This is a genomic window from Oceanobacillus sp. CFH 90083 (assembly GCF_009389585.1).
Lineage (GTDB): Bacteria > Bacillota > Bacilli > Bacillales > Amphibacillaceae > Oceanobacillus.
In genome coordinates, this window is the sequence record NZ_VIYG01000003.1 from 1 (window position 1) to 115,343 (window position 115,343).

121 protein-coding genes, 11 tRNA genes and 2 pseudogenes (1 of these 134 running past the window's edge) are annotated in these 115,343 nt (G+C 38.4%); 111 read left to right on the plus strand and 23 right to left on the minus strand.

The features are described from left to right. Positions 1-260: 260 nt before the first annotated feature. The 3 genes from FLK20_RS04795 (at position 261) to FLK20_RS04805 (ending at position 1,760) form a co-directional block, all read left to right on the plus strand. Positions 261-542, plus strand: a complete 282-nt coding sequence (locus tag FLK20_RS04795; RefSeq protein ID WP_152655436.1) for a glutaredoxin family protein — start codon at positions 261-263, stop codon at positions 540-542. Between the two features lie 83 nt (positions 543-625). Next, positions 626-961 (plus strand): YppG family protein, encoded by a 336-nt coding sequence (locus FLK20_RS04800; protein ID WP_194165529.1) that lies wholly within the window; start codon positions 626-628, stop codon positions 959-961. A gap of 103 nt (positions 962-1,064) precedes the next feature. Then, positions 1,065-1,760, plus strand: a complete 696-nt coding sequence (locus FLK20_RS04805; RefSeq protein ID WP_152655802.1) for an alpha/beta hydrolase — start codon at positions 1,065-1,067, stop codon at positions 1,758-1,760. 121 nt (positions 1,761-1,881) lie between these two features. Here FLK20_RS04805 and FLK20_RS04810 read toward each other — a convergent pair whose 3' ends face one another. Together FLK20_RS04810 and FLK20_RS04815 are read right to left on the minus strand one after the other, a co-directional pair. Continuing rightward, positions 1,882-2,736 (minus strand): DegV family protein, encoded by an 855-nt coding sequence (locus FLK20_RS04810; protein WP_152655438.1) that lies wholly within the window; start codon positions 2,734-2,736, stop codon positions 1,882-1,884. A gap of 27 nt (positions 2,737-2,763) precedes the next feature. Beyond that, positions 2,764-3,675, minus strand: a complete 912-nt coding sequence (locus tag FLK20_RS04815) for a DMT family transporter (RefSeq protein ID WP_152655439.1) — start codon at positions 3,673-3,675, stop codon at positions 2,764-2,766. A gap of 576 nt (positions 3,676-4,251) precedes the next feature. On the opposite strand from FLK20_RS04815, the gene cshA reads away from it, so the two are divergent. Beyond that, positions 4,252-5,724, plus strand: a complete 1,473-nt coding sequence (gene cshA, locus FLK20_RS04820; RefSeq protein WP_152655440.1) for a degradosome RNA helicase CshA — start codon at positions 4,252-4,254, stop codon at positions 5,722-5,724. A gap of 174 nt (positions 5,725-5,898) precedes the next feature. On the opposite strand, the gene nagB is transcribed toward cshA, so the two are convergent. From nagB to FLK20_RS04835, 3 genes are all read right to left on the minus strand, one after another. Further along, a complete protein-coding gene (gene nagB, locus FLK20_RS04825; protein ID WP_152655441.1) occupies positions 5,899-6,630 on the minus strand; it encodes a glucosamine-6-phosphate deaminase in 732 nt (243 codons plus the stop codon). 651 nt (positions 6,631-7,281) lie between these two features. Next, the gene (locus FLK20_RS04830) at positions 7,282-8,040 is read right to left on the minus strand and encodes a prepilin peptidase (RefSeq protein WP_152655442.1); all 759 of its coding nucleotides are present in this window, start codon (positions 8,038-8,040) and stop codon (positions 7,282-7,284) included. Between the two features lie 158 nt (positions 8,041-8,198). Then, entirely contained in the window at positions 8,199-8,984 is a 786-nt protein-coding gene (locus FLK20_RS04835; RefSeq protein WP_152655443.1) for a rhomboid family intramembrane serine protease, read from the minus strand. A gap of 129 nt (positions 8,985-9,113) precedes the next feature. On the opposite strand from FLK20_RS04835, the gene acpS reads away from it, so the two are divergent. The 15 genes from acpS to FLK20_RS04910 all read left to right on the plus strand — a co-directional run bounded on the left by acpS (position 9,114) and on the right by FLK20_RS04910 (position 22,415). Beyond that, the gene (gene acpS / locus FLK20_RS04840) at positions 9,114-9,470 is read left to right on the plus strand and encodes a holo-ACP synthase (protein ID WP_152655444.1); all 357 of its coding nucleotides are present in this window, start codon (positions 9,114-9,116) and stop codon (positions 9,468-9,470) included. A gap of 81 nt (positions 9,471-9,551) precedes the next feature. After that, positions 9,552-11,066: an NAD(P)H-hydrate dehydratase gene (locus tag FLK20_RS04845; RefSeq protein WP_152655445.1), complete on the plus strand. Its 1,515-nt coding sequence runs from the start codon at positions 9,552-9,554 to the stop codon at positions 11,064-11,066. Positions 11,067-11,214: 148 nt separating this feature from the next. Next, on the plus strand, positions 11,215-12,255 hold the full coding sequence (locus FLK20_RS04850; protein WP_152655446.1) for a LolA family protein: 1,041 nt from the start codon (positions 11,215-11,217) through the stop codon (positions 12,253-12,255). A 420-nt stretch (positions 12,256-12,675) separates the two neighbouring features. After that, on the plus strand, positions 12,676-12,894 hold the full coding sequence (locus FLK20_RS04855) for an antitoxin (RefSeq protein WP_370453169.1): 219 nt from the start codon (positions 12,676-12,678) through the stop codon (positions 12,892-12,894). A gap of 5 nt (positions 12,895-12,899) precedes the next feature. Further along, positions 12,900-13,262: a type II toxin-antitoxin system PemK/MazF family toxin gene (locus FLK20_RS04860; RefSeq protein WP_042532419.1), complete on the plus strand. Its 363-nt coding sequence runs from the start codon at positions 12,900-12,902 to the stop codon at positions 13,260-13,262. A gap of 156 nt (positions 13,263-13,418) precedes the next feature. Further along, positions 13,419-14,129: an HAD family hydrolase gene (locus FLK20_RS04865; protein WP_152655448.1), complete on the plus strand. Its 711-nt coding sequence runs from the start codon at positions 13,419-13,421 to the stop codon at positions 14,127-14,129. A 297-nt stretch (positions 14,130-14,426) separates the two neighbouring features. Next, positions 14,427-15,296 (plus strand): RsbT co-antagonist protein RsbRA, encoded by an 870-nt coding sequence (locus FLK20_RS04870; RefSeq protein WP_152655449.1) that lies wholly within the window; start codon positions 14,427-14,429, stop codon positions 15,294-15,296. Between the two features lie 6 nt (positions 15,297-15,302). Beyond that, positions 15,303-15,659: an STAS domain-containing protein gene (locus tag FLK20_RS04875; protein WP_152655450.1), complete on the plus strand. Its 357-nt coding sequence runs from the start codon at positions 15,303-15,305 to the stop codon at positions 15,657-15,659. Positions 15,660-15,662: 3 nt separating this feature from the next. Further along, the gene (locus FLK20_RS04880) at positions 15,663-16,064 is read left to right on the plus strand and encodes an anti-sigma regulatory factor (RefSeq protein ID WP_152655451.1); all 402 of its coding nucleotides are present in this window, start codon (positions 15,663-15,665) and stop codon (positions 16,062-16,064) included. A gap of 313 nt (positions 16,065-16,377) precedes the next feature. Next, the gene (locus FLK20_RS04885) at positions 16,378-17,391 is read left to right on the plus strand and encodes a PP2C family protein-serine/threonine phosphatase (protein WP_152655452.1); all 1,014 of its coding nucleotides are present in this window, start codon (positions 16,378-16,380) and stop codon (positions 17,389-17,391) included. 561 nt (positions 17,392-17,952) lie between these two features. Further along, positions 17,953-18,285, plus strand: coding sequence for an STAS domain-containing protein (locus FLK20_RS04890; protein ID WP_152655453.1), 333 nt, complete (start codon positions 17,953-17,955; stop codon positions 18,283-18,285). Beyond that, a complete protein-coding gene (gene rsbW, locus FLK20_RS04895; protein ID WP_152655454.1) occupies positions 18,285-18,761 on the plus strand; it encodes an anti-sigma B factor RsbW in 477 nt (158 codons plus the stop codon). Before FLK20_RS04890 ends, rsbW begins: the two co-directional genes overlap by 1 nt. Then, positions 18,733-19,524, plus strand: coding sequence for an RNA polymerase sigma factor SigB (gene sigB, locus FLK20_RS04900; protein WP_152655455.1), 792 nt, complete (start codon positions 18,733-18,735; stop codon positions 19,522-19,524). The genes rsbW and sigB overlap by 29 nt, the downstream gene beginning before the upstream one ends. Then, positions 19,521-20,126 carry a SpoIIE family protein phosphatase gene (locus FLK20_RS04905; RefSeq protein ID WP_152655456.1) on the plus strand — a complete coding sequence of 202 codons (606 nt, stop codon included), beginning with the start codon at positions 19,521-19,523 and terminating at the stop codon, positions 20,124-20,126. Before sigB ends, FLK20_RS04905 begins: the two co-directional genes overlap by 4 nt. 153 nt (positions 20,127-20,279) lie before the next feature. Next, complete coding sequence (locus FLK20_RS04910) at positions 20,280-22,415, plus strand: Tex family protein (RefSeq protein ID WP_152655803.1); 2,136 nt, start codon at positions 20,280-20,282, stop codon at positions 22,413-22,415. A 124-nt stretch (positions 22,416-22,539) separates the two neighbouring features. On the opposite strand, the gene FLK20_RS04915 is transcribed toward FLK20_RS04910, so the two are convergent. Then, positions 22,540-24,027 carry a catalase gene (locus FLK20_RS04915; RefSeq protein WP_152655457.1) on the minus strand — a complete coding sequence of 496 codons (1,488 nt, stop codon included), beginning with the start codon at positions 24,025-24,027 and terminating at the stop codon, positions 22,540-22,542. A 442-nt stretch (positions 24,028-24,469) separates the two neighbouring features. Here FLK20_RS04915 and FLK20_RS04920 point away from each other — a divergent pair, with 442 nt between their 5' ends. The 14 genes from FLK20_RS04920 to FLK20_RS04985 all read left to right on the plus strand — a co-directional run bounded on the left by FLK20_RS04920 (position 24,470) and on the right by FLK20_RS04985 (position 32,372). Then, positions 24,470-24,922 carry a SprT family protein gene (locus FLK20_RS04920; RefSeq protein WP_152655458.1) on the plus strand — a complete coding sequence of 151 codons (453 nt, stop codon included), beginning with the start codon at positions 24,470-24,472 and terminating at the stop codon, positions 24,920-24,922. Positions 24,923-25,187: 265 nt separating this feature from the next. Then, positions 25,188-25,262: transfer RNA gene (locus tag FLK20_RS04925), tRNA-Asn, on the plus strand. Between the two features lie 5 nt (positions 25,263-25,267). Beyond that, positions 25,268-25,358, plus strand: a tRNA-Ser gene (locus FLK20_RS04930). Positions 25,359-25,374: 16 nt separating this feature from the next. Then, positions 25,375-25,446, plus strand: a tRNA-Glu gene (locus FLK20_RS04935). Between the two features lie 28 nt (positions 25,447-25,474). Beyond that, positions 25,475-25,551: transfer RNA gene (locus FLK20_RS04940), tRNA-Asp, on the plus strand. 7 nt (positions 25,552-25,558) lie between these two features. Next, a tRNA-Gln gene (locus tag FLK20_RS04945) sits at positions 25,559-25,633 on the plus strand. A 91-nt stretch (positions 25,634-25,724) separates the two neighbouring features. Continuing rightward, a tRNA-Lys gene (locus FLK20_RS04950) sits at positions 25,725-25,800 on the plus strand. Positions 25,801-25,810: 10 nt separating this feature from the next. Beyond that, positions 25,811-25,898: transfer RNA gene (locus FLK20_RS04955), tRNA-Leu, on the plus strand. A gap of 13 nt (positions 25,899-25,911) precedes the next feature. Further along, positions 25,912-25,995 (plus strand) — tRNA-Leu (locus FLK20_RS04960). 761 nt (positions 25,996-26,756) lie between these two features. Next, on the plus strand, positions 26,757-27,338 hold the full coding sequence (locus FLK20_RS04965) for a GNAT family N-acetyltransferase (RefSeq protein WP_227994854.1): 582 nt from the start codon (positions 26,757-26,759) through the stop codon (positions 27,336-27,338). A gap of 858 nt (positions 27,339-28,196) precedes the next feature. After that, the gene (gene allB / locus FLK20_RS04970; protein WP_152655459.1) at positions 28,197-29,552 is read left to right on the plus strand and encodes an allantoinase AllB; all 1,356 of its coding nucleotides are present in this window, start codon (positions 28,197-28,199) and stop codon (positions 29,550-29,552) included. A 62-nt stretch (positions 29,553-29,614) separates the two neighbouring features. Continuing rightward, positions 29,615-31,012: an NCS1 family transporter gene (locus FLK20_RS04975; protein ID WP_152655460.1), complete on the plus strand. Its 1,398-nt coding sequence runs from the start codon at positions 29,615-29,617 to the stop codon at positions 31,010-31,012. A gap of 196 nt (positions 31,013-31,208) precedes the next feature. After that, the gene (locus FLK20_RS04980) at positions 31,209-31,679 is read left to right on the plus strand and encodes a DinB family protein (RefSeq protein WP_194165530.1); all 471 of its coding nucleotides are present in this window, start codon (positions 31,209-31,211) and stop codon (positions 31,677-31,679) included. A 12-nt stretch (positions 31,680-31,691) separates the two neighbouring features. Then, a complete protein-coding gene (locus FLK20_RS04985) occupies positions 31,692-32,372 on the plus strand; it encodes a DNA alkylation repair protein (RefSeq protein WP_152655462.1) in 681 nt (226 codons plus the stop codon). A 214-nt stretch (positions 32,373-32,586) separates the two neighbouring features. Here FLK20_RS04985 and FLK20_RS04990 read toward each other — a convergent pair whose 3' ends face one another. Further along, positions 32,587-33,684 (minus strand): CdaR family transcriptional regulator, encoded by a 1,098-nt coding sequence (locus FLK20_RS04990; RefSeq protein ID WP_152655463.1) that lies wholly within the window; start codon positions 33,682-33,684, stop codon positions 32,587-32,589. A gap of 146 nt (positions 33,685-33,830) precedes the next feature. Here FLK20_RS04990 and FLK20_RS04995 point away from each other — a divergent pair, with 146 nt between their 5' ends. The 13 genes from FLK20_RS04995 (at position 33,831) to FLK20_RS05055 (ending at position 46,637) form a co-directional block, all read left to right on the plus strand. Next, the gene (locus FLK20_RS04995; protein ID WP_152655464.1) at positions 33,831-34,997 is read left to right on the plus strand and encodes a glycerate kinase; all 1,167 of its coding nucleotides are present in this window, start codon (positions 33,831-33,833) and stop codon (positions 34,995-34,997) included. Next, a complete protein-coding gene (locus FLK20_RS05000) occupies positions 34,987-36,111 on the plus strand; it encodes a 2-keto-3-deoxygluconate permease (RefSeq protein ID WP_152655465.1) in 1,125 nt (374 codons plus the stop codon). The genes FLK20_RS04995 and FLK20_RS05000 overlap by 11 nt, the downstream gene beginning before the upstream one ends. A gap of 166 nt (positions 36,112-36,277) precedes the next feature. After that, positions 36,278-37,552 (plus strand): nickel-dependent lactate racemase, encoded by a 1,275-nt coding sequence (gene larA / locus FLK20_RS05005; protein WP_152655466.1) that lies wholly within the window; start codon positions 36,278-36,280, stop codon positions 37,550-37,552. Between the two features lie 174 nt (positions 37,553-37,726). After that, the gene (gene larE / locus FLK20_RS05010; RefSeq protein WP_152655467.1) at positions 37,727-38,566 is read left to right on the plus strand and encodes an ATP-dependent sacrificial sulfur transferase LarE; all 840 of its coding nucleotides are present in this window, start codon (positions 37,727-37,729) and stop codon (positions 38,564-38,566) included. A gap of 100 nt (positions 38,567-38,666) precedes the next feature. Further along, complete coding sequence (larC, locus tag FLK20_RS05015; protein ID WP_152655468.1) at positions 38,667-39,515, plus strand: nickel pincer cofactor biosynthesis protein LarC; 849 nt, start codon at positions 38,667-38,669, stop codon at positions 39,513-39,515. A gap of 32 nt (positions 39,516-39,547) precedes the next feature. Then, a complete protein-coding gene (gene larB, locus FLK20_RS05020; RefSeq protein ID WP_152655469.1) occupies positions 39,548-40,294 on the plus strand; it encodes a nickel pincer cofactor biosynthesis protein LarB in 747 nt (248 codons plus the stop codon). Between the two features lie 29 nt (positions 40,295-40,323). Next, positions 40,324-40,788 carry a nickel pincer cofactor biosynthesis protein LarC2 gene (larC2, locus tag FLK20_RS05025; RefSeq protein ID WP_152655470.1) on the plus strand — a complete coding sequence of 155 codons (465 nt, stop codon included), beginning with the start codon at positions 40,324-40,326 and terminating at the stop codon, positions 40,786-40,788. Positions 40,789-40,984: 196 nt separating this feature from the next. Continuing rightward, on the plus strand, positions 40,985-41,494 hold the full coding sequence (locus FLK20_RS05030) for a GNAT family N-acetyltransferase (protein ID WP_152655471.1): 510 nt from the start codon (positions 40,985-40,987) through the stop codon (positions 41,492-41,494). Between the two features lie 79 nt (positions 41,495-41,573). After that, on the plus strand, positions 41,574-43,157 hold the full coding sequence (gene nikA, locus FLK20_RS05035) for a nickel ABC transporter substrate-binding protein (protein ID WP_152655472.1): 1,584 nt from the start codon (positions 41,574-41,576) through the stop codon (positions 43,155-43,157). A 139-nt stretch (positions 43,158-43,296) separates the two neighbouring features. Further along, entirely contained in the window at positions 43,297-44,226 is a 930-nt protein-coding gene (opp1B, locus tag FLK20_RS05040) for a nickel/cobalt ABC transporter permease (RefSeq protein WP_152655473.1), read from the plus strand. Positions 44,227-44,229: 3 nt separating this feature from the next. After that, a complete protein-coding gene (gene opp1C / locus FLK20_RS05045) occupies positions 44,230-45,066 on the plus strand; it encodes a nickel/cobalt ABC transporter permease (RefSeq protein ID WP_194165531.1) in 837 nt (278 codons plus the stop codon). A 4-nt stretch (positions 45,067-45,070) separates the two neighbouring features. Then, on the plus strand, positions 45,071-45,889 hold the full coding sequence (locus tag FLK20_RS05050) for an ABC transporter ATP-binding protein (RefSeq protein ID WP_152655474.1): 819 nt from the start codon (positions 45,071-45,073) through the stop codon (positions 45,887-45,889). Beyond that, positions 45,882-46,637, plus strand: coding sequence for an ABC transporter ATP-binding protein (locus tag FLK20_RS05055; protein ID WP_152655475.1), 756 nt, complete (start codon positions 45,882-45,884; stop codon positions 46,635-46,637). The genes FLK20_RS05050 and FLK20_RS05055 overlap by 8 nt, the downstream gene beginning before the upstream one ends. Positions 46,638-46,794: 157 nt before the next feature. Here FLK20_RS05055 and FLK20_RS05060 read toward each other — a convergent pair whose 3' ends face one another. Both FLK20_RS05060 and FLK20_RS22085 read right to left on the minus strand, forming a co-directional pair. Continuing rightward, positions 46,795-47,364 (minus strand): protein kinase family protein, encoded by a 570-nt coding sequence (locus FLK20_RS05060; protein WP_227994855.1) that lies wholly within the window; start codon positions 47,362-47,364, stop codon positions 46,795-46,797. A gap of 62 nt (positions 47,365-47,426) precedes the next feature. Further along, positions 47,427-47,552 (minus strand): hypothetical protein, encoded by a 126-nt coding sequence (locus FLK20_RS22085; RefSeq protein ID WP_255473807.1) that lies wholly within the window; start codon positions 47,550-47,552, stop codon positions 47,427-47,429. 406 nt (positions 47,553-47,958) lie between these two features. On the opposite strand from FLK20_RS22085, the gene FLK20_RS05065 reads away from it, so the two are divergent. From FLK20_RS05065 to FLK20_RS05075, 4 genes and pseudogenes are all read left to right on the plus strand, one after another. Then, positions 47,959-49,905 (plus strand): aconitate hydratase, encoded by a 1,947-nt coding sequence (locus tag FLK20_RS05065; RefSeq protein ID WP_152655477.1) that lies wholly within the window; start codon positions 47,959-47,961, stop codon positions 49,903-49,905. Between the two features lie 163 nt (positions 49,906-50,068). Next, positions 50,069-50,236 carry a hypothetical protein gene (locus tag FLK20_RS21545; protein ID WP_194165532.1) on the plus strand — a complete coding sequence of 56 codons (168 nt, stop codon included), beginning with the start codon at positions 50,069-50,071 and terminating at the stop codon, positions 50,234-50,236. A 157-nt stretch (positions 50,237-50,393) separates the two neighbouring features. Beyond that, positions 50,394-50,897, plus strand: coding sequence for a GNAT family N-acetyltransferase (locus FLK20_RS05070; protein WP_227994856.1), 504 nt, complete (start codon positions 50,394-50,396; stop codon positions 50,895-50,897). A 280-nt stretch (positions 50,898-51,177) separates the two neighbouring features. Further along, positions 51,178-51,406: pseudogene (locus FLK20_RS05075) on the plus strand (GNAT family N-acetyltransferase); the annotation flags it as partial. Between the two features lie 70 nt (positions 51,407-51,476). Here the strand turns inward: FLK20_RS05075 and FLK20_RS05080 are convergent. Next, on the minus strand, positions 51,477-52,220 hold the full coding sequence (locus FLK20_RS05080; protein ID WP_152655479.1) for an SDR family NAD(P)-dependent oxidoreductase: 744 nt from the start codon (positions 52,218-52,220) through the stop codon (positions 51,477-51,479). 299 nt (positions 52,221-52,519) lie between these two features. Between FLK20_RS05080 and FLK20_RS05085 the strand changes: the two genes are divergently transcribed. The 12 genes from FLK20_RS05085 to nikC all read left to right on the plus strand — a co-directional run bounded on the left by FLK20_RS05085 (position 52,520) and on the right by nikC (position 67,356). Continuing rightward, positions 52,520-54,052 (plus strand): aldehyde dehydrogenase family protein, encoded by a 1,533-nt coding sequence (locus FLK20_RS05085; RefSeq protein WP_370453163.1) that lies wholly within the window; start codon positions 52,520-52,522, stop codon positions 54,050-54,052. Between the two features lie 28 nt (positions 54,053-54,080). After that, positions 54,081-54,986 (plus strand): 4-hydroxy-tetrahydrodipicolinate synthase, encoded by a 906-nt coding sequence (gene dapA, locus FLK20_RS05090; RefSeq protein WP_152655481.1) that lies wholly within the window; start codon positions 54,081-54,083, stop codon positions 54,984-54,986. Continuing rightward, on the plus strand, positions 54,983-56,392 hold the full coding sequence (locus FLK20_RS05095) for a flavin monoamine oxidase family protein (protein WP_152655482.1): 1,410 nt from the start codon (positions 54,983-54,985) through the stop codon (positions 56,390-56,392). Before dapA ends, FLK20_RS05095 begins: the two co-directional genes overlap by 4 nt. A gap of 205 nt (positions 56,393-56,597) precedes the next feature. After that, positions 56,598-57,686 carry a YkvI family membrane protein gene (locus tag FLK20_RS05100; RefSeq protein WP_152655483.1) on the plus strand — a complete coding sequence of 363 codons (1,089 nt, stop codon included), beginning with the start codon at positions 56,598-56,600 and terminating at the stop codon, positions 57,684-57,686. Positions 57,687-57,926: 240 nt separating this feature from the next. Beyond that, positions 57,927-58,799, plus strand: coding sequence for a MurR/RpiR family transcriptional regulator (locus tag FLK20_RS05105; RefSeq protein WP_152655484.1), 873 nt, complete (start codon positions 57,927-57,929; stop codon positions 58,797-58,799). Positions 58,800-59,129: 330 nt separating this feature from the next. Then, positions 59,130-60,026: a DMT family transporter gene (locus FLK20_RS05110; RefSeq protein WP_152655485.1), complete on the plus strand. Its 897-nt coding sequence runs from the start codon at positions 59,130-59,132 to the stop codon at positions 60,024-60,026. Positions 60,027-60,169: 143 nt separating this feature from the next. Next, the gene (rbsK, locus tag FLK20_RS05115) at positions 60,170-61,069 is read left to right on the plus strand and encodes a ribokinase (protein WP_152655486.1); all 900 of its coding nucleotides are present in this window, start codon (positions 60,170-60,172) and stop codon (positions 61,067-61,069) included. 461 nt (positions 61,070-61,530) lie between these two features. Next, positions 61,531-62,547 (plus strand): ABC transporter ATP-binding protein, encoded by a 1,017-nt coding sequence (locus FLK20_RS05120; RefSeq protein WP_152655487.1) that lies wholly within the window; start codon positions 61,531-61,533, stop codon positions 62,545-62,547. Beyond that, a complete protein-coding gene (locus FLK20_RS05125) occupies positions 62,522-63,490 on the plus strand; it encodes an ABC transporter ATP-binding protein (RefSeq protein ID WP_152655488.1) in 969 nt (322 codons plus the stop codon). Before FLK20_RS05120 ends, FLK20_RS05125 begins: the two co-directional genes overlap by 26 nt. A 56-nt stretch (positions 63,491-63,546) precedes the next feature. Continuing rightward, a complete protein-coding gene (locus FLK20_RS05130; protein WP_152655489.1) occupies positions 63,547-65,220 on the plus strand; it encodes an ABC transporter substrate-binding protein in 1,674 nt (557 codons plus the stop codon). A gap of 186 nt (positions 65,221-65,406) precedes the next feature. After that, positions 65,407-66,408: an ABC transporter permease gene (locus FLK20_RS05135; protein ID WP_152655490.1), complete on the plus strand. Its 1,002-nt coding sequence runs from the start codon at positions 65,407-65,409 to the stop codon at positions 66,406-66,408. A 12-nt stretch (positions 66,409-66,420) separates the two neighbouring features. Continuing rightward, positions 66,421-67,356 carry a nickel transporter permease gene (nikC, locus tag FLK20_RS05140; protein ID WP_152655491.1) on the plus strand — a complete coding sequence of 312 codons (936 nt, stop codon included), beginning with the start codon at positions 66,421-66,423 and terminating at the stop codon, positions 67,354-67,356. 100 nt (positions 67,357-67,456) lie between these two features. On the opposite strand, the gene FLK20_RS05145 is transcribed toward nikC, so the two are convergent. Genes FLK20_RS05145 through FLK20_RS05155 form a run of 3 tightly spaced genes read right to left on the minus strand, consistent with a single transcriptional unit; the run spans position 67,457 to position 69,295 of the window. Continuing rightward, positions 67,457-68,428 (minus strand): DUF4097 family beta strand repeat-containing protein, encoded by a 972-nt coding sequence (locus tag FLK20_RS05145; RefSeq protein ID WP_152655492.1) that lies wholly within the window; start codon positions 68,426-68,428, stop codon positions 67,457-67,459. Further along, positions 68,425-68,982: an HAAS signaling domain-containing protein gene (locus tag FLK20_RS05150; RefSeq protein ID WP_152655493.1), complete on the minus strand. Its 558-nt coding sequence runs from the start codon at positions 68,980-68,982 to the stop codon at positions 68,425-68,427. The genes FLK20_RS05145 and FLK20_RS05150 overlap by 4 nt, the downstream gene beginning before the upstream one ends. Beyond that, positions 68,975-69,295: a PadR family transcriptional regulator gene (locus tag FLK20_RS05155; protein ID WP_152655494.1), complete on the minus strand. Its 321-nt coding sequence runs from the start codon at positions 69,293-69,295 to the stop codon at positions 68,975-68,977. Before FLK20_RS05155 ends, FLK20_RS05150 begins: the two co-directional genes overlap by 8 nt. Before the next feature lie 794 nt (positions 69,296-70,089). Between FLK20_RS05155 and FLK20_RS05160 the strand changes: the two genes are divergently transcribed. The 15 genes and pseudogenes from FLK20_RS05160 (at position 70,090) to FLK20_RS05225 (ending at position 78,729) form a co-directional block, all read left to right on the plus strand. Next, a tRNA-Pro gene (locus FLK20_RS05160) sits at positions 70,090-70,166 on the plus strand. 30 nt (positions 70,167-70,196) lie between these two features. Continuing rightward, positions 70,197-70,267 (plus strand) — tRNA-Gly (locus FLK20_RS05165). 13 nt (positions 70,268-70,280) lie between these two features. Next, positions 70,281-70,354, plus strand: a tRNA-Ile gene (locus tag FLK20_RS05170). 391 nt (positions 70,355-70,745) lie between these two features. Next, a complete protein-coding gene (locus tag FLK20_RS05175) occupies positions 70,746-71,204 on the plus strand; it encodes a YrvL family regulatory protein (protein ID WP_152655495.1) in 459 nt (152 codons plus the stop codon). A 479-nt stretch (positions 71,205-71,683) separates the two neighbouring features. Next, positions 71,684-71,923 (plus strand): hypothetical protein, encoded by a 240-nt coding sequence (locus tag FLK20_RS05185; RefSeq protein ID WP_152655497.1) that lies wholly within the window; start codon positions 71,684-71,686, stop codon positions 71,921-71,923. Continuing rightward, on the plus strand, positions 71,923-72,426 hold the full coding sequence (locus FLK20_RS05190) for a GNAT family N-acetyltransferase (protein WP_152655498.1): 504 nt from the start codon (positions 71,923-71,925) through the stop codon (positions 72,424-72,426). Before FLK20_RS05185 ends, FLK20_RS05190 begins: the two co-directional genes overlap by 1 nt. Before the next feature lie 229 nt (positions 72,427-72,655). After that, on the plus strand, positions 72,656-73,240 hold the full coding sequence (locus FLK20_RS05195; RefSeq protein ID WP_152655499.1) for a helix-hairpin-helix domain-containing protein: 585 nt from the start codon (positions 72,656-72,658) through the stop codon (positions 73,238-73,240). Between the two features lie 28 nt (positions 73,241-73,268). Next, the gene (locus tag FLK20_RS05200; RefSeq protein WP_152655500.1) at positions 73,269-73,463 is read left to right on the plus strand and encodes a GntT/GntP/DsdX family permease; all 195 of its coding nucleotides are present in this window, start codon (positions 73,269-73,271) and stop codon (positions 73,461-73,463) included. 18 nt (positions 73,464-73,481) lie between these two features. Beyond that, positions 73,482-73,664, plus strand: a complete 183-nt coding sequence (locus FLK20_RS22210) for an FAD-dependent monooxygenase (protein ID WP_370453164.1) — start codon at positions 73,482-73,484, stop codon at positions 73,662-73,664. Continuing rightward, positions 73,648-73,812, plus strand: coding sequence for a hypothetical protein (locus FLK20_RS21550; RefSeq protein WP_194165533.1), 165 nt, complete (start codon positions 73,648-73,650; stop codon positions 73,810-73,812). Before FLK20_RS22210 ends, FLK20_RS21550 begins: the two co-directional genes overlap by 17 nt. A 71-nt stretch (positions 73,813-73,883) precedes the next feature. Then, on the plus strand, positions 73,884-74,438 hold the full coding sequence (locus tag FLK20_RS05205) for a dihydrofolate reductase family protein (RefSeq protein WP_152655501.1): 555 nt from the start codon (positions 73,884-73,886) through the stop codon (positions 74,436-74,438). Between the two features lie 646 nt (positions 74,439-75,084). Further along, positions 75,085-75,978 (plus strand): annotated as a pseudogene (locus FLK20_RS05210) (Vgb family protein). 14 nt (positions 75,979-75,992) lie between these two features. Next, positions 75,993-76,643 carry a Vat family streptogramin A O-acetyltransferase gene (locus tag FLK20_RS05215; protein ID WP_152655502.1) on the plus strand — a complete coding sequence of 217 codons (651 nt, stop codon included), beginning with the start codon at positions 75,993-75,995 and terminating at the stop codon, positions 76,641-76,643. 391 nt (positions 76,644-77,034) lie between these two features. Then, positions 77,035-77,610 (plus strand): TetR/AcrR family transcriptional regulator, encoded by a 576-nt coding sequence (locus FLK20_RS05220; protein WP_152655503.1) that lies wholly within the window; start codon positions 77,035-77,037, stop codon positions 77,608-77,610. Positions 77,611-77,664: 54 nt separating this feature from the next. Beyond that, a complete protein-coding gene (locus tag FLK20_RS05225) occupies positions 77,665-78,729 on the plus strand; it encodes a serine hydrolase domain-containing protein (protein WP_152655504.1) in 1,065 nt (354 codons plus the stop codon). 277 nt (positions 78,730-79,006) lie between these two features. Here the strand turns inward: FLK20_RS05225 and FLK20_RS05230 are convergent, their stop codons facing one another. After that, positions 79,007-80,410 carry an MFS transporter gene (locus FLK20_RS05230; RefSeq protein WP_152655505.1) on the minus strand — a complete coding sequence of 468 codons (1,404 nt, stop codon included), beginning with the start codon at positions 80,408-80,410 and terminating at the stop codon, positions 79,007-79,009. Positions 80,411-80,470: 60 nt separating this feature from the next. Here FLK20_RS05230 and FLK20_RS05235 point away from each other — a divergent pair, with 60 nt between their 5' ends. The 12 genes from FLK20_RS05235 (at position 80,471) to FLK20_RS05285 (ending at position 88,837) form a co-directional block, all read left to right on the plus strand. Next, positions 80,471-80,830 carry an ArsR/SmtB family transcription factor gene (locus FLK20_RS05235; protein WP_152655506.1) on the plus strand — a complete coding sequence of 120 codons (360 nt, stop codon included), beginning with the start codon at positions 80,471-80,473 and terminating at the stop codon, positions 80,828-80,830. Between the two features lie 52 nt (positions 80,831-80,882). Then, positions 80,883-81,794 carry a PhzF family isomerase gene (locus FLK20_RS05240; RefSeq protein ID WP_152655507.1) on the plus strand — a complete coding sequence of 304 codons (912 nt, stop codon included), beginning with the start codon at positions 80,883-80,885 and terminating at the stop codon, positions 81,792-81,794. A 113-nt stretch (positions 81,795-81,907) separates the two neighbouring features. Further along, on the plus strand, positions 81,908-82,270 hold the full coding sequence (locus FLK20_RS05245; protein ID WP_152655508.1) for a hypothetical protein: 363 nt from the start codon (positions 81,908-81,910) through the stop codon (positions 82,268-82,270). A 256-nt stretch (positions 82,271-82,526) separates the two neighbouring features. Next, positions 82,527-83,213: an MBL fold metallo-hydrolase gene (locus FLK20_RS05250; protein WP_152655509.1), complete on the plus strand. Its 687-nt coding sequence runs from the start codon at positions 82,527-82,529 to the stop codon at positions 83,211-83,213. A 154-nt stretch (positions 83,214-83,367) separates the two neighbouring features. After that, positions 83,368-83,496: a hypothetical protein gene (locus tag FLK20_RS22090; RefSeq protein WP_255473808.1), complete on the plus strand. Its 129-nt coding sequence runs from the start codon at positions 83,368-83,370 to the stop codon at positions 83,494-83,496. A 381-nt stretch (positions 83,497-83,877) separates the two neighbouring features. Continuing rightward, positions 83,878-84,036, plus strand: coding sequence for a YezD family protein (locus FLK20_RS05255; protein ID WP_152655510.1), 159 nt, complete (start codon positions 83,878-83,880; stop codon positions 84,034-84,036). An 83-nt stretch (positions 84,037-84,119) separates the two neighbouring features. Next, positions 84,120-84,665, plus strand: a complete 546-nt coding sequence (gene ssuE / locus FLK20_RS05260; protein ID WP_194165534.1) for an NADPH-dependent FMN reductase — start codon at positions 84,120-84,122, stop codon at positions 84,663-84,665. Further along, positions 84,646-85,626: a sulfonate ABC transporter substrate-binding protein gene (locus FLK20_RS05265; RefSeq protein ID WP_370453165.1), complete on the plus strand. Its 981-nt coding sequence runs from the start codon at positions 84,646-84,648 to the stop codon at positions 85,624-85,626. The genes ssuE and FLK20_RS05265 overlap by 20 nt, the downstream gene beginning before the upstream one ends. 6 nt (positions 85,627-85,632) lie before the next feature. Beyond that, positions 85,633-86,748 (plus strand): FMNH2-dependent alkanesulfonate monooxygenase, encoded by a 1,116-nt coding sequence (ssuD, locus tag FLK20_RS05270; protein ID WP_152655512.1) that lies wholly within the window; start codon positions 85,633-85,635, stop codon positions 86,746-86,748. 12 nt (positions 86,749-86,760) lie between these two features. Continuing rightward, positions 86,761-87,528: an aliphatic sulfonate ABC transporter permease SsuC gene (gene ssuC / locus FLK20_RS05275; RefSeq protein WP_152655513.1), complete on the plus strand. Its 768-nt coding sequence runs from the start codon at positions 86,761-86,763 to the stop codon at positions 87,526-87,528. A gap of 11 nt (positions 87,529-87,539) precedes the next feature. Next, positions 87,540-88,280 carry an ABC transporter ATP-binding protein gene (locus tag FLK20_RS05280; protein ID WP_152655514.1) on the plus strand — a complete coding sequence of 247 codons (741 nt, stop codon included), beginning with the start codon at positions 87,540-87,542 and terminating at the stop codon, positions 88,278-88,280. Positions 88,281-88,399: 119 nt separating this feature from the next. Next, positions 88,400-88,837: a VOC family protein gene (locus FLK20_RS05285; RefSeq protein ID WP_152655515.1), complete on the plus strand. Its 438-nt coding sequence runs from the start codon at positions 88,400-88,402 to the stop codon at positions 88,835-88,837. Between the two features lie 260 nt (positions 88,838-89,097). Here FLK20_RS05285 and FLK20_RS05290 read toward each other — a convergent pair whose 3' ends face one another. Together FLK20_RS05290 and FLK20_RS05295 are read right to left on the minus strand one after the other, a co-directional pair. Further along, a complete protein-coding gene (locus tag FLK20_RS05290; protein ID WP_227994857.1) occupies positions 89,098-89,751 on the minus strand; it encodes a DUF899 domain-containing protein in 654 nt (217 codons plus the stop codon). Positions 89,752-90,090: 339 nt separating this feature from the next. After that, on the minus strand, positions 90,091-91,818 hold the full coding sequence (locus FLK20_RS05295) for an ABC transporter ATP-binding protein (RefSeq protein WP_152655517.1): 1,728 nt from the start codon (positions 91,816-91,818) through the stop codon (positions 90,091-90,093). 589 nt (positions 91,819-92,407) lie between these two features. Between FLK20_RS05295 and FLK20_RS05300 the strand changes: the two genes are divergently transcribed. From FLK20_RS05300 to FLK20_RS05340, 9 genes are all read left to right on the plus strand, one after another. Next, positions 92,408-93,310: an ABC transporter ATP-binding protein gene (locus FLK20_RS05300; RefSeq protein WP_152655518.1), complete on the plus strand. Its 903-nt coding sequence runs from the start codon at positions 92,408-92,410 to the stop codon at positions 93,308-93,310. Between the two features lie 16 nt (positions 93,311-93,326). Further along, complete coding sequence (locus FLK20_RS05305) at positions 93,327-94,073, plus strand: ABC transporter permease (protein WP_152655519.1); 747 nt, start codon at positions 93,327-93,329, stop codon at positions 94,071-94,073. 33 nt (positions 94,074-94,106) lie between these two features. After that, on the plus strand, positions 94,107-94,556 hold the full coding sequence (locus FLK20_RS05310; protein WP_152655520.1) for a LytTR family DNA-binding domain-containing protein: 450 nt from the start codon (positions 94,107-94,109) through the stop codon (positions 94,554-94,556). Between the two features lies 1 nt (position 94,557). Further along, on the plus strand, positions 94,558-94,968 hold the full coding sequence (locus FLK20_RS05315; protein WP_152655521.1) for a DUF3021 domain-containing protein: 411 nt from the start codon (positions 94,558-94,560) through the stop codon (positions 94,966-94,968). Between the two features lie 424 nt (positions 94,969-95,392). Then, on the plus strand, positions 95,393-95,872 hold the full coding sequence (locus tag FLK20_RS05320) for a DinB family protein (RefSeq protein WP_152655522.1): 480 nt from the start codon (positions 95,393-95,395) through the stop codon (positions 95,870-95,872). Between the two features lie 96 nt (positions 95,873-95,968). Next, positions 95,969-96,388: a VOC family protein gene (locus tag FLK20_RS05325; protein ID WP_152655523.1), complete on the plus strand. Its 420-nt coding sequence runs from the start codon at positions 95,969-95,971 to the stop codon at positions 96,386-96,388. 363 nt (positions 96,389-96,751) lie between these two features. After that, positions 96,752-97,732, plus strand: a complete 981-nt coding sequence (locus FLK20_RS05330) for a tRNA dihydrouridine synthase (protein WP_152655524.1) — start codon at positions 96,752-96,754, stop codon at positions 97,730-97,732. A 15-nt stretch (positions 97,733-97,747) separates the two neighbouring features. Then, a complete protein-coding gene (locus FLK20_RS05335) occupies positions 97,748-98,098 on the plus strand; it encodes a DUF2200 domain-containing protein (RefSeq protein ID WP_152655525.1) in 351 nt (116 codons plus the stop codon). Between the two features lie 516 nt (positions 98,099-98,614). After that, complete coding sequence (locus FLK20_RS05340) at positions 98,615-100,363, plus strand: methyl-accepting chemotaxis protein (RefSeq protein ID WP_152655526.1); 1,749 nt, start codon at positions 98,615-98,617, stop codon at positions 100,361-100,363. 108 nt (positions 100,364-100,471) lie between these two features. Here the strand turns inward: FLK20_RS05340 and FLK20_RS05345 are convergent, their stop codons facing one another. Beyond that, a complete protein-coding gene (locus FLK20_RS05345) occupies positions 100,472-101,470 on the minus strand; it encodes an HAAS signaling domain-containing protein (protein ID WP_152655527.1) in 999 nt (332 codons plus the stop codon). Further along, positions 101,457-101,819 (minus strand): PadR family transcriptional regulator, encoded by a 363-nt coding sequence (locus tag FLK20_RS05350; RefSeq protein WP_152655528.1) that lies wholly within the window; start codon positions 101,817-101,819, stop codon positions 101,457-101,459. The genes FLK20_RS05345 and FLK20_RS05350 overlap by 14 nt, the downstream gene beginning before the upstream one ends. Positions 101,820-102,017: 198 nt before the next feature. Here FLK20_RS05350 and FLK20_RS05355 point away from each other — a divergent pair, with 198 nt between their 5' ends. Beyond that, positions 102,018-102,542 carry a GNAT family N-acetyltransferase gene (locus FLK20_RS05355; protein WP_152655529.1) on the plus strand — a complete coding sequence of 175 codons (525 nt, stop codon included), beginning with the start codon at positions 102,018-102,020 and terminating at the stop codon, positions 102,540-102,542. A 50-nt stretch (positions 102,543-102,592) separates the two neighbouring features. After that, positions 102,593-102,946, plus strand: a complete 354-nt coding sequence (locus FLK20_RS05360) for a VOC family protein (RefSeq protein ID WP_152655530.1) — start codon at positions 102,593-102,595, stop codon at positions 102,944-102,946. 186 nt (positions 102,947-103,132) lie between these two features. Here FLK20_RS05360 and FLK20_RS05365 read toward each other — a convergent pair whose 3' ends face one another. Next, entirely contained in the window at positions 103,133-103,819 is a 687-nt protein-coding gene (locus FLK20_RS05365; RefSeq protein ID WP_152655531.1) for a Dph6-related ATP pyrophosphatase, read from the minus strand. A 59-nt stretch (positions 103,820-103,878) separates the two neighbouring features. Beyond that, the gene (locus FLK20_RS05370; RefSeq protein ID WP_152655532.1) at positions 103,879-104,334 is read right to left on the minus strand and encodes a hypothetical protein; all 456 of its coding nucleotides are present in this window, start codon (positions 104,332-104,334) and stop codon (positions 103,879-103,881) included. A gap of 255 nt (positions 104,335-104,589) precedes the next feature. On the opposite strand from FLK20_RS05370, the gene FLK20_RS05375 reads away from it, so the two are divergent. Continuing rightward, complete coding sequence (locus FLK20_RS05375; protein WP_227994858.1) at positions 104,590-104,748, plus strand: DUF899 family protein; 159 nt, start codon at positions 104,590-104,592, stop codon at positions 104,746-104,748. A gap of 270 nt (positions 104,749-105,018) precedes the next feature. Continuing rightward, on the plus strand, positions 105,019-105,618 hold the full coding sequence (locus tag FLK20_RS05380; RefSeq protein WP_152655533.1) for a class I SAM-dependent DNA methyltransferase: 600 nt from the start codon (positions 105,019-105,021) through the stop codon (positions 105,616-105,618). Between the two features lie 103 nt (positions 105,619-105,721). Here FLK20_RS05380 and FLK20_RS05385 read toward each other — a convergent pair whose 3' ends face one another. Together FLK20_RS05385 and FLK20_RS05390 are read right to left on the minus strand one after the other, a co-directional pair. Then, positions 105,722-106,615 (minus strand): EamA family transporter, encoded by an 894-nt coding sequence (locus FLK20_RS05385; RefSeq protein WP_152655534.1) that lies wholly within the window; start codon positions 106,613-106,615, stop codon positions 105,722-105,724. 92 nt (positions 106,616-106,707) lie between these two features. Beyond that, positions 106,708-107,400: a helix-turn-helix transcriptional regulator gene (locus tag FLK20_RS05390; protein ID WP_194165535.1), complete on the minus strand. Its 693-nt coding sequence runs from the start codon at positions 107,398-107,400 to the stop codon at positions 106,708-106,710. Between the two features lie 218 nt (positions 107,401-107,618). Here FLK20_RS05390 and FLK20_RS05395 point away from each other — a divergent pair, with 218 nt between their 5' ends. The 5 genes from FLK20_RS05395 to FLK20_RS05415 all read left to right on the plus strand — a co-directional run bounded on the left by FLK20_RS05395 (position 107,619) and on the right by FLK20_RS05415 (position 111,345). Beyond that, complete coding sequence (locus FLK20_RS05395) at positions 107,619-108,542, plus strand: LysR family transcriptional regulator (protein WP_227994878.1); 924 nt, start codon at positions 107,619-107,621, stop codon at positions 108,540-108,542. A gap of 104 nt (positions 108,543-108,646) precedes the next feature. Next, entirely contained in the window at positions 108,647-109,285 is a 639-nt protein-coding gene (locus tag FLK20_RS05400) for an HD domain-containing protein (protein ID WP_152655808.1), read from the plus strand. Positions 109,286-109,520: 235 nt separating this feature from the next. Beyond that, positions 109,521-109,955, plus strand: coding sequence for a VOC family protein (locus tag FLK20_RS05405; RefSeq protein WP_152655536.1), 435 nt, complete (start codon positions 109,521-109,523; stop codon positions 109,953-109,955). Continuing rightward, the gene (locus FLK20_RS05410; RefSeq protein WP_152655537.1) at positions 109,952-110,734 is read left to right on the plus strand and encodes a DNA alkylation repair protein; all 783 of its coding nucleotides are present in this window, start codon (positions 109,952-109,954) and stop codon (positions 110,732-110,734) included. The genes FLK20_RS05405 and FLK20_RS05410 overlap by 4 nt, the downstream gene beginning before the upstream one ends. Positions 110,735-110,748: 14 nt before the next feature. Then, on the plus strand, positions 110,749-111,345 hold the full coding sequence (locus FLK20_RS05415; RefSeq protein ID WP_152655538.1) for a TetR/AcrR family transcriptional regulator: 597 nt from the start codon (positions 110,749-110,751) through the stop codon (positions 111,343-111,345). Positions 111,346-111,491: 146 nt separating this feature from the next. On the opposite strand, the gene FLK20_RS05420 is transcribed toward FLK20_RS05415, so the two are convergent. Beyond that, entirely contained in the window at positions 111,492-111,707 is a 216-nt protein-coding gene (locus tag FLK20_RS05420) for a YjzC family protein (protein WP_152655539.1), read from the minus strand. 209 nt (positions 111,708-111,916) lie between these two features. On the opposite strand from FLK20_RS05420, the gene FLK20_RS05425 reads away from it, so the two are divergent. The 4 genes from FLK20_RS05425 to FLK20_RS05440 all read left to right on the plus strand — a co-directional run. Next, positions 111,917-112,600 (plus strand): peptidylprolyl isomerase, encoded by a 684-nt coding sequence (locus FLK20_RS05425; RefSeq protein ID WP_152655540.1) that lies wholly within the window; start codon positions 111,917-111,919, stop codon positions 112,598-112,600. 118 nt (positions 112,601-112,718) lie between these two features. Then, complete coding sequence (locus FLK20_RS05430) at positions 112,719-112,997, plus strand: ArsR/SmtB family transcription factor (protein ID WP_152655541.1); 279 nt, start codon at positions 112,719-112,721, stop codon at positions 112,995-112,997. A gap of 66 nt (positions 112,998-113,063) precedes the next feature. Continuing rightward, positions 113,064-113,447 carry a VOC family protein gene (locus tag FLK20_RS05435; RefSeq protein WP_152655542.1) on the plus strand — a complete coding sequence of 128 codons (384 nt, stop codon included), beginning with the start codon at positions 113,064-113,066 and terminating at the stop codon, positions 113,445-113,447. Between the two features lie 578 nt (positions 113,448-114,025). Further along, on the plus strand, positions 114,026-115,343 hold the 5' portion of the coding sequence (locus FLK20_RS05440; protein ID WP_152655543.1) for a peptide MFS transporter. 164 nt of this gene lie beyond the right edge of the window; only the first 1,318 of its 1,482 coding nucleotides appear in the window; it begins with the start codon at positions 114,026-114,028; the stop codon falls past the right edge of the window.

Consider the following 115,343-nt stretch of genomic DNA (forward strand, 5'->3'; position numbering starts at 1 on the left):
CCTTAGAAGTGGATTATGAAGATGATTGAGGGGAAAATTTGAAAATGCAGGAAATGAAAGAGGGCGGTTTAGCCCTCTTTTTTTGCACTTTACTAGACGTATAAAAGATTTAAGGAGTAAAATGTAAAGACAAAAAAATTAAATTCTCAAAAAGACAAGGGAATTTATTTTTTCTAACGCAGAAGCGTTTTATACGTTGAAAAAGGGGGTAATTAAGAATAAGTAAATGTTTGAGAAGGGATCGATTAGGAGGATTTTTTATGAAGAAGGTTACATTATTTATCAGCGAAGGCAGTCAGTCATCGGATAAGGTAAAAGCATTTCTGGATAAAAATGATGTTACCTATGAACTAAAAAACGTAACCAAAAACAAAGCATATTTAAAAGAATTACAGGAAATGAAAGTATTTGGGACACCAACACTTTTTATTGACGGTAAAAAAATAGAAGGAAACCAAGAAAATAAAATTCTTTATGAATTAGGATTAGCTAGTAATTCAAGTGATGATATGTTTTCTTTTGAAAATGTGTTTCGATATTAAATAGAAGGTATGCACATAGAAGCTTTCATTTGCATAAAATGGTAGTAATTTAAAGCTTAAAAGGGCAAAAGAAGGTGAGAGATGTGCAATATCAGGAACCATACCAAAGAAATGAACCCTCTAACGAATGGATTGGAAATAATCCTTATGTACCTGTTTCTTCAAATATAAATCAGCGTAATACAAGGCAAGAGCTTACTCCATATGATTTATTTTCAAAGCCGGAATTGCCAACCCAGTATATAATGTCTCAGCAGCAAATCCAGTCGCAATCAGGGATGGGAGCTGGCGGTGCAACGGAGAATAATCCGTTTAATTTTGACACAATGATTAGCAAGGTAAGTCAATTGGCAAGTACTTATCATCAAGTTTCCCCTATTGTCAAACAATTTAGTACGTTTGTAAAAGGATTTATGTAGTATACATCGATTAAATCTAGAAATGATAAGGTTAACCTCCTAAACGTAACAGTCATAGGAGGAAAAACTTATGAAGTTTTATTTTGTAAAGGGAGTAGAAATCATGATTGGATGTTTAATTATTCATGGGTTTACGGGAGGGCCCTATGAAGTGGAACCATTGGCAAATTATTTAAGAGACAGTACGGATTGGCATATTGAGGTGCCCACCTTGCCGGGACACGGCACAGAATTAAATTTGGAAGATGCTTCTTATGAAAGATGGATTCAAGCGGCAGAAGAACAGCTTCAAACACTTATTGAACAGTTTGACACCATTTATGTTATCGGTTTTTCCATGGGCGGAATGATTGCCTCTTATTTAGCTGCAAAATATGAAATAGCTAAGCTTGTACTATTAGCCACATCTGGTAAATATTTATCCTTCAAACAGCTCAGTTTAGACGTTGCCGGCGTCATTGGTGACGGATTACGCGGACATCTAAAGGAAAATCAATTATTTAATCATTATAAAAAGAAGATGGGTGTTGTGCCATTAAAAGCGCATATTGAATTTATGAGGCTGGTTCGATTTACAAGAAAATATCTGGACAAAGTGAATGCTCCCGTATTAATTGTTCACGGACAGCTTGATGGGATGGTTCCTTATAAAACAGCATACTATCTGGATAAGGAAATTCACTCTGAGAAAAAAGAAGTTGTTTTCTTTGAGAGATCGAAGCACTTAATTTGCCTGGGAACAGACAAAGACACATTAAACAATATGGTTTATGATTTTCTGACGGAATCATCTGCATAAAGAATGCTGGGAGCTTTGTCCCAGCATTCTTTATTACACTTTAAGAAAGTTTTGATGGGGCGAGTAATCACAGTCCCCAACTAAGGCAATCCTGCGTCTTTCAGGCTTGGCCAGGTTTTCTTTATTTTTTAAAGAAGGAAATAACAAGCGCACCTTCTCCGCCGTAAGTTGAAATAAGCGGACCGGTTTCTTCTAAAATAGCATCATAAAAGGCGTATTTGCTGCGAATTTTTTCAAGGACGTCCATTGCTCTTTCTTTATCCCGGCAATAGGTCATGGTAATAATTTTATTCTCCGTATCCTGAGTATATTCTCCGATTTGATCAATGAATCGTTTTAAAGATTTCTTTTCTCCACGTACTTTTTCTGAAACATCAATAGCACCTTCATCTGTTGCCTTCATAAGCAATTTTATATTTAAAGTTTTTGCAATCTTTCCCTTTATTTTTTCTAAGCGGCCACCCAAAACAAGGTTATCCAAGCTTTTTAATACAAATAAAGTAGCAGTTTGTTCAATGCGTTCTGTTAAATGGCTGACAAGCTCAGTAAATTGGCAGCCTTCCGCTATTTTCTTGTTCGCTTCATGCAACAGCAGGCATATACCGCAGGAAGCAGTTTTTGTGTTAAGTACTTCAATAATACGCTCAGGCTCATCCTCTAACAGCATCTGTTTTGCTGCTACGGCATTCGCATAGGTACTGCTTATTTCACCAGATATACTTAGCATCAGAATTTGCTTATCAGACGGGATTTTTTTATAAGCTTCATAAAAATCAGAAGGACTCGGTGCGGATGACCGGGGCAGCTCGCCTAATTTCTTTACTTTCTGATGAAATGATTCAATATTCATTGTTTGCCCGCATGTATATTGACCGTCACTAAAATGGAGATACAATGGAACGATTTCTACATGAAGCTTGTCTTTTAAGATGAGGGGCAGATCAGCAGAGCTGTCTGTCATTAATTGTATTGTCATGGATTCACCTGCTTATTGAGTATGGATTTATTTATGATTCTTTGTTGAAATGGTAATGCTGTTTTTTCGTGATGTACTAAGGATAAATAGAAATAATCCAAATACAATAATGGTTCCTCCAAGAAACTGCGCCCATGTTGGCGTTTCATTTAGTATAAGAAACGCAAGAATGCTTGCACCAATTGGTTCAAACACCATTGCCATGGAAATCGTGGATGTACTTAACCATTTTAACGACCAATTGAAAAGAGAATGTCCTAAAAAGGTCGGTATAATTGCAAAAGCAATAAAAATCCACCAGTGATTGGCTGGGTAAGAAAAGAAATTTTCCTGTCGAATCAGATTAAACAGTGTTAAGATGATGGCGCTGATACTGTAGACAACAAATGTATAGGTAATTAATGAAACGTTTTTTCGTACATGCTGGCCAGATAAAAAATAAATGGTTACAGCAATTGCCCCGAGTAAAGCAAGCATGTCCCCGTACAGTACACCGCCAGACAATTGAAAATCCCCGGAACCTATAATCAATCCGCCAAGCAACACGATAAATATACTGATGATAGCTCCCGATGAAAAACGTTCTCCAAAAATAAAGTAGGTTCCGATAAAGGCCAATATTGGCTGGAGCGATATGAGCACTACACTGCTGGCGACAGAGGTGTAATTTAATGATTCAAACCACAAAATAAAATATAAGGCAAGAAAAGTTCCAGCAAGGATGGAAAGCCGCCAATTTTTTGCAGAGATAAGTTTAAGCTCATGTTTATAATGAACTAAGATAAAAGGTAATAAGAGTAAAACAGCAAATAAGAGACGATAGTTGGCTATAATGGAAGCAGATGCTTCGGTTGCTAGCCGGACGAAAATTGCTGATGTAGATATAGAAAAAACCCCAATAACAACTGCAGCTTTAGGGTTGAATGCGGACTGACGCATGATGATAACTCCCTTTTCACATTTTCAGCATGATATATTTTTTAGATATAAGAAGGCATAAAATTATTCATGAATGCATCCTTATTCAGAAATAGCAACGTCCAGCACGGAGGCTCAGGTCTCTATTTAAAATAAAGCTTTAGAATTCCTGGTGCATACGCATACATAACTAATTATATTTTACCACGTTACGAAAAAAAAATCATTTTAATTTGTGGACTAGCTATCTGAAGCATAAATATGGTATGATAAGGGAAGCATTTTTTGGAGGCCTCTTACCTTAAAATTGGTTATGCCTTTTTTGTACTTTAAACGTTGAGAATGAATACGCACTGGAAATACGTTATTCGTTTAATTGCTGATGTGGAGTGAAATGTTCATTCAATCAGCAATTTTTAGGTAGTAAATCAGTAAATAAATTGAATTTATATAAAAGCAGGGTATAGTAACAGACTCTCTGCTTCTTTTTCCAAGGAACTCAGGAATTTTACTGGTTTGTATAATAAGATGAAAAGTATGAGAAACTCTTTATAAGGCCTCTTTTGCAATAAAAAATAAAAAGGAGTCGACGATTACGTGACTAAATTTAATGAACTAGGTGTTTCTGCGCCAATAATGAAAGCTTTAGAAGAAATGGGGTTTGAAGAAGCAACTCCTATTCAGGCAGAGACGATTCCATATGCGCTGGAAGGTTATGATGTGATTGGACAAGCGCAGACAGGGACAGGGAAAACCGCTGCATTCGGTATTCCTTTGATTAATAAGGTTAATCCTAAGCTGAGAAAGGTACAAGGCTTAATTGTTGCACCTACGCGTGAACTTGCTATTCAGGTAGCAGAAGAGATTAACCGTCTATCTAAATTCAAGCGTATCCGTGCACTTGCAATCTTCGGCGGATCGCCAATGGACCGCCAGATCCGTGCATTAAAAGACGGCCCGCAAATTGTAGTAGCAACACCGGGACGTTTAATGGATCATATGCGCCGTAAAACGATTCGTATCGATGAGGTGCATACAGCTATTCTTGATGAAGCGGATGAAATGCTTAACATGGGCTTCATCGATGATATCCGTGAAATTTTAAAAGGTATTCCAGAAGACAGGCAAACATTGCTTTTCTCTGCAACGATGCCAAAAGAAATTCGCGATATTGCGACAACGCTTATGAAAGAACCAAAAGAAGTAAAAGTAAAAGCGAAAGAAATGACAGTAGAGAATATTGATCAATATTTCATTGAAATTCCAGAGAAATTCAAGTTTGAAACATTAAATAATCATCTGGATATCAATTCTCCTGAATTAGCTATCGTTTTTGCCAGAACGAAAAAACGTGTAGATGAGATTACAGAAGGACTTCAGGCAAGAGGTTATCGTGCAGAAGGAATTCATGGAGACTTAACACAGGGCAAGCGTATGTCTGTACTAAATAAATTTAAGCAGGGACGTGTAGATGTACTTGTTGCAACAGATGTAGCAGCACGGGGACTGGATATTTCCGGTGTAACGCATGTTTACAACTTTGATATCCCGCAGGATCCTGAAAGCTATGTTCACCGTATTGGAAGAACTGGGCGTGCAGGTAAAACAGGGGAAGCTATTTCCTTTATTACACCAAGAGAGATGGCTCACTTAAGCCTGATTGAAAAAACAACAAAAAGTAAAATGAAGCGCCTAACACCGCCTACTAATCAGGATGCACGACGCGGACAACAGCAAGTAACTATTGATAAAATGAAAAAGGCAATTGATCAAAAAGATTTGAAGCCTTACTTTGATGCTGCGAAGGAATTATTAGATGATCATGATTCTGTTACAGTTATTGCTGCTGCCATCAGCATGATGACAAAGGAAAGACGTGATACACCTGTACGCATCTCTTCAGCCGCACCAATTAGTGTTAAAAAAGCGAAGAGCTCAAAAGATAATAACCGCCGTAATAACAATAAGCGCTATTATGGAGGCCGTGGGCAGGGCGGACGTAACCAAGGCGGCAGAAGTCGTAATAAAGGCAAAGGGAACTTCCAGCGTAAAAGAAGAGATGACCGTTAATTAACTATAAGCAAATAAAAAACATGGAGTGTAGTTCATAGAACATTCTCCATGTTTTAATCTGTACATGAAAGAGAAACTTTTAGCAAGGTTGTGATGGGGCGAGTAATCGCAGTCCCAAAAGAAGCATTCACCTAAAGGATAAGTGAGTGCTTCTTTTTATTAGGTATTTTCTTATTCAGAGAGCTCGGATAGGGCATCTTGATCAGCAATAATTGTTACATTTGCATGCTCTTGCAAAATAGAGGCCGGGAAATCCTCTGTTACAGGCCCATTCACTAATTTTGCTAACGCTTCTGCCTTCTGTGAACCGGATACTAAGAGAATAATCCCCTTGGACTGCATAATAGAATCAATCCCCATCGTAATTGCTTGGAACGGTACGTTATCAATAGAGTCAAAGAAGCGGGCATTTGCTTGTCGAGTGGATTCATCCAGGTCAACAATATGGGTTTGGATGGAGAATGGTGTGCCAGGCTCATTAAAACCGATATGCCCATTCAACCCAATCCCTAGAATTTGAATGTCGACGCCGCCAGCTTGTTGGATAGCATTGTCATATTGGCTGCATTCTTCCTGTAAATCACTGGCATCTCCATTTGGCAGGTTTGCCTGCCCGCTATTGATATCAATATGGTCAAATAAAAGGTGGTGCATATAATAATGATAACTTTGATTATTATCTTTGGTGAGTCCGACATATTCGTCTAAATTGAAGGTTGTGACATCTTTAAAAGAAACATTCCCCTCTTTATATGCTTGAATAATTTCCTTATACAGTCCTTCTGGTGTTGAACCGGTTGCTAAGCCAAGTACACTGTCTGGTTTCTCATTCACCTGATTAATCAATTTTTGGGCAGCCAGCTGGCTCATATCTTTGTAGTTTTCTGCTTTGATAATATTCATTTATATTCCCCCTTGTAAACGTTTATAAACAGACTGCATTACTTATCTTCATTGTACAATTTCTAAAATGCTTCTGCCACTGCTTGTACATGGGTTCCGGCAATAATACGCAAGTTATTTTTGCTTACCTGCTGAAACCGGGAACGCCGATCTTTTTAATAGATTTCAAGACAGCAACCCGAATATTGGCTAAAAAAATTGTCAACCTAAGGACCAGCTCCCGGATTGCAATCGGTAACATCAGAGGCTTACCAAGATTTTGTAATTATTTCAATATGATTTGTATCCTCCCTCAGATTTTATTCACTACCATTATAGCCATATGAAATAAAATTTGTACATACATTTTTTGAAATGTAGGTATAATACCCTTATTTTTTCATAGAATAATTATTTTTTATTAATTTGTAATAACAAATATATAGAAGTATTTTGCTATAACAATAAGAATTAACATGCTTCTTTACTGAATATTAATATCCACTATGAAATTTGTATTACTTGTTATGACATTTGATTTGCTCTTGTTTAAGAAGAATGAGGCTGAGGACAGGCCAACGGAAAGCAAAGTTTTCAGGTCGGATATTCACACCACCCTTGTTCAGAATTTGCCAGGTTAAATACTTTTGCTCCAGTTTCATTTCGAATGATTCATTTCATAAATAGGTTCAAATACCACTGAATCAGGGGATCTCCCAGGAAATAAGTGAGTATAGCCCCCAAAGCAATGAAAGGTCCAAAGGGGAAAGGGGTATTCCGCTGAATCGTACCAAAACGAAGTAAAATACTCCCTATGAATGCTCCTGAAATACAGGCCAGCAGAAAAGTGGCAATAATTTGAGGGAATCCTAATACAATTCCGAGTACCGCCATTAATTTCATATCCCCGGCTCCCATTCCTTGTCTATTCCATAAGATGACAGTAAAAATAATCAGAAACCCGGCAAGTCCTCCTGCTGCTAGAGCCCACCAAGGCTCCAGCGGCTTTATCATCCGTAAGAGAATAAAAACAGGAAGAAAAAAAGCTAATAGCTTATCAGGAATGACCATATAATTGATGTCGGTGATGATAATGATAATTAACAGGGATATAAATAAAAGAGAAAGAAGCAGTTCGGCAGGAGAGCCTGCCTGCATATAACAGAGAGCAAAGAGGAAGCCAGTGGAAGCTTCTGTCAACGGGTATAAAGAAGAAATTTGCCAGTGGCATTTTCGGCACCGGCCTTTTAGCAGAAGATAAGATAGAATGGGGATGTTATCGTACCAGGTGAGCTGATAGCCGCAGGAAGGACATTTCGAGCGTTCGCTGATAAATGGTATTTTTTGCGGGAGACGAATTCCAATAACCATAAAAAATGAACCAAAGATGATTCCAAACAGGAAAAAGATTAATGCAGTGCAGATTTCCATCAGATGAAGAAGCCTCCTTAATTTAATTTGAGGATAATTTCGGGGTGCTCTTATTATAGCACAAAGATACACTCGTTTTGTATGTCGCAGTGATTTTTATGCAAAATAAAAAGCCGGTCATGAAAATATCACGTCCAGCTCTTTGTTTTTACGAAAGCCTACAAAATATTTGCCTGTCCCAATAACCATAAAATAGCGATAATGCCAACAATAATCCAGAGCATATTTTTTCGGATAGCATCTGGCATTTTCTTTTTCTTATTCCAGCGATTTGGATCAAATTGTGGACTATTGTCATCATCTGCATATTTTCTCTTTCGCGGACGAGGCCGTGCCCAGGGTGAATAACTTTTCACACCAGCTAAGAGAAGCGGGGCATAGATAAAGCCGCTGAAAAAGCCAAATAAATGTCCTAATACACTAATATTGCTTCTTACAAAGGTCATGATTAGTGCGATAACTACAATTACACCAATGATTTGCCTGCTGGATTGATCGATTAAATCCTGACGGAAAACAAGCATATAGACATAGATTCCAAATAAACCAAAAATGGCTCCGGATGCACCTAAATGTGCATAGCTGGGTGATTCGATAAAGTAAATACCAACATTTGCAGTAGCAGCTGTTCCGATATAAGCTAAAATAAATTTAACTTTACCGAGCATTTGTTCAAGCGCAGGGCCGAATAATACCAGTGAAAAGGAATTAAACAGCATATGCATAACCCCGGCATGAAGAAAAATAGGGGTAAATATTCTCCACCATTCTCCTAGTCCAATCCAAAAGTTAACACCCAGCCCTAAGTCTCTAATAGTAGCACCAATCCGTAAGCTTAAAAAATCAATGATAAACCAAAGAAGTATATTAATCCCGACAATGATTGTGACAACGGGATATAATTGAAAAAATTCTTTTATGCTCCGTTCTGTTCTGATAAACATATTGTTCCTCCCATAGGCAAAGCTTTTAAAATGAATAAGTTGTCCTTTATAATATAATAAGAAATAAAATTGATTATGACCATTAAAAAGGTATACCTAGACATGAAAAAACTTTTAGGAGAAGTGAAAATGATACTTGGAATCGGCGTTGACATTGTGGAATTAAAAAGAATTAAGCGGCTGCTGGAAAAAAATAACCGTTTTTTACAGCGTATTTTAACGGAGGCAGAGCAGGACAAAGCAATGGATTTAGCTAATCATCGGCGTGTGGAATATGTGGCAGGGCGTTTTGCTGCTAAAGAGGCTTTGGCTAAAGCGAACCGGACAGGAATAGGAAAATTGAGCTTTCAACAAATCGAGATCCGTAATAATGCAGGCGGAGCACCAGAAATGCAGGTAGAAGGGATGGAGGATGTCCATATCCATTTGTCTATATCTCACAGCAGAGAGTATGCTGTTGCGCAGGTTTTATTAGAGAAGCGGTAGAATCAGAAAGAAAATAGATCTCGGTAATGCATAAACCCATAGTTTGTCTCATATATTTTATTGCGGTAGGAGGGAACGAATTTGTATATTGTTACCGCGGAAGAAATGTACAAGATTGACCGGGAAACCATGAACACGACTGGACTTGATGGAAAGATTCTCATGGAGAATGCAGGTAGAGAAGCAAGCAGGGAAATAGGAAAGCGGATATCTAAAGAAGATAAGGCAGTTATTTTGATTGGGAGCGGAAATAATGGCGGAGATGGTTTTGTCATTGCCCGTGTACTTACAGGAGCAGGTTATCCTGTCAAAGTGATCCAGGTTGCAGCCGATGAAAAAATTACAGGCGATGCGGCTTATCATAAGGAGGTTTATCGTCAATTTGGCGGCCATTTGGAGCATTACCATGAAGAGGCAGCAGGTGCGATTTTACGGGAAGCGGACGTAATTATTGATACGATGCTTGGTATCGGTGTTCGTGGCGAATTAAGAGGAGATATATTAACTGTAACCAGACAAGTGAACGAACAGGATGCGTATGTTATATCTGTTGATGTACCGAGCGGTCTGCCTGCAGAGGAAGGCACTCCTGTTTTTCAGGCAATCAAGGCTGATGCAACAATTATGATTGGTGCGATCAAACAATCTGCCGTCTGTCAGCACACATCTTCCTATTACGGAGAGTGGGTGTTAGCTGATATCGGTTTTCCTGAGAAACTCCTTCAGACGCATACGAAAAAGCGTCTGTGGACGACATCCAGCTTTCAGGAATCTTTTCCAAAGCGGAAAGTGAATTCACACAAAGGAAATTATGGGAGAGGGCTGATTATCGGCGGCAGCGAGCCGATGCCAGGAGCTGTTCTTATGGCGACAAGGGCTGCTTTACGGACCGGGACAGGGGTATTAACGACAGCATCAGTCAAAAATGTGATTTCCCTGATTGCGGGAAATAGTCCTGAGGCCATGTATATTTCTACATCAGAAGCAAATGGTTGTATCGCCGGAATAGATAATATTGAACTGTCACGCTTTGATGCGGTTGCTGTCGGAGTAGGGCTGGGAAGAAATGAAGAAACGACAAAAGGGATTTTTCCATCATTATTCCAGTTTGAAGGACCAATCATTATAGATGCGGATGGTCTTTATCATTTAAAAGCATATTTAGAAAATGTCAAGTCAAGACAAGCTCCTGTTGTCTTAACGCCACATCCGGGTGAATTCGCCGCTTTACTGGATATAGCTGTATCTGATTTACTGATGGAGCCTTTCAGGTATTGTAGAGAATTTGCAACGTACTTTAACTGTTATCTTGTCTTAAAAGGAAAGCATACCATTATTACAGATCCGGAGGGTAACCAGACAGTGGAATCGAGCGGGAACCCGGGACTTGCCAAAGGCGGCAGCGGGGATGTGTTGGCTGGTATGATTTTAGCAATGATCATGCAAAGCAAATCTATTTTTACAGGGATAAATAATGCTTGCTTCTTGCACGGAAAATCTGCAGACTTATTAGTTCAGGAAAAACACTCGGAGCAGGATCTGCTGGCAGGAGATGTCATAGAAGGTATCCCGAAAGCAATCCGTACATTTTCTTAAAAACGGTAAGAAAAGGATCTTCTAAAACCGCCCACGTCGTGTGGGCAACGCAGAAGCCACCACAAATGTTTTCGGTGGGGCGAGTAATCGCAGTCCCATCCTGTGGAAGTTCGTTCCCTTTGTTAAATGAGATAAGGGAGATATGCTAATGTTAAATAGACGTTTTTTCAGTGTTGTTTTCCTATTAGGAGCATTGAGTTTGTTACTGGCAGCCTGTGGTGAAAAATCGCAGGAAGATGTTGTGGAAAAATTGCAGGAAACTGTTACAGAATTAGAGGCTTATAAAGCAACAGCGGATATGACGATGAATACAGGTGAGCAGGAGCAAACTTTTTTAATTGATATTTGGTATCAGGCCGATGACCAGTATCGGGTAAAGCTTGAAAATGAAGCGGAGCAGAATGAAAGTCAAGTTATCTTAAAAAATATGGATGGTGTCTTTGTATTAACACCGGCATTGGAGAAAAGCTTTAAATTCCAGTCCGAATGGCCGGAAAATAGCAGCCAGCCTTATTTATTTCAATCACTTGTAAATGATGTTATTAATGATCCGGAGGCACAATTTGAAACAACAGAAGATCATTATATTTTTAGAACAAAAACAAATTACCAAAGCAACAATAATTTACCAGCTCAAGAAATTTACTTTGATAAGTCCAGCTTTACACCAGTGATGGTCAATGTATTAAATCAAGATGCGGAGCCGCTGGTCAACGTAACTTTTCATGGCTTTGATTTAGATGCAACGTTCGCTGAAGATGATTTTTCTATGGAGAAAAATATGGAGCAGGAAACAGGCGGGGAAAGCTCTAATGCAGATGAAGGAGAAGAAGCAGTAGCAACAGCGGCGCAGGAAGTTCGTGAGCTATATCCTACATTTACAGCCGGGGCAGAGCTGGCAGAGAAGCAAGAGGTTTCCTTAGAGGATGGAGAGCGTATTATTACAACCTTTGAGGGAGAGAAAAACTTCACGCTTGTCCAGGAAATTAGAGATACGGCTCCAGTAAGTTCAGCACCGGAAGTAGTGGATGGAGATATTGTAAATCTTGGTGCAACTGTCGCGGCTTTAGAGGGTAATACTTTAAAGTGGAGCTATCAGGGGGTTGACTATCAGCTGGCAAGTACAGAGCTGACAAAAGAAGAAATGATTGAGGTAGCGCAATCTGTCCAGGGACAATTAATAAAGTGATCATATGCATGAAACAAAAGCAGGCTTCCGAAAATAAGAGCCTGCTTTTGTTTGTCCTATTTCCAGCACAGAGGTATGATTTTAACATAATGGCATATAATTAATAGACAGGTATTTAATTCATTAAATGCAATTTATATAAAATGTACGCATAATACAGCGAAATAGTGAAAAATATCCATTCTCACTATGTTAATTATAATAAATACCATCAAATTTAAGGTTTAAAACGACAAATTTACATGATTTTTTTACAAATTCGCCATAACCCCTTTGCAAAAGTAGGCTCACAATGCTATCATGTTATTAAATTGAATAACGAACGTTAATTGTTGGCGGGGGTGCTTGGCTTTGGCTGAAAATAAAGAAGAAATTTTAGTGAAAATACCGAAAAATTTACTAAGCGAGGTGGATGGGTTAATGAAATATGAGAATGGTTCCGACTTAAGCGATTTTATTTGTGAAGCAACTCAAATTTATTTAAACCATAAAAAAGAAGAACACCTCCAGCGTTTTCATGAAACGATGCAGCGTGGGTATGAGGAAATGGCAAGAATTAATCTAACGATTGCTTCAGAGGCTTTTCAAGCTGAAGAGGAGGCTGAAATAACTCTAGAGCGCTCTGTGATCGGGGTGTAACACTTGTGATCGTTCAAAGAGGCGAGGTTTATTTTGCTGACTTATCCCCTGTGGTTGGCTCGGAACAGGGTGGTGTGAGACCAGTTCTTATTCTTCAAAATGATATTGGTAACCGATTCAGTCCGACTGTTATTGTAGCAGCTATTACTGCACAAATTCAGAAGGCTAAGTTACCAACGCACGTGGAGATTGATGCGAAACGTTATGGGTTTGACCGGAATTCCGTCATTCTGTTGGAACAGATTCGCACATTAGATAAGCAGCGATTAACTGATAAAATTACAAAATTGGATAAAGAAATGATGGAAAAAATCAATCAATCATTAGAAATAAGCCTTGGCTTAAGAGATGTGTACAGCAATAATTAATATTGATTTCTGATGGATAAGAAGGACGGTTCTTGGTATAAGAGCGGTCTTTTTTTATGAGCAAATTTGCTTTGGGCTTCTATATTGAGGATAGATTTTTCCTCCTTTGATAGTTATAGTAAAATTAAAAGGAATGAAGATGGAGAGGATATAAAAATGGATACAATAATTTTTGATATGGATGATACGTTATATGATCAGGCAGCGCCATTTAGAAAGACATGTAAAAAAATGCTGCATGCTTCTTTGTCAGATGATGAGCTGAATACCCTTTATCTGATAAGCCGTAAGCATAGCGATGCATTATTTGATGAGCAGGCAGCCGGTAATATAACGACGGAGGAAATGCATATTCGCCGTATTAAAGATGCATGTGCGGAAATGGAGATAAAGATATCGGCTGAGCAGGCTTTAGCATTTCAGAACAGCTACGTTCAGGAGCTGGGAAAAATAGAGTTATTTGATGAAATCATTGTATTGCTGGAATATCTGGCGGCGAATCAAAAACAGCTGGCTGTGCTGACGAATGGTGCAGAAGGACATCAGGCAATGAAAATAAATCAATTAAAACTAAATAAATGGATTCCTGAGGAGTATTTATTTATCTCTGGTATGATCGGGCATGCCAAACCCTCAGAAGAAGTGTTTCGCTTTATTGAAAACGAGCTGGGGTTAACGAAAGAAAAAACAGTGTATGTTGGTGATTCCTTTGCAAATGATGTTGTCGGTGCAAAACAGGCAGGCTGGCATGCTGTCTGGGTGAATCACCGTCAGCGGCAGGAGCCGGAAGGAAAAATAAAACCGGATAAAACAGTAAACAGCGCAGAAGAGCTATATAATTTTTTTAAAGAGGACTGGGGACGTTAAGTAAGTTATTATCTAAGGGAATAATAAATAAGGATTTATTTTCCAAATATTAAAGTTAATGAGAAAAACCGGGCGGGTTGTCCGGTTTTTCTCATGCTGTTTGACAGTGGTAAAAAAATGATAGAAGTCTTTATAGCTGTCGAATGCTGTTGCTTAAAAGTATGCTACGTGTATTGGATATATGATACAATTAAGGAAGAATGAAAATAATACCATCTTTTTTTAGTATCTTGAAGTGAGATTTGTAGAATTAGCTATGAATATGCAAATATGTTGAGAGGTTGGAGGTACCCGGGAATGGATGAAAAGCTGAAAGAATTAATTATTCATAACAGTGATTCGATTGTTGATAGCTGGATGAACGAAGTTGAACGAATAAAGACAGGAAATTATACAGCAAGTATATCTGATGAGCTTTATGTGAATACCAACCGGGAATTTGTAAATGTTATTTTTACAAGTATTCAGAATGAAGGTTCTTCAAAGATTGTTGAGGAATTCTCGGAAAAAATTATTAATCTTGGCTGGCCGCTAAGTTATATTACGGATGGCTTGCAGGTTTTTCGCCGTGTTACGGTTGAATTTTTACTTAAACAAACAGAAAAAGTAGATTCGAACCACTTTCAAAATGTTTTAACAAGTGTAGATGAGTGGGTAGAACCGTTGATTCGCCAGCTTGTTAATGAATACTCAGGAAGCTGGGAAAATATATTATCGCTGCAGCGGGTAGCGTTGCAGGAACTATCTGCACCGTTAATCCCTGTTATGGAAGGGATAACAGTCATGCCGTTAATAGGCACGATTGATACAGGAAGAGCTAAGCTGATTATGGAAAATTTACTGGAGGGAACGATTAAGCATAACTCAGAGGTTGTATTAATCGATATTACGGGGGTTCCAGTAGTAGACACTATGGTTGCACACCATATTATTCAGGCTGTTGAAGCAGTCAGACTAATTGGATCGACCTGTATTCTTGTCGGTATCCGTCCAGAAATTGCTCAAACCATTGTAAATATTGGTATTGATTTAAGTAAATTCCCTACAAGAAGCACGTTAAAGAAAGGCTTTAAAAAAGCATTGGAGATTACTGGAAGAAAAATTGTTGATTTGCCTGCTAAAGACAAAGGATTTGAAGATATCATGCGCTCGCTTAAGGAGGAGTAGAATAGTATGCGGATACCTATCTTGAAGCTGCATAATTATTTGCTGGTTTCCATTCAGACTGAGATTGATGACCAGACAGCCATTCGATTTCAGGAGGATTTATTAGCAAAAATTCATAAAACAGGTGCATCAGGTGTTGTCATTGATTTGACATCTGTAGCTATTATTGATTCCTTCATTGCAAAGGTATTAGGGGATGTTGTATCCATGTCAGATTTAATGGGGACACGTGTCGTATTAACTGGAATACAGCCAGCTGTTGCAATGACATTAATTGATTTAGGAATACACATGCAAAATGTTCCGACGGCATTAGATTTAGAACAAGGACTAGTGAAGCTGCATCAGGAATTAGGAGGTTAATATATGAGCCCGCGATCCTGCGTCAACATTCATAAAGAGTGGGATATTGTAGGAGCAAGACAGCTTGGTCGGGAAATGGCTAAAGAGATTGGCTTTGGGAATGTCGATCAGGCAAGAATTGCGACCGCAGTATCTGAATTAGCTCGCAATATATACTTATATGCTAAGCATGGACAAATTTGTTTTGAGCACATCCATACGAACAGTCAAAAAGGAATATTAATGACTGCTGTTGATGTGGGTCCAGGAATAAAAGATATAAGCCGTGTTATGCAAGATGGCTATACAACCTCTGGAGGTCTTGGTGCCGGCCTGCCCGGAGTAAGACGTTTGATGGATGATTTTGAGATAGAATCTGTAGTAGGGGAAGGAACTAAAATTAAAGCAATCAAATGGATTAGGTAGTTTAATTCTTTAATTTTAGTAACTTTCCTTGTTTTTTATATGTCATTGTGTTCAAAAAGGTCGATAAAAAGGATCAAGTCGGTTGAAAACACGACTTCCCGGGGTCTAAGGCTACTCACCCCACCGTAAAGGGCTGTCGCAACACCGACACTAGTACCTCAACGCATAAATTCGCCGTGTCACTTTTATTGGATTTTGAACATCCACTATCAGTTAGACATGATGATATAGAAAGAAGAAACACCTGCTGTCGATCTGGAAAAGCCTTAAAAGAGAATAAAAGCTTCTTTGGAATACAGGGGGAGTGACTATAGTGAAAGAAACCATTGAAAAAAATACTGTAAAATACCAGAAGCTATTACACAAGTATATCGAGACGCAAGATGAGAAAGCATTATATGATTTGGAGTTAATTAGTAAAGCTTTTATTAAAAAGAATATACTGCCTGAAGAATTAATCAATTTGCATATTCAGGCAATGGAGCAAATTTATCCTCAACTCATGAATGAATATAAGCTTTCGATGGAGTTTTTATTAGAAGCTACGATTTTCTATGGCTTGGCATTGCAGGAAGTGGATTATTTAAGACAGGAAAAAGATGTGCTGACCTCTGAAATCTCCGTTGCTGCAAATATGCAAAAGACATTATTAGGCACAGAAAAGCCGGAAGTAAGTGGATTAGATATAGGCGTTATCAGCGTTCCTGCCCATCAGATGAACGGAGATTATCATCATTTTACCAAAGGAAGTAATGGAACGATTGGAATTGCTATTGCAGACGTCATTGGTAAAGGCATCCCGGCAGCCCTCTGTATGTCGATGATTAAATATGCAATGGACAGTTATCCGGAAGCAACGATGTCACCGAATAAAGTTTTAGAAAATCTGAACCGTGTTGTTGAAAGAAATATTGATTCCAGTATGTTTATTACAATGTGCTATGCCCATTATCTGCCTGTGGCAAGTAAATTGAAATTGTCTTCAGCGGGGCATGAGCCAGGATATATTTTCCGTGCTAAAACGGGAGAATTTGAAGAAGTCCGCACAAAGGGGATCGTTCTCGGGGTAATGCCTGACGCTTCGTATCGGGAGTATGAATTAGATATTGATAAAGGTGATTTAATTATATTTCTGACAGATGGTGTTTCGGAATGTAGAGACGGTGACCGATTTATTGAAACAGAGGAGCTGCTGGAAGTCATTCGCAAATATATTGATTTACCTGCGCAGAATCTGGTGGATAATGTTTATCAGTATTTTGAAAAGCTTCAGGATTTTCAATTACGTGATGATTTTACATTAATTGTTCTCCGCAAAGAGGTTTAAAGAAATAAAAGTGGGGAATAAAGAATATTATAAGTACGGGTTCAAAAAGTATGATAAAAAGCATCAGCCGGCTAAGAATGTGATCTCCGGGGGACTGAGATTACTCAATCCCGTAAAGCAAACCGACGCGCTTTTGGAGGATGCGATGACTTCGGCATGGCACGCATGACCTGGGCGTTCTGAGTAGGAGTTCCTTTTTTCTCGCTATGTTATTTTTGTGGGACTTTTTGAACATCCTCTAAAAGAGGTATTTATAACTACCGCTATTACAGATGATAATATAGACCTAGATAATTCGCAGTCTTAGAAGAAAATTAAGGAGAATTCTATGGGAAGTGCGTGTTATTCCTGGATCATTACTCACTCAATCAAACCCATTGGAGCGGCGGTTTAAATCTTTCATTCAACTTAAAGCAGCTACAGTGTATCCAGATGTAGTTTTATTGCAAAAAAAGTTGCATGTAATAGATTCATTCAACTTATCTGGTTAATAGAACCATGAAATCCCAATGTATAGTTATTGTCATCTGCCTAATATCTTGATGACAGAGGAGGTTTATTATGAATTTATCAGTAAATGTACAGGACGGCAATAATGTAAAAGTATTAGAAGTAAGTGGAGAAATTGATGCATATACTGCACCAGAGCTGAAAAAATCATTCATGCCCTTAATACAGGAAAGTGGCAGCGAAATTGAAGTAGATTTAGAAAATGTACAATATATGGACAGCACAGGCTTAGGTGTGTTTGTCAGTGCTTTGAAGGCCTCTAAGGAAAGTGGAAGTCATTTTACTTTAAAAAATGTGCAAGAGCGGGTTTATCGCATTTTTGAGATTACAGGTCTGAATGGAGTTATAGAGATTAAAACAGCGATTCGAGGTGGCAGTGAGTGATGGAAGCATTTGATTATATTGAAATGAAGGTGCCGGCGAAAGCGGAGTATATTGGTGTAATGCGTTTAACTCTATCAGGTGTTGCTAACCGGATGGGTTTTTCTTATGATGCAATTGAAGACTTGAAAGTAGCCATATCAGAAGCTGTTACAAATGCTGTAGAGCATGCATATGAAGAGAAAGAATCTGGTGAGATTACCGTCGGCTTCGGCTTATATGAAGACCGAATGGAGATCATCGTGGCTGACCGTGGAGGAAGCTTTGACTTAGAAGAAGTAAGGAATGAAACGGGGCCATATCAATCTGATGAACCTGTTGAGAAAATTCGGGAGGGAGGCTTTGGTTTATTCCTGATTGAAGCATTAATGGACGAAGTAAAAATCAACAATAAATATGGTGTAATGGTCATTATGACTAAATATAACAGAGAAGAAGAGGTGGACATGGATGGCAGCCAAGTCTCAACCATACAATAGAGGGGGAGATGAGGTTTACAGGTGGATAAGTGCGCTTCAGGAGGATCCGACAAATGAAGAATTACAGGAAAATATTGTTCTAACCTATCAGAATCTGGTTGGGTCTATTGCCCGAAAGTACTCTAAAAATAGTACTATTCATGAAGATCTTGTACAAGTTGGCATGATTGGCCTGCTTGGTGCAATTAAGAGGTACGATCCATCTTATGGTAAGTCATTTGAATCTTTTGCAATCCCCACAATTATTGGTGAAATAAAACGATTTATACGAGATAAAACATGGAGTGTGCATGTACCCCGCCGTATAAAAGAGTTGGGACCCAAAATTCGCAAAAGTGCTGATGAACTGACGACCAAAAATCAAAAATCTCCTACCATTCAAGAAATTGCAGAACACATTGGTGTACCGGAAGAGGAAATTTTAGAAACAATGGAAATGAGTAAAAGCTACAAAGCTTTATCTGTTGATCATAAAATTGAAGCTGATTCAGACGGCAGTGAAGTTGCTATTTTGGATTTAATTGGTAATGAGGATAACAATCTTAAAAGTTTGGAACAAAAAATGATACTTGAAAAAGTGTTTCCTGTTTTATCAGAACGGGAGCAGATGATTTTAGAATGTACCTATTTCAAAAATATGAGCCAGAAAGAAACAGGAGAAATATTAGGCATTTCACAAATGCATGTTTCACGGCTTCAAAGACGAGCACTCCGTAAGCTGCGAGAAACGATGCAAAAGGAAAGTACAGAGGTATTCGATTGATTTCGGGCAGATATGTAGATGTTTCTGTCTATCAAAAGGCTAAAAAAGGTAACCATTTTTGTGGAGATAGTTACTTTTTTATAGAAGAAGACCAAATATTTCTGGGGGTGCTCGCAGATGGTCTTGGAAGCGGGGAAATTGCAAAGGAATCTTCACAAGCTGTCATCGATATTGTAAAACAGCATAAGAACAAAACAGTAAAAGAGGTTGTCGATTTATGTAATAAAGAGCTGATTGGTATGCGCGGTGCAGTAATGGGCATTCTGAAAATAGACTTAACCGATCAGACCTTTTCTTTTTCTACTATTGGAAATATCGGTATCATTATTTTTGAAAAAGCAGGTAAAAAGAAAAGAAATATTCCAAGCTCCGGGTATTTGGGCTCTCGTTATCGGGGTGTAAAGGTAATGACTGAAAAATTAACGGAAGGAACAAATTTTATTGTGTTTTCCGATGGAGTGCAGGATAAAGAGTTATCTGCGTGCTATTTTAAAGACTGTGATGTGGAGCGGATTACAAATGCTTATGCACAATATAATGACAACTCCAGGCAGGATGATACAACCTTAATGGCAATTAGATACAAAGGAGAAAAAGATTGATTTATATGAAAATAACATGGACATCGTTTCATTTGTTATTGTTTATAAATCAATCTTTTTATTATGTGAACAGGCATTATCAGGTTTAATTTGATACAATAGAGAGTAGCGTAAGGAGGAGAATAAGTCGTGACTGTAGATGAAAAATTATTAATGATTGTATCAAAAGATACTAGTATACAAGGAAACATTGTTTCAAAAGTCATTTCTCTCTTAGATGAGGGAAATACCGTTCCATTTATTGCAAGGTATAGAAAAGAAGCAACTGGCGGTTTAGATGAGGTAAAAATAAAAGAGATTCAGGATAGATGGACATATGTTCTTAACCTGTCTGAACGAAAGCAAGAAGTGCTCCGTATCATTGAAGAGCAAGGCAAACTGACAGATGACCTAAGAAATGAAATTGAAAGAGCGACACAGCTACAAAAGGTAGAGGATTTGTATCGTCCTTATAAACAAAAACGCCGTACAAGAGCAACCATTGCCAAAGAAAAAGGATTAGAGCCGCTGGCACTGACCATTTGGGAGCAGAAGGAATCCGTTGATTTAGAGCAGGAGGCAGCGCAGTATTTCTCGGAGGAGCACGAGCTGCATACGGTGGAAGACGTGCTTCAGGGAGTAAATGATATCATTGCTGAATGGATTTCGGACGAACCGGCTTACCGTGAGTTTATCCGTGATGTCACAATGAAACAGGGAATCATCCAGTCAGAGGATAAAAATAAAGAAGCGGATGAAAAACAGATTTTTGAAATGTATTATGAATACAGTGAAGCGGTTCGTTCGTTGGTTTCCCATCGTATTCTTGCCCTTAACCGCGGAGAAAAAGAGGGGATATTGAAGGTACAGGTGGAGCCGCCTGTGGATAAAATAATTTCTTTTTTAGAAAAAAAGGTGATTAAAAAAGCTTGTCCGCAAAATATCAAGGAATTATTAACAGCAGCAGTGGAAGATAGCTATAAAAGGTTAATTGAGCCGTCAGTGGAAAGAGAAATACGCAGTGCACTTACAGAAAAAGCAGAAGCACAGGCAATTGAAGTTTTCTCGGTTAATTTAAGAAATTTATTACTTCAGCCGCCATTAAAAGGGAAGGTTATTCTGGGAGTAGACCCTGCTTTCCGGACAGGCTGTAAGCTTGCTATTGTGGATGAGACAGGAAAAGTACATCAAATTAACGTTATCTATCCAACTGCTCCAAAGAAAGATGTCAAAGGTGCAGAGAAGGTTGTCATCAGCTTGATTAATCAATTTAAAGTGGAATTGGTTGCGATTGGAAACGGAACAGCATCGAGAGAAACAGAGCAGTTTATTTCGGATGTGCTGGCAAATAACAAGCTGGATATTCCATATATTATTGTGAATGAGGCAGGTGCAAGTGTGTACTCAGCTTCAGCTTTAGCCAGAGAAGAATTTCCTGATTTGCAAGTAGAGGAAAGAAGTGCCGTCTCTATTGCAAGACGGGTGCAGGATCCATTAGCTGAGCTTGTTAAAATTGATCCTAAATCCATCGGTGTTGGTCAGTATCAGCATGATGTCAGCCAAAAAGAATTATCTAATTCCCTGACATTTGTGGTTGAAACCGCGGTTAACCAGGTTGGTGTTAATGTGAATACAGCTTCCTCCTCGCTCCTGCAATATGTATCTGGTTTAAGTAAAACAGTAGCGAATAATGTGATTAAGAAACGGGAAGAGGAAGGAAAATTCACAAGCCGTGAGCAATTAAAGAAAATTCCGCGGCTTGGTGCGAAAACATATGAACAGGCCATTGGCTTCCTGAGAATTATGGATGGCGATACACCGCTTGATCGCACACCGATTCACCCGGAAAGCTATCCGCATGTAAAAGCTTTGTTAAACAAACTGGGCTTTGATGAACAAGCTCTGGGGACAGAGCCTTTACAGCAAAAGATTGAAAAGATAGATAAACAAGTTGTGGCAGAAGAACTGGAGCTTGGATTGCCGACATTAGAAGATATTTTGGAAGCATTAAGTAAGCCGGAACGTGATTTGCGTGATGATTTTCCACAGCCATTACTAAAGAAAAATGTCATGAATATGGAGGATTTACAGTCGGGCATGGAGTTGCAGGGAACAGTCCGTAATGTCGTTGATTTTGGTGTATTTGTTGATATTGGCGTCAAACAGGACGGGCTTGTGCATATTTCCAAAATGTCCAAGCAGTTCGTTAAGCATCCAATGGACATTGCTTCTGTTGGTGATGTAGTCACTGTCTGGGTAGATGATGTGAATGTTCAAAAAGGAAGAATTGCGCTTTCGATGATTCAGTAAAGTTGATTATGATAAATAAAGAATAAGGAAAAGGGACTTCCGTGCTGTGAAGTTCCTTTTTTCAATCAAAAAAAAGAAAGACTCTCACCTTGAGTAAGGGAGAAGTCTTCCTTTTTATATGCTATTATTTTACAGATTCCTCGTTTGCAGCTTCCACTTCATCAAGGGAAATACCCATTGCTTCTGCAACGCCTTTACCATAGTCAGGGTCAGCTTTATAGCAATTGTTGATATGGCGAAGTTTGACGCCTTTAGATACTGGAGCCATATCATCCGCTGTATTTTGGAAAAGAACTTGTTTTTGCTCATCAGACATTAAGCGGAATAACTTACCAGGCTGCTCGTAGTAAACTGCATCGTCTTCATCAAAGTCATAGTAATCTACATCAGCACCTAACTGTAATGCAGGCTCCTGATGCTCTTTGGTATCTTCCCACTCTCCGTATTGGTTCGGGCTGTAGCTGACTTGTCCACCTTGGTAAGGGATAACACGCATTGCACCATCACGGTGATATGGATGGAAGTTTTTCGCGTTCTTTGGATAGTTAACTGGAATCTGCCAGTGGTTCACACCCAAACGGTAACGCTGTGCATCTCCATAAGAGAATAGACGTCCTTGTAACATTTTATCCGGAGAGAAACCAATTCCAGGAACAATGTTCGTAGGAGCGAATGCTGCCTGCTCTACCTCTTCATGATAGTTTTCAGGATTTTTATTCAGTTCTAATTCACCAACTTCGATAAGCGGGAATTCATCTTTATACCATACTTTTGTTAAGTCAAATGGGTTGTAAGGCATATTTTTAGCTTCTTCTTCAGTCATTACCTGAATGTACATTTTCCATTTAGGGAAATTGCCTGATTCAATCGCTTCGTATAAATCACGCTGATGACTTTCGCGATCCGCGCCGACAATCTTTGCAGCTTCTTCATTCGAAAGATTTTCAATTCCTTGTTGAGATTTAAAGTGGAATTTCACCCATACACGCTCATTATCTGCATTGTATAAGCTGTATGCATGACTTCCAAATAAGTGCATGTTACGGTATGTTTTTGGAATTCCGCGGTCAGACATAACAATTGTAACCTGATGAAGTGCTTCTGGTAAGCTGGACCAGAAATCCCAGTTTGCTTCAGGGCTCTTCATATTTGTTTTTGGATCACGTTTTACAACATGGTTTAAGTCCGGGAAACGTTTAGGATCTCTAAAGAAGAATACAGGGGTATTGTTACCGACTAAATCCCAGTTACCCTCTTCTGTGTAAAATTTCATCGCAGTTCCGCGAATATCACGTTCAGCATCAGCAGCTCCACGCTCACCAGCTACGGTAGAGAAGCGCAGGAACATGTCTGTTTTCTTTCCGACTTCAGAAAAGATACTTGCTTTTGTATATTTGGTAATATCATTCGTGATAGTTAATGTACCATAAGCTCCAGATCCTTTTGCGTGCATACGGCGTTCAGGAATGACTTCACGATCAAAGTGTGCAAGCTTTTCAAGGAACCAAAAATCTTCCATTAGTAATGGACCACGTGGACCGGCCGTTTTAGAATCATCATCATTCGGAACAGGAGCACCAAATGCAGTGGTCATTTTTCTTTTTTCACTCATAATATAGTTTCCCTCCTAAATATATTAAATACAATTATTATAATAACATAATAAATAGTAGATTGCTATTAATATTCTGTGTTATTTAGATGACTTTTTTTTTAATATTATATGGAAGTCTTTCTTAACAGTATCATTCGTATTTCTATGCGATAAAAAGTTAGGTTCTGTTTTTCTGTGAATAAAAATGAAAAGCTGCAGGAAGGATTCTATCAATTCTCAATTAGAGAATATAATTGAGAATTTTGGTGTGAAATGGTTGCGATTTAAATAGAATGGAAGTTCCTGATTTGCGCTTTTTTATATTTGGATGATAGTATTAATTAACCAAATTTTTAACGGATTAGCATCATGGAAAATGGTTGGGAAGTAAGTTTTTGGATACCTCGAAAATGAGGAGAAATACTAGCATGCCGTTGTATTTTCAGGAGGGTGTAACAAGATGAACCCATTATCAGATAAGGAATTGCATCAATTAGTTAACCAGCTGTCAGAGACTTTTTTTCATAAACCTTTTATGGATAAAGTACAGTTTAATTCCCGTTTGCGGACTACTGGTGGAAGATATCTCCCCGGCAAACGGCTAATTGAATTAAATCCTAAATATGCATTGGAATTTGAAAAGGAAGAACTGATTGGTATCATTAAGCACGAGCTTTGCCATTATCATTTGCATATTGAAGGGAAGAGTTACGGACATCGCGATAAGGATTTTAAAGATCTCCTTGCACAAACAGGTTCTCCCCGCCATTGCAAACAATTGCCCTCAGAACAGAAGCGCTGCCGCTATACGTATGAATGCAAGAAGTGTAATGCTATTTATAAAAGAGTAAGGAAAGTAGATGTGTCGAAGTATCGATGTGGGAAATGCAAAGGGAAATTAAACTTGATGTAAATTTTTTTGAAATAAGTATTGACGAATAATATTATCCATGGTAAATTAATGAAGCTGGCAGGAGATAATAGCTTTTCTTACTTTGAAAATGCATCTCACAGCTGTTGTCAAATTACTTCAATTTCTGATTTGTTTTCTTAAGCGAAAAAATATTTTCAAGAAATTTAAAAGTTTTTGTTGACAAAAAACAGGATATGTTATAAAATATTTCTTGTTGTTGCGTAAATTTAGATATTACATAGAAAATGATTGATTATTTTGATATTCCACAGTAGCTCAGTGGTAGAGCAATCGGCTGTTAACCGATCGGTCGTAGGTTCGAATCCTACCTGTGGAGCCATTATTGGAGAAGTACTCAAGTGGCTGAAGAGGCGCCCCTGCTAAGGGTGTAGGTCGTGTAAGCGGCGCGAGGGTTCAAATCCCTCCTTCTCCGCCATTTTAATTTTCATAATGGCCCGTTGGTCAAGCGGTTAAGACACCGCCCTTTCACGGCGGTAACACGGGTTCGAATCCCGTACGGGTCATCTTTCTAAAAAATTAAAATAAATAATTGGTCCGGTAGTTCAGTTGGTTAGAATGCCTGCCTGTCACGCAGGAGGTCGCGGGTTCGAGTCCCGTCCGGACCGCCATTATAGTTGGGCCATAGCCAAGCGGTAAGGCATCGGGTTTTGATCCCGTGTACCCTAGGTTCGAATCCTAGTGGCCCAGCCATTTTTCTTTTAGAAGGAATACATGCTGATACTATTAATAATAATAGTATTTTTTTATTGATAGGGCTACATAAAAGTGAACTATCTAATAAGAGCCATTAGCTCAGTCGGTAGAGCATCTGACTTTTAATCAGAGGGTCGAAGGTTCGAATCCTTCATGGCTCACCATTTTATTTTAGCGGATGTGGCGGAATTGGCAGACGCGCTGGAATCAGGCTCCAGTGTCCGTTAAGGACGTGGGGGTTCGACTCCCTTCATCCGCACCATTTTTTATATCAAGCGGTCGTGGCGGAATGGCAGACGCGCCAGGTTGAGGGCCTGGTGGGTGAATAACCCGTGTGGGTTCAAATCCCACCGACCGCATCATATGTAAAAACCATTCATATCAAGGGTTTCAGACCTTTGATATTTTTTTATATAATTTTTGACCATAATTAAGTGATGAAAATGAAATGTTTGAATTCAAAAGAAATCATCTAGTTTATTGGTAGTTTTTTGTGCTTAAATTTTTCCTGTAACTCCTGTGTGATTGCTTTAGTTGTTTGTTTTGAATTTCTCCAATTTGTATAATAGTATTTGAACAAGTCTTTGTAAGCGTTTTATTGAATCTTGCGAAATGAGTGTCTATTTGATAACTTTTATTATATAGTCTTACCGAGTTCTAGGAAGCAAAATGTCCAGTGTGGGTTTCATGCTTCCCTTTTTGGTTCCGTATCGCAGGATAGCAGCAGCCGGAATGAAGATAGCTTATACAAAAGCAATTTGGGCATGATTTTAAGCAGTTCCATGTTTTGCTGATAGGAACAATAATGAATTGTTTTTTGCAATTGTTTATATGTGTTTTGTTTTCTGTGCTTTATTTAAGGCCAAATCTATGTGTTAAAATAATCGTTGAGGTAATGAGAAACCTTGAATATGCTCATGCAAGATTTAAGCATACTAAGCACGCTTAAAGTAGTTTGGCTGACGCACTGCCAGCCAATATTATTAACCCAAAAGAGGGTGTAATGAAACGAAGGAGCAATTTGGGAAAATGAAAGCTTTTGAACTGTAACAATGTTTATATCAATAATTGATGATGTATTCTTAATAAATGATGAAACTCTAATGGATGTGGTGATGAAATGAATCAGAGAATAAACGAATACAACCAGCCAATTGGCGAAGCAATGCCTGGCTGGCAGAAACGAGCACTCCCTGAGGCCATGTATTATGTCGGGAAATATACAATTGTCACTAAGCTGACTTGCGAACATAGTAAAGCTCTCTATGAATGCTTTAACCACTCAAGCCCCAGTAATTGGACTTACTTACCTGAAGAGCCTCCTCAAAACGATGAAGAATTTGAGAAGATGCTACTGAGAAAAATAGCAAGCAAGACAGAAGTTTTTTATGTTGTGCTGAGTAAACAGATGAATCAGCCTTTTGGGATTTTTAGTTTAATGAGGATTGACCAGGAAAATGGTGTAATGGAAGTAGGACATATCAATTTTTCAGATGCATTAAGAAAAACACGTCTATCTACCGAGGCGCATTATTTATTAGCTTCATATGTCTTTGATGAACTCCAGTACCGACGTTATGAATGGAAATGTGATTCTCTCAATGCTCCTTCTATACAAGCGGCCGAACGGTTAGGGTTTCAGTATGAAGGGACATTTAGAAACAATGTGATTTATAAGCAACGCTCACGAAACACAAGCTAGTTTTCTATGCTAAAAGAAGAATGGCCTCTACATAAACAGGCAATAAATCAGTGGCTGGCAGAAGAGAACTTTGATGACGAAGGAGTTCAAGTTCAAAGGCTGGAAGCATTTAAGCAATAAGGGCAAAATGGTTTGCTTATTTATTAAAAAATGACAAAAACGAATTATGTTTGGATTATTGTATCCCTTTTAAGACCAAAATAGATAGAGAATCCCAATTAGTTGTCAAACGCTTTTAAAAGCATTCAATTTTGAAAAAGCTCAATTCAAAATTAACTAAAAAACCTTGCAATTTCATGAAAATAACATTATGATGATAAACATAACTTTTTGTGTCAGGTTTTATAACATATTATCACGAGCTCCAGAAGTTTGTTTTGGCATGGGAAATTTTTAAAGGTTATTGTAAATCCAAATAATTTTGTGTCTTTTTGCAGTTTGACCTGTAAACATGCTTTCCTTAAAAGGGAAAAGCGTATATGATAAAAATATAGGTGAACAATCATGATTGGAGATAGAGCTGTAACAGTTTCACTTTCAATCCAAATAATGGAAATAATGTGGTTTATGCCGTTTTTAAGGATACTTTATGGACTCTATTAAGGATATACTTTAGAAATGATTTATTCATTGATTGATATATTACGTATACTGGGGTAATTATAATCAGGGGAATAAAGTAAAGCTTCCGGGAATCGCTCAAGAAGTGATGGAACCGGGCCGCAGTTTACTAATAAAAGTAGCAGACATAGGCTGAGGCTCAAATACCTGATCATAAGAATTTTTCTTCTTAAGTTATGAATGGAAGTAATGTCTCTAAATAGGAGATTGAAACATAAATGTCAAGGAGGAATCGTAATGTTAGATTTAATCATCCGAAATGGTGAAGTGGTGTTAGCTAATGGACCACAAAAAGTTGAAATTGGTATTAAAGATGGAAAAATTACTGTCATTGCCGAGAAAATTGCAGAAGAATCTGCAGAAGTAATGGATGCTGCCGGCCAATATGTATTGCCGGGTATGGTGGACACGCATGTTCATATTAGTGAGCCGGGAAGAACAGAGTGGGAAGGCTTTGAAACAGGCTCCAAGGCTTTAGCTGCCGGGGGAACGACGAGCTATGTCGAAATGCCTTTGAATGCACTGCCGGCTACAACAAATAAAGCAGCACTTGATTTAAAGCTTGAGGCTGCTAAAACCCAAAACTATGTTGATTATGCTTTCTATGGCGGGCTTGTACCAGGAAATATCGATGATTTAAAAGAATTGGATGAGGCAGGTGTTCCTGCATTTAAAGCATTTCTATCTAATGTAGGCAGTGATATTCCGGGTGATTTCGAAAGTGTTGATGACTTTACCTTATATAAAGGCATGAAAAAGCTTGCCGAATTGGATCAAATCCTTTGTCTTCATGCAGAAAATCCTGATATAACTTCGAAATTAGAAGCAGAGTTTATTCGTGAAGGGAAGGTTTCTGCAATGGATTATCCAGATGCACGTCCCGTATTTACAGAGGTGGAAGCAGTGCAGCGCGCATTGCTTTTTGCAAGAGAAACAGGATGTCGCCTTCATATTGTCCATATCAGTACTTCTGAAGCAGTACAGGAAATTTTAAAAGCACGTGCGGAAGGCTTAGATGTAACAGTAGAATCATGTCCACATTATTTTGCTATGTCGGCAGAGGATTTAGAAGAGATTGGTGCATATGCGAAGTGTCAACCGCCAATTAGAAAGAAAGCAGACCATGACAAATTATGGGAAGAATTATTACATGGCAATATTGATTGGTTAACATCTGACCATTCCCCGTGTACGGAGAACTTAAAAACAGAGGCCGATAACCTGTTTGAGGCATGGGGCGGCATCAGCGGAGCGCAGAATAATGTTGATTTAATGTTTGATCTTGCAGTAAAACAGCGGGGACTTCCTGTTGAAAGATTTGTTGAATTGATCGCAACGACACCTGCTAAGCGTTTTAATTTAACGAACAAAGGTGAAATTGCAATTGCAAAGGATGCGGACATCATTTTTGTAGATCCGAATCAATCCTATACTGTAACTAGAGAAAATTTATACTATAAGAACAAGCATAGTGCCTATGAAGGAAGAAAGATCGGCTGCCGTGTGACCAAAACAATCTTACGCGGGAATGTTGTCTTTGATCTCGAAAAGGGTATTATTGGCGAACCAAAAGGTGAATTATTGACAAAATAAGACGACATGCACGCAGGATAGAATTACTATATTTTTATATAGATAGTTAGGAGTTGAAGGATATGTCTGATAATATAAATAACAATATACCAGCAGAAAACGCTGATGCGGCTGCACAAACCGATTCCTTGAAGCCCTTAGGTCCGGAAGACAGAAAGCTTGGGACCTTTGGATATAGTGCACTGTGGGTTGGTGATGGTGTGAACATGGGTAACATGACGCTGGGAGCAAGTGTTGTGGTTGCCGGAGTTGCTACACTTAATATTTTTCAAACGATTGCAGCTGCTATCATAGCGATAGCAATTATATCTGCCATGTTTGCATTAAATGACCGTGCAGGTTATCGTACAGGGATTCCATATGTGACACAATTAAAAATGTCATTTGGTGAAAAAGGTACGCTTGTATCTTCTTTACTTCGTGCTGTTCCAGCTGTCATTTGGTATGGTATTCAAAGCTGGATTGGCGGTACTGCTCTAAACGAAATATTTAAAATTGTAAGTAATGGTGCTTTGGATAGTGTTGCACTTGGTTTTATTATCTTATTAGCAGCTCAAATTCTGCTTTCCATGAAAGGCTTTCACAGTATTAAATGGGTAGAGTCAGTTGCTTCCGTTGTCCTGATGGGGATTGTCATTACTGTATTTATTATTCTGGTGACAGATCATCGTGATGTTATAACAGACACATGGATCAACACATCAGGCTCCTGGGGAATTCCATTCTGGGGATTCGTTATGATTTTTCTGGGGAATTATGCAGCTATTTTTCTAAGTGCTGCTGACTATTCAAGAGAGCTTAAGACAGGGTATTCGGATAAGAAGAGAGGATTACTCTATTTTATTCCAATTGTTATTTCGTATGGCTCCGTGATTGCTGTAGGTGCTATGCTTGCAAGTGCAACTGGTTTTACAAACCCGGCACGAGGCTTACCGGCATTATTTGATAATGTTTATATTGAATTATTTATTTCTGTATTTATTGTATTCGGTGCAATTGCAGTAAACATGGTAGCAAATATTGTAACACCGACATATGTTATCCAGTTATTTACGAAGCTGAATTATAAGATTTCTGTTACCATTACGGGACTGCTTGCAGCGATTTCCTTCCCATGGTTACTTGTACAAGATGACAATGCCAAAGGGCTGGACATGTTTGTACTCATCTACTCTGCATTTTTAGGGCCGATGATAGCCATTTTGATTGTGGAGTACTACTTGCTCAGAAAACAAAAGGTTGATGTGGATGAGTTATATAAGAAGGATGGACAATTTACGGAAACAAACAAAGCTGCAATTATTGCTATGCTGATTGCTGCGGGATTAGCATTCATACAGGTAGACTTGGCCTGGATTATCGGCTTTGTATCTGCTGCTATCATCTATCCAATCCTGATGAAGTATACCTTCAAGAACTCCAGCTTTAAGAAAAATACCATCTTTGAGAAAAAGAAATAATAATAATAAGCAAAGCAACCGATGTCCATAGGATGTCGGTTGTTTTTCATGGATTGGCTTTTATATGATAAAGTAGCTGTAGAATATGATTTCGTCAATGCACTTGTAAATGATTATACTTTTTCATTTCCAATATGTCTTCAGCTCTATTTTATTATCCTGAAACCCAATTCCATCATAAGGAGAGAGAATGCAGATGGCAGGAAAAAAAGAAATTATGCAACATCATATGAATGCAATAAAGTTTGTACGAGCTTTACATGCGCTAAGCGAAGACCAATGGAGAACGCCAGTAGAAAAAGGTAAATGGACTGTGGCTGAGGTAATTGGACATTTAATTCCATGGGACGAATTTGTACTATATAAACGAATGCCTTATTTATTTAGTGATGATAAGCTTCCTAAGGGATCTGGTACAGATGCAACCAATACAATGGCTGCCTCAAAAGCGAGAGAGCAAGACAAGGAAATCATCATAGACAAATTTATATTGGTAAGAAGTAACCTTTTACAGGCAATGGATAATATACCGCCTGCCCGTTGGCACGATGAAGTAGTTATTGGAGAGACCAGGTTAAATTTATCTGACTATTTTAATGGGCTTGTGAAGCATGATGTTCATCACTTTGAACAAGTGAAGGCGGTTATTCAACAATCCAACAAGTAGAGGTGTAAATAAATGAACCAGGAATACACACAGGCAATTCATGACTTATTGATAGAGAATGAGGATACAGAGGACGCTGTAAAGATGAAAAAATATATGCGAAATCAATTTGCTTTTTTAGGAATTAGAGCTCCGGAAAGAAAAGTATTAGTAAAATCCTTGCTCGAAAAGCATGGCAATCCGCCGGAGGAACATTTTCAAGAGATAATGTATGAGCTTTGGAAATTGCCTGAAAGAGAGTATCAAAGCATTGCCTTAGACCTGATGGATCGCAGGATAAAACGTTTTAAAGAAGAAGACATCGAATTATTAGAGCATCTCATCGTCAATAAATCCTGGTGGGATACAGTAGATTGGATTGCTTCCAAACATGCCGGGCATTATTTCTTGCAATATCCGAAAAATATAAAATCCATTACAGGCAGGTGGATAGCATCGAAGAATATATGGCTGCAGCGGGCCGCTATTTTGTTTCAATTAAAATATAAAAAGCAAACAGATGAGGATCTGCTGTACAATTATATTAATCGGTGTCTTGGATCAGAGGAGTTTTTTATTAACAAGGCGATCGGCTGGGCGCTTAGGGAATACTCCAAGACAAATCCTGAGTCTGTACTTGAATTTGTTCATCAGACACCATTAGCTAGACTTAGTGAAATGGAAGCAATGAAAGTTATGAAGAAAAATAAATGAGCTTCTCAGGCATATAAAATGGAAGATGCCTGAGAAAGAAGCAGCTGTAAATTATTTCATGATGAATGCATTCTTACAAACAGTGTTTTTTGCGAAAACCATTAATATCATTGGATGAAGCTCCTTTGGTATTAATGGTTCTCATTTCATAAAGACAGCTATACACTTTGGATGAATCATCAATGGTTATTAGCCCCGGCTTCTCGTATTGCTGCTACGATTTATTTTGTTCTTTAATCCACAGGGCGACCTGTAAAATAAGTGAATCATTAAATACCCTTGGATTATATCCTGTTTCACTTGCTATATTATTTATCCGGTAAAGCAGTGTATTTCGGTGCAAAAATAGGGCGTCAGCAGTTTTTTGGATATTTAAATCATTTGCAAAAAATGCTTTTAACGTCATTGCCTGCGTTTCATCCAAACGTTTTAAGGTCCGCTTGGAGAATCTTTCTCTGAGCGTCTGATCAAGCTGGTAAAGTAATGCTCTTACTTCTATTTGACTAAATGAAATAATTTCACTTGCCGGATCGCTGATTTTTAAGGCAAGTTCGCAGTCAGCATAAGCCTGGTGAAACTGGTTCAGTTCATGGAAAGCTAAGCTATAGGCTATTCTAAATGTAACATGCTGCTTATGGAATAATTTTTGTAACAGATCAATTTTTCGCAATGCTTCAGTCTCTTCTATTTTTGATACGGCAATAAATAACTGATTAAGGCTGATAAATCCAGCTATGGCATGACGGTTATCAAATAATTGCTCTATTTTTTGAATCAATTCTTGTTTTTGGATATCGAGGTTATCTAGATGAATGACGAATGCCATGAATGGAGGAGTTAATTCCATTTTCAGCATATCAAGACCTTGTTGAATGGTTTTGTAAGAATAGCTGCTTTTTAATAATTGGTCAATAACCATTTCTTTGGTACGTTGTTTCCATTCAAGCTGAGAAGTAATAAATTCTTGATCAATCATCAGTTCTGTTGTCATTTTTACCAGCTCCCCGATATCCTCCATTTCATCCGGATCTCCAGTAACACCGATGACACCAATAATATTGTCCCGAAAAACGATAGGTAAATTAATTCCAGGCTCCGAGCCTTTCCATGTTTCCCCTTGCTCAGGATAGATGAAAAGTGTTTCTCCATTGCTTAAGACTTCTACTGCTCCCTCATGAATTGTATGTAATCTCGATTCATCCCGAGTGGCAATGATCTCTCCTCTTATATCCATAATATTAACATTTCGGTTTAAACGTATCGAGGTTTCTCGAACGATAGCATTTGCAATTTCTTTTGTTAACATATTCATATATGATTCTCCTTTAGATACACCATACAAAAACTAATAGAATATTCCTTTTATTTTTGTATGATATAGCCATATACAAATGAAGTCAAGATTCGTATAATTTTAACTACAGATTTATGAAAACGCTTACTGAAGGGTGTGATTAAATGAAAATTATCGTTGCTCCAGACTCATTTAAAGGAAGCTTAAGTGCAGTCGAAGCAGCTAATGCCATAGATAAAGGAATCAAAAATGCTTTCCCCGACGCGGAATCAGTATTGATCCCTGTTGCGGACGGTGGTGAAGGGACATTAGAAACACTTGTTGCTGCTACGAAAGGAGAAATAAGAAATGTCATTGTAACTGATCCATTAGGAAATAAAGTCGAGGCTGGATACGGTGTTTTAGGAGATAAAAAGACATGTGTCATTGAAATGGCTGCAGCATCAGGGCTTACCCTGATTTCGAATGAAGAACTCTCCCCTCTGGAAGCAACAACTTATGGGACAGGCCAGTTAATTAAACAGGCTCTGGACGACGGTTTTACTTCTTTTATAGTTGGATTAGGCGGTTCCGCTACGAATGATGGAGGAGCGGGTATGCTGCAAGCGCTGGGGCTAAGGATTTCAGATGCAGATGGAAATGAAATCGGATATGGCGGAGCTTCTTTAGAACAAATTGCTTCGATAGATACGGATTCATTTGATTCCAGAATCAAAGGCTGTCAATTTTTAATTGCCTCTGATGTGGAAAATCCGTTAATTGGACCAAATGGAGCTTCTCATATTTTTGGACCTCAAAAAGGAGCAACTCCAGAGATAATAGAGCAGCTTGATCAGAATCTGACACATTGGGCAGATCAGGTTGCAAAGGTTACAGGAATTGAGCTGCACGATCTGCCGGGTGCAGGAGCTGCTGGCGGTATTGGCGGAGCTTTCCAAGCTTTTTTTCCATGTGAAGTAGAGAGGGGAATTGATGTTGTTCTGGAGTATAGTAACATCAATCAATTTTTACCAGGAACAGATTTAGTCATTACTGGCGAGGGGAGAGTAGACGGGCAGACTGCTTCAGGTAAAACCCCGCTCGGAGTGGCACAAACAGCGAAGATGCAAGGAGTTCCGACAATTATTTTAGCAGGATCGGTAAGTGAAGATGCATCCGTGCTCCATGATTTTGGTGTCGTAAGTATCCACAGCATTATCAATAGACCAATGACTTTAGAAGAATCTATCCAGAATGCATCTACGTTATTGGAATTAAGTAGTGAACAAGTTATACGAGCTTATTTTCATTCTATAAATCATATCAAAGGAGGAGCGGTTTATGAGAATTAAGGATACAATTGAAAAAGTACCAGGGGGATTAATGGTAGTTCCTCTTTTGCTGGGAGCTTCTTTAAATACAATTGATCAAATGCATATACCAGCAGTGATGAGGGTTCTTGAGTTTCTTGGTGCACCACAAACAGAGGAAGGGTACTATGAGTTTTTAAGAATTGGCGGTTTTTCACAAGAATTATTTAAAGATAGTGCACTAGTATTAATTGCTCTATTCCTGTTCTGTGTAGGCAGTCAGATGAATCTGAAAGTCGGCGGGAAGGCATTAAAGAAAGGCGTATTACTTACCGGCTCGAAGTATGGTGCCGGAGTAGCTGTCGGAATGGCTTTTGGATTCTTCTTTGATCCGATCACTGGATTATTTGGACTTTCAACGCTTGCATTAATCGCAGGAATGACAAATAGTAATAGTGGAATGTATGCTGCTTTAACCGGAAAATTCGGGAATAGATCAGATATTGGCGGTCTCTCTATTCTGGCTATCAATGATGGGCCGTTTTTGACATTAGTTGCATTAGGCGTATTAGGTACAGCATTCCCGATGATTTCATTTATTGCTGTTTTGCTTCCGATTGGAATCGGAATGCTTTTAGGGAATCTGGATCCCAAAATACGAGAGTTCTTAAAGCCGGGTGAGGCTGTTACCATTCCGTTTTTCGCTTTTGCTTTGGGAGCCGGCATGAATTTAGCAAACTTCTTTAATCCTGCAGTGCTTACAGGTGGATTGACGCTAGCTGTTCTTACATTTGTTTGTTCAGCTGGTACAGGTATCCTTGTATTTAAAATATTTAAAGAAAAAAGTTATATTGCTCCGATTTCAGAAGCTTCTACAGCTGGAAATGCCGCTGCAACACCTGCAGCCGTAGCCGCCGCAGCGTCTGTAGCTGTTGGTGCCGGAGCGATGACACAAGCAGAATTTGAAGCAATCCAGAGCATCGTACCAATTGCAACTGCACAGATTTCTATATCAACCATTACAACTTCCTTACTTTGCCCTTTAGGAGTTATTCTAATGGATAGATATCAACGGAAAAAAGGGATTGATGGTACACGAGAGGATCTGGGGTTAAAAGGGAATAAAGATGAATTAAAGCATGCGGTAAATGACTAGCATTATTCAGGAAGCAGGCTTGATCCAACAGATAAATTTATCTCGGATGGATGATGAAATGTCATTTTGCAAATGGATAGGATTTATTAATCGTTTTGCTTGAAGTTTCCTTTTAAATCTCAAGAATACACGGGATTAAAGCTATTAAATGAAATGAGGTTTTAACATGAAAACAGATTTATTATACGGAAAGAATGGGATTTCATTAGATTTACCGGACAACGCTTTGCTCATTGAACCGACAAATTCGCCGAAATTAGACGATGATAAAGAAGCCATCAGGCAGGCGCTGCGAAACCCGATTGGCAGCGCACCTTTGAAAGAGTCCGTAAAGTCAACAGACAAGGTATCTATTGTAATTAGTGATATTACCAGACCAACACCAAATCATATCCTTGTACCGTTATTGATTGAAGAGTTAAGCCATGTGCCGTTAGAAAACTTTGTGATTATTAATGGAACGGGAACACATCGTGATCAGACAAAAGAAGAATTTGTTCAAATGTTAGGAAGCTGGGTTGTAGATAATATACGGATTATAAACAACCAATGTCATGATAAAGATACACTTGTTAACCTTGGTAAAAGTAAATTCGGCTGTGATGTTTATCTGAATAAAGACTATGTGGAATCTGATTTTAGAATTGTAACGGGGTTTATTGAACCGCATTTTTTTGCAGGCTTTTCTGGTGGTCCCAAAGGAATCATGCCGGGGATAGCGGGGATTGAAACGATTATGACATTCCATAATGCAAGAATGATAGGGGACCCGCTCTCCACATGGGGAAATATGGAGAATAATCCGGTTCAGGATATGACCCGTGAAATTAATGCGATGTGTAAGCCGGACTTTATGTTAAATGTTACATTAAACCGGGAGAAAGAAATTACCAATGTATTTGCCGGAGAGCTGTATCAGGCACATGATGAAGGGTGCGCGTATGCAAAGGATCATGCTATGTTCCGTTGTGATGAACGATTTGATGTTGTGATTACATCCAATTCCGGTTATCCGCTGGATCAGAACTTGTATCAAGCTGTAAAAGGAATGAGTGCTGCGCATAAAATTGTGAAAGAAGGCGGCGCGATTATTGTTGCCTCAGAATGTTCCGATGGCTTACCTGACCATGGAAACTATGCGAAAATTTTTGATATGGCTGAAACCCCGCAAGATTTGCTGGATATGATTAATAATCCAGAATTTAAAATGTTTGACCAGTGGCAGGTGCAGAAGCAGGCAGTCATTCAAGTGTGGGCAGATGTCTATGTTTATTCAACATTATCTGATGAACAAATAACAAATACGATGTTAAAGCCGACTCATGACATTGAACAGACATTGGAAGAATTAAAGGAAAAGTATGGAGAATCAATGACAGTTGCCGTTCTTCCGCTCGGACCGCTGACGATTCCGTATGTTGAAGAGAAAGTGAATTCCTAAGCTGGGAGCCTTATCTCATATATGTAGAAGAACGGAATATGTTTGACAGTCAGGCAGAATAAACGTAAGATTTTTGTATCAAGAACGAATAGTTGAATTTGTATAAAATTTCTGTGAGTAAAAGGATAAAGAAAATAAAATACCCTTCAAACGAAGGGAGATGAGGTGAATGAAATGATGGAAACCGGTGAGAAAAATCGTCATTTAGGTAATACGTTGAAAGAAATGGGCCGTGTAATGGTCGCGTTTTCAGGAGGAGTAGATAGTGCTGTTGTTTTGAAAAGAGCGCAGCAGGAGCTGGGAGATGATGTTTTAGCTGTTGTTGTTGCATCAGAGCTGTTCCGCGATTCAGAATTTAAAGCAGCTGTGCAATTGGCAGAGGATTTAGGTGTGAAAGTGCATCAAACAGAAATAAAAGAATTAGACAATTCTCACATTGCAGCAAATAATCCAGATAGCTGGTATCATAGTAAAAAATTACTCTACACGCATCTTAATCAGCTGGCCGGGGAACTGGATTATCCATATGTATTAGACGGGATGATTATGGATGATGAGGAAGATTTTCGCCCGGGATTGAAAGCAAGAACGGAAGAAGGAATTCGCAGTGTACTTCAGGAGGCAAATCTATATAAATCAGAAGTCCGTGAGCTGGCGAAAAGCCTCAATCTCCCGGTGTGGAACAAATTAGCTTCCTGCAGTTTAGCCTCCAGGTTCCCGTATGGCACAAAATTGGACAGGCAAAAAGTAAATCAAGTCAATCAGGCAGAGCTTTATTTAAAACGTACTGGTTTTGAAGAAGTACGAGTACGTTATCATGATAATGTGGCACGTATTGAAGTAGCAGCTGATAAAATTGTGGATTTACTGGAAAAGCGTGTGGAAGTTCAGCATAAGCTTGAATCTCTTGGCTTTAACTATGTATCCGTCGACTTACGTGGTTATCGTACAGGCAGCATGAATGAGGTTTTACCGGAGGCTTCCATGGAACAAAAAATCGTCGCCAACGCATAAAAATAAAATAGCTATCATTTACGTGAAAAAGCAGTTGAGGCAACTGCTTTTTCACGTAAATAAGAAAATCATGAATGACATAAAAAAAGGAGCATTTTTCATGAAGATTTTATATTTAGATTGTTTTTCTGGAATCAGCGGGGATATGATGATAGGGGCACTGCTTGATGCTGGCGGGGATTTTTCGCATTTGCAGAAGGAGTTACAGAAGCTTCCTTTACAAGATGAGTATGAGCTGGAAGTATATAAAGTAGTGAAGAATGGGATTACAAGCACGAAATTTGATGTTGTGTTGAAAAACGAAGAGCATATGCATTCTCACCACGACCAAAGCGGGCATAAACATCATCATGAGCATAGCCACGACCATGATCATGCGCATCATCACGGGCACAGTCACGATGATGAACACCATCATCACGTCCATAGTCACCATCATCGTTCCTATCGTGATATTATAAAAATGATTCAGGAAGCAGATTTATCAGAAGCCGTAAAAAATATGGCATTAGATCTGTTTAAAAAAATTGGAGAAGCAGAAGGACATATTCATGGAGTACCCTTGGAGGACGTTCATTTTCATGAAGTAGGTGCCGTTGATTCGATCATAGACATTGTGGGTACTGCGATTTTAATAGAAGAATTAGATGTTGATGAAATTAGGTCAGCACCTGTTCCGACTGGATCAGGAAAAATCCATATTGATCATGGCATCTATCCGGTTCCGGCACCAGCTACTCTGGAAATTTTACGTGGCGTACCTATTGCGAAAAGTGAATTAAAAGCAGAACTGACGACACCGACCGGGGCTGCTTTTGCTGCTGTGTTAGCAAAGGCATTTTGTGATATTCCGTCCATGAAGGTGACAAATGTAGGTTATGGGGCAGGAACGAAAACATTTCCGAACCATCCCAATGTACTTAGAGTAATTCTGGGTGAGAATGCGTAACCGATGAAAAAGCTTGAGAGAGTAGGCGTGAAATGGAGGAAATTTTAAAGAAGGTTCAAGATGGATTGTTAAGCATAGAGGATGCGAAAATAGCGCTCGCCACCTATGAAGATCTGGGTTTTGCAAAAGTTGATCATCACAGGGAAAAGCGTCAGGGCTTTCCGGAAGTGATTTATGGAGAAGGAAAGACAGTGGAACAAATCATTTCCATTCTTCAAGCGATAAAAGCGAAGCAAAACGATGTTTTAATTACAAGAATTTCTCAGGATAAGGCAGATAAAATTTTAGAAATTCATCCTGAATTGACATATCACGATATAGCACAAATTCTTGTTTGGAAGGCAAAAGCGGAGAAAGAAGAAAAAGAAGGCTATATCGCTATTATTTGTGCAGGAACATCTGACTTAAGCGTTGCAGAAGAAGCTGCGATTACTGCTGAAGCATTAGGAAGTAATGTGCGTCGATTTTACGATGTTGGTGTAGCTGGAATTCATCGTTTATTAGATCAAGCTCAAGCGATTCGAGAAGCTACGGTTTCTGTCGTTATTGCGGGGATGGAAGGCGCACTGCCAAGTGTTGTTGGCGGCCTTGTATCGCATCCGGTTATTGCAGTACCGACAAGCGTCGGCTATGGTGCAAATTTTCAAGGTCTGTCTGCATTGCTGACGATGCTGAACTCCTGTGCAAGCGGGATTAGTGTGGTTAATATTGATAATGGTTTCGGTGGTGCGTATAATGCTGTGCTGATTGACCGGCTGGCTTATGGGAAAGAAAGGTAGCATTTCACAATAAGAAGGGAGTTTTCTAGTTGGCAGCAAATCACCCTCCAAATAATGAACATATTGATGATAATATGATAAAAGTGGAAGTGAATCTCGATGATATATCAGGAGAGTGGCTGGGGTTTGTGATGGACCGTCTGTTTGAAGCCGGAGCTAATGATGTTTTTTATACACCTATTTATATGAAAAAAAATCGGCCGGGTATATTACTGCAATTACTCTGTTCTAATCAAGCACTATCTGAAATGAAGGATATCCTGTTACAAGAAACGACAACACTTGGAATTCGTTACTACCCAATAACTGTTCACCGGATGGAACGGAGATTTATTAAAGTGGATACGGAGTGGGGGCCAGTGACAGTAAAACAGGGAATCTCCAAAGGAAAGGTTTTCCAAAGCTCACCTGAATATGAGGACTGTAAAAATATAGCTGACAAACATCATATTCCATTAAAGCAAGTGTATGAGATGGTATGGAAACAATTATAGAAAAATAGACTGGTATTTTTAAATTCGTCAATTAACGAGCTTTTATTGCTGCACTTTATCACAGATAACTGTTCGTAAAGCTTCCGCTGATTAAAGTATTATTTTATAATTTATTAGTGTATAAAGCGTAATCAATATTGAAGTAATTCAGTTGGAATTTCATGAGATTGTGAAGAAATGGGGACGTTAATAAGAAATGTCTGTAAAATATAGTATTAAACAGGTACAAAAAAATAATGCTGTGCAGGTAGTGGAGTTTATGAAAGCTGTCCGGAAGGAAGTATTTCCGATGCTGAATCAGGAGCAGATACCACCGGACATGCTTCATCTGTATACCTACTACATGGATAGAAAGGATGCTGCATTATTTGCAGCCATAAGTGAGGATGGAAAAGTGCTGGGGACAATTGGATATCTGCCCTATGATCATCGTTTTGCTGATTTGCAGAAATTTTATGCACAAACAAAAACGACTGAACTGGTAAGATGTTATATAGATTCAGATTATCGACGTTTGGGAATTGGTTCTGCTCTATATGACATTGCTTTAAAGTCTATCCTCGCTGCTGGTTATCAGAAGATTTATTTACATACCCATCCGTTTTTACCTGGGGGAATACCTTTCTGGAAAACGCTGGGGTTTGAAGAAAGATTGGCTGAATCAGATCCGGTTTGGAGGACATTACATATGGATAAGGAGTTATAGCGGAAACACCCTTTTACACAATTCATTCTGCGTTAGATACTTCATTTGTTATAACATCTAGAATAATAGGAGAAATGAAATGAGATTACTAAATATAGGATTGCTGTCCATATTATTTTTACTTTTGCTGGTAAGCTGCAGTAATTCGGAAAGTAACGCAACAGTTAGAGATGAAATTGTCTATGCCAGTTCAAAGGATATTCGCAATATTCATCCACATTTATACAGTGGAGAAATGGCCGCACAGAATATGGTATTTGAATCGCTGGTTATAAATACCGAAGATGGTATAAAGCCCTGGCTGGCAGAAAGCTGGGATATCTCGGAGGATGGTTTGGAATATACATTTCATTTGAGAGAAGATGTGATTTTTTCTGACGGCGAAAAGTTTAATGCGGAAGCAGTAAAACAGAATATGGATGCAATCATGGATAATGAAGAACGACATGCCTGGCTGGACCTGGTCAATTTGATGGAAGAAAATATTGTAGTCGATGAATATACTTATAAACTTGTTTTGAAACATCCCTACTATCCAACGTTAACCGAATTAGGGCTTACCCGCCCGTTTCGTTTTCTATCCCCCAATGATTTTGTAGATGGAATGACAAGAGATGGTATCAGCGGTTACTCAGGAACCGGTCCTTGGGTTTTATCGGAACATAAAGAGAATCAGGAAGCTGTATTTACTGCAAACAAGGATTACTGGGGAGAACAGCCAAAAATGAATACTGTAAGGTGGAAAGTAATACCTGATCATCAGACCATTCTGCTTGCGCTTGAAAAAGGGGAAGTCGATCTGATTTTTGGTTCCGATGGAGATATGATTGACCTTGATTCATTTTCAGCGTTGGAAGAGCAAGGGGAGTATGTAACAGCGATAAGTGATCCTATTGCTTCCAGAGCTATTTTATTAAACTCGAACCGGCCAATATTAGGGGATGTGGAGGTAAGAGAGGCGCTGCAATATGCGGTTGATAAACAATCCATTGCGGATGGTGTTTTAAACGGATCAGAATCTGTTGCACCTGCATTGCTGTCAGCGACAGTTCCTTATAGCGACCTTGGGCTGGTGGAAAGGAAATATGATCCCGATAAAGCAAGTGAATTACTAGAGAATGCTGGCTGGAAATTGAATAACGATGGATACCGCTATAAAGATGGAGAAAAATTAGAACTCAGTCTGCATTATAATTCGGATAATGCGCAGGAAAAGACGATTAGTGAATATATTCAGCATGATCTGAAGGAGATAGGGACAGAGCTTCATATCACAGGAGAGCAGAAGCAAGCGTTTTTAGATAGACAAAAGTCCGGAGAATTTGATTTGCAATATTCCTTATCCTGGGGCACACCTTATGATCCGCAATCTTACCTGTCCTCCTGGAGAATTCCTGCCCATGGTGATTACCAGGCGCAAACAGGCCTGGATAGGAAAGGGTGGCTCGATGAAACCATTACGGATCTGATGATTGAAAATGACGAGAGTAATAGAGAAGCAATGTATGAGGAAATTTTAACGTATATTCATGACGAGGCTGTCTATATACCGCTCACCTATTCACGTACAAAAGCTGTTTATCGCCCGAAGCTGCAGGGAGTAACCTTTAATGTCTCTCAATATGAGGTTCCATTTGAAAAAATGTATTTTGAAACAGAATAAAGAACGAAAAGCGGATAATTTTCCGCTTTTTTCGTGGATAGGAAAAAGCTGAATATTTCCCTGTTCACATAAGATTAGCCAAAGGTTTGGTTAATGCCGGTTTTCTAAGTCTTTCAGTGCAGAAATGTAGGTGAAGTAAATGAGACATTATATTATCAAAAGACTGTTAAGCATCGTTCCCTTATTAATCGGAATATCCTTTTTGGCGTTTATTTTAATTAATTTGACTGAAAGTGATCCGGCCGAGGTAGCACTGCGAGTGAATGAAATCACGCCAACGGAAACTGCTGTTGCGGAGATGCGGGAGGAACTGGGGCTTGATAAACCTTTTATAGAAAGATATATCACCTGGGTGACAAGCAGTATCAAAGGGGACTTTGGAAATAGTTTTATTAATAATCAGCCCGTAATAGATGAAATAGCACAGGCATTACCGGCAACCTTGCTGCTTGCGCTTGTTTCCTTTGTGATTATTATTGTTGTCAGCGTTTCCGCTTCAATCATATGCACCATGTATGAAGGAAGGATGATTGATCGGGCTATCCGGGGCATTGTCTTTTTCGGTGAAGCCATGCCAGGCTATTGGATCGGACTTTTACTGATGTGGTTTTTCTCCATTAAGTTAAATCTGCTTCCCACAAGCGGAATGAGCTCCTGGACGTCTGTCATTCTGCCGGCAGTGACATTAGCTCTTGCTTATATTTCAACGTATGTAAGGCTGCTTCGGAATAATATGGTCCAAATCAAAAGTGAGAATTTTGTACTGTATGCAAAAGCCCGGGGAATGAAAGAGAGTGTTATTTTAAAGCGTATTTTTAAAAACTCCCTTCAATCTGCAATTACAGCGCTGGGGATGTCGATTCCAAAGCTGATTGCAGGTACGGTGATTGTAGAAAATATCTTTGCGTGGCCGGGAATAGGCAGGTTAAGTGTAACAGCAATATTTAATTATGATTATCCAGTTATTCAGGCATATGTTTTTCTGATGGCTGTTTTATTTGTTGTATGCAACTTGCTGGCAGATATCGTTACTGCAATTTTAGATCCAAGAATGAGAAAAGAGGTATGAATCGTGGAGGTTTTAAGTAAATTAATGAAAGATCGTTTTGCCATGATTTGTATCGCTTTTTTAGTCATTGTGGTATTGGCGGGAATTTTTGCACCGTGGATAGCGCCGCATAGTCCTATTGATGTCAATGTCAAAGAAAAGCTTGCAGGAATAAGCACAAGCTATCCCTTAGGGGCCGACCAGCTGGGACGGTGTATCTTTTCCAGACTGCTATATGGTGTTCGTACTACTGTATTTATTGCATTTATCACAATGGCTGTGACCGTTTTAATTGGCACTGTCCTAGGAGCCATTGCCGGGGTGTTTCGCGGGAAAATAGACGAAATAATAATGAGGGTTTGTGATATTTTTATGTCCTTTCCGAGTGAAGTGATGATTCTTGCTATTATCGGCATGATGGGACCGGGAATAACCAATATTGTTATTGCCAGTATTATAGCAAAATGGGCGTGGTATACGCGTATGATTCGTTCGATTGTTCTAAAGTATACGGATAAAAATTATGTTCAATTCGCCCGTGTATCTGGCTTCAGCAGATGGCATATTTTTAAAAAACATATAATGCCGAACACTGCCGGGGAAATAGCTGTACTGGCTACCCTTGATATTGGTTCTGTTATTTTAATGATTTCGGCTTTATCTTTCCTCGGTTTAGGTGTACAAGCGCCGACACCTGAATGGGGAATGATGTTAAATGAAGCTAAGAACGTGATGATTATACGCCCGGAATTAATGCTTCCACCAGGTATAGCAATCCTTTTCGTCGTAGCAGCTTTTAATTTTTTGGGGGACAGCTTACAAGGTGCTTTCAATGTGAAACATGGGACAAAGCGGAGGTGAAGGAATGAAGTTGCTGGAAGTAAAAAATATATCCATATATGATACACAGACAAAAAACGGCATCATAAAGGATATTTCTTTTGCATTAGAACATCATCGTAATCTGGGTATTGTCGGCGAAAGCGGAAGTGGCAAATCGATGATGATCAAGGGAATATTGAGGCTTATGGCACCTGGGATGAATGCTTCTGGTGCAGCATATTTTGAAGGGGAAGATATGTTGAAAATGAGTGCGAAAGCAATACAAAATATAAGAGCCCGGCATATCAGCATGATTCCGCAAGATCCAATGTCCGCATTTGACCCTTTAGATACAGTTGGCAAGCAGATGATGGAAACATTATGCGAGAATTTGAAAATATCCAAGAAAGAAGCAAAACAAATATCATTGCATGAATTGGAACGCGTAGGGATTAAAGAGGCGTCACAGGTACTAAGAAAGTATCCGCATCAATTGTCCGGCGGGATGCTGCAGCGATGTATGATTGCCATTGCAGCTGCTAGTAAGCCTGATATTATTATTGCAGATGAACCGACAACTGCATTGGACGCTATTACACAAAGTGATGTCATCGCAACGTTTCAAAGACTGCACACTCAATTAGGAACGACTTTTATTTTTATTTCTCATGACCTGGGTGTGATTCAGCAGCTGGCTCAAGATGTGCTGGTAATGAAGGATGGGAAATTAGTGGAATATGGCGGGACAGGGGATGTGTTTCACCATTCAAAGAATGAATATACGAAATACTTAGTAGATACAAGAATAAAGCTGACCCGTTCATTTGAAAAATTAATGAGAGAGGAATCTTGCGATGCTTGAAGTAAAGAGTGTTTACAAAAGCTATTCAAAAACAGGGATAAGTTTCCGAAGAGGAAGAGTACCTGTCTTAGACGATGTATCCTTTCAGATAAATACTGGAGAATGGGCGGCCTTGGTTGGTGAAAGCGGGAGTGGAAAAAGTACATTAAGCAGGCTGGTATTAGGCTTGGAAAAAGCAGACAGCGGCAGCCTGCTGCTCGAGGGGAAAGACGCAGCGGTATGGATGAAAGAAAATAGAGGACAAATGAGCGTTGTTTTTCAGGATTATATAACCTCAGCTAATCCTGCTTTTAAGGTAAAAGATATTATCCATGAATCATGGAAGACAGCTGGCGGGAATAAGTCAATTCACGAAACAGTGGAAAGTTTAATGAGAAAAGTCGGTTTGCCTTTGGAAATAAAGAATCGCTATCCGCATGAGTTAAGCGGTGGACAATTGCAGAGGGTATGTATCGCAAGAGCAATTAGTACAAGCCCGAGGTTTCTGGTATTGGATGAAGCGGTCAGTTCACTCGATGTTCCTGTTCAGGCTCAAATTCTGCAGCTGCTTCATCAACTCAAAGCAGAGCTGGATCTGACCTGTCTATTTATTGCTCATGATTTACAAACGGTTGCGTACCTTTGTGATCAAATAATATTTTTAAATGATGGAAAAATTGTTGAACAGATAGAAACAAAATACCTGGCAAATGCTCAGAGTGCTTATGCAAAGCGGCTATTGGAAGCGGTAATTCGATTTAAGGTTTAGAGGAAGAATTAAAAGCTTTGTAGAGGTACTAGACAGCTTATTCCATACTGAAAATATGGACGATAGGATTTGTACAAGATAATAATTGCTAAAACATCAACAGAAAAGATAAATAGCTTTAACTATTAAAAGAGTTAAAAAGGAAAAGAGTCAGCATCTAACTCTTTTCCTTTTTAACAGGCAGATACTTATATAACCGATATAATTTTGAAACAGTATACATAATCCACCTCGGTATCTTTTTCGGAAAATAAGCACGCTGGTAATATTTTGTATATCCACATTTTAAATCATCCCATTGCGTGCACTTTTTCTCTTGTGAAAAACGTGCAACATCAATAATACGCACATCACCTTCTTTGGTCAGGATCAGGTTATGCAGATGAATATCTGACGGATTTAATCCTGCCTCTTTCGCGTATTGTAATCCATTGTCAACCTGCTCGATATAATGAGACTTTAATGGAATTCCCTCGGCCAGGCACTCAAAGAATGTTTTTCCTTCAATAAAGTCCATTACCAAATAGTTGGCTCCCGATTCATAGATAGTGGGATAATAAGGATTTCCGTTTAATTTTTCATAGTTTTGTTTTTCTTCGATTGCTATTTTTTCAAATGATGGATAAAAAATTTTAATCACTTTATTTTCATTTTTAATTTGGAATACAGCAGCACTTCTTCCCATGCCATATAATTTTAAGTGACAATGATGTTTGTCTATTTTCATGCGTCCACTTTTTTTAACAAATAAAACGGTGGACGCATATTCATTGTATCTAGATGGTTTCATTATTTTTTAAACGAGCCTTTCCTTTTTGCCAGCTCTTTTTTGATGACAGGAAGGGCATGTTTTTGTGCTTGCTTTATTCCTTCTTTTACCATTTTAGACTTTAAAAGCTTTGTAAGTTTAGACATTTCTATTCCTCCTTGAACAACTTTTTGAAGTAAGTGTGGCAAAAGTTTATAAAAAAGAGACCTTTGCCCACCTGTTTGGACAAAGGTCTCGCAAGCAACGAATGGTAATTGTTGCCAGCAGTGCCGAGGATATCTCCTGTAATGACGACAGCTGCTATTATGCTACTCCCCTTTGGGATTTATTTCAATTGATATTTTCATTTATTATATAGTGCTGGTACGATAAGTGCAAATTTTAACGTATTTAAATTTTTTTATGGAAATCACTGTAGCTGGTGCTGTAACTTTTAGTATAAAATGATTCCCCTGCACGAAGAAATACATCGTTTAACTTCATTTGATATGTGTAATAAATACGATATAAGCATATTCTAATCAGGACAGTATGTTTTAAGGAGGAAGTAACATGCAGCTTAATGCGGCTCAAAAATTAATTCAGGATCATTTGCTGTCAGGAGAGATGAAGGCTGGAGAAGAGATTGGAATAAAAATTGATCAGACGCTGACGCAGGATGCTACAGGTACGATGGTCATGCTGGAGCTGGAAGCGATGGGGATTGATCGGGTGAAGACAGAGGCTTCTGCACAATACGTGGACCATAATTTGATTCAGGAGGATTTTCGTAACGCGGATGACCATTTATTTTTAAGAAGTGCGGCACAAAAATTTGGTATCTACTATAGCAGACCTGGAAATGGGGTCAGTCATCCTGTCCATATGCAGCAGCTGGCACGTCCGGGAAAAACCTTATTAGGTTCAGATAGTCATACATGTGCAAATGGCTGCATGGGCATGTTAGCTATTGGTGCAGGTGGTATTGATGTCACGATGGCGATGACGGGGGAACCTTACTATATAAAAATGCCGCGAATTATGGGAGTAGAGCTTACGGGAAAACTTCCTGACTGGGTCAGTGCGAAAGATGTCATTTTAGAAATGCTGCGCCGCCACGGCGTAAAAGGTGGAGTCGGCAGGATAATTGAATACTATGGACCGGGTGTCAAAGAACTATCTGCCATGGATCGGCATGTTATTGCCAATATGGGGGCTGAGCTTGGAGCGACTGCAACTGTATTTCCATCTGACAAAGAGATAAAGCGATTTCTAAAAACGCAGGGGCGTGAAGACCAGTGGATAGAATTAAAAGCTGATAACGGAGCAACGTATGACGAACATGAAAAAATGAATTTATCTGAGCTGGAACCGTTGATTGCGAAACCATCCAGTCCTGATAATGTTGTACCTGTTACAGAAATAGCTGGAGAAGCCATTTATCAATCTTATATCGGTTCTTCTGCTAACCCGGGTTACCGTGATTTTGCAATTACCGGTGAAATTGTGAAAGGGAAACAGATTGCTGCTGGTATTTCCTTTGATATTAATCCGACCTCCCGTCAATTGCTGGAGCAGCTTGTGGAGAATGGATATATTGCGAATCTCCTGTCTGCCGGAGCCCGGATGCATCAGGCAGGCTGTAATGGCTGTATTGGAATGGGACAGGCACCAGCGACGGGGCGGAATAGTTTACGGACAACACCAAGAAATTTTCCGGGACGATCTGGCACAAGAGAAGACAGTGTTTTTCTTTGCAGTCCGGAAACAGCTGCTGCTTCTGCGTTGACTGGTGTTATTACAGACCCAAGGACATTAGATATTTCTTATCCGAAAATAAAAGAACCGACTACTTTTTCCACACAGGGTATGCTGGAGGAACCACCGGAAGATAACAGCCAAATCAAATTGGAAAAAGGGCCGAATATCACTTCCATTCCAGATTTTCAGCCAATGGAAGATAACTTTGATTTGCCTGTTTTATTAAAAATGAAAGACAATATTTCAACAGATGAAATCCTTGCCGGCGGTTCGCGCGTCTTACCATACCGCAGCAATATTCAAAAAATCAGTACCTTTGCGTTTGAGATTATTGATGATAATTATTACGAAAAGGCGATGAAAAAACGTGATAACGGTGGTCATATGGTTGTTGCCGGTTATAATTATGGGCAAGGATCCAGCCGGGAGCATGCAGCGCTCGCACCCCGTTATCTTGGATTAAAGGTTGTGCTCGTAAAAGATTTTGCCCGCATTCACCTGCAGAATTTGATTAACTTTGGTATTTTGCCATTAACGTTTGTCAATGAGGAGGACTATAATCTGCTCCATCAGGAGGATGTACTTGAATTTCGCCATATCCACCAGACAATTCAAAACCAGCGTACCTTTGATATTAAGCTGAAGGGAACAAATCGTACCATTACCGTTCAGCATGATCTTACGAGACGGCATCTTGAAATTCTGCTGGCCGGCGGAATTATTAATTGGATTAAAATACGAGTTCAAAATGGACAATAAAAAGGACCAAGAGGTTCAAGGCGGCGCAGATTTGAGGAACGGAACGTATGATTTTAGATACGTGAGTACCGGAAAAGCAAGCCAACGCAGAAATTCGATGTGTCATTTTTGTTGGACTTTTTGAACAACCTCTTAAAGAAAAACAATAGAAAGGAAGTCAGCTATGGGATCACAGGAACATGCCTGTAAAGCTTGTGCCGGAACAGGGCTATTAATGGATGATGAACAGTGGCACTATACGTGTACCGTTTGTCATGGTGATGGGTTTGTTGCCGCTGTGGAAAGAACGGAAAAGCTGCAGGTAGATGAAAATCACAGAGTAATTGATTAAATGGAAGCAGTCGAAGTGATACTGTTGATTTTACAGCATTTGCTTTGGCTGTTTTTAATATTTGAAATCATATCGACAGGAACCTGAGATTGTGAAATAATATATGAAAAAAGTGTTATGGACATATATACCGCATAATACAGAAGAGGGTGCCGTTTTGAGAATACATATTGCTCCACTGCAAATAGAGGATGAAGATAAGTTATATACGTTTGAATTAAATAACAGAAATTACTTTGAAAAATCTGTTCCTTCACGGGGAGATGCATTTTATCAACTGGATTATTTTCGTGATAGACTTCATGAATTACTGAAGGAGCAAGCTGATGGACAATCGTATTTTTATTTAATTAAAGACGATGATGGAGAGATTTTAGGGAGGGTCAATTTAACAGATATCGAGCCTGCTCAGCAAATAGGCTTTTTAGGATACAGAGTAGCTGAAGCACATACGGGAAAAGGACTAGCAGGAGAGGCTGTCAGACTTCTAAAAGAAGAAGCGAAGGCACTGGGACTGAGCGGAATAAAAGCGCAGACGACTGCTGATAATATTGCTTCTCAAAAAGTATTGGAAAAGCAGGGGTTTGAGGAAATAAGCAGGGAAGATACTGCTTATGAAGGGAAGCAGCTGACTTTTGTTTATTATCAAGCAGACTTATGAAATGGATTGTTATAGGCTAAGAAAAAAGCTGCTTGATTGGAAGTTCAATCAGGCTTAATCAGTGAAGAAGAGCATAAACTTCCTATGAATTAACAACTTTTGAGAAGTGTCGAATCATTGTTGATTATTCTCCAACCAGTGCCGAAAGTGGTAGTTTTTTTGTTTTAAATGTACCGATGCTATGAGAATTAGCAGTATGTTCTATTAATAATCTTCTGTCGTATTTCATTGCTAGTTTAATTACTTATCTGTTATGAATGGGTACTTCTGAAAAGTACTTAATCAAGGAATTGGTACAGAGCTGATTAAGTACTTAATAAATTGGGGAAAGCAGCAAAAAGATTTAGAGAAAATTTGTTTAGGTGTATTGTCGGTAAACGCACGAGCAATAAAAGTCTACAAACGAATGGGATTTATAGAAGAAGGAAGACAATTAAATTAAATATGAAGATGGAACGTACAGTGATGATATTTTAATCGCTTATCATCTTAATGGCAATTTTAAATAGAGAGGGAGATGGATTTATCGGCCTCTCTATTTTGTTCTCTCTACATTATGAAAAATACATAAGCTCTTATTTAAACATCCGTTCCCAGAGTAAGCCCGCCATCCACTACAATTTCAGCACCATTACAGTAAGCACTCTCATCAGAGGCGAGAAAAGCGGCTACTTGCGCTATATCATTAGGCTGCCCGAGCCTTTTTAATGGAACAGAATCAGCTTCATTTAGATTCAGGTTGCAGCTGCTCACCATATTTGTTTGAATAACGCCGGGATGAATGGAATTCACTCTGATTCCTTTTGGTCCTAATTCGATAGCGGCAGATTTAGAAAGATTGGATACAGCTGCTTTTGAAGCTGCATAGGCGGCTGCATCATTAATTGGCGCAAAAGCAGAGATAGATATATTATTAATAATCGACCCTTTTTGCTGTTTCTCCATATAGGGTGCGACTGCCTTTATTCCCATAAAAACACCGAGCTGATTCACGTTGATTAACTGTTGAAAATCCTCCACGGTTGTATCTAACAGAGGTTTTTTAATGAAAATACCGGCATTGTTAACAAGTACATCTATTTTATTATAAGCTTCTATAATAGATTGGACTGCTGTTACCCAATCAGCTTCGTTTGTCACATCTAATTGGACAGGAAGACTTCGATTTTGTCCAATCTCTAACGAGAGAGCTTCAGCATCTTTAAAACTCCTTGCTCCTACGGCAACTTTTGCGCTAAGTGAAGCGAAATGTTTGGCGATACCTTTTCCCTGGCCACGATTCGCTCCGGTTACTAAAACGACTTGATCTTTTAAATTTGGCATAATTTCTCCTTTAATTTTTACTGTTTTTAATTAGAATTTACCACAGTGAACCTGCTTGTAAACGATCTGTTTCTAACAAAGGAAAAATGACGGGAGGCCATATGGCTGAACACTTCTGGATTTTCCTTTTTGCGGGCGTATCGTTTAATGTTTGAGTCTATTGATTAACTTACCTTTAAAAGCTTATACAGTCAATTTATAAGATAGGTTATCATTCAAATTTGAATAATTTTATTCCTTTTTTACAAAAAAGGTTTTATTATGTTCAATTATGTGATAAAGTATAGGAAATTCTTAAAATGAAGGATTTGAAAAGGGGGATTATTTTGCAAACGTTACATGTTGATTTAAAACCTAAGGTAAAAGAATTTCTTCAAGAAAGTATCGGGCTTTATATGAATGGGGAGTATGTTGAATCTGTCAGGAGCAATAAATTCGATGTTTTAGATCCTGCCACAGAAGAGCGGATAGCTCAGGTTTATCAGGCGGATAAAGAGGATATTGACAGGGCAGTAAAAGCAGCGAGAACAGCCTTTGATGAAGGGGAATGGACAAAAATGAAAGCGGCTTCCCGTTCTCGTATTATTTATAAATTTGCTGATCTTTTAGAAGAAAATCGTGAAGAATTAGCGCAATTAGAATCGTTGGATAACGGAAAGCCTTACAAAACAGCTTTAACAGATGATGTCGATGGCACCATTGAACATTTTAGATACTATGCTGGTTTTGCAACGAAGATTCAAGGTAAAACAACGAATGTTGCACCAGACTATATTAACTACACCGTTCATGAACCTATAGGCGTGGCCGGACAAATTATTCCATGGAACTTTCCACTGCTGATGGCTGCCTGGAAGCTGGGATCAGCACTTGCTGTCGGCTGTACAGTTGTTATCAAGCCGGCAAGTGAAACACCATTATCCTTACTATATATAGCGCAATTATTTAAAGAAGCCGGCGTTCCGGATGGTGTTGTCAATGTTGTTCCCGGATCAGGAAGAGAAGCTGGAGAGGCAATTACTACACATCCGCTGGTTGATAAGGTGGCATTTACCGGCTCAACTAATGTAGGGAAGAGTGTGATGAAAAAAGCTGCTGATCAGTTGAAAAACGTTACTTTAGAATTAGGGGGCAAATCGCCTACAATTATTTTGGAAGATGCAAATCTGGAAAAGACAATAGATGGTGCTTTCTCTGGTACGATGTATAATCACGGTCAAAATTGCAGTGCTTGCACAAGAGTATATGTACAAAGAAACATTTATGACCAAGTTTTGCAAGGGCTTTCAGAAAAATTAGAGCAAATTCAACTTGGACATGGATTAGACCCGGAAACAGATATGGGCCCGCTTGTATCGAAAAGACAGCAGCAGACAGTTCTTGATTATATCCAAAAGGGTGTGGATGAGGGTGCAAGACTTATTGGCGACCGTACACCTGTATCTGAAAAAGGCTTTTTTGTAAAACCGATTATTTTTGCAGATGTCCATGAAGAGATGACGATTGTTCGGGAAGAAATCTTTGGGCCAGTTATGACTGTTCATGTATTCGATACCGTAGAGGAAGCTATTCAGAAAGCGAATGATAGCATCTACGGACTGGCTTCCAGTGTATGGACAGAGAATTTAAAACAAGCGCACTATATTGCCGGAAAACTTCAGGCAGGAACGGTATGGATAAATGATGTCGGGCAAGAATGGGAAACGATGCCATTTGGAGGCTACAAACAGTCAGGTATTGGACGTGAGATGGGCGGAGAATACGGGCTACGGAATTATACAGAAGTCAAGAGTGTCTATGTAAATATCGAGCAAGATGAAAATAATGGATAATAATTAAAAAATAACAGGAGGGTTTTCCATGACGAAACCAACAGGAATGATTCCAGCTTTACCTACACCAATGAATGAGGATAATAGTATTAATTATAGCGGTATTGGAGAAGTAATTGATCATCTTATCGATAATGGAATTGAAACAATATTAGTGGGAGGAAGCACTGGGGAGTACTCTCTTATGAGTATGGATGAAAGAAAGGAAGTTATTGAGTATGTTTGTGACAAAGCCGGCGGCAGAGCAAAAGTAATGGCTGGTACGGGCTGCCACCGCTTAGAAGATACGATCGCACTTACAAAATTTGCATCAGAAGCAGGTGCAGAATGGGCTCTGGTCATTAATCCTTATTATATGCAGACAAGCGAGCAGGGAATTGTTGATTATTATAAAGCAGTTGCAGAAAGTTCGGATATTGGTATTGTTATTTATCATTACCCGGAAGCAACCAATGTGGTATTAAGCCCGGAATTACTTCATGAGATAAGTGAAATTGATAATGTGGTAGGAATAAAAAATACGGATGATCAAGTTCATACATGTAAATTATTAGCACTGACAAAAGATAATCCTGATTTTTCCGTACTGACTGGATTTGAGCATCTAATCGTTCCTACATTAGCAATTGGCGGGCAAGGGGCAATTGGTGTCGTTCATAATTTAGTTCCTGCGGAGATGGTGCGTTTATATGATCTAGTAGTAAACGAAAATAACATTCAGGAAGCAATAGCATTAAACAAAAAATTGATGCCTCTATACAATGCGATTGAGGAAGAGGTTATACCAGGTACGGTAAAAGCCGGACTCGAAGCATTAGGATTACCAGGCGGAAACAGCCGAAATCCTTTAGTGCCGGCAACAGAAGGGTATCGTCAGAAAATAAAGAAATTATTATCCGATGCAGGTGTGTTAAAAACGGAGGAAGCAAAATGAAAGATGTTGTAATCATTGGCGGAGGACTTGCCGGGCTGTCTGCAGCCTGGCGTCTGAAGCACCACGATATTTTAGTATTAGAATCAGAAAATCGGATTGGCGGCCGTGTCCATTCGGAACGCCGGGGTGATTATTGGCTGAATTGGGGCGGTCATTTATATGCCGGACCCGGTTCTGCTACAGATGAATTACTAAAATCTGTAGGCGTCGCATCATCTCCTGTACCCGGTACATTAACGGCAATGTCTTTAAATGGGAGGCTGCTTTTAAAAGGGTCGGTTGAAATGTATCCTTTCAGGGTTCCCATGTCATGGAAATCGAGATTTGCTCTGATACGTGCCGGTGTAAAAGTGCGTGCTGCTGTAATCAGATATGGAAAAATAGCAAAGAGAAGACCGGGAGAAGATTACAGGGTTCAACAGCAGCGTGTTTTAGAATTTATGGATGACCGGACTTTTACCGATTTTACCGGGAAACTGCCAACAGATGCAGATTCTATTTTTAGACCTACCGTTAGTCGCTCAACTGGCAGTCCAGAGACAATTACAGCTGGATCAGGTGTAGGATATTTTCACACGGTGTGGAATAAAAGTGATGGACTTGGAAGAAATATTGATGGCGGACCATCAACGCTCACAGATACGATTGCAAAAGAGTTAGCTGAAAGTGTCGAGCTTAATGCGAAAGTGATCGAGGTTATTCAGAAAAAAGATTCCGTTATTGTACGCTACATCCAAAATGGAGTGGAGCATGTAGAAGAAGCCCGTTATGCAGTGCTTGCAACTCCTGCTCCAACCACAAGAAAAATTGCTAAAAATATAGATTCAGAACTTGGTGAAGCACTGGATAAGGTTACCTATGGTCCGCATGTAAGTGCAGCATTTCTGACAAAGGAAGCAGAGCCGCAAGTTTGGGATAATGTTTATTCTTTTGCTACACCGAAAAGAGCGTTTGATATTATTCTTAACCAGACAAATTTGATTCGGGCAAGAGAAACAAAAAGACAGCCGGGCAGCAGCATTATGACCTTTTCACCCGGGGAAAGCGGAAGTCGGTTAATAGATAAATCTGAGGAGGAAATCCTTGCTATTATATTGAAGGATTTAGATGATATTTTTCCCGGCTTCAGTAATCATGTTGTGGAAGCACGTGTAAATAAATATCCACTTGGGTCTGCTTATATTTTCCCGGGGCGTGCAGAATTACAGCCCATTTTAACAAAGCCTTATGGCCGCTTCTTCTTGGCTGGTGATTATTTAGGGTCAACTTATACGGAAACTGCTGTTCAGTCAGGGTTTACTGCTGCACAAAATATTAATAGTCTCCTGGGAACGGATACCAATAAATATTTAACATCACTTTCTCATATTGCAGAATCTGATGTCCGTATGGCAGATGGATCTTAATAAAGCACGAAACGATGAATGTTAGTTATTTGTAATGCATGTACCGCTCTCTGCCAAAAAAGATGCATTACAAATAACCTTAGAAGGATGTTTATAAAGTCTGCTAAAAATGATATGAAAAGGTAAGGATAAACCCTTTTGTGTAAACGCTTACCAATATAAGTTTACTTAATAATTTCTGTGATAGAAATAGGAAGGGGAACGTATGAAAAATATATTAAAAATAAGCAGTGCTTTTATAGGTGCGGTGTTAGGTGCCGGATTTGCTTCTGGACAAGAAATTATGCAATATTTCACAAGTTTTGGTCAAATTGGAATCCTGGGTGCAATTGTTGTATCGATATTATTTGGTATTACCGGGATGCTGTTAGTAAGCATTGGATTTAAGCTGAAAGCAATTTCTCATATGGAGGTTATTCGCCAGCTCAGCGGCCGCTACTTGGGAATGGGATATGATGTTGTTATTATCTTCGTATTATTTGGAATTGGATTAGTGATGCTGGCCGGATCTGGTCCTATTTTCAGCCAGCAATTAAATGTACCGACATATATGGGCACGATACTTATGTCCGTGCTGGTGCTGGTAACGATTATGACAGGGGTGAAAAAGGTTATCCAAGTGCTTGCAATTGTGACCCCGGTATTTTTACTTGTCATTATCTTTGTAAATATTTACAGTATGATAACGAGCAGTAATTCATCTGCAGATATGGAAGCAATTGCATTGCAGCAATCTTCTGTTGCTAATCATTGGTTTTCAGCAGCTTTTAACTATCTATCTGTAGTTACCCTTACAAATGCAGCGATGCTTTTTATTATGGGAGGAAGTGAGACAAATGGAAAGCAGGCAGCAATTGGCGGTTTCCTTGGCGGATTGCTTTGTGGGGTTTTAGTACTTGTCAGCAACATGGCTATTTATTTAAATATAGACAGCGTTGCCTCTCTGCAGATGCCTACTTTGGGGCTGGCTACCCAGATATCTCCGCTTTTAGGGGTGATATTCTCTGTTGCGTTATTTGGTATGATTTATGGAACCGCAGTAAGTATGTTTTTCTCTTTTGGTTCACGCTTTTTTGAACCAAAAACCAAGGGATTTAAAGTATTCAGTATTATTGCTTTAATTGTAGCCTGCAGCTTAAGCTTTTACGGTTTTTCTGAATTGATTTCTATTGTGTTCCCCATTGTCGGCTACTTAGGTTATGTATTTCTTGTCATCTTAATAGTCGGGACATTTCGAATCAAGTCAAAAACAAAGAGTACTCCCCAAAATGATGATTTAAAAATGGCAAAATAAGTATCTTTTTAATTTAATTGCCCATGGAGTTTCCTGCTCTAATATCTTATTCATGACGTTTGCTTCATGAATAAGATATAATGTCCTATATGCACAGATTTAGCGAATAAATCTATAAAATCTACGAACAGCTATAATTAGCTGTTGTGTATAAAGTGAAGCTCTTCCTTCCGCCTGAGTTTTTAATCGCTTCAGGCAGGAGCTGAGTGAAACAGGATGATTTTAGGGGAGGAAAATGCTATGGCAGACAATAATCAATCCTTATTAGCGGAAATGATTAACTTGAAGGATAGTTTACCTAAAAGACAAAGACATTTATGTGACTATATATTAAAAAATTATTCATCTTTAGGATTAATTACTGTAAAAGAGCTCTCTCACGAATCAGGTGTCGGGGTTTCAACGGTGATGCGGACAATTCATTCTTTAGGGTATAGTAATTTCAATGATTTTAGAAAAGATGTTTATGATGAATCTCTGACGGAAAAAACAAATTCAAAATGGAAATTGAAGGACTCTCTTTCAGATGTTCAAGAAAATAAAGAATATGAGCATACACTGGTTCAGATGTGTAAAGAGTCCGTAAACCTGCTGGATAAATCGTTAAATGAAGATTTACTGAAAAACTTTGATAAAACAGTTGATATGATGAGTCAGGCAGCATTTATAAATATCTTTGGAACGAGACCCTATAAAGCAGTTGCTCTTTACTTTGAGCAATTAATGGGAGAATTTTATCCGAGATTAAGACAATTAAGCCACGATTCTGAAATTGTTTTGGATAAGGTATTACAGATTGAAAAAGATGAAGTGTTATTTGTTTTTGCTTTTGAACCATACACAGAACGAATTATTCAGGCTACTAAAGTAGCATATGATTTAGGCGTTCCAATTATTTTAATCACGGATCACATATCTTGCCCAATCATAAACTACGCAACGACAACCTTGAAAATTGAAGTGAGTGACGATAAATTTTCTATTGTACCGACAATTGCTTTAGTAGAAGCACTGATTGTTGAATTTGGAAAACGTTTTTCAGGTGATTTCATTAAGAAGCTGAATAAATTAGAAAAAACACTGAAAGAAAACCATATAACGTTTTCTTACTAGCTCTTTTGAGATTTTTCCTGACTGAAAAAATGAAATCAGCAGGAGAAGCTCAGTTAAATAATTGTCCTAAATAAAATCAGGTATTTTTATTAATTTAACTGGTACCTGGTTTTATTAGGCTACTTAGATTAACAGGGATGAGGGCATTCTGGTATTCAATAAAAGTCCTGGGAAATATTCGTTTTCTAAGGTCGAATTGATATTAAAAATTTATTTATCATGCTATTATTATTCGATAATAGTATTAATGAAAGAACGGATTAATAGAAACAAAATAATTGAATCTCTTCTTAAATTAAGCAGAATTCAACCTTAAAGGAGGGATAATCATTGAAACAAGGAACAATTAATATACTATTAGTTATTTCAATTATTTGTATATCCTTGTCAGCAATACTTGTAAAATTATCGGATGCACCTTCTACTGTTATGGTAATGTATCGAATGTTTTTGGCTTGTGTTCTTATTTTCCCGATGGTTTACAAATATAGAGAAACATTTTCAAAGATAAAAAGAAAAGAATGGCTGGCCATTGTATTTTCCGGAATTTTTCTGGCCAGTCATTTTGGATTATGGTTTGAGTCTTTAAATCATACGACAGTGGCAAGTTCTACTTTAATTTTAGCGCTCCAGCCTGCAATCGCCCTTATTGGAGGTCTGATTTTCTTTAAAGAAAAAATAGATATACGTGTAGTTGTAGCGATGGGGATTGCCTTTGTTGGTGTTGTTATTGTGGGAGGCGGTGGTTTAGGCAGCGGCAGCGGGGCGTTGCTGGGAAATATACTATCCTTTCTTGCTGTTGTTTCTGTCGTTCTTTACCTGATGATCGGTCAACGAAATGTAAAATCAATCAATCACTGGGTATATAGCTTTTTAGTATTTCTAGTGGCAGGTATTGCAGTAGCAGTGTTTAATCTGATTGGCGGGATAGCTTTCACCGGCTACAGCACCAATGATTGGCTGGTCTTTTTGATGCTGGCTATTTTCCCGACTGGAGCACATATTATTTTTAACTTGCTGCTAAACTATGTGAATACAACAACGGTTTCTATGAGTACACTGGGAGAACCGGTTGGCGCTTCAATACTGGCAATTATCATTTTACATGAGATGCTTACGCTTGTGGAAATGATAGGAGGCGTACTGATTATTGCCGGGATATTTTATTTCCTGAGACTGCAGGGCGGATCGAAGCAAGTTGTGCCAAAGGAATCGGAATCAATATAAAATGAGTGAGCGGGTGGGTCCGGGTTTGAGGTCTACCCGCTTTGATAATGAATCTGTGTCTTGATAGGGATTCATTTTTTGATAGTTATTTCAAACTAGTTAATTAATCCAGTGACAACCAACTGAGTAAAGGAATGAATTGTATGGCAAAAAATCCAAAAGTCTGTGTAGTAGGAAGTATCAATATGGATATGATGACAACAACAAATATTATACCTGATCAAGGAGAAACTGTATTAGGTGAATCTTTTACAACCTACCCTGGCGGAAAAGGGGCAAATCAGGCAGTAGCCGCTGTCCGATTAGGAGCAGAGGTTATTATAGTAGGGGCTGTCGGGGAAGATGAATTTGGGAAAAGTCTAAAAGAGCGTTTTAAAAAAGAAGGAATCAATGAAGAAGCGGTGGATGTGATACCAGATGAATCGACAGGTGTTGCTTCCATTATTCTTTCTAATGGAGATAACCGGATTATTGTGGCACCAGGAGCCAACAAATATGTTACACCCGAAATCATTAAAAAGAAAGAGGATATTATTTTAGCAAGTGATATTATATTGATGCAGTTTGAGATACCAATGGAGACGATAGAGTATACAGTGAATCTGGCTTATGAACATCATATTCCCGTTGTTATTAACCCTGCGCCATATCAAACGATTCCTGGGAGCATTATTCAAAAAGTAACTTTTTTAACACCGAATGAGTTAGAATTACAAGCACTAAAAAAATCAGCCAATTACGAAGCAATATGTGGAAAAATTATTGAAACAAAGGGGAGCAATGGAGTAACATTCACCCTGCCAAATGGAGAAAAGAAGACAATCCCTGCTTATCCGGCAAAGGTTAAGGATACAACTGGTGCAGGAGATACCTTTAACGGTGCCTTTGTTGCAGAGTATGCAAAAGAAAAAGATATTGAAAAGGCAATTCAGTTTGCGAATGCAGCTGCATCACTGGCTGTAGAAAAGCATGGTGCCCAGGAAGGAATGCCAATCAGAGAAGCAGTTATCAGAAGAATGCAGGAAGCTGACAATAAAAAGTGACTATTCAATATAACAGTACAAAAGAATAAGTGAAATTCTCTTTTAGTGAAGGAATCGATAACAAAGCTGTTTAGCATAATATGCTGACAGTTTTTTGTTTGTAAAAACAGAAAAAGGAAATTACTCTCCTTTATGAAAACGCTTGCAATATTGTTCGTTTTTAGTATAATTAAGGGTGAAAATATTCTGAATCTATACAATGTTTATAGGTTTAAAGCTATCCTCTTTTGAATTAAATAGGAATTTTATCCTGTATTATAAATGTGATAAGGAATTCAATAAGCGGTTTAACAACTGATAATTTTTCTATAGCTATAAGCACGTATTAAAGTTTCGTTATTCCATTTTTATTGCCTGATAGAAACATTTAGTGTCAAAAAGAACAGAGGTATAATCCTATATATTGGAAGTGGTACTTTGTCTTTAACAAATGAACTGATAGATAGAATGGGGGAACATACATGACAGAAATTGTCCTCGAGCTAAAAGAATTACATACACATTTTTTTACTGACAGTGGTGAAATTCCCGCTGTAAATGGTGTGAGCATTAAAGTACATAAAGGTGAGGTAGTAGGTATTGTAGGGGAGTCTGGAAGTGGGAAAAGTGTGACATCGCTTTCGGTTATGCGACTTATCCCCACCCCGCCAGGAAAAATTGTAAGTGGTGAAATTAATTTTAAAGGAGAAAATCTTGTCCGGTCTTCAGAAAAGCGAATGAAAAAATTGCGGGGAAATGAAATATCCATGATATTTCAGGAGCCGATGACATCGCTAAATCCCCTATTTACAATTGGAAATCAGCTAATTGAAGCTATTCGGCTTCATCAAAAGATAACGAAAAAAGAAGCAAGGAAAAAAGCTGTTGAAATGCTCCAGCTTGTTGGAATTCCAAGAGCGGACGAAGTAGTGAGTGAATATCCGCATCAGCTATCAGGGGGAATGAGACAGCGGGTGATGATTGCGATGGCTATGTCCTGTGATCCGGAATTATTGATTGCCGATGAACCGACAACAGCACTTGATGTGACAATCCAGGCACAGATTTTAGATTTAATGCGGAATTTAAATGAAAAAGAAGAAACGGCTATTTTACTGATTACGCATGATTTAGGAGTTGTGGCGGAAATTTGTGACAGGGTTGTCGTTATGTATGCCGGACAAATCGTAGAAGAGGGGACAACGAGAGAAATATTAAAAGCACCTGAGCATCCTTATACCCAAGGACTGATTAAGTCCTTACCAAAAATGCATGAAAGAGAGCAGCAGCTCTATTCTATTCCGGGAGTCGTACCAAAGCCTAAAATGGGAAGGGCAGGCTGTCATTTTGCTCCGCGGTGCGAATTTGCTTTTGACCGCTGTTTTCAGGAAAACCCGGACCTGTACGCTTTAGATAATAACCGCCTGAGCAGATGTTTTTTACATGATGATAAAGAAGGGAAGGTAAAAAAGCATGCAGAAGCCGATATTGGAAGTTGATGGTCTGAAGAAATATTTTGACATCAAAGGTGGACCGATAGGGAGAAAAGTCGGTGAGGTAAAGGCTGTCGATGATGTATCCTTTATGGTTATGGAAGGAGAAATTCTAGGAATCGTTGGGGAATCAGGCTGTGGAAAATCAACTACCGGAAAGGCTATTTTGCGTCTGATTGAACCAACAGCAGGTAAAGTGAAATTCCAGGATAAAGAGATAACAAACTTAAGCAGCAGTGAAATGCGCAGTTTGAGAAAAGATATGCAAATTATCTTCCAGGATCCCTATGCTTCCTTGAACCCGAGACATACCGTAGAGAAAATTGTCGGTGAACCGCTGTTAGTGCATGGCATGACATCTTCTATACAGCGAATGAAAAGAGTCCGGGAACTCTTAGAGGTTGTTGGGCTGAGTCCTTATCATGCAAAAAGGTATCCGCATCAGTTCAGTGGAGGACAAAGGCAGCGTGTTGGAATTGCCAGGGCACTTGCTAATAACCCTAAATTAGTTATATGCGATGAACCAGTATCCGCATTGGATGTATCCATTCAATCACAAATACTTAATTTAATGGAAAAGCTGCGGGATGAATTTAACTTAACCTATATTTTTATTGCGCATGATTTAAGTGTAGTGAAACATATCAGTGATCGCATCGGTGTGATGTATTTAGGGAGAATGGTTGAACTGACAGATAAAAATAAGCTTTATGATGATCCGAAGCACCCGTATACACAGGCATTGCTTTCCGCTGTTCCGCTCCCTGATCCAGATTTGCGAAGGGAAAGAATTATTTTAAAGGGAGACGTGCCAAGTCCCGCCAATCCACCTTCAGGGTGTGCTTTTCACACAAGATGTCCATATGCAATGGATATCTGCAAGGAAGTAAGGCCTGACTTTAAACCTGTGGAAGATAATCATTTTGTTGCCTGTCATTTATATGAATAGACACGCTGACAAAATATTACTCTTATAAATTAACTAATACCTGAGGGGGGAAAAGAATGAAGTTAAAATATTCTCTTTTCATCGTCTGGATGCTTGCTGTTTTCCTGGTTCTGGCAGCATGTTCAGGTGATGGCGGACAAAATGGAGGAGAAGCTGACGAAGGTGATGAGACTGATACAACAGAGGATGCAGCAGATGCTGGAGATGCAGAAGGAGACCAGGTATTAATATTTGCCCGCGGCGGTGATTCGGAAAGCCTTGATCCGGCAAGCACAACAGATGGAGAGTCATCCCGGATTACCAAGCAGATTTATGAAAGTCTATTAGATTTTGACAAGGATTCCTTTGAAATTTTGCCTGGACTTGCTCATGACTGGGAGGTTGCTGATGATGGGTTAAGTTATACCTTCTATTTAGAAGAGGGCGTGACCTTCCATGATGGAACAGACTTTAATGCAGATGCTGTTAAGGTTAACTTTGAACGCTGGGCTGATCCAGATCATGAGTATGCTTTTGCTGATGATGGATATGTCTACTCCATGTATGGCACGATGTTTGGAGGCTTTCAAGGAGATGAGAACCATGTCATTGAGGAGATTAATGTAGTGAATGACCATGAAATTGAGTTTGTGCTAAGCCAGCCTTTGGGATTCTTCCTGCAAAATATGGCGATGACCTATTTCCCTATTACTTCTCCAGCCGCATTGGAAGAATATGGTGCAGCAATTAATGAGAATCCTGTTGGTACAGGTCCGTTTGAATTTGTCAGCTGGGCAAAAGATGACTCGATTGTGCTTGATAAATTTGAAGATTATCGCATAGATGGACTGCCTAAGCTGGATCGTGTTGTATTTGAAGTTATTCCGGATAATGCTGCCCGTTTGATTGCTTTGCGTTCTGGCGAAATTGATATTATGGATGGGTTAAATCCGGATGATGCAGCAGGCGTAGAAGCTGACGAAGGCTTAGAGCTGTACGAGCGCGAGGAAAATAATATTGGTTATGTAGGATTTAATGTGCAAAATGAACCATTCGATAATAAAGAGTTAAGGCATGCTGTCAGCCATGCTATTGATAAAGAAGCAATTGCAGATGCTTTATATGCCGGGTATGCCACTCCTGCTTCTGTTCCGCTTCCGCCTAGCTATATGGGCTATAACGATGAAGTGGAGAGTTTTGAATATGATCCGGACAGAGCTGCTGAATTGCTGGAGGATGCGGGCTATGCAGATGGATTGGGAATTGAATTATGGACCATGCCTGTGGCAAGACCATATATGCCAGACCCAGAAACAGTTTCAGAGATTATTCAGAATAACCTGGAGCAAATAGGTATTACTGTTACCATTGTCAGAGAAGAGTGGGCTCCGTATTTGGAAAAAACAATGAATGGGGAACACCAAATGTATATGCTGGGCTGGTCAGGAACAAACGGAGATCCTGATTACTTCCTCAGCAGCCTGTTGCACGGAGATAACGTAGGAAGCAGTAACAGGGAATTCTATGCTAATGATGAAGTGGATGAACTATTAAATCAAGCAAAATTATCTGTCGATCAGGATGAACGAGCTTCCTTTTACCAGCAGGCGCAGGAAATTATTGCTGATGATGCACCAATGGTTCCTTTAGTACATTCCAGACCAGTACTTGCAACAACGAGTGCAGTAGAAAATTATGTGCCGCATCCATCAACGAGTGAATCTTTAGCTGAAGTAGAACTTGCAAATTAATTAGAAACAAACGAAGGAGACTCTTTTACCGGTCAAACTGCTGCTTCTCATTCCTCAATCAACTGGTAACAATCATAATGCTATCTTTGATTTATCAGGATGAGGAGGACAGAATTTTTTGGAGAGAGTCTCCTTGTTTTACTCTTGGAAAGGAGTGAAACATACATAAAGAATAGAGGTGAAATAATGGTTTCCTATATTATCCGACGATTATTAATGATGATTCCCGTGCTAATTGGAATGACATTAATCACCTTCTCCATTGTTCATTTGATTCCCGGGAATCCGGCTCAGGTGATACTGGGAGAAACAGCTAACCAGGCTGCCATTGAAAATTTAGAAGAAAGTATGGGTTTGAATGAACCTTATTTAACACAATACGGGATTTATGTGAAGGGGCTGCTGCAGGGCGATCTTGGAACTTCCTTACGCTCTAACGCAGAAATATCCAGAGAGATATGGCCATATATTGCTGCCACATTTGAGTTAACGATTTTTGCCATGCTGTTTGCTATCTTTATAGGAGTGAACGCTGGTATTATCAGTGCCTGGAAGCAGAATTCCTGGTTTGACTTTCTTGCCATGTTGTTTGCTTTAATCGGTGTTTCCATGCCTGTGTTTTGGCTGGCATTGATGGAGCAATGGATATTTGCTCAGGAGCTCGGGTGGTTTCCGGCTTATGGCAGACAGGATAATAGAGACCCGATTGCGCCAATTACATATTTATATGTATTGGATTCCCTGATTCATTTGGATTTTTCCAGAGCAGGAACAATCCTGAAGCATTTGGTTCTGCCAAGTATTGCGCTCGGTACCATTCCGATGGCGATTATTGCCAGGATGACAAGGTCGAGTATGCTGGAGGTTATGAAGTCGGATTATATTCGTACAGTACGTGCCAAAGGCTCCGGTCAATTTCTGGTTATCTATAAGCATGCGTTAAAAAACGCCATGATACCGGTATTAACGGTTATTGGCTTGCAGGCAGGAGTTTTATTAGGCGGGGCTATTTTAACTGAAACCATTTTCAGCTGGCCGGGAATTGGAAGATATGTGTTCGAAGCAATAAGCTATCGGGATTATCCAGTTATCCAGTCTGGTATTCTGGTTGTTGCCTTTATTTTTGTCATCATCAATCTTGTTGTTGATATTTTTTATAAAATCATTGATCCAAGGATTAATTATTAAGGGGGCGCTGTGATGAAACAGGATGAGAAAAAGCCAATAGATACAGAGCAGCAAATAACCAGCCCCCAAAATAGAGAGCAGCAGGCAGATGTGGAGCAAATAGAAGCAGTTTCGCCTTGGAAAGATGCTTTTCGGCAGCTTAGAAAAAATCGTTTTGCAGTGGCAGGTCTGATTATTATTATTTTTTTCATTATCCTTGCGATTGTTGCGCCGCTCCTTACATCTTATTCGTACCATGAACAAAACCTGGCGAATCGTTTGCAGCCTCCTTCCGGTGAGCATTGGATGGGGACCGATGATTTAGGCAGAGATATATTTACCAGAATAGCTTATGGAGCAAGAGTTTCGTTGCAGGTTGGCTTTTTTGCAGTGATAGGTGCTCTGGTGTTTGGGACATTTCTTGGGATTATTGCCGGCTACTTCGGGCGTTGGGTAGATATGATTATTTCCAGAATATTTGATATCCTGCTGGCATTCCCAAGCATTTTACTTGCGATTGCAATTGTTGCTATTCTTGGCGCCTCTTTGCAAAATGCACTGATTGCGATTGCAATCATTAACATACCGATATTTGGAAGAATTGTGCGTTCCCGGGTAATCAGCTTGCGGGCAGAGGAGTACATTATGGCTGCCAAAGCGCAGGGAATGAAAAATGGGCGAATCATTTTTCATCATATTTTACCGAACAGTATTACGCCAATTATTGTACAGTCTACACTTGGTTTTGGGACTGCCATCCTGGAAGCAGCTGCACTGGGCTTCCTCGGGCTTGGTGCACAGCCTCCGACACCGGAGTGGGGACAGATGCTTGCCAGTTCCCGGGAGTTTATTCAGCTGGCTCCATGGACACTTGTCATGCCGGGGCTTTCTATTATGCTTGTTGTACTTGGGTTTAACTTGGTTGGTGATGGTTTAAGAGATGTTTTAGATCCGAAAATGAGGAATTAATATCTTTATTTAGGATGTTTAAGAATTTATTCGTTAATAAAACCTGATCTGCTGTTAATTATTAATGGCAGATCAGGTTTTTAATGATAAATAGGGATTATTATTCAATTGTGATGCGGCCATTGCTTGTATTTGCTTTGATTAATGATTCTCCATTGCCGTAGATGACATCCCAATCTCTGGAATCAAATACGCGAATCGTTCCATTATTTGTACGTAAATCGAAGGTAGCATTTTCAGGTGCCTGCTCCGAAATAATATGAATCTTTCCATTGCTTGTCTGTAAATCCATTGGATACTCAAAGTTTTCTGTTTCTATATGAATAGTTGCATTATTCGTCTTTGCTTTTATTTCCCCGGAAATACCCTGTGCTTCAATTCTGCCATTTGTTGTTTCTGTATTCGTATTACCCTGTATGGAAGCAATTCCGATTTTTCCATTATTCGTATTGGCTGTTACTTCACCAATAATATTCTCTACAGTGATTTTTCCATTTGACGTTTTTATATTCGTATCACCCTGTGTGTTCTCCAATGCAATCCTGCCATTAGATGACTCCATATCAATCAAGGAGGCTTCTATATTTTTTCCTTCAATCCTTCCATTGCTTGTATAAAGCTGTAACGAATCGATTTGTAAATCAGCAGCAGATATTCTGCCATTTGTTGTTTTTACATATATTTGCTCCAGCATATCCTCTGGAACAAATATGTCTAATGTAGCTTTCGAATAAAACATAAAATCCATATGAAAGAAAGAAGAGGAGGTTTCTTTAATTTGAATCATTAATGTCTCCCCGTTAATTGAACTGCTCAACTCTTGTGTTTCAAGCTTTCTTCCTATTGCTGTATATTCAATTTTCGGTTCTTCTCCATTAGCTGTTTGCAGCCGAATTTCCGTATTTTCTGCATCTACTTCAATGTTATTTAATTCATTTGCTTGGAAAGGAATAGACTCTGACTCTTCATTGAAAGCAGATTCCCGGTAAGAGGAGAAAGTAGCAGCCATCCCGATGATTCCGATAAGAAGCAGGAAAATGGCTAGAATGATAATTCGCTTTACAGTTATCATGTGTGATTCTCTCCTTTCACTAGCCGGACATTAAATGCAATATATTTTGAAAACATACGGATGGCTGCATTTGTCATATAATTTGCGCCGATAAAGATGAATAATCCAGATCCTGTAAGTGTGACAGACGTAAATAATTCAAATAAATAAAATGAATCAGGCTGGACAATCCATTGTACGATTGCTATCAAAAGCTGTGCAATAAAAGAAAAAGCAACCACCCACGCACTCAGAATGATTCCGGCAATACCAATGGAAGGTCCAAGGACAATAATTAAATTGAAGAAAAGGAGCCCGATGATTATGCCTATTCTGTGGAATGGACTTTGTTCAGCATGATTTTTCCGGGCTTTTGCAAATGGCTGAGTGGATTGCAATTCTTTGGCAATCTGCTGCGGGGAACCTAGTGAGCGATAAATCTCTTCATCTGTTTTTCCCTCTGCTCTCCCCATTTCAAAGTGCTCTTCAAAATCTTGAATAATTTCTTCCTGCTCTTGTGGTGACAAGTCTTGTAAGTAAACCGTAAGTTCTCCTATAAAGTCTGACTTATTCATTTCTCTCCTCCTCCATTAGCGAATCAACGCCTTGCGTAAAATTCACGTATGCTTCTTTAAGTTCCAGGAGATATTCTTGTCCTTCCTCTGTTAAATGATAATATTTTCTGCTGGGTCCTTCTGTGGACTCTCTAAAGTAAGTTGTACAGTATCCCTGTTTTAATATTCGGCGTAACACAGGATAGACCGAGCCCTCCGCTATTTCGATTTTATTCGTAATTCGCTTAATCAATTCATAACCATAGAAATCCTGTTTATCAAGCAATACTAATACACAGAGTTCAAGAACCCCTTTTTTAAATTGTGCATTCACTAAAGTCACCTTCTTTATAGGTAAGCTGATAAATTCACTATAGCATTTTATTTAGTACTATTCAATAACAAGTAGTGGTTTTATTTTTTAGTAGGTTGAAATATTTGTTTTAGATCAATAGAGGGAGGAGTTCAAAACAGACAGCTTGTAACTATGAAAAACCAAATCTCTTCTATATAAGAAGTGTTCATAAAGCACGATGAAAAGGACCAAGTCGGATAAAATCGTAAATTCGTGTGGTTGCGATTAATTATACTATTGAAAAGAGTTGGGACTGGGGCTGCGATTACTTGCCCCACCGAAGAGCTTTTGCAATTACTCTTCCCACCGAAAATATTTGGGACTTGCGATTACTCGTCTCATCGAAAAGAGCTGTTGCAACGCCGACACTAGCACGCCCTATGAGGGAGTGCGGATTTGAGCAGTGCTTTTGACGGGGGAGTAATCGCATTCTCAGGTCTCCACGTTTTTAATAGCAGAAACAGTCTTAACGAAACCTTAATCAAGGCAATCCAATGTACTTGTCTGCTTTTCTTTAAAAGAACCGTCTGATTATATTTTATTGAAATTTGCTCTTGCATCCACGATAAGGACATGCTATAGTATTAAAAGTCGATTGATTGCACAGACAATTGAGAGATTGATTGAAAAATATTTTTAAAAAGTTATTGCATCAATTTGAGAGATGTGATACTATATAAAAGTTCGCTTATAAAGCGCCTGTAGCTCAATTGGATAGAGCGTTTGACTACGGAACAAGAGGTTAGGGGTTCGACTCTTCTCAGGCGCGCCATCGGGAAGTAGCTCAGCTTGGTAGAGCACTTGGTTTGGGACCAAGGGGTCGCAGGTTCGAATCCTGTCTTCCCGGCCAGAAGAGATTTTTGATTATTTGTTTAAATGTGCGGGTGTAGTTTAGTGGTAAAACCTCAGCCTTCCAAGCTGATGATGAGGGTTCGATTCCCTTCACCCGCTCTATTATTAAAATGGGCCTGTAGCTCAGCTGGTTAGAGCGCACGCCTGATAAGCGTGAGGTCGGTGGTTCGAGTCCACTCAGGCCCATTATTTATACATATATCGATAGTACAAATTCATACATTAGTATGTTAATAGAAGGATTATCATTGTGCCCTTAATTTAGAAGGATAGAGCAATATATTTTAAACTGTGTCTCCAAGATTTGAATCTTAAAGTGGACCCTATGTCAAAGACACTAACTTTTTTCGCTGTTATCTCTTATGCTGAGGAGCAACGACATAACAAAAGCACACGCTCTTTTGAGTGTGTGCTTTTGTTATGTACTGAAAATGTATGAAAAGACATTGTTTATCTCGACGTGACATAGATTGCCGTAATTCTTTATTATTATTGTTGTTTTATAGGCATTTTATATAAGGAACTTAACTGTTGCTCTGCAAAATTGCAGCATACGAACAGAGGGAGAAACAGAAGCATGTCAGAAAATGAGAATGATTCCTTTCGTGATAAGAACGTAAAGGATAAAATATTAATAATTATAGGGATAACATTGCTTATTATCTTGGTAGCGGGTTTTATATTTGGGCTTTATTTCTTCGGTCTGGCAGGGGTTTTTAAATTGCTTGGCGTGCAGTATGAATCTATTTGGACCTTGGTTGTTTTTGTTATCAGCCTGCTGATTGTAAGCAGCATATTTGAATTGTTCTCCAAATTAATTTTTATATTGTCTGTCCGAAATATTACAGGAAAAACAACGGTACTTATTATCCGAATTATTATTGAGTTCACATCGAACTGGCTCGTTCTTTTTACCATAGATGAGTTTATGAGGAGTATTACGCTTTCTTTAAAAACAGAGATTATAATTGCTTTACTGATTGCTGTAATAGAAATTATTTTTGATGATGATAAGGATGAAGAGGAAGATGAGTAAGCTATCCGTATTGATGATGATATGATGTTTTTGAAGGGAATAAAGATTTTAGTATGCTGCAGCGGCTATACCTTACAGAACATATCAATATTTTGAGGGGTAAATGAACTTGTATTATTTTAAGTTTCTTTTTTATGAATTTATCTTATTTAGTTTGATCATTATAGTGAACTATTTGTTCGATGGTTACTTTCAACATCCATTTACAAGAGTGGATTTAATAGCAGGAGTCATATTTCTGCCTGTTCTTGTCTGCTTATTATTTGTGCTGACTAAATTATTTAAACGATTTAATGCCATTTCAGTTAGAAATAAAATAATACTTTCCATCCCCACTTTTATTATAACCGTATTCGTTATTGGAATTATATTATCGCGTGTTGGTCTTTAATTGTTTTAGCTATGTGGTGGGGCTAATGTATATTGAGTAAGGATGCAATAAACGGTTTTTTAAACCAATGGTAAAGGAAGTGATGTACGTGCGATTATATGATAAACCGATGACAGCATATTTACATAATGATTTAGCGGCCTTTGAATCTGAGGAAAATGACAAACACCTTGTTTATTTTTTTGAAAAGGGTTATGTAACAGTTCTTGGTGAGTTTGATTCTGATAAATATGTTGGAGGAATAGCCTGTATTATTTTTAATCAGGATGATGTTATATCTGTTGGTAAAGGAATGCTGCGCTTTGTTGATGAAAAGGAGAAGAGATAATGGGAAATGCAGAGATAAAAGAAATTAAATTACTTGATAACGAGGTTGAAAACCTGTCTAAACTATTGAGAACAGTAGTAGATAATGGAGCATCTATTGGGTTTTTACCTCCTATGAAACAAGAAGAAGCTACAAAATATTGGAAAAGTGTCTTAGCGCCAGAAGTGATATTGTTTATTGCTAAAATAGATGATGTCGTTGTAGGTAGTGTTCAATTGCATTTAATTACAAAGTCAAATGGAAGTCATAGAGCTGAAATCTGTAAGTTAATGACTCATCCCAACTTTAGGCGTAACGGAATTGGCCGCTCGCTTATGCAAAGGGCGGAGGAAAGAGCAAAAAAAGAAAATCGATCGCTCTTAGTATTAGATACGAGAGAAGGAGATCCATCCAATATACTCTACAAGTCATTAGGCTATCAAGAATCTGGGAAAATACCAGAGTATGCAATTTCTCCTAATGGCAAATTAGATACAACAGTAATTTATTACAAAATTGTTTAGGATTTATATGGAAAGAGAGTGATCTAAACATCATTATTTGTCATTATTCTTGTGATGAATAATGGAAGTTAGTTTATAAAAATACTATTAACTTTCAATGATGCCAAAAGATTAGAAAAATGAAGATAGAGTGAATTTTATATACAAAGATTAGATTACATTCAAATCATGGTAAAATAAATATACAAACTAAGACACAGATATTTGATAAAAAAGAGGAGGGTTGTCCATGAGTAATCCACTTCCTAAAATCGGCAAGCCTGCGACAAATGCGCTTCATCATATCAACATCACAACACTGGAAGAAGTTGCTAAGCTCGATGAAAAGACGCTGCTTAAGATTCATGGTGTCGGACCAAAGGCAGTCAAAATATTAGAGGAGACACTGGAAGAAAAAGGATTGAGCTTTGCAGATAATCATCCACTTCCATTCACTCTTGATTTTGCAGTGATCGGTGATTTAAAATGCGACAATGCACCGAAAAGAAGATTTATTCGTGACTTTATTACAGGGCGCGCTGCCGGTAAAGAAGAAATATTAAAAGATGTTATCACAGATGACGTTACATGGCACATTATTAACAAAGAAGAGATACATGGCTTTTCGAATTTTTGTGAAAAAGTTTCCACAGCAGATTACAATATAAGCAGTGTAGAAATTGACAGAAACCTCACGCATGGTAAAGAAGGAGCCTCTCATACGACAATGACATTAAATAATGGCAGACAAATTCATATCGCTGATTTTTTTGAATTTGTCAGCAATAAGAAGGATGCTAAGATTAAAAAGATTACCACTTATTTAATGGACTAAAATACCTTTAGCATCATTGGATGTCAACATGGCTCTTGCTGCACAAGCTGCTTGTATAGGTGCATTTATCTGCTCCTATTTTAACGATAGCTTTTTCTGGGTTATGAATCGTATGTTAGGAATCCGTGAAGTGAAGGAACAAATGTGGGTTTGGACGATTCCATCAACCATTTGTGGAATTGTAGGCTTAATTGGACTTCTGATAGCTGATTTGTTTGTATGATACTATGACCGTAAAGGATTGCTCAAACCAATCGCCCATTGGAAAACAACGGATATCATCCTTCTTGGAGATGCTATTCACAGCATGACTCCTATGGGCGAAATGGTTGCCAACACAGCATTACGTGATGCAGAGCTGCTTGTGCGATCACCTTATCAAGGTTCAACGTGGAGAAAAGAAACTTTTGCAATCTGTACATGACTATGAGACAGAAATGGTGCAGTACGGTTTCGAAGTGGTACGCCAATCGTTGAAAGCTGCTGAACTGGCGGTTTCAGATCGTATTGTTACGAATATAATGATGAAAAGTTTTTTCGGCTGGTTAATAGACTGCCATATTTTAAAATAGCAATTCACAAGAAATTCTCTCCTATATTAATTGCTAAAATGAATGATAGATCTTATATAGGAGGAGATAGAATGAGAAAAGTAGTTTTAAAAATGGATGTTTCTCTTGACGGATTTGTTAACGCGCAGGATGGAAGCATAGACTGGATTTTTGATACAGTTGATGAAGAATTAGAAGCGTGTATTACTGAAATTCTTTGGCAAGCTGATGTTCATATTATGGGGAAAATGACGTACCATGATATGGCTGAGCATTGGCCATCATCCACGTCGAAATATGCTCCGCCGATGAACGAAATTCCAAAGGTTATCTTTTCTAAAACGCTGAAGGAAGCTGATTGGCAGTCCTCGCGTGTAGTAAAGAGTGATTTAACAGATGAAATTTTAAGAATGAAGCAAGAACCTGGGCAGTATATTTTAGCTCATGGAGGTGCAGCGTTTGCCCAATCCCTTTCAAGACTTGGGTTAGTTGATGAATATCGATTGATTGTTCATCCGGTTGTGTTGGGAGGCGGAATGCCCATATTTAAAAATATATCTGATAGAATGAAACTCAAGCTTACAGATACAAGAGTATTTGAAACAGGAGCGATTCTTCTTACGTATCGAACAGTGCAGGTATTTTAAAAATATTAAAAAGAATTAACAACTATTCAAGTGAAATAGTTGAATTAAAAGGCAGATTGAAGCTTGGAGGTAGTGTTGACAGGATAAGGTCTCTCAACTTACATGTAGAAAGGTTACTCAATAAAAGAAATGAAGAGCAATTGGAAGGCGCTCATCATTTATATCGATTAATAAATTATTTAAAATAAGTTTAGTAGTCTCTTCACTTTAGAAGATGGTAATGAGTTGCAGCATAACTTGATTTTTATAAATCACTATGTTTAAAATAATAGTAGATAAACTTTGAAAGGGTGAATCGAGCACATGATTTATTAATCCTATTGATAAGAAAAACATTCGTTATAAGCTGCGAAACGTTTTTTGGATAGGATAAATCTGTGCTTTTTTGCTCAAACCGTGCGAAATAGAAAAAATGTATGCATGATCTTCCTATTCAGAAACTTGGCTTGTATAATATTGCATTTTCTGAATAGGATTTATCATGTTCTTTATCATAATCGAAAAGTAGTTTATTTCTTTTTGTTATGTATGATTGCCTCCTGTTCAGAATTGGATAGGGGGTTTTTAATGTCTATATCCATAACAGCTGGATAGTACGTTTAAGAAGTTCATCATAAAAATCCAATAGTTAAATGGAGGAAATAGCATGACAATGAATATAACAGAATTTGCAATTGCTAAATCTGATTCTGGTCCTTATGGTATCGCGGCAGCAAAAGACGGGAATATTTGGTTTACACAGCATAAAGCAAACCAGATCAGCTGTATCAATAAAAATGGGGAAATCAAAGCGTATGCAGTACCGACTCCTGATGCTAAAGTGATGTGCTTAACAGTTGCTTCCAGCGGTGATGTCTGGTTTACAGAAAATGCTGCCAATAAAATAGGGAGACTGACAGCAGCAGGCAATTTTATAGAATACCCATTGCCACAGCCTGATTCAGAGCCGTATGGAATAATAGAAGGTCTAAACGGCGACATCTGGTTTACGCAAATGAAGGGAGCACGTATTGGAAAACTGACTGCTGACGGTACGATTTATGAATATGAATTGCCCAATAAGGAAGCTTATCCTGCTTTTATCACTTTAGGTCCAGATAATGCGCTTTGGTTCACAGAGAATCAACATAATGCAATTGGAAAGCTGACAGATACAGGCGAGTTAACAGAATATCCTATACCGACACCTGCATCGGGGCCAGTAGGTATCGTAAATGGTCCAGATGGTGCTATCTGATTTGTTGAGGTTATAGGGAATAAAATGGGAAGAATCACGCTTGATGGAGAAATCTCAGAGTATGATATTCCAACTTTAAATGCACGCCCGCATGCGATTGCTGCAGGAAAAAATAATGACCTGTGGTTTACGGAATGGGGAGCGAATAAAATTGGCCGGATTTCGGTTATGGATGGAAAAATGAATGAATATGACATTCCAACATCATCCGCAGAACCGCATGGCATCACATGCGATGAAAATGGAGAGGTCTGGTTTGCATTAGAGTGTAATAAAATAGGCTGTATCAGAAAAAATTCATAAAAGGAGGTGTGCGTATGGCAGGAATCGTAAAAGGACCTGATCCAAATCAAATATATCCGATAGCTGGAAATAAAAATGTTCAGTTTATCAAGCCCTCACTGACCAGAGCGAATATAGAAGCTGGTGCATACACGTATTATGACAGCAAGTCCGGAGAGCATTTTGAGGATCAGGTTTTGTACCATTATGAATTGCTGGGAGATCGATTGATTATCGGGAAATTTTGTTCGATAGGACCCGGGGTTACTTTTATTATGAATGGAGCGAATCACCGCATGGATGGTTCCACCTATCCTTTTAATATTTTTGGGGATGGCTGGGAAAAGCATACACCAGCGTTGGATATGCTGCCTTTCAAGGGAGATACGGTTATCGGTAATGATGCCTGGATTGGAATGGATGCTGTAATTATGCCTGGTGTAACCATTGGGGATGGAGCGATTATTGGAGCGAAATCCGTAGTCACAAAAGATGTTGAACCTTATACCATTGTGGGTGGAAATCCTGCTAAGCAAATCAAAAAGAGATTTTCTGAGTCAAAAATAAAAGAATTATTAGAGATAAGATGGTGGGATCTGGAAATCCAGGTGATTAACGAACATTTGGATGCTATTCTCCGTTTTGATATGGAAGTGCTTAGGAAGATTTTCAAAGGTGATTATTAAATATTTTTATAAAGGAGTCATTTTCATGGGCGGCTTTGAACTCAATACATTCTTTTCTCAAATAATATTTGTAGGGGTTGGGGCTCTAATAGTTTTTTTTCTTCTGCGTTATGTATTAACTAAAAGTAAAAAAAGTAAAAGATAAAACCTCAATCCTTTGTGAACAAATCTCACTGGGAAACAATATGGGAAAGCGGCTTATGCGATGCATGTATAAGCCGCTTTCTTTGTGTATTAAAGCAGATGACTTCCCGTACATTTAACTATTTTATAGGCTTTCTAAAAATCCTTTTCTGTCACTGATTGAAAATCCTTGACATGTGCTAATGATTATTTATAATATAAAACAAATGATATGTATCATATGTTTTATATTGAAGGAGAAAACGTTATGGCACCTAAAAATAAATTTTCCAAGGAACAGATCATTGATGCTGCTTTTCACATTGCTAAAACAGAAGGGATGGATAGTATAACCATCAGAAAAGTTGCCGATCAATTGGGGAGTTCCATTGCTCCTATCTATGTTAATTTCAATGATGTGCAAGAATTGAAACAAGCGGTAGTAAAAAAAGTTGTTGAAGTAAGTCACCGTTTACTGGACGAAAATAATACCGGAAATCCATTCAGTGATATAGGTGTTGCCAGTCTCCAATTTGCCAAAACGTATCCAGTGCTAGTTAGAGATTTCATTATGAAACAGAATGATTATTTGCTGGACTATGATCAGGATATGGGGGATAGTCTTATCGCGCATATGAAAAAGGATCCGGAGCTTAAAGATTTTACAGAGGAGGAGCTGCAGACCATTTTATTTAAAATGAGGGCCTTTCAAACGGGGTTAACTGTTATGGTTGCCAATGGGCTGTTGCCTGAGAAGTTAGATATGGAAAAAATGAAAGAGATGTTAGACAGTGCTGCTGAAGATGTTGTGACTGCGACGCTTCTGCGTAAGAAAAAGGGATAAACACCCTGCGTTCAAAGCTTGATAACCAATTATATCAGACAGGGGGATTCATGGATGGTCAATAAATTGAATGAATCTTTTCTTCATCATACAGTCCAGAAAATGGTTAAGAAAAGAAATAATTTTGGAGCGGTATTGTGTGTTGAACAAGGAAATAATGATTTTTCCTGGGTCGGTGCGGCGGGTAATATGGCGGAGCATGATCCATATTTTATTGCCAGTGTGACGAAATTATATGTTACAGCTGTTGTATTGAAATTAAGATCGGAAAGCCGGCTGCAATTGGAAGATAAAATAGCAAATTATTTGTCTGAAGATATTGTGCGGGGCATTCATGTTTTGGATAGGGTTGATTATTCGAATGAGATTACGATTAAACATTTAATCTCCAATACCTCGGGCATACCGGATTATTTTGCCTGTAAGCAATCGAATGGGAAAAAGGTGGCTTCGCAGCTTTTTAATGGTCATGATGAGAAGTGGCATTTAGAGAAAACATTGGATTTGATAAAAAAGCAAAAACCCAAATTTAAACCTGGACAAAAAGGAAAGGTTAATTATTCAGATACAAACTATCAACTGCTGGGAAGAATTATGGAGAATATTACCGGGCTAAGTATGTCAGAGGTATTTCAAACATTTATATTTGATGCGTTAGAGCTGTCACAAACGTATGTGTATGAAGATGTCCATGATACGAAGCCTGTGTCTTTATACTATAAATCCAGTGCTTTACATCTCCCGCTGTATATGTCATCCGTAACACCAGAAGGAGGTATCGTGTCAACAGCCAAGGATACGATGAAATTTTTAAAAGCTTTTTTCAATGGGCACTTTTTTCCAAAGGAGGATCTGGAGGAACTCAAACAATGGCAAATGATCTTTTTTCCCGGACAATTCTATTTTGGTGTTGGATTAGAAAAGCTGTGGACACCACGAATCCTCTCACCGTCGAATCCGATTCAAGAAATACTTGGTTTTTGGGGGCAATCGGGAGCCTTTGCCTTTTATAATCCGGAACGGGATATATTCTTTACTGGGACGATTAATCAATGCAGCGGCCTGGGTCATAGTGCAGCCTTTAAAGCGATGATAAAAGTAATTAAAGCGGTTTCTTGAAGTGGAACAATTGTATGTGCTAAGTTTAAAATAACAAAAGAAGGTAATTCCATTGAATTCAATGACTCCAACGATTCGTATGGTACTTGTTAAACTCCACGCAAAGTCTATATGATACACAATGGCGGTACTTTGTGTGGAGTGAATTATTAACCGCTCTGTTTCATTCTGACTGATCTGACAGGGACAGTTTATAGTATAGACTTTGTTGCCTTAAAATTCATTATATTTTTAAGGAGTGGAGTTAGAATGAAATATATATAAGCTGTTATACAGTTCACCCCTCGCCCTTATTAGTATGGGAGCCAATTATTTTTTCATTGCATTCGAAGGATCTTTCCTCCATTTTATGTGCCCAGACTAAGTACAGATAAGCTATAAATGAGGATGATATTGTCAATAGCAGGAAATACAAGATAGCCATTTTAGTTTCGAAAAAATGTAACATGATAGAAACAATCATAATCCCGATAATACTGCCCAGTTGACGAAGTAGATTAACTAAAGAAGAAATTTCATTGTGGTACATTTTACTCGTCGTCAAAAATGCTGTATTCATTAGCACAGGCGCTATTGCCCCGGAAAAACCTAAAAGAATGAAACTAATTAAAATGAAACTGGGCACAGCCGAAATTCCCAAATAAATGTACAATATAGCACTGCCGCAAATAATTGCAAATAAACACAGCTGTTGTGTAAATGTTTGCCCAAGCCTGTCAACTAATATTGGTGATAAAAATGAGGATATCAACATAGCTGATACGGTTAAGGGCAAAAATTTAATACCTGTCTCCAGTGAAGATAGGTATAGGTTCTCTTGGAAATAAATAGACAGAAAATACATTATCCCATATATCGAAAAATTGTATGTGAATCCATTTAATAAACTGGAAATGTTTAGCCTTGAAAACATTTGTCGTTGTATAACATGCGTAAGGTTTTGTTGAAACTTCCTGCTATAAAAACTTCCCAAAATCAGCAGCAAAAGAATTCCTGCTATTAATAAAAACGGGGTCTCATACATCCTTTTGTATTCATGAGTAATATATACAAATGTCAAAATCAACAGCACAACCATTATCTGTTCCTTCATAAATAACGATGTTTGTTCTTTTTTTACGTCTTTGATAGCTATAACTGCGGTTAAAATAATGATCAAAGAAAAAGGAATATTGATTAAAAAGACACTCTGCCATCCCCACAGCTCATTTAAAAATCCGCCGACCATTGGTGAAAATGCGAATCCCATACCTGAAGTACCTGACCATACGCCAAAAGCAATAGCTCGTTTTTTAGGATCTGTTACGGTAGATGATAAAAGTTTTGTTGCGATAGGCGCGAACAAAGCGGCACCAATTCCTTGAATAATACGAGCAATGACTAGCTCTCCATAGACATCTGATAAACCACATAATATAGAGCCAATCATAAAAATAGTAATTCCAAAAATAAATGCATTTTTTGCACCTATTCGCTTACTGATTCTGGCGAATAATAATATTAATGAAGCGAATGCCAGAACATAGCTATTGACGACCCATGATGTTTGGGAAATTGTCAAATCCATTTCTTTTCGTAATTCAGGAATAATAATGTTTACAATGTTTGTATCCAAGATAATTAAGAAAGTACCAATACAAATACTTACTAAACTAATCAGCTCTTGTTGTGAATATTTCATAGAAATCAACTCATTTCAAATATTTTTGAACTGTAATTTATTATTTCAAAAATATTTGAAATGTCAAGAGGAAAAGATTATAATAAAGCTATGAATAATATTAAAGTAACAGACGCCTTTAAAGTACTTCAGGATCCAATACGTGTTCGAATAATTGAGATGTTGCGATTTGATCAGGAAAGGAGAGTTTTTTTACCGGATACACTTGAAGCAAAAGATGGATTTTGTCCAGAGGATATATTGAATATTTTGCAAGCAGAAGATATCCATATTTCAAATACTAAATTGTCTTATCATCTCAAAGAACTGAGAAAAAATGAAATGATTTTTTTAGCGAAGGAAGGGAAAAGGAATTTTTATCTTTTTAACCAAAATGGGTTAAGACCAATTCTGAATTGGATGAATCGTATCCATAAATAAATGTAAAATCAAAGTAATTAAACAATGATTAATTACTTTATAGGAGGTTATTGTGAAAAGATATCAAATTTATCAAGTAGATGTTTTTACGCAAGAAAAGTTTCAGGGAAACCCCGCTGGAGTAGTGCCGGACGCAGAAGGTTTAGATATTAATCAAATGCAAAATATTGCCCGGGAGATTAATTGTTCGGAAACAGCATTTATTTTTCCGCCAGAATCATCTAATCATGATTTTAGAATACGGTATTTTACGCCAACTACCGAAGTTCCTGTTTGTGGACATGCCACCATCGCTGCTCTCTATGTATGGGCGCATCAAAATAATATGACTGATTTTTCAAGAATCAATATTAAAACGGGAGCCGGAATATTACCAATAGAGATTACAGAAAAAAATAATGATTATCAAATCGTTATGACGCAAGAGAAAATTGAATTTGGGTCGATCATTGAAGGAGCTGACAAAGAATTACTGCTTTCTGCTTTTGGTCTTACGCCGGATGAACTGCATAATCAGTGTCCCATTCAAATCGTTTCAACTGGACATTCGAAAGTACTGATTCTTATTAAATCAAGAGATAAGCTTAATCAATTATCTCCTAATATGAATTTGCTTGTTAAGCTTAGTAAACATATCCAATGTAATGGATACTTTGTTTTTACACTTGATTCAAAAGATACCAATATATTAACTTATGGAAGAATGTTTGCACCGGCTATCGGAATAAATGAAGATCCTGTTACTGGAAATGCCCATAGTCCTGCAGGTGCTTATCTAGTTCAACATCAGTTGATGCCATTGAAAGGGAGAACGTTTCATTTCTCAGGAGTACAAGGCGAGGCAATAAAACGTACAGGGATAGTGGATGTTACCGTTCATTGTAATGATCAAAAACCTGTACAAGTTCAAATTGGAGGTTATGCAGTTATCGTTTTTCAAGCAGAAATCACGATTGGAAATTAGATCTGCAGCCAATTCATATGGGCAATATATTATCGTCTAAATGAGCAATCCAGAAGAAGTGGAGAGAACCAGCAAATGATATATTGAAGATAAAAATAACGGAGGTATCCTGTATGAAAATGACAAAAGGAGAATTCGGCGGTGGAAATAACATAGCTTTAAAAATTCCTAAATTTAAATACAACGAGACAGTGCATTTTTATAAGGAGGTAATAAAGCTGCCATACCTGGGTTTTATGTCAGATTCACATGCCTTTCAGTTTGGTGAGGCTACACTGTGGCTGGATTGTATGGATAACTATTCTCAACAGGATGTATGGCTGGAGCTTCAGACAGACAATGTAAAGCATGCAGCAGACTATTTACAGGAGAATCAGGTTGATAGAAGAGACGAAGTGGAGTTACACGAGAATTCAGATGGTTATTGGATTTCCGATCCTTGTGGAACAATCCTTAGAGTCAATTTACGAAAATAGGAATGAAAATAATCCAGATATGTACGCCTATGCAATGTAATGGAGATTATAAACTTGACTTGCTGAACTTTATCATAAAATTGCACCAGTTTGCCTCTTTGGATATGATATTGTCTAAAGAGGCCTTTTTATGGAAAAAGTCTTAGCGTATTTTAAATCAGTAAACAGACCAAAGAAGGTTAGAAGGAAGAAAGTAGTAAAGGTAGAAAAAGAAAGATATCTTCGAAGCCCTTTCATTAAATAAGGAGGAAATAGAATGAAGATAATAGAATTACCAATTGAATTTGAATTCAACGGAAAAAAAGATTATATTTATCCCAGCTTAATTATATTGAATAACGAACTAACCCTGGTTGATGCAGGTTATCCAGATTTTCTTCCATTCATTAAAAAGGTAATTTTAATGAATGGATATGATATGAGAAATTTAAAGAATATCATTATTACGCATTATGATGACGATCATATTGGGTCCTTATATGATCTTAAAGAAATGTATCCCTGGATTAATATTATTACGAGTGAAATAGAATCCAAATACATCAGTGGTGAAATAGAGTCAGAACGGCTTGTTCAAGCCAAAGAAATGCTGACAAATATGCCAGAGGAAGAAAAAGAATTTGGTAAGTGGTTTGTAGGGCAATTAGAGAATTTAAAGCATGTTTCCGTTGATGAAAAGGTGAAAGATGGTGATATGATTTTAGACAGTCAGTGTAAAATAATAGCCACGCCGGGCCATACTTCAGGGCATATTTCACTCTATTTTCCAAACTTAAATAGTGTGATTACAGGTGATGCAGCTGTGAATGAAAATAATGAATTAGTTGTGGCTAATCCATATTTTTGTTTGGATATTTCAAGTGCAGGGCAGTCTCTGAATAAAATTAAAAATCTTCAAGCTGAACATTATTATTGTTACCATGGCGGAAAATTTAGTTTGTAGATTGGAGTAAAAACTAGTACGCAGTTTTGTTTTTGTATTTAGAAAGTGGAGGATGTCCCAAGCTGATAATATAATTACAATTTTGGGGTTATTAAGCATGAAAAATGAATGACTTCTAAACAATTGACCGGGGAACTGGAGGTTCATATTAGAAATGCCTATCGTTAGATTTGTTGTGTTATGTGCCGGAGTTGCCAATTTTCGTAATCTGGATGAGGTTTTGATTGAGACTTATATAATGCTTGTTGAGACACATGATGCGTATTTTCTTTTGTGGATATGAATTTCTTAAAAAGAGAATTTTTTTCTAAAGTATGCTCCTTTGCACGGATGTGAAAGGAGAATTTTGTATAGGATAAAAATTACATAAAATTTTTAAATCTTACTTGACAAGTAGGAAAAATCAGAATAAGATAAAGCATAATATAAATTAAATAAATGAAGAGGCTGATTGGTCAACCAAAAGCACAGAAATCTTTTTAAGCAACAATAGATTTTTGTGCTTTTTTCTTTCTCTCAGTTTTTCTTGCCAGAAGGGGGATCTGTACCTATGATAAATAATAGGAGAGCATGCGCTGAAAAAAATTTTTATTGTCATTAAACCAAGTTAACGCATATGATTAATGTGTAAAGTATGTTGATTGAACAGAAAGGAGCTGTGAAAATGAATGTACTTGAAGAGGACAAAGTGAAAACTGTTCTTCGTTTACTGGACGAAATTGAATTCGGTTCTTTAAGTATAACTGTTCATAATGGTCAAATTACTCAAGTTGATCGAACTGAAAAAAAACGTTTTGAAAATGCGAAAAAAAATAAAAAATAATTGGCTGATCAGTCGACTGAAGGCCCGCTTCTTTTATAGAAAAGCGGGTCTTTGTATTTTGTGAAATGGAAGGAGAAAATTCAATGTCAGAGGTTTTATTTTTATCAGGCAGTCCTTCTTTGGCATCACGGACAGAAGGTGTATTAAAGAATATAGAAGCTTCCCTGCAAGAAGTGGGGGAGGAAACAACGTTTTATTCCATTACAGATATTCCTGCAAAGGATCTGGTAGAAGCGAATCATCATTCAGAAGCAGTCCGTTCTATTATTGCTGCGATTGAAAAAGCTCAAGTAATAATTATTGGAACACCGATATATAAGGCTTCATTTACCGGAGTCCTTAAAGCGCTTATCGATCTGTTTCCACAGCACATTTTTGAAGATAAGACGATTTTACCTATAGCTACTGGAGGGACCATTGCCCATTATTTAGTGCTTGATTATTCGTTAACGCCAATTCTTCAATCACTTGGAGCGATTCGTATTTTGAAATCCATCTTTATAGTAGATAAACAAATTGAAAAAAACAATGATAACATTATACTGCATGATGAATCTGCAAAAGAGAGAATAGCAAAAGCGGTCCACCAGTTAAGGAGTCTGAGAGGCGGTGTCGTCAGTATTGAGTAAACGAATGATAAAACTTGGTTTAGCGGTAATGGTTATTTTGTTGATTGCAGCTTGCGGCAGTGCGGATACACAAGAAAGTGAAGCATCGGAAGCGGAGGAAACAGTCCATATCGGTCATCAAAAATTTGGGACATTAAATCTTCTGAAGGCAGAAGGAACATTGGAAGAGCGGTTGGCAGAGAGAGACATGGAAGTAGAGTGGGTAGAATTTCCTGCAGGACCGCAACTGTTAGAAGCTTTAAATGGGGGAAGTGTTGATTTTGGACACACTGGTGAAGCACCTCCTATATTTTCACAAGCAGCGGGTGCTCCACTTGTTTATATAGCGAATGGAGAATCGTCTCCAAAAAGTGAAGCGATTGTAGTACAAGAAGACTCTCCGATTAAGGAAGTCAGTGAATTGGAAGGTAAAAAAGTAGCTTTAAATCGAGGATCAAATGTTCACTATTTATTAGTAAAAGCATTGGAAGAAGCCGGCTTGTCTATAAATGATATTGAACCAGTTTACCTGGCTCCAGCAGAAGCAAGAACTGCTTTTGACCGCGGAGATGTGGATGCCTGGGCCATCTGGGACCCTTTTCTTCAATCTGCAGAAGATGACTTGAATGCGCAAATTATCAGAGATGCGCAAGGTATTGCTGATAACCGCGAATTTTTATTAGCAGAACGCTCATTTGCTGAAAACCAACCAGAAATTATGGATATTATTTTGGAGGAGTTAGAAGAAGTCGAACAAGATGTTAAAGAAAACCCGGAGGAATATGCAGAATTTCTATCGCCTCAGGTAGGGTTGGATACAGAAACATTAACGAAGGTTTTGAAAAGACGTGAATTAGGATTGCACCGGATAGAACAGAACGTTTTAGATGATCAGCAAAATATTGCTGATACATTTTATAACCTTGATTTAATTCCGGAAGAATTATCTATACAAGAAGCAAGTTTAGAAGAGGAGGAGTAATATAATATGAGTTTCTTTTGGTTTATACCTACACATGGGGATGGAAGATATCTTGGATCATCAGTTGGCGGCCGGGCGGTCACATTAGATTATGCTAAGCAGGTGGCTCAAGCAGCGGATCAATTAGGCTATGAAGGAGTGTTGTTACCAACAGGGCAATCCTGTGAAGATGCCTGGGTAACTGCAGCTTCTCTTATTTCATCGACGGAACAATTAAAATTTCTCGTGGCATTACGTCCCGGGGTAGTTGGACCGACAGCTGCCGCACGGATGGCAGCTACATTTGACCGGTTATCCAATGGCAGATTATTATTAAATGTCGTTACGGGAGGTGACCCGGTGGAGCTGGCAGGAGACGGTATTCACTTAAGTCACAAGGATAGATACAAGCTGACTGATGAATTTTTGGAAGCATGGCGTTCCATTATTACAGGAAGTACAACTACCTTTCAGGGAGATCATTACGATATTCGAGAAGCGAGAGCAAATTTTCCAAGTGTACAGGATCCGCATCCACCTCTTTATTTAGGAGGGTCTTCAGAAGGAGCAATGGAAGTAACAGCTAAGCATATTGATGTGTACCTGACATGGGGGGAAACACCAGAGCAGGTAGAGGAGAAAATTAAGAAAGTAAAACAGTATGCCTCAAAGACTGGAAGAAAAGTGAGATTTGGTATTCGTTTGCATGCAATTGTAAGAGAGACAGAGGCAGCAGCGTGGCAGGCAGCAGATGATTTAATTAAACATTTATCCGAAGCAGATATTAAAGCAGCGCAAAAAGTATTTGCACGTTTTGATTCACATGGGCAGTCAAGAATGTCCAATCTGCATAAAGGGAGCAGAGAATCTCTTGAAATCAGTCCCAATTTATGGGCTGGAGTTGGATTAGTAAGGGGAGGGGCTGGAACTGCATTGGTTGGTAATGCTGGGCAAGTTGCTGAACGAATACAGGAGTATAAGGACCTGGGGATTGAAACATTTATTATGTCAGGATATCCGCATCTTGAAGAGGCATATCGCTTTGCGGAGCTTGTATTTCCCTATTTTAATATAGAGAATGCACAGTCGGGAAAAAAAGAAAAACAATGGACCAGTCCGTTTGGCGGAATCACCGCCAGATAAAGGAGGAAGACAATGTCAAAACGTTTTCTATATCAAGTAATTCCATGGCTCATCCCCATTCTCATCCTATTCATCTGGCAGTTGTCTTCAAAGCTGGGTATATTATCGGATCGTATCCTACCAGCTCCTTTTGAAATTATAGAAGCAGCCGTTTCCCTTATTCAGACTGGAGAAATTTGGTCTCATTTATGGGCAAGTACGAGTCGTGCTGTTATTGGTCTTTTGATCGGCGGCGGTATTGGTTTTATTTTTGGATTGATAAATGGGTTATCCAGGTTATCTGCATTATTTTTTGATTCATCTATTCAAATGCTGAGAAATATTCCACATTTGGCCTTAATTCCTTTAATTATCCTATGGTTTGGAATCGGAGAAGAAGGAAAAGTATTTTTAATTGCACTGGGTGTCTTGTTTCCGATCTATTTAAATACATTCCATGGTATTCGCTCGGTTGACAGAGATTATATAGAAATGGGAAAAAATTATGGGCTGTCTAAAGTAGAAGTATTTAGAAAAATTATTCTCCCTGGTGCGCTTCCGTCTATATTAGTTGGACTTCGTTATGCTCTTGGGATTATGTGGGTAACGCTTATTGTTGCAGAAACAATTGCGTCCAATGATGGAATTGGATTTTTAGCAATGGATGCAAGAGAATTTATGCAAATGGATGTAGTCGTTTTATCCATTATTTTATATGCTTTGCTGGGAAAATTATCAGATATGATGGCTAAAACACTTGAGTTTAAATTTTTGAAGTGGCACCCCAGCTATCAAAAGTAGAGGAGGATAAAATGAGCGTGAATAATGCATTGTCTGTATCGAAGGTTGATAAATCATTTGGAAAAACACAGGTGCTGGAAAATATGGAGTTCTCTGTTAAAAGAGGCGAGTTTATTGCTATTGTTGGGAAAAGTGGTTGTGGAAAAAGTACACTCCTGCGCTTGCTGGCTCAATTAGACAGCCCTACCAAAGGAGAAGTGGTTATTCCGAATGGAGACATTATTCGAATGATGTTCCAAGACGGGCGCCTGCTTCCATGGAAAAATATAAAAGAAAATGTCATGCTGGGCTTACGGCATGAACCAAAGAAAAAAGCGCTTGAAGCCATAAAAAGTGTTCAGCTTGAAGGAAAAGAAAATGATTGGCCCAGTTCATTATCAGGTGGACAGAAACAGCGTGTCGCTCTGGCCCGTGCTCTTGTACATTCCCCCAATTTGCTGCTGCTTGATGAGCCATTAGGCGCTCTGGATGCATTAACAAGAAGAGAAATGCAGCAGCTAATAGAAGAGATTTGGCTGGAAAGAGGGTTTAGCGTTGTTCTTGTTACGCATGACATTGATGAAGCTGTAGCGTTGGCAGATCGAGTATTGGTAATTGAAAAAGGGGAAGTAGCAAAATCATATGATATTACCTTGCCGCGACCAAGGAAGAGGTCTTCACATGAATTTGTGTATCTATCAGAAAAAATTCTGGATCAGGTGCTTGGGAATAGTAGGAAGACTGAAAAATTGGTCTCTCTGGCTAAGATTTAACACATTCTGTGAAACCTGTTTTAAAGCTTGCTAATGAAATAAAGACCAATAATTCGCAATCAAGAAGAAATCTAAAGCGCTCCGATGTGATAAGCTTAAGAAAAATAGGAGGAAAGTATATGAAGATTCAACGAATAGATCATATAGGTATCATCGTAAATGATCTTCCTGCTGCTAAAGCCTTTTTTCTTGAGCTTGGACTTAGAGAGCTGGGGGAGGCTGAAGTGCAAGGTGAATGGGTGGAACAGATTATTGGGGTTCCTGATGTGAAAGAAACGGTAGCTATGTTTGAGGTGCCGGGTGGGGAAGCAAGGATAGAGCTCGTTAAATTCCATTCGCCATTAGATGAAAATGATGTTCAGCATCCGCTGCCAAATACACTGGGACTCCGGCATATTGCTTTTGCTGTTGAAAATATAGAAGCTATTGTTGCCAAATTGGAAAAGGGAGGCGTAGAGATTTTTGGTGAGATACAAAACTATGAGAATGTTTATAAATTATGCTATATTCGCGGGCCGGAAGGGATTATTTTAGAGCTGGCGGAGAAAATTGGATAAAATAGAATGACAGGTAATCAGCTGAGCAATATATATTCCTGAAAATAAAGAAAAGCCTTTTTTCAGGAATATATATTACTTCTTTTTAGAGGTAAAGTGAATGAATTTTCATAGTTGCAAAATCTATGAATATGGATTTCCACCTCCATTACTCCATCAGATAGCTTTTAAATGCTTGAAATTCTATCATACCCTCCTTATCGCAATCTTCCCGATGATATCAGGTAATAAAAATCATATAACCTATTTTGGAGTACCCCTTAACTATCGTATTTATGATGAAGGCGCCACCACTGATATGGCTTTGTTTTCGGCCATCCATCCGGTGAGTCTTCCCAGGTTTCCTGGCGTCCCAAAGGTGTCAGGTCCAGGAATGTCCAGTTACTGCCGAGTGTCTCGATACCGCGCCCTGACGTAAAGTAGGTTTGATAAATACTACTGCCGTCACGGAGGAAGACACTAAGACCGAAGCCTGATCCAGCTCCACTATCTGTGTTAAAATCTGCATGACCAAACGTGGAGTACCATGGAATTGTCCACTCCATTTGTTTCTGTACCTGCTCAATTTCAGCATAGGGTGCGCGAGATATAAGCGCGAAGGAAGTGTCACGGGCATGCAGGTGGGCAAGGTGGCCAATGTTGTCTACAAACATCGAGCATCCAGAGCAGGGTGCTTCATCTCCTGGCTCCAGCATAAAGTGATAGGTGAGAAGCTGACGGCGTCCTTCAAATAAATCTAATAAACGAATTGTACCATTTGGACCTTCAAGCATGTACTCTTTGTCCAAAGGAACCATTGGCAGCCTGCGGCGTTCTGCAGCCAACGCATCTCGCGCACGAGTGGCTTCCTTTTCTTTTTTTAGCAATTCTTTGCGTGCAGTATGCCATTCATCACGGGAGACAATCTCGGGCAACGCTGTGTTCTTTTCGGGCATGATGAATCTCTCCTTTATCAGTAAATGATATGATGCTCCATATAGATATGCACTGTTTTGATGCTTCTTCATCTTAGCATTATTCGTTTATATATAATTCTTCTCGATTGCTATATTGCTGTTTTGGATCAAATCAACGTTAGCCAGTACGGTGACTGTTGAGATGATGCCTAATTTTATTTTTTACGCATAGATAATGAAAAGAAGATGAAATTTTTTTGCAAAAAAATTCTAAAACAAAAAATCGCTATTAACAGTAAATTAACAGCGATTTTTTATTTCAAAATAAGTTATATTGATAAAACTTACTGAGAAATATTAATCTGCACGGGATGTTTCTAAATACATCCTCCAATAATATCCGTGACTTTTCATTAATTGTTCATGCGTTCCAATTTCTTCTATCCCATTATCGGAAAAAACATAGATCCGATCCGCATTTTTAATCGTGGAAAGCCGATGAGCAATTACAATTGTTGTTCTATTCTTAGACAAACGCTCTAACGAATGTTGTACGATACGCTCACTCATATTATCCAGGGAACTCGTTGCCTCATCAAAGATAACTATTTTCGGATTCTTTAAAAAGACCCTGGCAATGCTAAGCCTTTGCTTCTGCCCGCCGGATAACTTGGCTCCTTTTTCTCCAATGACGGTTTCATAGCCATCGGGCAGCTTCATTATAAAATCATGCGCGTTTGCAAGCTTAGCTGCCTCTATAATACTTTTTTTATCTGCATCCCAATTTCCATATTTTATATTGTCTATCACTGTACCTGAATACATATATACATCCTGTTGAACGATACCTACCTGTTCCCTTAATGCTGTAAGCTCAATCTCTCTGACATCGATATCGTCTATTTGTATCTGTCCATTTTGTATCTCATAAAACCTGGGGATTAGCGATGCGATTGTTGATTTTCCTATTCCTGATGGACCAACGAAAGCAACATATTCACCTGCATTTATTGTAAGGTTTAAATGACTAATTATATTTGTCTCACCATAACGAAACGTGACATTTTTAAATGCTATATTTCCACGTACATTATTTAATTGCTGTGGATTTGGCTGGTTTTTAATAGCTGGATCGATTTGTAAAATCTCATAAAATCGATTAAAGCCGGAAATTCCTTCTCTATATTGAACAGTGAGTTTAACAAACACTTGAATGGGTGTTGTGATATAAGTTATATATAAAATAAACGTCAATAAATCAGTGATTGTAATATCATTTTGCAAGATTAACACGGAACCGATGACAATAATAACAATAGGGAGCGCTTGCACAAGAGAACCTGTTAATTCACTATAAAGTGCTTCATTTTTATGAACAGACTTTTTAATGTCAATAAGAAGCTTATTATAACGCTTATACTGCTCCAACTCACTTTTCTCATTCGTAAATGCCTTTGTAACCCTGCTTCCATTTAATGAGCTTTCAAGAAACCCATTAATTTCTCCTGTCATTTCCTTGTCGTTCTTATAAACATGATAAAGCTTTCTTTGAAAATACCATGTGATGCCTAAGAAAATGGGTACGAAAAGCAGCAGCACGAATGTCAGCTTCATACTAATAAATGAAAGGATGATAATAGCGCCGGCAAACCTCAATATATACATCAGGAAGTCCTCTGGGCCATGATGATATAACTCTGACAAATTATACAGGTCATGTGTTAATCTGGATAACAAATTACCTGAACTATTATTATCAAAAAATGCATGCGGCTGTTGATGAATGTGGTGAAACAGCTCTTCACTCATATCTTTTTCCATTCTGTTCCCCATCACATGCCCGTAATAATCTACAAAAATATGTGCGAGAAATTGAATGAAGATGAACACCAGCATTAATCCGCCTAATAAATAGATAAGAGAAATATTTTCATTGGAAAAGTTACTTAATAAATTATCCGTCATATATTTGATGATTAGCGGAATCGAGAGTGTAATAATTGTGACTAATAGAGATGCCGATAACGTTCCCGCAAAAATATTTTTATAGGGTTTATAATACGATATAAATTTTTTAAATTTCATTAATTATCTCCTTAAATTGTTTGGTATTGATTTACCAATAAATTAAGGAAATCTATTTTATTAGTAAATCAACATCGTAAATACTCCACAAAAGTTCCAGATTGACGATTGATCATTGTATTTATTTTATTTAACCTCATTATTTTTCCCTCCAGACTTCTATTTGATTGCGTTTATTATAACAATCTAAAAATATCGGTCAATACCGTAAATGATTATAATTTTATTATGAAAAATGTTGATCTATCCGTTGAAATAAAATACGTTTAACCTGATAGATAAAAAGAAAATACAGATGATATCATGCTTTACGATGTAAATAGCGTCGGAACCTGGTAATTAGCAAAATTGCTCTGAAAAAGCTACTTCAATTTTCCCCTTTGGATTTGATTAGCAAAAGAGGCATTTTTGCGTCAAATGGTTAAGATAGTACACACACCTGTCTTATTGATTAGAATTATTCCGCAAAGCTCCGTAATCTTTATACAGAATTTTCAGCACTTCATACATATACCTCTGCATGTTATAACATTCCATCCCGCAGATTTCCGTTCCTTTGCCATAATATAAGTGAAAGGAGATGGTGAATATGCTGATGATTCAAAACGTAACGAAGCGTTATGATGATAAGACAGAAGCTTTAAAAGATATTTCCATGATCATTCCCGGAGGAGCCTGCTATGGGCTGGTCGGTCCCAACGGCGCAGGAAAATCCACATTAATTAAAATGATTACTTCCATTATTCGTGACTACAAAGGAAAAATTGAATGGAATGAAAACAGAATTACCGATAAAACAAAACAGAAATTAGGATATGTACCACAGGATATTATTTTAGAAGAAGATATCTCAGCAGCCGGCAATTTACAGCTGTTCGGCAGACTATACCATTTAAAAGGAAGCAGGCTGAATCAGCGGGTAAAAGAAGTGCTGGCACTCATTGGTCTCAGCGAAAGAAGCAAGGATAAAGTATCCACTTTTTCAGGAGGGATGAAACGCAGGCTGAATATTGGATGTGCACTGATGCATAACCCGGAGCTGATTATCATGGATGAGCCGACTGTCGGTATAGATCCGCAATCAAGAAAGTATATTTTTCAAATGATTGATGATCTGAAAACAGCTGGAAAGACAGTGATCTATGCCAGTCATTATATGGAAGAGGTTGAAAAACTGTGTGATTATGTCGCATTTCTTGACCAGGGAGAGATGATTGAAAATGGTGCTATAAATGAATTACTCCAGCAATACGCTGTTCCCTCGATTTATATTAAAGGAAGTGGCATTCCACAGGACAAATTAGAACAATATGGAACCGTTTCACTGGAGGATGGCGCATTTATACTTTATACAGAAGAAGCCCTGCAAGCAATGGAGCGTATTATCTCCTACTGCAGAGAGAATCGTATTGGTGTAGAAAGGCTGGAGCTTGTTCACCCCCGGCTGGAGGATGTCTTTTTCAGATTAACCGGGAGTAGCTTGAGAGACTAAACAGGGAGGTGTTACAATGAATGCAATGATGATCGTTGAGTTAAAGAAGCATTTACAGGATAAAGGGCTTGCTTTTTGGATGCTGATTCTGCCTATTCTATTTACTGTTTTATTTATTTCCATATTTACAACAGGTGATAATGAAGCAGTCAATCAAGAAATTATTCAGTCGATTGTGCCGGGGTATATCGTTATGTTTGTATTTTTTATTATGATTTCGATGGTCCAGGTATTTATTAAAGACAGGGACAGAGGGATGACAGCCAGACTTGCAAGCACACCGCTTAAAAGCTATTATTACTTGCTTGGAAAGTGGCTTCCGTTCATGTATATCGTGATTATTCAGATTGTTGTGTTATTTTTGTTTGGAAAAGTAGTTTATGATGTTTCACTGGGACAGCCAATCATTTTGTTGATTTTGTCCTTGTCCATTATGTTTACAGTGACAGCAATTGGACTCGCACTGACGCTTACTGTAAATACAGAAAATATGGGAATTGCAATCACGCAAGTCATTGCTCTCGGTGGAGCAATGCTGAGCGGGTTATGGATACCGCTTGAAATGATGCCGGACTTTATGCAGACAATTGCCCGTTTTCTGCCGCAGTATTGGGCGCATCAGTCTTTCCAGGATGCCATGGCAGGAACCACTCAAGCGTCGGAGCTTCTCCAAACGTTGGGAGTATTATTTGCAATTGGGCTGGCTGCATTTATTATAGCCATCGTCCGCTACCCATATTTTCTGAAACGAGCAGTAAACTAGCAGGAGATGTGGAGCGCATTTGGAGGGGATGGAATGAAAATAAACATCGATATCGATGATAATCATGAAGAAACGCGGATAACAATCCAAGCGAAGGAATGGACACAGGAGCTGGAGGAAATCGTGAATATTATTAAAAAGAAAAAGCAGCAGCGCTTACTCGGTGTCGATGAAGAGCAGACTATTCTTCTGGAGCCACAGGAAATTGATTTTATTCATGCTGAAAAAAGAAAAATATATGCTGTATCCAAGGATTCGCGTTTTGAAGTGAAAATGAAGCTGTATGAAGTGGAAGAATTCCTGGTTCCCCATGGTTTTATGCGTTTTTCAAAGTCTGTTATCGGAAATATTCATCGTATTGAAAAATTTGAAGCGTCTTTTAATGGAAATTTATGTGTTTATTTTCAATCCGGCAACAAGGAATATATTACACGGAAATATGTCAGTGCAATTAAAGAAAAACTAATTCAGGGAGGGCAGTAAAATGGTACTTGAAGTTTTAAGGCGTTCTATGCTGGGTGTGGCATTTGGCGGTATATTTACGTTTATTGCCCTCACGATTATGAAATTGAATGCATTTGAGGCGACTGTCTCCGAAATTTGGATGCATATGGGAGCAAGTATGTTGTTAGGAATCTATTTTGGTATATCCAGTTTTATTTTTGGAGACAGCGGCAGCCACCTTATTAAAAAGTCGATTATCCACTTTTTCCTTTCGTATAGTGTTTGGCTTATTATCGCTGGTATGGTTGGATGGATCCCGCTTAATGGACGGGTTATTTTATGGAGTACGTTGATTTTTATACTGATGTATGTCATAAACTGGTTCGGATGGTATCTTTACTTTAAAAGAGAGGAAGCCGCATTAAATAAATATTTGCAGAAAAATAAATAACAGAAATCGTATTTCTCATAAAAGAGCTCATTTTGATAAAACATTCAGAATGAGTTCTTTGTATTTTTCTGGTATTATAAAATACTTCTTTATCAATACAAATAATTTTCTAATATGTTAATATAGGAATATACGTTCTTGTTGGGTTGTGATTAAAAATAAGCGGTAGGGTAAGCATGACTGAAACAAAATATGAATAAGTGTGGAATCTGGATAATTTATTTCCAGACGGAAGTGAGTTGCTCTTATTTAATAAGTATGCAAAACAATTAGAAAAGGAAATCACTAAACTTGAAGCGAGATTAAGTCTCTTTGATAATCTTTTAGAGGTAAATGAATTTTCCTGATAAACTGTCTCGTTTAATGAGGGAATAAGAATACAGGATTAAACTTTTTTATGAAGATAAAATATGGAGGGTTTATCATGTTAAAACTGTTTCAATATAATTGGCAGGTTCGTGACGATTGGTTTAAGTGGTGTGAGAATGTTTCTGAAGAAGAATTATTAAAGAAGCGGGTGGGAGGTGCAGGCAGTATACTCTATACTTTGTTTCATATTATAGACGTTGAATACAGCTGGATTTTAGAATTAAAAGGTGAACCGTGTCCTGAGGAACCGCTATTTGAATCTTATGCAAGTTTGCCAAAAGTAAAGGAATTTTCAAGGAAGTGCCGCCAGGAGGTCGAACCTTTTGTTGCTTCCTGGACCTGCGAAATGGAGCGTCAAATATTTTCAGAAACCGACTCCAGCAGGAAAGTAGTTTGTTTTAGGTATGGAGAAGTTATGCGTCACGTCATTGCGCATGAAATACATCATATTGGTCAGCTGTCTGTATGGTCACGCGAGCTGGGAAGAGCACCGGTAACTGCAAATTTCATTAGAAGAGGATTATTTGAGGAGTAGGATTTCTTCATATTCTCTGCTGACATGATTAGATTTAAAAGGAGAACAGTATATGAAAAAAGAAAGTAACTAAAATCAGAAAGGAGCAGCTTTCAAATGAGTGATAAATTATTGAGAGTTGGAACTGCTTATATTCCAGTAACAAATGTAGAGCAATCAGCTGAATGGTATATAAATAAATTAGGTGCAGCTTTATCTTATAAAGATGAGGACAAGGCTATTTTAAACCTTGCAAATCAAAGTTTTTTCCTGGTAAAGTCAAGCGAAAGGCAAAACTCTAATTTTACTGATATTTATGGCGAAGAACGTTTTTCCTTAACATTTGAAGTAGACGGGTTAGCATCTCTGCAAGCGCTGCATGAAGAATTAATAGCAAATGAGGTTAGAGTTGGAGAGATTGAAAACAGAGGGCATACAGGAAGGAATTTTGTTTTTTATGATTTAAACGGTAATAAATTTGATGTGTGGAGTGAACTTAGTCCGCATTTCAAAGAAAAATATTTAGAAGGAAAATAGTAATGAATTTGCCAGGAATTATAGTTATAGAAAAGAACATTCCAGAAAGAAATTATTCGATAAAACACTTTCTATATACATATAACAACCTCTCTTCTCAGGAGGAAGAAAGTAAAATTGGCTTATCAATAAATCCGTTATAACATACAAATACTCAGTCATCCGGTCGATAGTTATTTTCCATAGCTCTTTTATGATTTAATGCGTGCAAATCATAATTCAGTCTTTTTGTACACAACAACCCTCTTATGATAATATAATCATGGACAAATGAAAAGTAAGCAGAGTCTATATCTGCTTTATCATATTGGATAAGTATGTAATCCATTATCCAACCATACATGAGAGGATTGAAATTGAAAAATGGCAAATAATTTTTGGCGTGATTTACCACGACCGTTTTTTATATTGGCGCCGATGGAGGATGTAACGGATGTTGTTTTCCGTCACGTTGTAAGTAAAGCAGGCCGCCCGGATGTATTTTTTACAGAGTTTACGAATACGGAGAGCTATTGTCATCCTGAGGGAATTTACAGTGTGCGGGGACGTTTGACTTTTACAGAGGACGAACAGCCGATGGTTGCGCACATCTGGGGGGACAAACCGGATAATTTTCGTGAAATGAGCATTGGAATGGCGGAAATGGGATTCAAAGGTATCGATCTTAATATGGGATGTCCTGTGCCGAATGTTGCTTCTAAAGGAAAGGGGAGCGGACTGATTCTTCGCCCGGAAGTAGCTGCGGAAATTATCCAGGCTGCAAAAGCTGGCGGAATCCCTGTCAGTGTCAAGACAAGGCTTGGTTATTCGAATGTAGATGAATGGCGTGACTGGCTGAAGCACGTATTCGAGCAGGATATAGCGAATCTCTCCATCCATTTGCGTACCAGAAGAGAAATGAGTAAAGTCGATGCACATTGGGAATTAATTGGAGAAATTAAGAAGCTTCGTGATGAAATCGCTCCGGATACGATGCTGACGATTAATGGAGATATTCCAGATCGACAAACCGGATTAGAGCTTGTAGAAAAATATGGTGTCGATGGCGTGATGATTGGGCGAGGTATTTTTAAAAATCCATTCGCATTTGAAAAAGAGCCAAGAGAGCACAGCAGTGAGGAATTGCTGGACCTGTTACGGTTGCAGCTGGATCTGCATGATAAATATTCAGAGCTGGAGCCTCGTGCCTTCAAACCATTACGCCGATTCTTTAAAATCTATGTCCGCGGGTTTCGGGGTGCTAGTGAATTAAGACATCAATTGATGAGTACGGAAACAACGGATGAAGTTCGCGAATTGCTGGATACGTTTCATGTGGAGAAGGAAGAAGTAACTCAATCATAATAGGGAGGCTATCTGATGGCTAAACATCGTATATATACCATGAGCTTCGCAAGTGTTTATCCGCATTATCTTACAAAAGCAGAGAAAAAAGGACGCACAAAGGAAGAAGTTGATGAAATCATTACTTGGCTGACAGGCTATAGTCAGGAAGAGCTGGAAACGCAAATTGAAAAAGAGGCGGACTTTGAAACATTTTTTGCCGAAGCTCCACAGCTGAATGCTTCCCGCTCCCTGATTACAGGTGTGATTTGCGGGATGCGTGTCGAGGATATTGAAGAGCCGCTGATGCAGGAGATTCGTTATATGGATAAGCTGATTGATGAATTGGCGAAGGGGAAGGCAATGGAGAAGATTTTGAGGAAATAATAATTGAGATGGAGAGACACTGATTCTGAAAAAGTCAGTGTCTTTATTTATTGAGGATTTCTTTTGTTATAAATACTATCGACTGTATTTTTAAGTGGTTTAGTAATTCCAATGATATAAAATGGTATAAATATCACGCTTCATATTATCTAACATGTTTACCTATTTTAGTTTTGGAATTTTTGAGAGGAATTACTCTGTTTTTTGTCAGGTTACTCCGTTATAGGTGCTAGAGGGGGAGGGAAAATATTAGATGTTTCACGTAATTAATCCTTATGTCGTGGTATAATAGTATTGTTTGTTGTCATTGGAATTGTACTACTAAGAATAGTCTGGGTATACGTATCAACTAAGATGAGCAAAAACCATTGTGTGATTTGATATAGTAAAATATGGTTTTCAATCTTTATTATTGATTTTGAATAAATCTTTATACCTAATTAATTTGAAGGGCTTTTCTGAATCGAGCAATTCTGGTGATTGACTATATATATATTACATAATGGGAGGATTAGCATGAAAAGATTGAATGTAAAGTCTATTAAAATGAAACTGATTATTTCTTCAATACTGCTTTTAACGGTTCCAATTATTGTACTCGGCTTTTTCAGTTACCAGAAGAGTTCTGACAGTTTATCTGAATTAGGAGAGACGAACTTAAAAAATAGCGTGGTGATGACAGTTGAATTAATTGAAACATTAAATAAAGCTGTTGAGAAGGGCGATTTGACGTTAGCAGAGGCACAGGAACAGGTGAAAGAATCCATCTTAGGTGAATTGAATAGTGATGGAACACGTCCGATTAACGAAAATATAGACTTAGGTGAAAATGGTTATATGTTTGTTTTGGACGATGAAGGTAACCAAATGGCGCATCCTTTTATGGAGGGAGAAAATGTTTGGGAATCCATCGATCCGAATGGGGTGTATTCAACGCAGGAACTTATTAAAGCAGGGAATGATGGCGGAGGTTTTGTTTATTTTGATTGGCCGGTAAATAATGATGAAAATTATATCGAACCGAAAGTGTCCTATTCGGAAAGAGATCCACATTGGGGATGGACGGTTGTATCGGGTACCTATATGATGGATTTTAATAAGCCTGCTGATGCTATTTTATATAATATTGTTTTAATAACGGCAGTAACTTTGGTTGTGGGTATGTCTGTGATTTGGATCTTTGCGAATAAGATTGCTGGGCCCATCGATAAGGTGTCAAAGCAAATGGACTTACTGGCTGACGGCGATCTTACAGCAGATGATATCATCGTTAAATCAAATGATGAGGTTGGAAGATTAGCTGATTCCATGAATCATATGCAGAACAGATTAAGAGATTTAGTATCCAATGTATCTGATGCGTCTAATAGAATGACAGGTCAGAGTGAAGGGTTAATGCAATCATCGAATGAAGTGAAGGAAGGGTCAGAGCAAGTAGCGATCACTATGCAGGAACTGGCCACAGGCTCGGAAAAGCAGGCGGGCAGTGCAAGTGACCTATCAAATGCGATGCAAAATTTTGTTATGGAAGTGGAAAAGGCGCATGAAGCAGGAGCGCAGATTCATGAAACATCCGGCAATGTATTGAATTTGACAGAAGAGGGAAATCAGTCGATGCAGGTATCTAAAAAGCAAATGGAAAAGATTGATCAGATTGTGCAAGATGCAGTAGGAAAAGTAAAAGGCTTAGATGCACAATCACAGGAAATATCCAAACTGGTCATTGTTATTAATGACATTGCTGAGCAAACAAATCTCCTTGCCTTAAATGCAGCTATTGAAGCAGCAAGAGCTGGTGAACATGGAGCAGGATTTGCCGTTGTTGCAAGTGAAGTGAGAAAATTGGCCGAACAAGTTTCTAATTCTGCGAAGGATATTACTAAAATTGTGGCTAATGTTCAAAGTGAATCAAATGCGGTAGCGGAATCCTTGCTGGTCGGGTACAAGGAAGTGGAAGAAGGAACGAACCAAATTGAGTCGACCGGGGAGAAATTCAATGGTATTAATCAAGCTGTAATGGAAATGGTTAACAATATTAGAGCAGTAACTGAAAACTTAGCAACGATTGCGGAGGACAGTCAGAAAATGAATCGTTCGATTGAAGAAATTGCAACGATAGCAGAAGAATCTGCGGCAGGAATTGAAGAGACTTCCGCATCCTCGCAACAAACGAGTGCCTCCATGGAAGGTGTGGCCCAAAGCTCAGGTGAGCTTGCTAAGCTAGCAGAAGAGTTAAATGGATTGGTAACGGAGTTTAACGTGTAAATCCTGAAGTTTGGCATTGGAATCAAGAAGGAAAATATGGATATAAATGAAAACAACAAACGCATGCTGGAATATAACTTTATTCCAGCATGCGTCATGAGCAAGCATTTATCTTTTTCGAGACTTGATAAATCCATCCACAGCATCCCAGGCTAATCCGATAATAAACAGAATAAGAATCCAGAAGGTGGACTGATTCCAAATCGCAGTTACCGTATCAAATGCCTCAGAACCAGCAGTAACCACACCAGCTTCTACTAATTGGTTCATAAATTCAGGATTCCAAAAATCAGGCCTGCTAATTATAAATAGTACTGCTGCCATAGAAACAGCATTCACAATGGTTGTATAAATGGCCAGCCTATATGTCCACTTTCCTTTAACGAGCTTGAGACATTCTTTGATGATTCCTGTCCCGAACACGAGAAGAATCAATAATAAATAGATGCCATAGGTTTGCTCATTTAAAAATGGAACAACACCATTGAATCCATCCCGAAATATCCAAACTCCAAAGTAGTCACTCGAAAAGGCAAGAAATACAATAATAATTGTGTAGAAAATAATTCCGATAATCGACTCACAGCGTTTGATCTGCCTTTTTTCATCTGGAATCGGCGGTAAATCAGAAGGCTTCCATTCCTGCCCCAGTAAATCTTTTTGCTTGTTTCCGTCATATAAATCGCCGATAGCAAACCAGAATGTCGTCCAGCCGAAAGCCATTGGCAGTACAGTAACTAATCTGACAATCATATCAACAAAATAATTTAAAATAGATACAGGGTCTAAAATCGTTTGGATGATAAATCCGATACCTATGGAGGCACTTATAACAATAAGAACAATTTTCAAGACTAATATATAGGAGTCGAAAAGCTCCGGACCAATCATATATTTCTTTGTGCCCCGATATTTATCAGCAAGCTCCCTTGGGCTTCCTAATTCTAACAATACTTCCTCTATATCACTTTCTTTCATGTCTTCCCGCTCAGTCCGCTCCTCCAGCATATCTTCAATTAACCCGCGCAGCTCATCAGCGATATCCTGACGCTGGGATGAAGGAAGCTTTTGGGTAACCGCATAAATATACCGATTAATTACCTCCATTTTCGTCACCTCTCTTAGGTTCTATTATCTGATCCAGGCTGGCAGCAATATTTTTCCATTCAACAACCAGTAAATCAAAAACTTCTTTTCCGGTTTGACTCAGGACATAATATTTCCTTGGCCTTGATTCATTCGTGTCCCATTTACTATCCAGAAGTCCTTGTTTTTCCAATCTTCTCAGCAATGGATATAACGTTCCAGGCTCCACATGTATCCCTTTTTCATTAAGCATTGTCACAAGTGAATATCCATATTGCGGCTCAGAAAGCTGGCTCAGCGCACCAATTGTAATGGTTCCTCTTCTCAATTCCAGCATGATTTTATCTAAATGTTCATTTGCATCAGCCATATCATCAACTCCTAAATTTATTATAGTGTATGACGCACACTATTGTAAAGTGCATATTAAAGTTTATTGCAAAATATTTATTGAGCACGTATCCGTTTTCATAAAAGGCAATCATTTATAAAAAAGTTTGATACAATTGGGTAGGTGGATTTGAGTTGTAATTATTATAAAAGCGAGCTATTTTAAGGAGGAATTTCTTTGGAATTTAAAACAGAAAGGTTATTCATCAGACCTTTTAATCAGGATGATTTACAGGATGTATTTCATATCTATCATAATGATGCTGCCTGTCAATATCTCTTGCATGATAAGTGGACACATGAAAATAAACAGCAGGAGTTTCATAGAAAGCTCAAGAATAATGTACTTACAAAAGAGACGCCTTTAAATTTGGCAGTAGTAAGCGATGGAAAAGTAATCGGTGATTTATCCGTATGGTATACAGAAATGAAGGATACTGTTGAAATTGGTTACAGCTTTTCTCAAGAGGCTTCGGGAAAAGGCTATGCAACAGAGGCTGTGAGAGGTTTAGTGAAGAAGTTGTTTACTACATTTGAAGTGCATCGTATACAGGCTAATCTAGATGCAAGAAATGAAGCATCTCAAAAATTATGTGAGCGTATCGGGATGAGAAAAGAAGCGCATTTCATTCAGGATTTCTGGAGTAAAGGGGAATGGACAGATAGTATTGTTTATGGGATGCTGCATTCAGATTTGGATTAGATGAATGTTTGGTATAATTTATAGTGACTAAATAAAAAAGAGGTGTCTTGATGGATAGTCCTATCTTAAAACAGATTGGAACGGTGTTTATTCCGGTTAGTAATATAGAAAAAGCAAGAGACTGGTATTGTGATATTTTAGGCTTAAAAGCAGATGGAAAAGTCCTTTTCGGTCATCTCTATGTTATCCCTATGGAGGGCACAGGGATTGTATTAGATAGTAAGATTTATGCAAAGAATAATATTTTAAAAACACCAGCATTTCATCTGAATACGAAAAGTATTGAAGAAGCATTTCAATATATGAAAAATAAAGACGTTCATTTGGTTACAGAGATAGAACATAATCATTATTTTAATTTTAAAGATCCTGATGGGAATATGCTGATGATTTGTGAATGTTAATTTAAAAAACAGAGGAACTGAACCAGGATTGGAACGATAAAAATAGAAGAATGAACTTGGTAAAAGCAAATCAAGTATTTCTCAGAATGACATGTTACAGTCAGGCAAAAGGAGCTGGATGGTTGTTAAATATCGGAGTAAGTTAAGAGCATACTCCGATATGATGCTTACGGAAAACTTCATGATTTAACCCGGTTCCAAAGGTAAAAAAGCATAATCGCCATCTCTAAGAACCTCTCCTTTACGGATGGAAATAGGATATTTAAAGACAGGACCATCTAATACCGTAGTATGGAATTCCCCGCCTTCTCCACAGGGATCGATACCGCGATCTTCAAGCTTCTTCACGTATTGATGGTCCAGCGTTCTTCCTAAATCATCTTCCCGCATACCAAGTGATACATTAACGGTTACAACAATAGCAACGAATCCCAAGTCAATGAATTCTTTGACAGCTTGACGGTGATCCATTTCCCATAAAGGCATTGCCAGCTTTAATCCAGCTTTTTTGGTAACCTCATCGTGCCAGCAGCCATGCGCAGGCATATCCAGGTCACCAGTAACTAAAACTTCCGCTCCCTGATTTTTCGCTTTTTCCAAAAGCTCTATAAATACCTTTTCATAATCTTCCCAGCTTGCAGCGGCAGTATATGCAGGTAAGCCAATTGATTCCGCTTGGGCATGTATAATCTCTGGCGGCATGCCGTGAGACCTGGAACGTTTTCCTTCTTCCTCCATCATTACAATCAGCCCGACAGCTTCCCCAACCTTCATCGATTTATAGAGAGCGAGGGAACCATCCTTTCCACCGCTGAAAGAAGTAATAAATTTATGATTGCGGGCATTATACTTCCAGTCCATTGATGCTGTCATTTATATTTTGCTCCTTTAGCGAATGACTTTTTCTTCCTTCATTTTATCATGTTTTTTATTTATTTTGATGTGAAGCTTTTCTTAACAAAATTTATGATAGAGCCGACTGCTCCAATGATTGTACCTAATGCGATGCCAGTTGTAATGCTGCTGAAGAATGCAAATGTACGGGCAATGGCATTTACTGCAGTTTGCGGCAGATTACTTAAATTACCTCCCAATTGAATAGGTGTATCCATAGTTATGTTCCATAAAATTTGGTGAACGATTGCTAAAAATATCCCATAGAAAAAGCCGATGAGTAATAGAGATAAAAAGGCTCTGTTTACATTTTTCAAAACGATATAAGCAATCCATATGATAATTGGTGCAAAAACGAGTATACTGTTTACCATACTGCCTTCTTCAATAATAGATAAATCGTGTAAAATCACTCGTGGGACACCTAGTAGCGAAAGTAATAGTAAAGTAAGCACAGATACACCTAGATAATCAGTTATTTTTTGAAAAGACATTGAGAAAACCCCTTTCTTGTTCGATATAACGATGTTTTATCTTGCTGTTTCATATAATAGGATGAATAGCTTAAAGAAATCGAAACGATTTATTAAATATTTATTAAATCGTATGTGAGGTGTAGTTTGGTGTGGAAAAATCTCCTTTTTGTGTTTAAGATGTTCTGCTAATTTTTCAAAAGAATACTTCACTAATTAAACCTGCTTATACTCTTAGTATTGTTCCTGCTGAAATATTATCTGTGAATATACTTGTTGAAAAGTGAGTATATGGGGTACGGGATTGCCGGGGTAATTGTGTTTTTACGGGAAGATAATCGTATTTTTCATACGTATTCAACTTATATGCGCGGGTTGGATATCCTGTTATTTCCTTTGAATTATCTTGATTTAACACTGCTGGGCCGTCAGTGAAATATAAATAACATAATTTATCAGAGGCTTGAATGATAGTTGTTTGCAGCGTATCATTCAAGCTCTTCTAAGCAATAAATCAATCGTTTGTTTAATCGTAAATGTACCGGTGGTTGTAAAGATGGAATAATAATTCTTGATTTTGATTAAATGTTGGTTAGGAATAAACAGCATATCTTCATTTTGCTTATACCTGAAATTATGGTATATTGGAAAATCAAGAACTTCTATGTTGAAAAATGAAAAGGCTTGTATACAGGAGGCTATACGTTGGACGAGAATGTATTCAATCAAATTGCAAAAAAATATGACACAGAAGATCGAAAACAGATTGCAGCTATCATTGCCGATGAGATAAAGAACACATTGACTGATAAGCAATACCGCTCTATCTTGGATTATGGCGGAGGGACAGGCTTAGTTACCTTTCAACTGGCAGATCAATTTGAAAAGGGCTGGCTGGTTGATTCCTCTCAGGAAATGATTCAAGTTGCTCAAGGTAAAATAGATCAGCAGCAATTAAAGCATTTCGAAGCAATAGAATGTAACTTAGCAGAAGAAGACAATTTGAATGTAAAAGCAGATGTCATTGTCTTATCCTTGGTTTTGCTGCATGTGCCAGATATTGTTCCGCTTCTGCAAAAATTAAGCAAGCTGCTCAATCCCAATGGTCTGTTTATCATTGTAGATTTTGATAAAAATGAAAAGATACAACACCCGAAAGTGCATAATGGTTTTACAGAAGCGGAAATAAATCAAGCATTAAATGATGCCGGATTTCGGGATATGAAAATGCATACTTTTTATCATGGAAGTAATATCTTTATGAACCAAGATGCGTCTTTATTTATTTCGACAAGTACAAGATGAATATAAAAAGGGCAAGGAGATGTTATTCTCGTTGCCCTTTAACGATATTACGGGATCTTTCTGTGATTTGGCACAGGTTCATCCAGATTTAGAAGGATGATATCTAAGTTCTTGTCACAGGTTTGTTCTTCCGATTAGCCACTCTGGATGCTCCGATTAATATGGCAATCCCCATAATTAAAAGACAGATACCAAGCCAAGCGGTTGTATTTAAGCTTTCTCCTAACAGGAATACTCCTAATAATGCTGCTGTTAAAGGCTCTGCCAAAGCAAGTGTTACCGCAGTCGAGGGAGAGACTTTAGCCAGCCCTTTGGCGAAAAAGAAATAGGCTATCCCTGTAGCTACAACCCCCAGTTGAATACTTACGCCGATACCCTGCAAGCTCGCCACCCATGACATATCAAAGATAAACAGAAATGGAGCGAGAAACATCGCACTGAGTGTAAAAACTACTGCCACAACATTTAAGGATGGGAATTTTTGAACCATATCTCTGCTGGCAAGGGTATAGCCGGCAAAGGAGAGCCCTGCACCTAAAGCCATTATGACACCGACAGGATCTACATAAGCGGATGCTCTGTTTACAAACAATAGAATACAGCCGGTAATGGATAGAAAAGTAGAGCACCACCAGATTCTTGAGGGGCGGGCTTTAAAAAATATCCATTCCAGGAGTCCCGATAAAATGGGCGCACTGCCGATTGCTACGACTGTTCCGATAGCCACGCCGGTGATGGTGACAGCAGAGAAAAATAACGGCTGATATAAAGCCATACTTAAAGCAGCCAGGATAGTAGCTTTCATTGGCCAATTTTTCAGCTCCATTTTGCCGAATAAGAGAACAAGAAATAATAAAAAAAGACCGCCGACTGCTAAGCGGATGGTGCCAATCGCAATGGGATGTGCACTTTCTGGTGCGAAAGCCTGTGTTGTCCCAGTTGTTCCCCACAGTACAGCAGTAAACAGGATAAGAAAAGCAGAAAATTTTCCTTGCATCGATTTCACTCCGAAATAAAAAGGATATAAACTCATCATAGAAAATTTCTGCTAAACTTTCTATACCAAGTTTCATATTTCTTTTATCCATTTTAAAGATCTCTATATTTTTTTGGTGCAAATCCCTTATGCCGGGTAAACCATCTTGTAAAGGAGGAAGCATTCTCAAAACCTAATTCCTCACTAATTCCGGATATGGACCATTCCGTTGAAAGTAATAAATGCTCAGCCTCTTCTAAACGCAGCTCTAAAATATATGCTTGCGGACTCTTGCTTGTTCTCTTCTTAAACCACTCTGAATAATAGACGGGGTGATAATGCTCTATTTTTGCCAGTGTTTCCAACCGAATCGGCTCCTTAAAATGTTTGTGAATATAGTCAATGGAAGGAGGGTTGGAAGTCTGCAGTTTTTTGGTTACATAGCGGGTTAAATCGGTTAAGGCAGATAAATTTTCCTTCGTGTCAACCTCTTCCAATAATAAATAGCGGATAGCTGTCCATTGTTTATCCAGCCTGATATGCATGCTTTTCGTATCACCGGGCAAATAACGCAGGGGTATATCCAATATTAGAAATTCGTTTCGGTCTACGGAGCGATAATGATGATGAAAATTTGGCGGCAGATAGAAGCCGTAATCCGGCTCAAGGTGAAGTTTCTGGTGATTTGTTTGGATATCAAGAGAGCCTTGCAGCGGGAAAAGAAACTGTCCAAATGTATGTTGATGAGATTGAAATTCTCTAGAATAGGATCTTTTTTCGCAGATGATTTGGTTGATTCTTTCCATTTTTTCTTCACCCTTCAGAGTTGAATTTAAGACATCTTATCATTAATTTGCGGTGAGGTAAATGAATTCACTAAAAAAATAAACCTTCTCGCTGTCTGCTTGTCTTTGATAAGAACCTCTATATTACTTCAGTTCCCTTTCTTCAAATAGATTAACTTCATAACGAAAATAGCTTATGATAGAAAATAAATATTTCATTTAGAAAGGACTGAACCATAATCGAATTACGACATTTAGAATACTTTTTAATGGTCAGCAAAGAGCTGCATTTTACAAAAGCGGCTGAAAAATTAGGAATTTCGCAGCCCACATTAAGTCATCAAATTAAAACGCTGGAACAAGAGGTGGGCTTTCCACTTTTCAACCGTGTCGGCAAGAAAATTGAGCTTACCAAGGCTGGGGAAATTGTTCAGCAGGAAGCCTTGAATGTTCAGGGATCGCTGCAAAGTATGACCTCTCAAATTGCTGCATTTACCAAAGCGGAAATAGGAGAATTGAAAATAGCTGTGCTGCCAGGAGAAATAACAGACTTGGTATCTACGTTATGTATTCATTTTAACCGTTTGTATCCGAATATTAAAGTAATCATTCAAACGACAGATGAAGTGGAACAAGCGGTGCTGGAAAATCGGGCTGATTTTGGTATTGGTTTTCATTTTGATCAACAGGATAGATTACAAGTAACAAAGCTGTATGAGGAAGAATTTTATCTCATAAGCAGTCACAGTGACGGAAGAAAGAAGGTTCCGTTTTCAGCCGTGTTTGATAGCCCGGTTATCTTATTTCCGAATCGGCATCAATGCAGAAAAATAATTGATAAAGCAAGCGCAGAAGCTGGTAGAAAGCTGGAGCCTATTGTAGAAACCTCCAGTATTGAAGCTATCTTGAACCTTGTCCATAACGGCATTGGTCATAGTGTCGTATCACGAACATTGTATGAATTTTATGGCACAGAGGATTTATTTTTTCAGCATATTGAACAACCGGCTTTGACAAGAGCAGTATATCTGGTCATGAAAAAGAATTGTTTTGTGAATTATCCGGCACGTAAGTATATGGAGCTGTTGATACGGGAAATCGAAAGACTGCGTTTCCATACAGAAGAGGAGGAAATTGCTTCTTTACAAAACACTTTATTATAGGTTTTATCTATTATTATGATAGAAATGATTGTATTGTTATATAGAAACAGTCCTTTTACAATGAGATTAAGCTAAAAATCAAATGGTAAGGGGGAGTTTAAATGATGATGCAAGAAGTAGCAGGTATTACAGTTCCGGATACGCAATTGGCAAAGGATGCAGCAGATATTCTAAGGGAGCATGGAAATGATCTATTGTGGAACCACTCTAATCGTGTATTCTTATTTGGAGCAGTCAATGGTAAGCAGGCGAAGCTGAATTATGATTTAGAGTTACTGTATATCAGTGCATTATTTCATGACTTAGGTTTAACAAAAGAGTACAGCAGTCCTGATTTACGTTTTGAGGTTGATGGTGCAAATGCTGCGAAAAGCTTTTTACAGCAATATAAAATTCCGGATGAATCTATTCAACTTGTATGGGATGCGATTGCATTACATACTACACCTGGAATTGCTGAGCATAAAGAATCCGAAGTAGCTCTCCTTTTCTCCGGTGTTGGTATGGATGTAATGGGAGATGGCTTTGAAGCATTTCCGGCTGATTTGCGGGAAGAGGTTATTAAGGCTTTCCCCCGCAATAATTTTAAAAAAGAAATTATCCCGGCGTTTTATGAAGGCTTTAAGCATAAGCCGGAAACGACTTTCGGCAATATGAAAGAAGATATTGTCCAGTATTTTCAGCCGGAATATCAAAATAAGAATTTCTGCAGCTGTATTTTACATTCACCGTGGTCGGAATAGTGGTGGAAAAAACAGGACATAAAGATTTTTGAATTCATTTTAACCCGGCATCGCTTTAGATATTTGTATCTGAAGAGATGCCTTTTGAATGTGTAATAAAGCTGTCGGGCTAATGTGTGACGGATTTAAAAGAAAAATTACGATTTCATTTAATGACAAGCTATCATTTATTATATTTACATACATACTGTACGTATGTTAAAATGTATCTAACTTATAATAAGGGGTGCAGAAAATGAAGCTAAACAGTTTTTACCCGGTAGTGATGACAAAGAAAGTAAGCGAAACCAGTACATTTTACGTCCAGCATTTTGGATTCTCTATTGTTTTTGATGCAGATTGGTATGTGAGCCTGAAGCAGGAAGAGACAGGTGCTGAACTGGCAATCCTTCAGGAAGATCATGGAACAGTGCCTTCTCCTTTTGGAAAGTCTGTTCAAGGATTAATCCTTAACTTTGAAGTGGAAAAAGTAGATGAACAATACGAGCAATTGATTAAGAAAAGCAAGCTGCCTTTACATCTCGATTTGCGTGATGAGGCATTCGGACAAAGGCATTTTATTACGAGTGATCCTAATGGTGTCTTGATCGATGTTATTACAGTGATTCCGCCTGATAAGTCCTTTCAGGATCATTATAAAGAGGAGATTGGAGAGCAGGAGTTGCCATGAGTGAATATATATCTTTAAAATACTATTTTGATAAAGAGCTGGCTCTCAGGCTTTCTGATTTAATCCAGCCGCAATATCCTGCTTTTTCTAAAACTGCTTTTGTGGATACCGTGACGGCAGAAGTAGAGAATAAAGAATTAAAGGCACGTGTTGAAGTCATAGCGGATGCTCTGAAGCAATATCTTCCAATGGATTATGAAAAAGCTTTGGCCGTCCTGTTAAACATTCTGGGACCAGAAAATGAAACAGAAGAAGGAATGTTTACGAAAGGTTATTTTCTAATGCCGGTTGCTTTCTTTGTTGAAAAGTATGGACTGGATCACTTTGATTTATCCTTTCACGCAATGTATGAAATAACAAAACGGCACACATCGGAGTACGCTATCAGACCATATTTAATGGCAGATATGGATCGTTGTATGGATTATTTCCAATATTGGATAAAGGACCCTAACCCGCACATCAGACGGTTGGTAAGTGAAGGGACACGACCGCGGCTTCCATGGGCTAAAAAGATGCCGCCATTAAAAAATGATGTCCAAAATAATTTATTTTTGCTGGAACAATTCATGTGTGACAAATCCCGTTATGTCCAAAAGTCTGTAGCTAACCATATCAATGATTTAACAAAAGAGAATCCGGAAGCAGTTCTGGAATGGATGCAGCAATATATTTCCGATAATAAGGATGTAAATCGCCAGATGATTAAAAATGGATTGAGAACTTTGATAAAATTAAAGGATAAACACGCATTGGCATTATTGCGTCAGGTGGAGTAAGGAGTGTATCTGGCATGAGAAAAAATAAAGCAGAAACAGAGCAAACGATACAAAATTTAATAAACATAGCACGACAGCATTTTACAGCACGCGGATATGCGGCCGCTTCTTTAGAAGAAATCGTCAAAGAAGCGGGTTTAACAAGAGGTGCTGTATATCATCATTTTCATAATAAGAAAGGGCTTTTTCTTGCCGTGTTTGAAGCAGTTCAAAAAGAAGTGGGCGATTATGTGGAAGCAGCTGCAGCCAAAAGGAAGGATAGCTGGGACCAATTAATCGGTGGGTGTCAGGCTTTTCTGGAAGGGGCAGTGGAATCACATAATCAGCGTATCCTTTTAATTGATGGACCAGCCGTATTAGGCTGGGATACCTTCCGAAAAATGGATGAAAAATATTCGATGAGTTCCTTAAGGGAACAGCTGCAGCATATGCAGGAACAAGGTTTAATAAAGCCTGTTTCGATAGAGGCATTGACACACTGTCTTTCTGGTGCGATGAATGAAGCGGTATTATGGATTGCTAATCACCTTGACCGGAAGGAAAACGTAATAGAAGAAGCAATGACTGTTTTACGGCACTTGTTAGAAGGAATGAGAAAAGAACAAGGCTGAATAACAATGAAGTTATTACTATCAGACAAAAAACAGGGAAGAAAAAGCAGTAAGAAGTTTATACGCCATTTGCTGCTTGAAGTTGCTATGCTTTTTAGATTAAAGAAGGAAAGAAACTAGTATCAAAGTTCCTTCCCTTCTTTGATTTAATCAGACTGTCGACTATTTTGCGGACTTGGACGAGATTGACTGCGTTTGTTTTTCCAAACACGGTTATTATTTTTTGTCTCTGGAAATTTTTCTCCAGCTTTCATCGAAATTTGCTGTGGATCTTCTACATTACTGCCGGTTTCACCAACTTCAATATAAATCCCATTGTTCGGAGCCTTCTCTCCACCTTTGAATTGACTAATTTCACCCATGATAGCTACCTCCTTATTCCGCTTCACCTATATTATGAGGTAATATAAGGGAAGCTATGAGTGGAAAAAACAGGGGAAGGATTCTTTTTTTCATTTTTGCTTAAGAAGAACATTTCATTTTTTAAAAGGGAATGGACTAGTCGAAATCCTTTCCATTCAACAGCGAAATGGCTATAATATACTCACCTGATTATCCATAGGAGGTTAAGATGTTTAAAATAAAAACATATCTATTCATTGCCGTCATTTTTATGGCTGTATTAACGTTAATCGGTTGTGGTGTACAGTCAGATGAAAACGAAACAGAAAATGAGCAGGAGACAGAATCAAGTGACCAGACAGGGGAGGAGGTGACAGCAACATTTCCGGACATCGAAGAAAACCCGGTAGTTACAATCACGATGGAGAATAAGGAAGAAATTATTATGGAACTATACCCTGAGATTGCCCCTAATACGGTAGCTAATTTTATATCTTTAATTGAAGACGGGTTTTATGACGGTGTTATTTTTCATCGTGTGATACCGGGTTTTATGATTCAAGGTGGAGATCCTGAGGGAACTGGTGCAGGAGGTCCCGGCTATTCCATCGCTGGCGAATTTAGTTCCAATGGATTTGAAAATGATTTAGAACATGAGCGTGGAATTCTATCTATGGCTAGAACGAATGCCCCGGACTCCGCTGGTTCGCAATTCTTTATTATGGTGGAACATTCTCCGCATTTGGATGGAGATTATGCCGCTTTTGGGAAAGTAATCGAGGGAATGGAAGTGGCTGATGCCATTGTTGCTGCTGAGCAGGATGCCCAAGACAAGCCATTAGAAGATCAAATAATCGAAACAATGACTGTAGATACGAAAGGATATGAATTTCCAGAGCCAGAAATTCAATAGATCAAGAGCCCATTCGAATTTTAAATGGGTTTTTTCTTTGCTTTATAGAAGCTGGTGAGTAAAAAGTGCAGAAAAAGCTTTCTTGACATGCAACCATATAGTTGCGTATAATAAATATATGATTTTTGATAAAGACGCTATATTCAAAGCACTCAGTGATTCAAATCGGCGACTGATGCTGGATGAACTGTCTGAACGTAAGGAGATGACGTTGTACGAACTTACTTCGCGACTGATCATGAAACATAACCTTTCTATTTCACGGCAAGCTATAGCGAAACACCTTGCCGTATTGGAAGAAGCAGGACTCGTAGAATCAAAAAGAAAAGGTAAATTTCGAGTACTTCAGTTCAACAACGAACCTCTGGAAAATTTGTTGAAAGGTTGGATCGATTAATTAGCTGGAAAATGTGAGGGCAGTTAGACTTATCTATAGTTGCCGATATTTAAGGAGGAAAATAAGATGGAAATTATTGTTACCAGTATATTTGTAGAAGATCAAGAAAAGGCTCTGCAATTTTATACCGACACACTTGGATTTATAAAAAAAGAGGATGAGCCTGCTGGAGAATTCAGATGGCTCACCGTTGTTTCTCCCGACAACCCAAATGGTGTGCAGCTTGTACTTGAACCAAATAACAATCCAATTGCCAAGGAATATCAGCAGAAGTTAGTGGCTGAGGGAATTCCGGCAACAATGTTTAGAGTAGAAGATGTTCACAAAGAGTACGAAAGACTAGTGGGCTTGGGTGTGGAATTTACGATAGAGCCGACAGAAATGGGTAACCTTACCTTGGCTGTTTTTGATGATACGTGTGGCAATTTGATGCAAATCGTTCAAATGTGAAATGAAAATTAAAAAAGGGACTTATTTTGATGCATTTTTTATCAAAATAAGTCCCTTTTTTTAACATTATATGCATGCCCGATAAAAAATTGAAAAAATAACCACTTGCCAGTTAATTTACATTAAACTTCCAGAGTGGTATCATATGTAGTATTCGACTTTTAAACATGAAATGAAACAGGAGAAGTAGTGCCGCCTGGCTAGCTAAAGGAAGTATGCAAAAAAGGGTTTCATTTTAAAGCAGAGATTAGAAATCCATTTGAAAATAGAAGCAATGCAAATCAAGAAAACAATGTCATTCCTGCATGATATAAATATTTAAATACGTTTATTTCTTTAAAAGTTGAGTTTATTTCATTCATATAGCATTTGCATATAGGCTTATCAATTAAAGGTACCTCTTCTGTTTGGCAGCTTTACGATTTCAGTAAACAAAAACCAGACGATGAGGTCTTTTTTAATTATTAGAATATTTATGTAAGAGCATCAATTTTTCCGATTTGATGCTGCAAGCATTTAGAGAAGCCCGTATTGTAAAAGCTGAATCAGTTTAAATATAGAAAGGAACAGGAAAGGTTATGGCAACAAAGAATTCACAAGAGATTTTGAGGAGTATTCCGCAAAAAGGTTTTTTCGGACATCCTAAAGGATTGTTTACATTATTTTTCACGGAGTTTTGGGAACGATTTTCATATTATGGTATGAGAGCGATCTTACTTTACTATATGTATTATGCGATAAAAGAAGGCGGTTTGGGTCTGGATAAAGGGACAGCCGCTTCCATCATGGCTATTTATGGTTCACTTGTATATATGTCAGGAATAATTGGCGGCTGGATTGCTGACCGATTACTAGGTACGAAGCGAACTGTCTTTTATGGCGGGCTATTGATTATGGCAGGTCATATTGCTTTAGCTTTTCCAGGAGGAGTTACAGCTCTATTTATATCGATGGGCTTAATTGTTATTGGTACAGGGCTGTTAAAACCAAACGTATCTAATATTGTTGGAGATTTATACGATAAAGAAGATCCGCGTACGGACGCCGGATTTAGTATATTCTATATGGGAATTAACCTGGGTGGTCTACTTGCACCTGTCATTGTCGGAACACTCGGGCAAAAGTATAATTTTCATCTTGGGTTTGGAGTAGCTGCAATCGGAATGCTGATCGGGCTGATTATTTTCTTAGCGACAAGAAAGAAATATCTAGGGCTGTCTGGGTCTTATGTGCCAAATCCACTTTCGCCAGAAGAAAAGAAATCTGTATTTCTGAAATTTGGAATCAGTACAGTAGTCATTGTTATTGCCGGTGCTATTCTTATTTCTAATGGTATTCTGACAATTGATCGTTTTATCATGCTGGTCAGTATTTTAGGAATAATCATTCCAGTTGTTTACTTTTTGGTCATGTATTTCAGTAAGAAAACAACTAAACAGGAACAAAAAAGTTTACTTGCTTATATCCCATTATTTATTGCAGCAATGATGTTCTGGGCGATCCAGGAGCAGGGAGCAGTTATCTTGGCACAATATGCAGATGAGCGTACAAGATTATCATTTGCCGGTTTTTCATTGCAATCCTCCTGGTTTCAATCATTGAATCCATTGTTTATTGTTCTGTTAGCGCCAGTATTTGCAGCACTATGGATGAAGCTTGGGAAAAGACAGCCATCTACGCATAAAAAATTCTCCTTAGGCTTGGTACTGGCTGGAGTATCCTTCTTAGTGATGATTATCCCTGCAATATACGCTGGTCCGAATGCACTTGTCAGCCCGGTATGGCTCGTTCTCAGCTTCTTGATTGTTGTGCTTGGAGAGTTATGTTTATCACCAGTTGGTTTAGCGGCAACAACAAGGATGGCTCCTGCTGCATTTTCGGCACAAACAATGAGTC

Bases quoted from the DNA above. Each gene is read 5' to 3' on its own strand.
- FLK20_RS04795 (WP_152655436.1), top strand. From the start codon at position 261: ATGAAGAAGGTTACATTATTTATCAGCGAAGGCAGTCAGTCATCGGAT.
- FLK20_RS04805 (WP_152655802.1), top strand. From the start codon at position 1,065: ATGATTGGATGTTTAATTATTCATGGGTTTACGGGAGGGCCCTATGAA.
- FLK20_RS04810 (WP_152655438.1), bottom strand. From the start codon at position 2,736: ATGACAATACAATTAATGACAGACAGCTCTGCTGATCTGCCCCTCATC.
- FLK20_RS04815 (WP_152655439.1), bottom strand. From the start codon at position 3,675: ATGCGTCAGTCCGCATTCAACCCTAAAGCTGCAGTTGTTATTGGGGTT.
- nagB (WP_152655441.1), bottom strand. From the start codon at position 6,630: ATGAATATTATCAAAGCAGAAAACTACAAAGATATGAGCCAGCTGGCT.
- FLK20_RS04830 (WP_152655442.1), bottom strand. From the start codon at position 8,040: ATGGAAATCTGCACTGCATTAATCTTTTTCCTGTTTGGAATCATCTTT.
- FLK20_RS04835 (WP_152655443.1), bottom strand. From the start codon at position 8,984: ATGTTTATCAGAACAGAACGGAGCATAAAAGAATTTTTTCAATTATAT.
- acpS (WP_152655444.1), top strand. From the start codon at position 9,114: ATGATACTTGGAATCGGCGTTGACATTGTGGAATTAAAAAGAATTAAG.
- FLK20_RS04850 (WP_152655446.1), top strand. From the start codon at position 11,215: ATGTTAAATAGACGTTTTTTCAGTGTTGTTTTCCTATTAGGAGCATTG.
- FLK20_RS04855 (WP_370453169.1), top strand. From the start codon at position 12,676: ATGAAATATGAGAATGGTTCCGACTTAAGCGATTTTATTTGTGAAGCA.
- FLK20_RS04865 (WP_152655448.1), top strand. From the start codon at position 13,419: ATGGATACAATAATTTTTGATATGGATGATACGTTATATGATCAGGCA.
- FLK20_RS04870 (WP_152655449.1), top strand. From the start codon at position 14,427: ATGGATGAAAAGCTGAAAGAATTAATTATTCATAACAGTGATTCGATT.
- FLK20_RS04875 (WP_152655450.1), top strand. From the start codon at position 15,303: ATGCGGATACCTATCTTGAAGCTGCATAATTATTTGCTGGTTTCCATT.
- FLK20_RS04880 (WP_152655451.1), top strand. From the start codon at position 15,663: ATGAGCCCGCGATCCTGCGTCAACATTCATAAAGAGTGGGATATTGTA.
- FLK20_RS04890 (WP_152655453.1), top strand. From the start codon at position 17,953: ATGAATTTATCAGTAAATGTACAGGACGGCAATAATGTAAAAGTATTA.
- rsbW (WP_152655454.1), top strand. From the start codon at position 18,285: ATGGAAGCATTTGATTATATTGAAATGAAGGTGCCGGCGAAAGCGGAG.
- sigB (WP_152655455.1), top strand. From the start codon at position 18,733: ATGGCAGCCAAGTCTCAACCATACAATAGAGGGGGAGATGAGGTTTAC.
- FLK20_RS04910 (WP_152655803.1), top strand. From the start codon at position 20,280: ATGATTGTATCAAAAGATACTAGTATACAAGGAAACATTGTTTCAAAA.
- FLK20_RS04915 (WP_152655457.1), bottom strand. From the start codon at position 24,027: ATGAGTGAAAAAAGAAAAATGACCACTGCATTTGGTGCTCCTGTTCCG.
- FLK20_RS04920 (WP_152655458.1), top strand. From the start codon at position 24,470: ATGAACCCATTATCAGATAAGGAATTGCATCAATTAGTTAACCAGCTG.
- FLK20_RS04965 (WP_227994854.1), top strand. From the start codon at position 26,757: ATGAATCAGAGAATAAACGAATACAACCAGCCAATTGGCGAAGCAATG.
- allB (WP_152655459.1), top strand. From the start codon at position 28,197: ATGTTAGATTTAATCATCCGAAATGGTGAAGTGGTGTTAGCTAATGGA.
- FLK20_RS04975 (WP_152655460.1), top strand. From the start codon at position 29,615: ATGTCTGATAATATAAATAACAATATACCAGCAGAAAACGCTGATGCG.
- FLK20_RS04980 (WP_194165530.1), top strand. From the start codon at position 31,209: ATGGCAGGAAAAAAAGAAATTATGCAACATCATATGAATGCAATAAAG.
- FLK20_RS04985 (WP_152655462.1), top strand. From the start codon at position 31,692: ATGAACCAGGAATACACACAGGCAATTCATGACTTATTGATAGAGAAT.
- FLK20_RS04990 (WP_152655463.1), bottom strand. From the start codon at position 33,684: ATGAATATGTTAACAAAAGAAATTGCAAATGCTATCGTTCGAGAAACC.
- FLK20_RS04995 (WP_152655464.1), top strand. From the start codon at position 33,831: ATGAAAATTATCGTTGCTCCAGACTCATTTAAAGGAAGCTTAAGTGCA.
- FLK20_RS05000 (WP_152655465.1), top strand. From the start codon at position 34,987: ATGAGAATTAAGGATACAATTGAAAAAGTACCAGGGGGATTAATGGTA.
- larA (WP_152655466.1), top strand. From the start codon at position 36,278: ATGAAAACAGATTTATTATACGGAAAGAATGGGATTTCATTAGATTTA.
- larE (WP_152655467.1), top strand. From the start codon at position 37,727: ATGATGGAAACCGGTGAGAAAAATCGTCATTTAGGTAATACGTTGAAA.
- larC (WP_152655468.1), top strand. From the start codon at position 38,667: ATGAAGATTTTATATTTAGATTGTTTTTCTGGAATCAGCGGGGATATG.
- larB (WP_152655469.1), top strand. From the start codon at position 39,548: ATGGAGGAAATTTTAAAGAAGGTTCAAGATGGATTGTTAAGCATAGAG.
- FLK20_RS05030 (WP_152655471.1), top strand. From the start codon at position 40,985: ATGTCTGTAAAATATAGTATTAAACAGGTACAAAAAAATAATGCTGTG.
- nikA (WP_152655472.1), top strand. From the start codon at position 41,574: ATGAGATTACTAAATATAGGATTGCTGTCCATATTATTTTTACTTTTG.
- opp1B (WP_152655473.1), top strand. From the start codon at position 43,297: ATGAGACATTATATTATCAAAAGACTGTTAAGCATCGTTCCCTTATTA.
- FLK20_RS05050 (WP_152655474.1), top strand. From the start codon at position 45,071: ATGAAGTTGCTGGAAGTAAAAAATATATCCATATATGATACACAGACA.
- FLK20_RS05055 (WP_152655475.1), top strand. From the start codon at position 45,882: ATGCTTGAAGTAAAGAGTGTTTACAAAAGCTATTCAAAAACAGGGATA.
- FLK20_RS05060 (WP_227994855.1), bottom strand. From the start codon at position 47,364: ATGAAAATAGACAAACATCATTGTCACTTAAAATTATATGGCATGGGA.
- FLK20_RS22085 (WP_255473807.1), bottom strand. From the start codon at position 47,552: ATGTCTAAACTTACAAAGCTTTTAAAGTCTAAAATGGTAAAAGAAGGA.
- FLK20_RS05065 (WP_152655477.1), top strand. From the start codon at position 47,959: ATGCAGCTTAATGCGGCTCAAAAATTAATTCAGGATCATTTGCTGTCA.
- FLK20_RS21545 (WP_194165532.1), top strand. From the start codon at position 50,069: ATGGGATCACAGGAACATGCCTGTAAAGCTTGTGCCGGAACAGGGCTA.
- FLK20_RS05080 (WP_152655479.1), bottom strand. From the start codon at position 52,220: ATGCCAAATTTAAAAGATCAAGTCGTTTTAGTAACCGGAGCGAATCGT.
- FLK20_RS05085 (WP_370453163.1), top strand. From the start codon at position 52,520: ATGAAGGATTTGAAAAGGGGGATTATTTTGCAAACGTTACATGTTGAT.
- dapA (WP_152655481.1), top strand. From the start codon at position 54,081: ATGACGAAACCAACAGGAATGATTCCAGCTTTACCTACACCAATGAAT.
- FLK20_RS05095 (WP_152655482.1), top strand. From the start codon at position 54,983: ATGAAAGATGTTGTAATCATTGGCGGAGGACTTGCCGGGCTGTCTGCA.
- FLK20_RS05100 (WP_152655483.1), top strand. From the start codon at position 56,598: ATGAAAAATATATTAAAAATAAGCAGTGCTTTTATAGGTGCGGTGTTA.
- FLK20_RS05105 (WP_152655484.1), top strand. From the start codon at position 57,927: ATGGCAGACAATAATCAATCCTTATTAGCGGAAATGATTAACTTGAAG.
- rbsK (WP_152655486.1), top strand. From the start codon at position 60,170: ATGGCAAAAAATCCAAAAGTCTGTGTAGTAGGAAGTATCAATATGGAT.
- FLK20_RS05120 (WP_152655487.1), top strand. From the start codon at position 61,531: ATGACAGAAATTGTCCTCGAGCTAAAAGAATTACATACACATTTTTTT.
- FLK20_RS05125 (WP_152655488.1), top strand. From the start codon at position 62,522: ATGCAGAAGCCGATATTGGAAGTTGATGGTCTGAAGAAATATTTTGAC.
- FLK20_RS05130 (WP_152655489.1), top strand. From the start codon at position 63,547: ATGAAGTTAAAATATTCTCTTTTCATCGTCTGGATGCTTGCTGTTTTC.
- FLK20_RS05135 (WP_152655490.1), top strand. From the start codon at position 65,407: ATGGTTTCCTATATTATCCGACGATTATTAATGATGATTCCCGTGCTA.
- nikC (WP_152655491.1), top strand. From the start codon at position 66,421: ATGAAACAGGATGAGAAAAAGCCAATAGATACAGAGCAGCAAATAACC.
- FLK20_RS05145 (WP_152655492.1), bottom strand. From the start codon at position 68,428: ATGATAACTGTAAAGCGAATTATCATTCTAGCCATTTTCCTGCTTCTT.
- FLK20_RS05150 (WP_152655493.1), bottom strand. From the start codon at position 68,982: ATGAATAAGTCAGACTTTATAGGAGAACTTACGGTTTACTTACAAGAC.
- FLK20_RS05175 (WP_152655495.1), top strand. From the start codon at position 70,746: ATGTCAGAAAATGAGAATGATTCCTTTCGTGATAAGAACGTAAAGGAT.
- FLK20_RS05190 (WP_152655498.1), top strand. From the start codon at position 71,923: ATGGGAAATGCAGAGATAAAAGAAATTAAATTACTTGATAACGAGGTT.
- FLK20_RS05195 (WP_152655499.1), top strand. From the start codon at position 72,656: ATGAGTAATCCACTTCCTAAAATCGGCAAGCCTGCGACAAATGCGCTT.
- FLK20_RS05200 (WP_152655500.1), top strand. From the start codon at position 73,269: ATGGCTCTTGCTGCACAAGCTGCTTGTATAGGTGCATTTATCTGCTCC.
- FLK20_RS05205 (WP_152655501.1), top strand. From the start codon at position 73,884: ATGAGAAAAGTAGTTTTAAAAATGGATGTTTCTCTTGACGGATTTGTT.
- FLK20_RS05215 (WP_152655502.1), top strand. From the start codon at position 75,993: ATGGCAGGAATCGTAAAAGGACCTGATCCAAATCAAATATATCCGATA.
- FLK20_RS05220 (WP_152655503.1), top strand. From the start codon at position 77,035: ATGGCACCTAAAAATAAATTTTCCAAGGAACAGATCATTGATGCTGCT.
- FLK20_RS05225 (WP_152655504.1), top strand. From the start codon at position 77,665: ATGGTCAATAAATTGAATGAATCTTTTCTTCATCATACAGTCCAGAAA.
- FLK20_RS05230 (WP_152655505.1), bottom strand. From the start codon at position 80,410: ATGAAATATTCACAACAAGAGCTGATTAGTTTAGTAAGTATTTGTATT.
- FLK20_RS05235 (WP_152655506.1), top strand. From the start codon at position 80,471: ATGTCAAGAGGAAAAGATTATAATAAAGCTATGAATAATATTAAAGTA.
- FLK20_RS05245 (WP_152655508.1), top strand. From the start codon at position 81,908: ATGAAAATGACAAAAGGAGAATTCGGCGGTGGAAATAACATAGCTTTA.
- FLK20_RS05250 (WP_152655509.1), top strand. From the start codon at position 82,527: ATGAAGATAATAGAATTACCAATTGAATTTGAATTCAACGGAAAAAAA.
- FLK20_RS22090 (WP_255473808.1), top strand. From the start codon at position 83,368: ATGCCTATCGTTAGATTTGTTGTGTTATGTGCCGGAGTTGCCAATTTT.
- FLK20_RS05255 (WP_152655510.1), top strand. From the start codon at position 83,878: ATGAATGTACTTGAAGAGGACAAAGTGAAAACTGTTCTTCGTTTACTG.
- ssuE (WP_194165534.1), top strand. From the start codon at position 84,120: ATGTCAGAGGTTTTATTTTTATCAGGCAGTCCTTCTTTGGCATCACGG.
- ssuD (WP_152655512.1), top strand. From the start codon at position 85,633: ATGAGTTTCTTTTGGTTTATACCTACACATGGGGATGGAAGATATCTT.
- ssuC (WP_152655513.1), top strand. From the start codon at position 86,761: ATGTCAAAACGTTTTCTATATCAAGTAATTCCATGGCTCATCCCCATT.
- FLK20_RS05280 (WP_152655514.1), top strand. From the start codon at position 87,540: ATGAGCGTGAATAATGCATTGTCTGTATCGAAGGTTGATAAATCATTT.
- FLK20_RS05285 (WP_152655515.1), top strand. From the start codon at position 88,400: ATGAAGATTCAACGAATAGATCATATAGGTATCATCGTAAATGATCTT.
- FLK20_RS05295 (WP_152655517.1), bottom strand. From the start codon at position 91,818: ATGAAATTTAAAAAATTTATATCGTATTATAAACCCTATAAAAATATT.
- FLK20_RS05300 (WP_152655518.1), top strand. From the start codon at position 92,408: ATGCTGATGATTCAAAACGTAACGAAGCGTTATGATGATAAGACAGAA.
- FLK20_RS05305 (WP_152655519.1), top strand. From the start codon at position 93,327: ATGAATGCAATGATGATCGTTGAGTTAAAGAAGCATTTACAGGATAAA.
- FLK20_RS05310 (WP_152655520.1), top strand. From the start codon at position 94,107: ATGAAAATAAACATCGATATCGATGATAATCATGAAGAAACGCGGATA.
- FLK20_RS05315 (WP_152655521.1), top strand. From the start codon at position 94,558: ATGGTACTTGAAGTTTTAAGGCGTTCTATGCTGGGTGTGGCATTTGGC.
- FLK20_RS05320 (WP_152655522.1), top strand. From the start codon at position 95,393: ATGTTAAAACTGTTTCAATATAATTGGCAGGTTCGTGACGATTGGTTT.
- FLK20_RS05325 (WP_152655523.1), top strand. From the start codon at position 95,969: ATGAGTGATAAATTATTGAGAGTTGGAACTGCTTATATTCCAGTAACA.
- FLK20_RS05330 (WP_152655524.1), top strand. From the start codon at position 96,752: ATGGCAAATAATTTTTGGCGTGATTTACCACGACCGTTTTTTATATTG.
- FLK20_RS05335 (WP_152655525.1), top strand. From the start codon at position 97,748: ATGGCTAAACATCGTATATATACCATGAGCTTCGCAAGTGTTTATCCG.
- FLK20_RS05340 (WP_152655526.1), top strand. From the start codon at position 98,615: ATGAAAAGATTGAATGTAAAGTCTATTAAAATGAAACTGATTATTTCT.
- FLK20_RS05345 (WP_152655527.1), bottom strand. From the start codon at position 101,470: ATGGAGGTAATTAATCGGTATATTTATGCGGTTACCCAAAAGCTTCCT.
- FLK20_RS05350 (WP_152655528.1), bottom strand. From the start codon at position 101,819: ATGGCTGATGCAAATGAACATTTAGATAAAATCATGCTGGAATTGAGA.
- FLK20_RS05360 (WP_152655530.1), top strand. From the start codon at position 102,593: ATGGATAGTCCTATCTTAAAACAGATTGGAACGGTGTTTATTCCGGTT.
- FLK20_RS05365 (WP_152655531.1), bottom strand. From the start codon at position 103,819: ATGACAGCATCAATGGACTGGAAGTATAATGCCCGCAATCATAAATTT.
- FLK20_RS05370 (WP_152655532.1), bottom strand. From the start codon at position 104,334: ATGTCTTTTCAAAAAATAACTGATTATCTAGGTGTATCTGTGCTTACT.
- FLK20_RS05385 (WP_152655534.1), bottom strand. From the start codon at position 106,615: ATGCAAGGAAAATTTTCTGCTTTTCTTATCCTGTTTACTGCTGTACTG.
- FLK20_RS05390 (WP_194165535.1), bottom strand. From the start codon at position 107,400: ATGGAAAGAATCAACCAAATCATCTGCGAAAAAAGATCCTATTCTAGA.
- FLK20_RS05400 (WP_152655808.1), top strand. From the start codon at position 108,647: ATGATGCAAGAAGTAGCAGGTATTACAGTTCCGGATACGCAATTGGCA.
- FLK20_RS05405 (WP_152655536.1), top strand. From the start codon at position 109,521: ATGAAGCTAAACAGTTTTTACCCGGTAGTGATGACAAAGAAAGTAAGC.
- FLK20_RS05410 (WP_152655537.1), top strand. From the start codon at position 109,952: ATGAGTGAATATATATCTTTAAAATACTATTTTGATAAAGAGCTGGCT.
- FLK20_RS05415 (WP_152655538.1), top strand. From the start codon at position 110,749: ATGAGAAAAAATAAAGCAGAAACAGAGCAAACGATACAAAATTTAATA.
- FLK20_RS05420 (WP_152655539.1), bottom strand. From the start codon at position 111,707: ATGGGTGAAATTAGTCAATTCAAAGGTGGAGAGAAGGCTCCGAACAAT.
- FLK20_RS05425 (WP_152655540.1), top strand. From the start codon at position 111,917: ATGTTTAAAATAAAAACATATCTATTCATTGCCGTCATTTTTATGGCT.
- FLK20_RS05430 (WP_152655541.1), top strand. From the start codon at position 112,719: ATGATTTTTGATAAAGACGCTATATTCAAAGCACTCAGTGATTCAAAT.
- FLK20_RS05435 (WP_152655542.1), top strand. From the start codon at position 113,064: ATGGAAATTATTGTTACCAGTATATTTGTAGAAGATCAAGAAAAGGCT.